This window comes from Citrobacter sp. CFNIH10 (genome assembly GCF_002934585.1).
GTDB classification, from domain to species: domain Bacteria; phylum Pseudomonadota; class Gammaproteobacteria; order Enterobacterales; family Enterobacteriaceae; genus Citrobacter_A; species Citrobacter_A amalonaticus.
The window spans coordinates 2709414-2824756 of sequence record NZ_CP026216.1 but is presented as its reverse complement, the minus strand read 5'-3'; the positions used below and the strand labels follow the sequence as shown (position 1 = coordinate 2824756).

Below are 115343 nucleotides of genomic sequence, written 5' to 3'. Positions count from 1 at the left end.
TGCCGATGTGCATGACATTGCAAAAAGCAGCAAGGAAGATCTCGAAAGTTATGACATTCTGCTGCTTGGCATCCCAACCTGGTACTACGGTGAAGCGCAGTGTGACTGGGACGACTTCTTCCCTACCCTCGAAGACATCGATTTTAACGGCAAACTGGTCGCACTGTTCGGCTGTGGCGATCAGGAAGATTATGCAGAATACTTCTGCGACGCGTTAGGCACAATCCGCGATATCATTGAGCCGCGCGGTGCAACCATCGTGGGTCACTGGCCGACCGCTGGCTATCATTTTGAAGCCTCCAAAGGTCTGGCGGATGATGACCATTTTGTCGGTCTGGCGATTGACGAAGACCGTCAGCCGGAACTGACCGCCGAGCGCGTGGAAAAATGGGTGAAGCAGATCTCTGAAGAATTGCACCTTGATGAGATCATCAACGCCTGATGTACGGCGGCGCAGACAAGGTTTGCGCCGCATCAATAGACAGAACCAATCAAAATAATTGCTACAAATTTGTAACTTTCTTGCCCATCCCTGTACAATGTGCGGGAGTTTTTAGGTGGCGCTCTCATTTCCAGGCAATACCGACTATTTATTAACATTTGCCAGAGGCTTGCAGTTTTCATTTAGACACGGCAGTCCTATAATGAAACGCATTATCCCGAGTGCAATTTCTGTCACTTCTTGTATGAAGTGAATCGTTTAGCAACAGGACAGATTCCGCATGACTGACAACAATACCGCATTAAAGAAGGCTGGCCTGAAAGTAACGCTTCCACGTTTAAAGATTCTGGAAGTTCTTCAGGGACCGGATAACCATCACGTCAGTGCGGAAGATTTATACAAACGACTGATCGACATGGGTGAAGAAATTGGTCTGGCGACCGTGTATCGCGTGCTGAACCAGTTTGATGACGCCGGTATCGTAACCCGCCACAATTTTGAAGGCGGCAAATCCGTTTTCGAGCTGACCCAGCAGCATCATCACGATCACCTGATTTGCCTTGATTGCGGCAAAGTGATCGAATTTAGCGATGAGTCTATTGAAGCGCGCCAGCGTGAGATCGCGTCGAAGCATGGCATTCGTCTGACGAACCATAGCCTCTACCTCTATGGCCACTGCGCTGAAGGCGATTGCCGCGAAAACGAACACGCGCATGACGCGAAATAATCTGCATTATTCTGAAAAGCCAACCTGCCGGTTGGCTTTTTTTATGCCTGCCATTCCCTACTCAGCGCTTTCTTCTGCCTGCATGTTGCTTTAATGTAAAATATATCACCCTGCTTCGTCCGGAGAATCGAAATGGAACTTCGCCAGCTACGTTACTTTGTCCGTATTGTAGAAACCGGCAGTATGGGCAGCGCGGCGCTCGATCTCGACATCGGCGTGTCCGCCCTGAGCCAGCAGATGACGCGGCTGGAAAACGAACTCGCGATCCGCCTGTTGCAGCGAACCTCGCGCGGCGTCACGCCCACTAACGCCGGTCTGGCCTTTTACTCGCAGGCACAACTGGCGCTACGCCACGCCGATGATGCGATCCTGGCCGCTCGCGAGGCGCGTCTTTCGGGACACGTCAGCGTCGGCATGGCCCCCAGCACCGCCTCCATCCTGGGAATACCGTTTATTCATGCCATGCGGGAATATTACGCCGACGTTCGCCTGCATGTGGTGGAAAGCCTGTCGGGTAATCTGGAACGGATGATCAACACGCGCCAGATTGATCTGGCGGTCGTGTTTCAAAAAGAGAAGATCCTGCGCTGGAGCGCCAGACCGGTTCTTGAGGAGCGCCTGTTTCTGATTGGCACACACGAGCTGCTGGCGGATATTCCGGATGACACCATAACGCCTGCTCAACTGGCGAATATTCCCCTGATCATGCCAAGCCAGGGACACGGCCTGCGTGGCAGACTGGAAGCCATCTGTCAGGAACACGGACTGAAGGTCGATATTGCCACGGAAATTGACGGCCTGACGTTACTGATGCGCGCCGTTGGCAGCGGACTCGGCGCCACGCTGCAACCCGGTGCAGCCATTTCGCATCTTGAGAGGGAAGCGCTAAGAGTGATCGGCGTCCATAATCCTGTCCTCAGCCGCCCCAATTTTCTGGTCAGTCTGTCGGACGATGAACTCACCCCTGCCGGTCTTGCAGCCCGCGTAATACTCACAAAAGTCATGCGTGAACTCGTTGAAACCGGTCATTGGCCGGGCGCAACCCTTTACGCTCCCTAAACCCCTCTTTAGCTATTCGTCATAGCGCCCATACAATCAGCACGTATACATTTCAATTACAAATTTAACAAATAGTTAAATGGTAATGGAGTAGACGATGGTTGATGTACTGGTGATTGGCGGTGGTAATGCCGCGTTATGTGCCGCCTTAACCGCCCGTGAGGCAGGAGCTTCCGTGCTGCTGTTAGAGGCTGCGCCCCGGGAATGGCGCGGCGGGAATTCCCAACACACGCGCAATTTACGCTGTATGCACGATGCGCCACAGGATGTGCTGGTCGAGAGTTATCCCGAAGAGGAGTTCTGGCAGGATCTCTGGCGTGTCACCGAAGGCAATACCAATGAAGCGTTGGCGCGACTGGTGATCCGGACCTCTTCCCAGTGTCGCGACTGGATGCGTCAGCACGGCGTTAATTTTCAGCCTCCGCTCTCTGGCGCGCTGCACGTGGCGCGTACCAATGCCTTCTTCATGGGCGGCGGTAAAGCCCTCGTGAACGCCTATTACCGCAGCGCAGAAAAGCTGGGGGTACAGATTCGCTACAACACGCCGGTACAGGCACTTGAATTGCACAACGGCGAATTCATCGCAGCCCTGGCAGGCCACGAGCGCATTGAGGCGAAAGCCTGCGTACTCGCCGCCGGTGGATTTGAATCCAACCGCGAATGGCTGCGCGACGCCTGGGGAGAGAACGCTCGTGGCGAATGGCCAGCCGATAACTTCCTCATTCGCGGCACCCGCTTTAATCAGGGCGTCTTGCTCAAATTTATGATCGATGCCGGTGCTGACATTATCGGCGATCCGTCTCAGTCCCACTGTGTGGCAATTGATGCCCGGGCCCCGTTGTACGACGGCGGCATTTGTACCCGCGTGGATTGCGTCTCACTGGGTGTGGTAGTCAACCGGGACGCGGAGCGCTTTTACGATGAAGGCGAAGATTTCTGGCCGAAACGCTATGCCATCTGGGGGCGTCTGGTTGCCCACCAGCCGGGGCAGATTGGCTACTCCATTATCGACAGCAAAGCGATCGGTCACTTTATGCCGCCGGTTTTCCCCGGCGCACAGGCCAATACGCTGAGTGAACTGGCCCGCCAGTTGGGGCTGGATCCCGAACGCTTTACCCATACCGTGGAGCACTACAATCAGGCCTGTCAGCCGGGTCAGTTTGATCACACGAAGCTGGACAACTGCGCGACGCAGGGCCTGACGCCACCGAAAACGCACTGGGCGCGGCCTATTGATACGCCCCCCTACTACGGTTATGCCCTGCGACCGGGGATCACCTTTACCTACCTGGGACTGAAAGTGAATGAACACGCTGCGGTTCACTTCGCAGGCACCCCCAGCCGTAACCTGTTCGTTGCCGGTGAGATGATGGCTGGCAACGTACTGGGCAAGGGCTATACCGCCGGTGTCGGCATGTCCATCGGCACCACGTTTGGTCGCATCGCAGGTAAAGAAGCCGCGCAGGCAGCACGTAAGGAGGCGCATCATGAAGCAGCTTGAAAAACTGATCATCGAGGCCAAAATTCTCACCGAGCCAGAAGCTGAAGTCGAGCGGGTGATGCAGGTGTGTAATGCCTGTCGCTATTGCGAAGGGTTTTGCGCCGTGTTCCCGGCGATGACGCAACGGCTGGAATTTGGCAAAGCGGACATTAACTATCTGGCAAACCTGTGCCATAACTGCGGCGCCTGTCTGCACGCCTGCCAGTATGCGCCGCCCCATGAGTTTGCGATCAACGTGCCGAAAGCAATGGCGGAAGTGCGTCTGGAAACGTATCAACACTACGCACAACCGGCGGCCTTCGGAGCGCTGTATCGCCAGGCTGGCGTTACCGTGACGCTGGCACTGGTCTTTAGTCTGATCCTCTTTTTACTCCTCGCGATGGGGCTGAAGGGATCGCTACTCCATCCGCCGCTGGCCGGTGATTTCTACCAAATCTTCCCGCACAACCTGCTGGCATGGATGTTTGGATCGGTTTTCATGCTGGCGATCGGTTTACTAATGGCAGGGGTGATCCGCTTCTGGCGCGAGATCTCTCCCGTCGGGCCGCGTCCGGCGGAAATTGCCGAAGCGTCGCACAACGCGCTGACGCTGAAATACCTCGACGGCGGACATGGCAAAGGCTGCAACGAGGCGGACGATGCTTTCACATTGATGCGTCGTCGTTTCCACCATTTCACCTTCTACGGCTTTATGCTCTGTTTCGCCGCGACCGTGGTGGCGACGGGTTACCACTACTTCGCCGGTTGGGAAGCCCCCTACCCGTTCTTCAGCGTGCCGGTCATGCTTGGCACGCTCGGAGGAATCGGTTTAATTGTCGGCCCGGCAGGCCTGCTGTGGTTAAACCTTAAGCGCTCGCCACTGCATGGCGACGCGCGACAGAAACCGATGGATCGCGGTTTTATTTTACTGCTGCTCCTGACCAGCCTGACCGGTATAGGTTTGCTGGCGGGAAGAGACACCTCATGGATGGGGATCCTGCTTGCCATCCATCTTGGCGTGGTCATGGCGCTTTTTTTGACCATTCCATACGGAAAATTTGCCCACGGATTTTACCGCTGCGCGTCTTTACTCAAATGGGCGATTGAGAAGCGACGTGGAAAACAGGCGGGGGTCGCAGGCGACTAACCCGCAAACTCTTACCTCTATACATAATTATGATAAGACAGTGGAGCAACTTCAATGACTCAACAACCATCGCGCGCTGGCACGTTCGGCGCAATACTGCGTGTGACCAGCGGTAATTTTCTCGAACAGTTCGATTTTTTCCTGTTTGGTTTTTACGCCACTTATATCGCAAAGACGTTTTTTCCTGCCGAAAGTGAGTTTGCCGCATTAATGCTTACTTTTGCCGTTTTTGGCTCCGGATTTTTAATGCGCCCTATCGGGGCCGTGGTGTTGGGCGCATATATCGACAGGATCGGCCGACGGAAAGGGCTGATGGTCACCCTGACGATTATGGGCTGCGGCACGCTGCTCATCGCCCTCGTGCCGGGTTATCAGACTATCGGCCTGCTGGCTCCTGTGCTGGTCCTGGTGGGGCGTCTGCTACAGGGATTTTCTGCTGGCGTCGAACTGGGCGGCGTCTCTGTTTATCTTTCTGAGATCGCCACGCCAGGCAATAAAGGCTTTTACACCAGTTGGCAATCGGCCAGCCAGCAGGTGGCGATTGTCGTCGCCGCGCTGATCGGCTACGGTCTGAATGTCACGCTGGGACACGATGAAATCTCCGAATGGGGTTGGCGAATCCCGTTCTTCATTGGCTGCATGATTATTCCGCTGATTTTTGTTCTTCGACGTTCGCTACAGGAAACTGAAGCCTTTTTACAACGTAAACACCGTCCGGACACCCGGGAAATTTTTACCACCATTGCTAAAAACTGGCGCATCATCACCGCGGGTACCCTGCTGGTGGCGATGACGACCACGACCTTTTATTTTATTACTGTCTATACCCCCACTTACGGGAGAACGGTGTTGAACCTGAGCGCGCGTGACAGCCTGGTAGTCACCATGCTGGTAGGGATTTCTAACTTCATCTGGCTGCCGATTGGCGGCGCTATCTCTGATCGGATCGGGCGACGCCCGGTGCTGATGGGCATCACCTTGCTCGCCCTCGTCACCACCTGGCCGGTGATGAACTGGCTTACCGCTGCCCCTGACTTCACCCGCATGACGCTGGTGCTGCTCTGGTTCTCGTTCTTTTTTGGCATGTATAACGGCGCGATGGTGGCGGCCCTGACCGAAGTGATGCCGGTTTATGTCCGAACCGTGGGTTTTTCGCTGGCCTTTAGTCTTGCGACAGCGATTTTCGGCGGCCTGACGCCTGCTATCTCCACCGCATTGGTCCAGTTGACCGGCGATAAGAGTTCTCCGGGGTGGTGGCTCATGTGCGCGGCGCTGTGCGGACTCGCCGCAACGGCAATGCTGTTTGTTCGTCTCAGCCGTGGCTATCAGACAGCAGAGAATAAGCTCTGAAACGCAAGCGGGCGGAGAGATATCTCCGCCCGCTTTATGTTGTCTCTGACGTTTACTTCGCCGTATTGTTACTGCGAATTTCCTGCCAGATCTTATCGCAATCGGCTTTGACAGCCTGATCGTTACCGGTACGTGTCGCCTGAATACACTGCTGGTAATCCAGCACACGAACACTTTCCTGATTTGCAAACTGTTGATGTTGTTTTTCTTTTTTCAGCACATCCAGCACGCTCTGGCAGGCTTCGATTTTCTCGGGCGATCCCTGTGCCGTGTTGATACAGGCGCTATACGCCTCTTTCAACCGACTATCTTCTTTCGGCGCCGTTGACGGTGCGCAGGCCACCAGTCCCGGGGCCATTACGGCGATGAGTATCAGTTTTTTCATAGCATGGTCCTCAACGAGGCGGCAGGCACAAGGCCTGCCGCTGTTGGCATTAGAAGATGGTGAACGGTGCAATCACAATGAACTTCACGTCGCGCTCATCCTGGAAGATGTTGCCGTAACCGCCGCCCCAGCTCGGGATGTTGGAGTGGTTGTCATATTCGGTGAAGTGCAGTTTAAACATGGTGCCTTTCGCACGACCGTCCTGCAGGGTGTAGACCGCATCCAGGCTGTATGACGATTCTTCAATGGTACGGTTTTTGTCGTAGTACGCATCCGGGTTGCTCTGCCAGGTAGACGGTTTCGCGTCCCAGGCATACACATAAGAAGCCCCGACGGCCCAGCCTGGCAGGTTCCAGTTCTTCAGGTCATACATCGCGCCAAAGAAGACCGCTTTTTCGCCGTTGGCGTTGAAGTCTGAACGGTTATCCCACCAGATATCCAGACGACCGTTGGATGACGCATAGGTCGGCGTCATACGTTGCAGGAAGAACCCTTGCTGCCCTTCGGCCTTAACCCAGGTCCCTTCCAGACGCAGGTCAACCACTTCCGCCACTTTATAGCCGAAGGTCAACGCTTGCAGCCAGGCGGTTCCGTCATAGATATCGCTGGCGCTGCGGTCATCAACTTTGTCACGCGCACCGTAGAACTGGTAGCTAGTGGAGAACGGATTGCCACCTAAATCAAACTTGTAGCTGGCTTTGGCGAAGTACTGATCGACATAGCCTTCGGACTGACCAAAGGCGGCTTCCAGCACCAGGTCATTTTTGAAATCATACTTTGCGCCGACCGAATGGAGATAATCGACTTTGGTCTTTTTATCGCCCTGGTAGAATTTATCAACCTCAGTGTGCCATGGCGCTTTATATTCGTTGGCCCACATGTAGGAGAAACTCAGTGCGCCTGCATCGCCGTAGTCAAAGTTTGCGCCCGCTTCAGCACCCTGATAGGTACCTGGCATAAAGCTCCAGTGCGGTGCTAACAGCGTCTGACCAGTAGGCTGAATATAACCGGCACGCGCCCAGGCTGGGCCGTATTTGAATTTCGCGGCGGCCTTGTACAGACTGATTCCGCTCTTATCACCGGAGTAGTCTTCATCGTAGCCTTTGTTCTTTTTCGAGAACGCGATTTCGTTTGGATGGCCGCTGTCGCCGTTTTCTGCCATTTCAATTGCCGTAAACGCCGCCACATCGAGACCGAACATATCTGCTGCATAGCCGGACTGGAAATCCAGGTTGGCGTTCCAGGTCGCGTGAGAAAGGTTGGTTTTGTACTTATCTCCGTCGGTGACATCTTTACGATCGCGTTCACGCTGCCAGTAATAAATGCCGCCCGTCAGGGTTGAATCATCGATAAAGCCTTCGGCCTGTGCCTGCGGAACAACGACCAGACCTGACAGTGCTGTGATACCGGCGATAGCCAACGCCAGCGCACTACGTTTGCCACTAAACGTACGCATATGTTAATCCTCTTTGACGTATAAATTGCTGTTGCCAAAGGCAAAACAGCGAAAAAATAAAAAAGTAAAAGTAGCACTGAAAAAAAACCTCACTGACTACAGTGATAGACTATTTTTCGCGACGCGAATTATCAATATCTTTCTGTAACGAGAATGTAAGAGTATGAGCAACCGCACATAATTCATTGCTTCCTGTTACATTTTATTCATCCATCAAAAAATACCGTAAATGCTGCAAATTCTCTTTGTTTTCCAGAAAGATGAACGAGATTTCATGACACTATCTGTTTTTTTGCGAGCGTTATCGATAACAGACGGTTGTTAATGGCATTATTTTGTGAATGGGAATTAATTCGCTTCGCAAAGCGAGATTTTTCGTTGATCAGAAGATAAAAAAACGCCGCAGAATGCGGCGCTTGAAGGTAGCATTGCGGCAGCTTATTCGCCGACTTTCGCCCAGGTGTCACGCAGGCCAACGGTGCGGTTAAACACCAGCTTCTCTGCGCTGGCGTAACGGCTGTCCAGGCAGAAGTAACCTTCGCGCTCAAACTGGAACGCTTTCCCTGCTACCGCGGCTTTCAGCGACGGTTCAGCAAACCCCTGTTTGATCACCAGCGATTCCGGGTTCATCACAGAGAGGAAATCTTCCGCCGCGCCTGGATTTGGTACGCTGAACAGACGATCGTAGAGACGAATTTCGACTGGCAGCGCGTGTGCGGCGCTAACCCAGTGGATCACACCTTTCACTTTACGGCCATCTGCCGGATCTTTGCTCAGGGTATCTGCATCATAGGTACAGAAGATGGTGGTAATAGTGCCTTCCGCATCTTTTTCCACGCGTTCTGCTTTCACCACGTAGGCGTTGCGCAGACGCACTTCTTTACCCATCACCAGACGCTTGTACTGCTTGTTGGCTTCTTCGCGGAAATCAGCGCGATCGATCCAGATTTCACCGCTGAAAGGAACTTCACGCGTGCCCATTTCCGGTTTGTTCGGATGGTTAGGCATGGTGACCATTTCGCTTTCACCCTGCGGGTAGTTCTCGATAACCAGTTTCACCGGATCAATAACCGCCATCGCACGCGGGGCGTTTTCGTTCAGGTCTTCGCGGATACAAGATTCCAGCGACGCCATTTCGATCGTATTGTCCTGCTTGGTCACGCCAATGCGTTTGCAGAATTCACGGATCGCCGCTGCGGTATAGCCACGACGACGCAGACCAGAGATCGTCGGCATACGCGGATCGTCCCAGCCTTCAACGTGCTTGTCAGCCACCAGCAGGTTCAGCTTACGCTTGGACATCACCGTGTATTCCAGATTCAGGCGCGAGAATTCATACTGGCGCGGATGAACCGGAATCGTGATGTTGTCGAGCACCCAGTCGTACAGACGACGGTTGTCCTGGAATTCCAGGGTACACAGAGAGTGGGTAATACCTTCCAGCGCATCGCTGATGCAGTGGGTGAAGTCGTACATCGGGTAGATGCACCACTTGTTGCCGGTCTGATGGTGCTCGGCAAATTTAATGCGGTACAGAACCGGATCGCGCATCACGATAAACGGCGACGCCATGTCGATCTTCGCACGCAGGCAGGCTTTACCTTCTTCAAAACCGCCGGTACGCATTTTTTCAAACAGCGCGAGGTTCTCTTCGATGCTGCGATCGCGGAACGGACTGTTTTTGCCAGGCTGAGTCAGCGTGCCACGGTATTCGCGGATCTGCTCCGGCGTCAGCTCATCGACATACGCCAGACCTTTGTTGATCAGTTCAACCGCATAAGCGTGCAGTTGATCAAAGTAATCTGAGGAGTAGCGAACGTTGCCAGCCCAGTGAAAACCTAACCACTCAACGTCGTTTTTGATCGAATCAACGTACTCGATATCTTCTTTTACCGGGTTGGTGTCATCGAAACGCAGGTTGCACTGGCCCTGGTAGTCTTGCGCGATACCAAAGTTCAGGCAGATGGATTTCGCGTGGCCAATGTGCAGATAGCCATTTGGCTCCGGCGGAAAACGGGTATGGACTGTGGTGTGCTTACCACTGGCCAGATCTTCATCGATGATCTGACGAATAAAGTTACTCGGGCGGGCTTCAGCCTCACTCATCGTGGATTCCTCAAAGCGTAAACAACGTATAACGGCATATGATCTTATAAGCCGGACTGACTGACAACCTTTAGTTACTGAAAAAGTGGCGTTGAAGAAAAATAGGAGGGAATTTGCTGCAAAAAAAAGCGGCGGAGGTTTCCCCCGCCGCTTCATGTTGCCGGATGGCGTCTTATACCTTATCCGACCTACCCTTTGATCTCATACAGTGGCGTTTGACCGGCAACCACGTGACCGTCGGCTTTAATCACCAGGCCGCTGAAATCGTCGATGTTGCTGCATACCACCGGACTAATCATAGAGCGCGCGTTTGCGTTCAGGTAATCCAGATCCATTTCCAGAATCGGCTGACCCGCGGTCACTTCCGCGCCCTCTTCTACCAGACGCGTGAAGCCCTGGCCGTTCAGCGCGACGGTATCGATACCCATGTGGACAACGATTTCCGCGCCTTTCTCGGTTTCCAGACAGAACGCATGATTGGTATTGAAGATTTTCACAATCGTGCCCGCTGCCGGAGAAACTACGGTTTTATCCGTTGGTTTTACCGCAACACCGTCACCCACCGCTTTGCTGGCGAACGCTTCGTCAGGCACCTGCTCCAGCGCAACCACATCACCGGTTACCGGAGAAAGCAGTTCGGCAATGGTCACCGCATTCGGTACAGCCTGCGGTTTAGTTGCTGCCTGAGACGCGACAGGTGCTGCAGTGGCTTCAGCCGCCGCAACCGGACCGGTTGTTTTCATCGCGTTGGCGATTTTCTCAGCCACGAAGCCGACGATAATCTGCACGCTGGTTTTGTTCAGACGAATCACACCAGAAGCACCCAGGCGTTTCGCCAGACCTTCATTCACCAGCGACGAGTCTTTTACGCTCAGACGCAGACGGGTGATGCAGGCGTCAATACCGGTGAGGTTATCAGAACCACCGATGGCGGCGATGTACTGACGCGCAAGGGCAGAAACGTCCTGCTCTTTATCGCTGCTCACATTGAGGTCCTGACCGTCCGCTTCGCTGCCAGCCACAGCCAGTTCGCGACCCGGCGTCATCAGGTTGAATTTGGTGATAACGAAACGGAACACCACGTAGTAGATGGCAAAGAACACCAGACCCTGCGGGATCAGCATCCACCACTGGGTCGCCAGCGGGTTACGGGAAGAAAGCACCATATCCACCAGACCCGCGCTGAAGCCGAAGCCAGCAATCCAATGCATGCTCGCTGCGATGAATACAGAGATCCCGGTCAGGACGGCGTGGATCACATACAGAACCGGCGCAACGAACATGAAGGAGAATTCCAGCGGTTCAGTGATACCGGTAAAGAATGCCGCAAACGCCCCAGCCATCATAATACCCAGCACTTTCGCCTTGTTCTCAGGACGCGCGCAGTGGTAGATAGCCAGCGCCGCACCCGGCAGACCAAACATCATGATTGGGAAGAAGCCCGCCTGATAACGACCGGTAATCCCGACAACTGCTTTACCCGATTCAATAGACTGGGCGCCGCCGAGGAAGTTAGGAATGTCGTTAATCCCCGCAACGTCGAACCAGAATACGGAGTTCAGGGCGTGATGCAGACCCACCGGAATCAACAGACGGTTAAAGAAGGCGTAGATACCCGCACCGGTTGAGCCCAGTTTTTGAATGTGTTCACCGAAGTTAACCAGACCGTCGAAAATTACCGGCCAGATGTACATCATGATGAACGCCACAACGATCATCACAAAAGAGGTGAGGATCGGTACCAGACGGCGCCCGCTGAAGAAGGAGAGCGCTTTCGGCAACTCAACGCTACTAAAGCGGTTGTACAGTTCAGCAGAGATAATACCGACAAGGATACCCACGAACTGGTTGCTGATCTTACCGAAAGCAGCAGGCACCTGGTCTGCAGGGATCTTCTGAATCATGGAAACCGCCGCCGGAGAACAGAGCGTGGTCAGCACCAGGAAGCCCACAAAACCGGTCAGCGCCGCAGCACCGTCTTTATCTTTAGACATACCGTAAGCCACACCGATAGCAAACAGTACGGACATGTTATCGATAATGGCGGAACCGGACTTAATGAAGAACGCCGCAAGGGCGTTGTCTCCACCCCAACCTACCGGGTCGATCCAATAGCCGACCCCCATCAATATTGCCGCCGCAGGCAGCGTGGCGACCGGCACCATTAGCGCACGGCCTACCTTTTGCAGATAACCTAGAATACTCACTTTCTTCCCCCTTTGAGACCCCGTTAAGGCTCGCTTTAAGCTGTGTTTTTATTTTGTCACTAACTTATTGAAATTCAGTTGTTGCTTTACTGGCATTGTGAGTGTGTAAAAATTTAATTCGTACCGCAAATTAAAAGCGTGTTTTTTGTGAGTTTAGTCACCAAATATCGTTATATTCACTCCCTTTTACTGGCTATGTGGGAAAACTTATTTTATCATTCAAAAAATCAAGACAGATTGACCCAACTGATGCATGCCAGGTTACGCTTTGCCATGCACCTGAACAATCCGTCAACGGCTTACATTTACTTTCTGAGGTGAAGAATGAGACTGATTCCCCTGACTTCCGCTGAACAGGTCGGCAAATGGGCGGCACGCCATATCGTTAATCGCATCAACGCGTTCAAACCGACAGCCGATCGTCCGTTTGTTCTGGGTCTGCCGACAGGCGGCACGCCGTTGACAGCGTATAAAGCCTTAGTCGAAATGCACAAAGCGGGCCAGGTTAGCTTCAAACACGTCGTGACGTTCAATATGGACGAATATGTCGGCTTGCCAAAAGAGCATCCGGAAAGCTACTACAGCTTCATGCATCGCAATTTCTTTGACCATGTTGATATTCCAGCAGAAAATATCAACCTGCTCAACGGCAACGCGCCGGACATCGACGCCGAATGCCGTCAGTATGAAGAAAAGATCCGTTCCTACGGTAAAATCCACCTGTTCATGGGGGGTGTCGGCAATGATGGTCATATCGCCTTTAACGAACCGGCTTCGTCGCTGGCTTCTCGTACCCGTATCAAAACCCTGACGCATGACACCCGTGTGGCAAACTCCCGTTTCTTTGACGGCGACGTGGATCAGGTACCGAAGTACGCGCTGACCGTTGGCGTGGGTACCCTGCTGGACGCTGAAGAAGTGATGATTCTGGTGCTGGGTTCGCAGAAAGCGCAGGCGCTGCAGGCTGCGGTGGAAGGCAATGTGAACCACATGTGGACCATCAGCTGTCTGCAACTGCATCCGAAAGCGGTTGTGGTGTGCGATGAGCCATCCACAATGGAACTGAAAGTTAAGACACTGAAATATTTCAACGAGTTAGAAGCCGAAAATATCAAAGGTCTGTAATGTAGTCTCCGCCCTGTTTTATGTTCAGGGCGGCATTTTTTTGAAATCGGGGGTCGGAATGTATGCTTTAACCCAGGGCCGGATCTTCACCGGTCACGAAATTCTTGATGACCATGCGATTGTTGTCGCCAATGGCCTGATTGACCGCGTTTGTCCTGTGGCAGAACTGCCGCCAGAGATCGAACAACGTTCAGTGAACGGGGCCATTCTTTCCCCCGGCTTTATCGATGTCCAGCTCAACGGCTGCGGCGGCGTGCAGTTTAACGACACGGCAGAAGCCGTCACCATTGAAACGCTGGAGATCATGCAGAAGGCCAACGAGAAATCGGGCTGCACCAACTACCTGCCTACGCTGATTACCACCAGCGACGATCTCATGAAGCAAGGCATTCGCGTGATGCGTGAATACCTGGCCAAACATCCGAATCAGGCGCTGGGTCTGCACCTGGAAGGCCCGTGGCTGAACCTGGTGAAAAAAGGGACGCACAATCCGAGCTTTGTCCGTCAACCTGACGCTGCGCTGGTCGATTTCCTGTGCGATAATGCCGACGTAATCACCAAAGTGACGCTGGCGCCGGAAATGGTTCCTGCGGAAGTGATCAGCAAGTTGGCGAATGCCGGGATTGTAGTCTCCGCCGGGCACTCCAACGCCACGCTGAAAGAAGCGAAAGCCGGGTTCCGTGCAGGTATCACCTTTGCTACACATCTGTTCAATGCGATGCCTTATATCACCGGACGCGAACCGGGCCTGGCAGGTGCGATTCTGGATGAAGCTGATATCTATTGCGGCGTGATTGCCGACGGTCTGCACGTTGACTACGCCAATATCCGCAACGCCAAACGGCTGAAAGGCGACAAACTGTGCCTGGTGACGGATGCGACTGCGCCGGCAGGGGCAAATATTGAACAGTTCATTTTTGCTGGTAAAACAATATACTACCGCAATGGACTCTGTGTAGATGAGAACGGGACGCTGAGCGGTTCATCACTAACCATGATTGAAGGCGTGCGTAATCTGGTTGAACATTGCGGTATCGCACTCGACGAAGTGCTGCGCATGGCGACCCTCTACCCTGCGCGTGCCATCGGTGTTGAGAAACACCTCGGCAGTATCGCGGCGGGTAAAGTGGCGAACCTGACCGCTTTCACACACGACTTTAAAATCATCAAGACCATCGTTAATGGTAACGAGGTCGTTACTGAGTAAGAGAAAGTATGACACCAGGCGGACAAGCTCAAATAGGTAATGTTGATCTCGTAAAACAGCTTAACAGCGCGGCCGTTTACCGCCTGATTGACCAGCATGGGCCAATCTCGCGGATCCAGATTGCCGAACAAAGCCAGCTTGCCCCCGCCAGCGTAACCAAAATTACGCGTCAACTGATTGAACGCGGACTGATCAAAGAAGTCGATCAACAGGCCTCCACCGGAGGCCGCCGCGCCATCTCTATCGTCACCGAAACCCGCAGTTTTCACGCCATTGGCGTGCGTCTTGGCCGCCACGACGCGACCATCACCCTGTTCGACCTGAGCAGCAAAGTGCTGGCGGAAGAGCACTATCCTCTGCCCGAACGGACGCAGGAAACGCTGGAACACGCGTTGCTCAACGCCATTACCGCTTTTATTGACAGCAATCAGCGCAAAATCCGCGAGCTCATCGCCATTTCCGTGATTCTGCCGGGGCTTGTCGATCCGGAAAGCGGCAAGATCCACTATATGCCGCATATTCAGGTGGAGAACTGGGGACTGGTTGAGGCACTGGAAAAGCGGTTCCTCGTCACCTGTTTTGTCGGTCACGATATCCGCAGTCTGGCGCTGGCAGAGCACTACTTTGGTGCAAGTCAGGATTGTGAAGACTCCATTCTGGTGCGCGTCCACCGCGGAACAGGCGCTGGAATCATCTCTAACGGGCGAATTTTTATTGGTCGTAACGGCAACGTTGGCGAGATTGGTCACATCCAGGTTGAACCATTGGGCGAGCGCTGCCACTGCGGCAACTTCGGTTGTCTGGAAACCATTGCTGCAAACGCGGCGATTGAACATCGCGTTCTTAATCTGCTCAAGCAAGGTTACCAGAGCCGTGTTCCGCTGGAAGACTGCACGATCAAAACCATCTGCAAGGCGGCAAATAAGGGCGACAGCCTGGCTTCTGAGGTGATCGAGCACGTCGGGCGTCATCTGGGCAAAACCATTGCGATCGCCATCAACTTGTTTAATCCACAAAAAGTCGTGATTGCCGGTGAGATCACCGAAGCCGATAAAGTGCTGTTACCCGCCATTGAAAGTTGCATTAATACGCAGGCGCTGAAGGCGTTTCGCGCGAATTTGCCCGTGGTGCGTTCTACGTTGGATCACCGCTCAGCCATCGGTGCGTTTGCGCTGGTAAAACGCGCTATGCTCAACGGTATTTTGCTCCAGCATTTGCTGGAAAACTGATGCGCTCTTATAGTATCGGATTAATAACACATCTCCTGGGTAGTTCATGACCATTAAGAATGTCATTTGTGATATCGACGGCGTGCTAATGCACGACAACGTCGCCGTACCGGGTGCGGCGGAATTTTTGACTGGCGTAATGGAAAAAGGCCTGCCGCTGGTGCTGTTGACCAATTACCCGTCGCAGACCGGCCAGGATCTGGCGAACCGTTTCGCGACGGCTGGCGTCAATGTGCCGGACAGCGTGTTTTATACCTCGGCCATGGCGACCGCCGATTTCCTGCGTCGTCAGGAAGGGAAAAAGGCATATGTGGTCGGCGAAGGCGCACTGATCCACGAATTGTATAAAGCCGGTTTCACCATTACCGATGTAAACCCGGATTTCGTTATCGTTGGCGAGACCCGTTCCTACAACTGGGACATGATGCACAAAGCAGCTTACTTTGTGGCCAACGGCGCACGCTTTATCGCTACCAACCCGGACACTCACGGTCGCGGGTTTTATCCGGCCTGTGGCGCGCTCTGTGCAGGTATCGAAAAAATCTCCGGTCGTAAACCGTTCTACGTTGGTAAACCCAGTCCGTGGATCATTCGCGCGGCGTTAAATAAAATGCAGGCGCACTCGGAAGAGACGGTCATTGTCGGCGATAACCTGCGCACCGATATTCTCGCGGGCTTCCAGGCGGGACTCGAAACCATTCTGGTGCTCTCCGGCGTTTCCACGCTGGATGACATCGACAGTATGCCGTTCCGCCCGAGCTGGATTTATCCCTCCGTCGCCGAAATCGACGTTATTTAACCCAGACCACGTCCCAGGACGTGGTTTTTCATTTTCGTCTTCTGAAAAAATCACACCATTCAACAAAAACGGCAAAAAACTGATAATTCATCAATGAATATGCTCAATACGTAATCTTTTTTCACCATTCAGCAATAGCCATTGCGTTTTTTCTTTTTCAGACCGCAAACCCCTTGCGCCTCTTGTTTCTTTGCGGCATTTTCTTTAGCAAGCAAACACAAAAAGCATTACGCAACAGGTTAACGGAGAAGGTTATGTGTTCAATTTTCGGCGTATTCGATATTAAGTCAGATGCAGGTGAACTGCGTAAAAAAGCGCTTGAGCTGTCACGCCTGATGCGCCATCGCGGCCCGGACTGGTCCGGTATTTATGCCTGTGATAAGGCCATTCTGGCCCATGAACGTCTGTCGATTGTCGACGTCAACGCCGGTGCGCAGCCGCTGTATAACGAAAAGAAAACCCACGTGCTGGCCGTCAACGGTGAAATCTATAACCACCAGGCGCTGCGTGCAGAATATGGCGATCGCTACGCGTTCCAGACCGGCTCTGACTGCGAAGTGATCCTCGCGCTGTATCAGGAAAAAGGCGTAGAGTTTCTTGACGACCTGCAAGGGATGTTTGCCTTCGCGCTGTATGACAGCGAGCAGGATGCATATTTGATTGGTCGCGACCATATCGGCATTATCCCGCTGTATATGGGCTACGACGAATTCGGCAACCTGTATGTGGCGTCAGAGATGAAAGCGCTGGTGCCGGTGTGCCGCACCATTAAAGAGTTCCCGGCGGGGAGCTATCTGTGGAGCAAAGACGGTGAAATCCGTCAGTACTATCAGCGTGACTGGTTCGATTTTGACGCGGTAAAAGATAACGTTACCGACAAAAACGAACTGCGTCAGGCGCTGGAAGATTCCGTCAAAAGCCACCTGATGTCAGACGTGCCTTACGGCGTGCTGCTCTCTGGCGGCCTGGACTCTTCCGTTATCTCAGCCATCACCAAAAAATTCGCCGCCCGTCGTGTCGAAGATGACGAACGTTCTGAAGCCTGGTGGCCGCAACTCCACTCCTTCGCCGTCGGTCTGGAAGGCTCTCCGGATCTGAAAGCCGCGCAGGAAGTGGCGAACCATCTGGGGACCGTACACCATGAGATTCACTTTACGGTACAGGAAGGGCTGGACGCGATCCGCGACGTGATTTATCACATCGAAACCTACGATGTCACCACCATTCGCGCCTCCACGCCGATGTACTTAATGTCGCGTAAGATCAAGGCGATGGGCATCAAAATGGTGCTGTCTGGCGAAGGGTCGGATGAAGTGTTCGGCGGCTATCTCTATTTCCATAAGGCGCCAGACGCCAAAGAACTGCACGAAGAGACCGTACGTAAACTCCAGGCGCTGCATATGTTCGACTGCGCCCGCGCCAACAAGGCGATGTCGGCCTGGGGGGTGGAAGCACGCGTCCCGTTCCTGGATAAAAAATTCCTCGACGTGGCGATGCGCATCAACCCGGAAGATAAAATGTGCGGCAACGGCAAGATGGAAAAACATATCCTTCGCGAATGTTTTGAATCCTATCTGCCGGCAAGCGTCGCATGGCGTCAGAAAGAGCAGTTCTCCGACGGTGTGGGTTACAGTTGGATCGACACCCTGAAAGAGGTGGCCGCTAAGCAAGTTTCCGATCAGCAACTGGAAACCGCCCGCTTCCGCTTCCCGTACAACACGCCGTCCTCAAAAGAAGCGTATCTGTACCGCGAGATCTTCGAAGAGTTGTTCCCGGTACCAAGCGCCGCAGAATGTGTACCGGGTGGCCCTTCCGTCGCCTGCTCTTCTGCTAAGGCGATCGAATGGGACGAAGCGTTCAAAACCATGAACGATCCATCCGGTCGCGCAGTGGGTGTTCACCAGTCCGCTTATCAATAAGCCACGCTGATGAAAAAGGGCCTTTCGGGGCCCTTTTTTGATCCTGAAAAACGGTTCAGAAAGCGATTAATAACCAATAATTGCCGAATATTGCGCCACGCTGTTCGCAACCTAACCAAACAGTCACATTCCGGGCGTTTTCGATGAAAAAGGGGTTGACGCTTCAAGGCTCAATACGCATAATGCGCCCCGCAACGCCGATAAGGTAAGCGCGAAAAAAGAGGGCTACGTAGCTCAGTTGGTTAGAGCACATCACTCATAATGATGGGGTCACAGGTTCGAATCCCGTCGTAGCCACCATCTTTTTTGCGGGAGTGGCGAAATTGGTAGACGCACCAGATTTAGGTTCTGGCGCCGCAAGGTGTGCGAGTTCAAGTCTCGCCTCCCGCACCATTCCCATAAAAGCGTTGCACGGATGGGGTATCGCCAAGCGGTAAGGCACCGGTTTTTGATACCGGCATTCCCTGGTTCGAATCCAGGTACCCCAGCCATTTTTCTTCGAGTTTGCGGATTACCGCGACGGTCATTGGGGTATCGCCAAGCGGTAAGGCACCGGTTTTTGATACCGGCATTCCCTGGTTCGAATCCAGGTACCCCAGCCATCGAAGAAACACCCTGGCTACGTAGCTCAGTTGGTTAGAGCACATCACTCATAATGATGGGGTCACAGGTTCGAATCCCGTCGTAGCCACCATATTCAGAACACGTTAGTTTCTTTAAACGGGTTCAAAGACAATTTGTTGGGGTATCGCCAAGCGGTAAGGCACCGGATTCTGATTCCGGCATTCCGAGGTTCGAATCCTCGTACCCCAGCCAAATTTCAAGATGTACTGCAGCATTGAGGTATCTCCAGGCTGTAAAGCACCGGGCTGAGTCCGGCACGAGATAACCGACATACCATTGGGGTATCGCCAAGCGGTAAGGCACCGGATTCTGATTCCGGCATTCCGAGGTTCGAATCCTCGTACCCCAGCCACATCAGAAAAGCTCGCTTCGGCGAGCTTTTTGCTTTTCTACTCACCCCCAACGAACAGGCCTGATAAGCGTACCGCCATCAGGCCTTTATCAACGCTACAGCCCTAACGCGTATTTCAGCGCCTGACGTTTTAACACGCCAGCGCGTTCAGCCGCCATTAGTCCAAGGTTACGAATAATTCGCAGCGGCTGCAGATCATTACTGAATCCGGCGTAGAACAGATCCATCCCGCTTTGCATGATGAAGTTATCCGCCATGCGCCGGGTCTGGTAACGTTTCAGAACCGGCTGACTCGCCCAGGCCTCGCCATAACTGCGGGCATTCACCAGCACATCAATCAGCGCATCCACGTCGCGATAGCCCAGGTTTACCCCCTGCCCGGCCAGCGGATGAATGGTGTGCGCCGCATCACCAACCAGCGCCAGCCCCGGCTGCACATATTGTAGGGCATGACGGCGCGTCAGCGGAAACGCACCTGCCGCGACGGGCATCACCTGTCCCAGACGCGCCGGGAAATGCTTCGCGATCTCCGTCTGAAGCTGCGACATACTTAGCCCCTGCAACTGACGGATCCGCGCCGGTGAGTCATACCACACCAGCGATGCCCAGTTATCGAACAGCGGCAGAAACGCGCGCGGCCCCTCCGGCGTAAACTGCTGCCAGGTGCTGTCACCAGGGTCATTCTCGCACTGAACGGTAATCAGCATACAGGATTGCGCATACTGCCAGGCGTGAATGCCAATGCCGGCCATCTGCCGCACCTGCGAATTTGCGCCATCCGCGCCAATCACCAGTTTTGCGGTGATTCGCTCGCCACCGGCCAGTTCCAGCTCATGACGTTCGTTATGGCGATGCAGCGCAATCAGCGAAGCCGGAACCCGCAGCGTCACTTTCGGATGCGCTTCCAGCGCCTGCCAGAGCGCCTGTTGCAGAACGTTGTTTTCAACCATATACCCAAGTAGCGGCAGCTTCAGTTCGCTGGCGTCAAACACCACATGTGCGTTTTCCCACTCCCAGGTTTCCAGTCGACGATAGGGATGACTGCGCATCCCCTGCACGGCATCCCAGACGCCGAGTCCCTTCAGCAGTGAAACCGAGGCGGCGCTGATCGCCGAAATACGCACGTCCGGCTGGCTGTGTGCAACAAACGGCGCAGGCGCGGCGTGTTCAATCACCGTTACTGTGAAGCCGTGTTGTGCCAGTCCCAGCGCCAGTGCGCCACCGACCATTCCCCCGCCGACAATGGCAATTTCCGTTGGTTGATTTGTCATGGTCAATCATCCTGTTGCATGAATAAGACAAGTTTACAGGATTTTTTACCCCTTGAGGCTGATAACGGTCATACTGGTCACCAGGGCAGCAAAGCATTACACTATGCGCCCTGCAATTCAGCCACTATTTCGCAAGAGCAAGTCGATGACCAAAAAACTCCATATTAAAACCTGGGGCTGTCAGATGAACGAATACGATTCATCGAAGATGGCCGATCTGCTGGATGCCACTCACGGGTATCAACTGACCGATGTGGCGGAAGAAGCGGATGTGCTGCTGCTGAATACCTGCTCAATCCGCGAGAAGGCTCAGGAAAAAGTCTTCCATCAGTTGGGCCGCTGGAAGCTCTTGAAAGAGAAAAATCCCGATCTGATCATCGGCGTCGGCGGGTGTGTGGCGTCTCAGGAAGGCGATCATATCCGCCAACGCGCGCATTATGTCGACATTATCTTCGGGCCGCAAACGCTGCATCGCCTGCCGGAAATGATTAACTCCGTTCGCGGCAACCGTAGTCCGGTTGTTGATATTAGCTTCCCGGAGATCGAGAAGTTTGACCGCCTGCCAGAACCGCGTGCGGAAGGTCCGACCGCGTTTGTCTCTATTATGGAAGGCTGCAACAAATATTGTACTTACTGCGTGGTGCCTTACACCCGCGGTGAGGAAGTCAGCCGTCCGTCTGATGACATTCTGTTTGAAATCGCCCAGCTTGCGGCTCAGGGCGTCCGTGAAGTCAATCTGCTTGGCCAGAACGTCAACGCCTGGCGCGGACAAAACTACGACGGTACCACCGGTTCGTTCGCCGACCTGCTGCGTCTGGTTGCCGCCATTGACGGTATCGATCGCATCCGCTTCACCACCAGCCATCCGATCGAGTTCACTGACGACATTATCGACGTCTATCGCGACACGCCGGAACTGGTGAGCTTCCTGCACCTGCCGGTACAGAGCGGTTCGGATCGCGTACTGAATCTGATGGGACGTACCCACACGGCGCTGGAATATAAAGCGATCATTCGCAAGTTGCGTGCGGCACGTCCGGACATTCAAATAAGCTCCGACTTCATCGTCGGCTTCCCAGGTGAAACCACCCAGGACTTCGAGCAGACCATGAAGCTGATTGCTGACGTTAATTTCGACATGAGCTACAGCTTCATCTTCTCTGCACGTCCGGGAACGCCAGCCGCCGATATGGTCGATGATGTGCCGGAAGAAGAGAAGAAACAGCGTCTGTATATTCTTCAGGATCGCATTAACCAGCAGGCAATGGCCTGGAGCCGTCGTATGCTCGGCACCGTTCAGCGTATTCTGGTAGAAGGAACGTCGCGTAAGAGCATCATGGAATTGTCTGGTCGTACCGAAAATAACCGCGTGGTGAACTTCGAAGGCACGCCGGAGATGATTGGTAAATTTGTCGATGTGGAAATTACCGATGTCTGGACCAACTCACTGCGCGGGAAAGTGGTGCGTACCGAAGACGAAATGGGTCTGCGCATTGCAGAAACCCCGGAATCGGTGATTGCGCGAACCCGTAAAGAGAACGAGATTGGCGTCGGGTTCTGGCAGCCTTAATTCTGCTGAAAACATCAAAATGCCCGATAACGCTGCGCTTATCGGGCCTACAAAGCACGACGCTTCATAGGCCCGATAAGGCTCTTGTATTTCCTCTCTGCGCCCCCATCTTTATTCCAGTGCTTGCGCCTTTCACCCGTGGCGTGAATAATTTCCTGACAGGCCGGTGAATGTTCGCCTTCCGGCTCCCTATGCATAAGAGGAACAGTTTGAACACAGACACTCGCGAAATTACCCTTGAGCCCGCAGACAACGCCCGCCTGCTGAGCCTTTGCGGCCCGTTTGACGACAACATCAAACAGCTGGAACGCCGTCTCGGCATCGAGATTAACCGCCGTGACAACCATTTTAAACTGACCGGTCGCCCGATTTGCGTCACCGCTGCGGCAGATATCCTGCGCAGCCTGTATGTCGATACTGCGCCGATGCGCGGCCAGACGCAGGATATCGAACCGGAACAAATCCACCTTGCGATTAAAGAAGCGCGTGTGCTTGAGCAGAGCGCTGAGAGCGTTCCCGAGTACGGCAAAGCGGTCAATATCAAAACCAAGCGTGGTGTGATTAAACCGCGTACACCTAATCAGGCGCAGTACATCGCCAACATTCTCGACCATGACATCACCTTCGGCGTCGGTCCTGCCGGTACAGGGAAAACCTACCTCGCCGTTGCCGCTGCCGTGGATGCCCTTGAGCGCCAGGAGATCCGCCGTATTCTACTGACCCGTCCGGCGGTTGAAGCCGGGGAAAAACTGGGCTTCCTGCCAGGCGATTTGAGCCAGAAGGTCGACCCGTATCTGCGCCCGCTGTATGACGCCCTGTTCGAAATGCTCGGCTTCGAGAAAGTTGAAAAGCTGATTGAGCGCAACGTGATTGAAGTGGCTCCGCTGGCCTATATGCGCGGACGTACACTGAACGATGCCTTTATCATTCTTGATGAAAGTCAGAACACCACTATCGAACAGATGAAGATGTTCCTGACCCGTATCGGCTTTAACTCGAAGGCGGTGATTACCGGCGACGTCACGCAGATTGACCTGCCGCGCAACATCAAATCGGGTCTGCGCCATGCCGTTGAGGTGCTGGCAGAGGTCGACGAGATCAGCTTTAACTTCTTCCACAGCGAAGACGTCGTGCGCCACCCGGTGGTAGCCCGTATCGTTAACGCCTATGAAGCCTGGGAAGAAGCCGAACAAAAACGTAAAGCCGAGCTGGCTGCCGAGCGCAAGCGTGAAGCTCAGGAACAACAGGAACAGAAATGAGTCAGGTGATCCTTGATTTGCAACTGGCGTGTGAGAACAACAACGGTTTGCCGGAAGAGAGCCAGTTTCAGGCCTGGTTGAATGCGGTTATCCCGCAATTTCAGGAAGAATCAGAAGTGACGATTCGCCTGGTGGACGAGGCCGAAAGCCACGACCTCAATCTGACCTATCGTGGGAAAGATAAGCCGACCAACGTGCTCTCTTTTCCGTTTGAAGCGCCGCCAGGGATTGAAATGCCGCTGCTCGGTGATTTGATCATCTGCCGTCAGGTAGTTGAACAGGAAGCCCGGGATCAAGGTAAGCCGCTGGATGCCCACTGGGCGCACATGGTCGTCCACGGCAGCCTGCATTTGCTGGGTTACGATCATATCGAAGACGACGAGGCAGAAGAGATGGAATCCCTCGAGACAGAGATTATGCTTGCTCTGGGCTATGAGGATCCGTACATTGCCGAGAAGGAATAAGCGACCGGGCGAATGCCCGGTGGTTTCTGGTGATGCCATGCGCTGAGTTTGCGCGCATTGAGCAAGAGATTAACTAACAAGAGAACCCATACGACGCCATGAGCGACGACAATTCACACAGTAGTGACACGTTAAACAGCAAGAAGGGATTTTTCTCCCTGTTACTGAGCCAACTTTTCCACGGTGAACCGAAAAACCGTGATGAATTGCTGGCGCTGATCCGTGATTCCGGGCAGAACGACCTTATCGATGAAGATACGCGCGATATGCTCGAAGGGGTGATGGACATTGCGGACCAGCGCGTTCGCGACATCATGATTCCCCGCTCCCAGATGATTACCCTGAAACGCAACCAGACGCTGGACGAATGCCTCGATGTCATCATCGAGTCCGCCCACTCGCGTTTTCCGGTGATCAGCGAAGACAAAGATCACATTGAAGGGATTCTGATGGCCAAGGACTTGCTGCCGTTTATGCGCAGCGATGCCGAAGCCTTCAGCATGGAGAAAGTGTTACGCCAGGCCGTTGTCGTCCCGGAGAGCAAACGCGTTGACCGTATGCTCAAAGAGTTTCGCTCTCAGCGTTACCATATGGCTATCGTCATCGACGAATTCGGCGGTGTCTCTGGTCTGGTCACCATTGAAGATATCCTCGAACTGATCGTCGGTGAAATCGAAGATGAATACGACGAAGAAGATGATATCGACTTCCGTCAGCTCAGTCGCCATACCTGGACCATTCGCGCGCTCGCGCCGATCGAAGACTTCAATGATGCCTTCGGCACCAGCTTTAGCGACGAAGAAGTCGATACCATTGGGGGTCTGGTGATGCAGGCGTTTGGTCACCTGCCCGCACGGGGTGAAACCATTGATATCGATGGTTACCAGTTCAAAGTGGCCATGGCCGACAGCCGTCGTATTATTCAGGTTCACGTCAGAATTCCGGATGACTCCCCCCAGCCAAAACTGGACGAATAACACCGAACGGGAAGAAGAACTCAATGGCTTTTGCCTCATTACTTGAACGCCAGCGCATTCGCCTGCTGCTGGCGTTATTATTCGGTACCTGCGGTACGCTGGCTTTTTCTCCTTATGACATCTGGCCCGCTGCGATTGTGTCGCTGATGGGCTTGCAGGCACTCACCCTGAATCGTCGCCCGCGTCAGTCAGCTGCTATCGGCTATTTCTGGGGACTGGGACTCTTCGGTACAGGTATCAACTGGGTTTACGTCAGCATCGCGCAGTTTGGCGGGATGCCAGGCCCGGTGAACGTCTTCCTTGTGGTGCTACTCGCGGCATACCTTTCGCTGTATACCGGACTGTTTGCTGGCGTGCTTGCGCGTCTGTGGCCGAAAACCAGCTGGCTGCGGGTTGCTATTGCTGCGCCGGTGGTCTGGCAGCTAACGGAATTTCTGCGTGGCTGGGTGCTGACCGGATTTCCATGGCTGCAGTTCGGCTACAGTCAGATCGACGGCCCGCTGAAAGGGCTGGCACCGGTCATGGGTGTCGAAGCCATAAACTTCCTGTTGATGATGGTCAGCGGATTGCTGGTTCTCTCGCTGGTCAGCCGTAACTGGCGTCCGCTGGTGGTCGCCATCGTTCTTTTCGCGCTCCCTTTCCCACTGCGCTATATCCAGTGGTTCACCCTGGAGCCGGAAAGAACAACCCGCGTGTCGCTGGTTCAGGGCAATATCCCGCAGTCGTTGAAATGGGACGAAGGCCAGTTGATGAATACGCTCAAGATCTATCTGGATGCGACGCAGCCCGAAATGGGGAAATCGCAGCTGATCATCTGGCCGGAATCCGCCATTCCGGATCTGGAAATCAACCAGCAGCGCTTTCTGGGCATGCTGGATGACCTGTTGCGTTCGAAGAACAGCTCGCTGATTACCGGTATTGTCGATGCGCGACTGAACAAGCAAAACCGTTACGACACCTACAACACCATCATCACGTTGGGGAAAGACAATCCTTACCGTTATGACTCCACCAACCGCTACAACAAAAACCATCTGGTGCCGTTTGGTGAGTTTGTGCCGCTGGAATCCATTCTTCGCCCCTTAGCGCCGTTCTTTGACCTGCCGATGTCCTCGTTCAGCCGTGGCCCGTACATTCAGCCGCAGCTGCATGCGCACGGTTTAGCACTGACCGCCGCGATTTGCTACGAGATCATTCTGGGTGAACAGGTACGCGATAACTTCCGCCCGGACACGGACTTTCTGCTAACCATCTCCAACGATGCGTGGTTTGGTAAGTCGATTGGTCCTTGGCAGCATTTCCAGATGGCGCGGATGCGCTCGCTGGAGCTGGCACGCCCCCTGCTGCGCAGTACTAACAACGGTATTACAGCGGTGATTGGTCCGCAGGGCGAGATTCAGGCGATGATCCCGCAATTTACGCGCCAGGTGTTAACCGCCGATGTAACGCCAACAACAGGCTTAACGCCATATGCTCGCACTGGCAACTGGCCGCTGTGGTTCCTGACCGCGCTGTTCGGTTTTGCCGCCGTGTTAATGAGTTTGCGTCAACGTCGTAAATAATCGATTTCTCCCTGCATCAGGCCGGATAACCGCGCTTACGCGTCTTATCCGGCCTACCATTCTCCATTCTCTTCTTCCATTCTGGCACGTCTATTGCTTTGTTAACAAAGGCAAACCTGTTTTTGGCGTTCAGCGCAACGTCGTCGCACTAAAGCAGTTCACCAGTAGCACCGAAACGGTGCAACGAGGGATTTTTGCCTCTAAACGGTGCGGCGCACTTCGCAAAAATAAACAATAACGCAGCAATATCTTTACATTAAGCCAGGCTAAATGTTAACAAACAGGTAAAACACTGCACGCTTAAGTTGCAGGTGATAACAACACAGACACTCACAATAGGTATCACTGCGTCGACGGCGCAGACGATAAGGAGTTGGATATGCAATTACGTAAGCTAGCCGCAGCAATGCTGGTAATGGGAATGTCAGCCGGTCTGGTACATGCGGAAGATGCGGCCCCTGCCGCAGGCAGCACGCTGGACAAGATCGCCAAAAACGGCGTTATCGTCGTCGGTCACCGTGAATCCTCCGTGCCGTTCTCTTATTACGACAATCAGCAGAAAGTGGTGGGTTATTCTCAGGATTACTCCAACGCCATCGTTGAAGCCGTGAAGAAGAAGCTGAACAAGCCCGATCTGCAGGTGAAGCTGATCCCGATTACGTCGCAGAACCGTATTCCGCTGCTGCAAAACGGCACTTTCGACTTTGAGTGCGGGTCCACCACCAACAACCTTGAGCGCCAGAAACAGGCCGCTTTCTCTGACACCATCTTTGTCGTCGGCACCCGTCTGCTGGCGAAAAAAGGCGGCGACATTAAAGACTTCCCGGACCTGAAAGGTAAAGCGGTTGTTGTCACCTCAGGTACCACCTCTGAAATTCTGCTGCACAAGCTGAACGACGAGCAAAAAATGGATATGCGTATCATCAGCGCTAAAGACCACGGTGACTCTTTCCGTACCCTGGAAAGCGGTCGCGCCGTTGCCTTTATGATGGATGATGCCCTGCTGGCCGGTGAACGCGCGAAGGCGAAGAAACCGGACAACTGGGAAATCGTCGGCAAACCACAGTCTCAGGAAGCTTACGGCTGCATGCTGCGTAAGAACGATCCTGAGTTCAAAAAGCTGATGGATGACACCATCGCCCAGGCGCAGACTTCAGGCGAAGCCGCGAAATGGTTTGATAAGTGGTTCAAAAATCCGATCCCACCGAAAAACCTGAACATGAACTTCGAACTGTCGGACGAAATGCAAGCGCTGTTCAAAGAACCGAATGATAAAGCACTTAACTAACTAGAACGAAATGGGGCGGGAACTCCTTGCCCTCTCGATTGCTATGCAGCACGGACAGACTATATGCCTGATGGTCGTTCCCCATCAGGCCTGAAAACCGAAGTACGCTGGATAACAATCTTCGAGGGTAGCGCTGCTACCCTTATTTTTTCGGAGTAGATGTATGTCAATAGACTGGAACTGGGGCATTTTTTTACAACAGGCCCCATTCGGCAACACCACCTATCTCGGCTGGCTCTGGAGCGGTTTCCAGGTTACCGTCGCACTTTCCATCACCGCCTGGATCATTGCCTTCCTGGTCGGTTCTTTATTTGGCATTTTACGCACCGTCCCGAATCGCTTCTTTTCCGGGATCGGCACCCTGTATGTAGAACTGTTCCGTAACGTACCGCTGATCGTCCAGTTCTTCACCTGGTATCTGGTGGTGCCTGAACTGCTGCCAGAAGATCTTGGCATGTGGTTTAAGGCAGAACTGGATCCCAATATTCAGTTCTTCGTATCGTCCATGCTCTGTCTGGGGCTGTTTACCGCCGCGCGCGTTTGCGAACAGGTTCGTGCCGCCATTCAGTCACTGCCACGCGGTCAAAAAAACGCAGCGCTGGCGATGGGACTAACCCTGCCGCAGGCCTACCGCTACGTGTTGTTGCCTAACGCCTATCGGGTGATCGTCCCGCCAATGACCTCTGAGATGATGAACCTGGTGAAAAACTCCGCCATCGCCTCGACCATCGGTCTGGTCGATATGGCCGCGCAGGCCGGGAAGCTGCTCGATTACTCGGCGCATGCCTGGGAGTCATTTACCGCCATTACCCTGGCGTACGTGTTGATTAATGCCTTCATCATGCTGGTGATGAGTCTGGTGGAACGTAAAATCCGCCTGCCTGGCAATCTGGGAGGCAAATAATGTACGAATTCGACTGGAGTTCAATTGTCCCTTCCCTGCCCTATCTGCTGGATGGGCTGCTCATTACGCTGAAAATTACCGTCACCGCGGTGATTATCGGTATTGTCTGGGGCACTATTCTCGCCGTTATGCGCCTTTCCAGTTTTGCGCCTGTCGCCTGGTTTGCTAAAGCGTACGTTAACGTCTTCCGCTCCATCCCGCTGGTGATGGTACTGTTGTGGTTCTATCTGATTGTGCCGGGGCTATTACAGGACGTACTGGGGCTGTCGCCGAAAACCGATATTCGCCTGATTTCGGCAATGGTCGCATTTTCGATGTTTGAAGCCGCCTATTACTCCGAAATTATCCGTGCGGGCATCCAGAGTATTTCCCGCGGACAGTCAAGTGCGGCGCTGGCGTTGGGGATGACCCACTGGCAGTCAATGAAGCTCATCATTTTGCCGCAGGCGTTTCGCGCAATGGTGCCGCTGCTGCTGACGCAGGGTATCGTCCTGTTCCAGGATACGTCTCTGGTGTACGTCTTAAGTCTCGCGGATTTCTTCCGCACTGCGTCTACGATTGGCGAGCGTGATGGTACACAGGTCGAAATGATCCTGTTTGCCGGTGCCGTTTACTTTGTTATCAGCCTGAGCGCGTCGTTGTTGGTCAGCTATTTGAAGAAAAGGACAGTTTAATGATTACCCTGAAAAATGTTTCTAAATGGTATGGTCACTTTCAGGTGCTGACCGACTGCTCCACGGAAGTGAAAAAAGGCGAAGTGGTGGTCGTCTGCGGCCCGTCAGGTTCCGGAAAGTCGACGCTGATCAAAACCGTTAACGGCCTGGAGCCGGTGCAAAAAGGTGAAATCACCGTGAACGGTATTATGGTCAACGACAAAAAAACCGATCTGGCGAAGTTACGCTCACGCGTCGGGATGGTGTTCCAGCACTTTGAGCTGTTCCCGCATCTGTCGATTATTGAAAACCTGACCCTGGCGCAGGTAAAAGTGCTTAAGCGTGATAAAGCCCCGGCGCGTGAAAAAGCGCAGAAGTTGCTGGAACGCGTGGGCCTTGCCGCGCATGCCAATAAATATCCAGCGCAGCTTTCCGGCGGCCAGCAGCAGCGTGTGGCGATTGCCCGCGCGCTGTGTATGGATCCTATCGCCATGCTGTTCGATGAACCCACTTCGGCGCTTGATCCAGAGATGATCAACGAAGTACTGGACGTTATGGTTGAACTGGCCAACGAAGGGATGACCATGATGGTGGTGACCCATGAAATGGGCTTTGCCCGCAAAGTGGCGAATCGGGTGATCTTTATGGACGAAGGGAAAATCGTTGAGGACTCACCGAAAGAAGAGTTCTTCGCTAACCCGAAATCCGAACGCGCAAAAGACTTCCTCGCCAAAATCCTGCATTAATCTTTTCGGCGCGCATGTCAGAGTGCGCGCCATCTCACGCTTTCTTGCCTCGCTCCTCGAATCATTTTCACCCCAGCGTTACCCTTGCGACAATGTAGCATTCATAAGGAGCAACAATGGCACTGCCAATAATCATAGATTGCGACCCGGGTCATGATGACGCGATCGCACTGGTTCTCGCCCTCGCCTCACCGGAACTTGACGTTAAAGCCATCACCTCATCCGCAGGAAACCAGACACCCGATAAAACGCTACGCAACGTATTGCGAATGTTAACGCTGCTGAACCGCACGGACATTCCAGTGGCGGGCGGCGCGCCCAAGCCCCTGATGCGTGAACTGATCATTGCCGATAACGTCCACGGTGAAAGCGGACTGGATGGCCCGGCGCTACCGGAACCCGCCTTTGCGCCGCAGCCATGCACCGCCGTTGAGCTGATGGCAAAGACGTTGCGCGAGAGCACACAACCGGTCACCCTTGTCTCAACCGGGCCGCAAACCAACGTCGCACTGTTGCTGAACAGCCATCCTGAACTGCGTGACAAAATCGCCCGTATCGTGATCATGGGCGGCGCGATGGGGTTGGGCAACTGGACGCCTGCCGCCGAATTCAATATCTATGTCGACCCTGAAGCCGCAGAAATCGTCTTCCAGTCGGGGATTCCGGTGGTGATGGCCGGTCTGGACGTCACGCATAAAGCACAAATTCATGTCGCAGATACCGAACGCTTCCGCGCCATTGGTAACCCGGTTTCCACGATCGTTGCTGAACTACTCGACTTCTTCCTCGAGTATCATAAAGACGAGAAATGGGGATTTATCGGCGCACCGCTGCACGACCCGTGCACCATCGCCTGGCTGTTGAAACCCGAACTGTTTACCACCGTTGAACGCTGGGTTGGGGTGGAAACTCAGGGGAAATACACTCAGGGGATGACCGTGGTGGACTATTACTTCCTGACGGGCAATAAACCGAATGCCACCGTGATGGTGGATGTCGATCGTCAGGGATTTGTAGACCTGCTGGCAGAACGGCTACAGTTTTACGCGTGACCAATGCCGGACGGTGCTGACGCTTATTCGGCCTACGTAATGAGTCACCGTAGGCCTGATAAGATGCGTCAACCTCGGCATCAGACTAGATTACGGTTCAAACGGACGACGCTGGAACTGGTCGTGTCCACATTTTGGGCACAATGGCAACACGTCCGGCGTATACACCGCCAAGTGAAAATGACACTTCTCACAGACCAGATTGCCCAACCCCACCACTTCGCCGCTGTGATATACCCCGTGATGACTTAGATCCTGAAACACTTCACGCCATTCGAGCTGCGTTTTGTCGGTGATATCCGCCAGTTCCTGCCACAGGCTCTCTTTGATTACCCGCATAAAGACGCTGTCGGACTCCTCTTCCAGACTCTCTTCGTAGCTGATGGCAAACTCTTCCAGGTCACGTCTGACAGCGCGCGTCAGTTCGTCCACTTCGGTTCGCGTTAACTCCCCGGCCTGCAAAACCTGCTGCCGCGCCTGTTCCACCAGCGCATCGATATCACGCTCGCCATTGCGCAGACGTTCACTTAATGACGCCACCAGTTCACGGTAATATTGAGCAACCTTGTTCATCGTTTCGCCTCCTGGGTCGTTAACTGTCTATAATAATAGACGTTATTTGGGTTACGCTTTGCAAGACTGCCCACAGAGTGTGTAAATTCGTGCAAGGATTATCGTGGCGTGAATTCGAACCTGAATGCGCGAAAGGCTGTTTTGACGCGGGCGTTTGGGCTATGCTATGCGGATCTGAAACACCACATCGAAGCTACGTTTGTAGCTGTATTGAAAACAGGACCACTGGCTGCCATGCAAGAGCAATACCGCCCGGAAGAGATAGAATCCAAAGTACAGCTTCACTGGGATGAGAAGCGCACATTTGAAGTTACCGAAGACGAGAGCAAAGAGAAGTATTACTGCCTGTCTATGCTTCCCTATCCTTCTGGTCGACTACACATGGGCCACGTACGTAACTACACCATCGGTGACGTGATCGCCCGTTATCAGCGCATGCTGGGCAAAAACGTGCTGCAGCCTATCGGCTGGGACGCATTCGGCCTGCCTGCAGAAGGCGCGGCGGTGAAAAACAACACCGCGCCAGCACCGTGGACCTACGATAATATCGCCTACATGAAGAACCAGCTCAAAATGCTGGGCTTTGGCTATGACTGGAGCCGCGAGCTGGCGACCTGTACCCCGGAATACTATCGCTGGGAGCAGAAATTCTTCACCGAACTGTACAAAAAAGGTCTGGTCTACAAAAAGACCTCTGCGGTCAACTGGTGCCCGAACGATCAGACCGTACTGGCGAACGAACAGGTTATCGACGGCTGCTGCTGGCGCTGCGACACCAAAGTTGAGCGTAAAGAGATCCCACAGTGGTTTATTAAAATCACCGCCTATGCCGATGAACTGCTCAACGATCTGGATAAACTGGATCACTGGCCTGACACCGTGAAAACGATGCAGCGCAACTGGATTGGTCGTTCTGAAGGCGTGGAAATCACCTTCAACGTGAACGATTATGACAACACGCTGACCGTTTACACGACCCGCCCGGACACCTTTATGGGTGCCACCTACCTGGCGGTTGCCGCTGGTCACCCGCTGGCGCAGAAAGCGGCAGAGAACAACCCTGAACTGGCAGCCTTTATCGACGAATGCCGTAACACCAAAGTGGCCGAAGCTGACATGGCGACCATGGAGAAAAAAGGCGTCGATACCGGCTTTAAGGCGGTTCACCCGCTGACTGGCGAAGCAATCCCGGTCTGGGCGGCTAACTTTGTGCTGATGGAATACGGCACTGGCGCGGTCATGGCCGTACCGGGTCACGATCAGCGCGACTACGAATTTGCCACCAAATACGGCTTAACCATTAAACCGGTTATCCTGGCAGCCGATGGTTCTGAGCCGGATCTTTCCGAACAGGCGATGACCGATAAGGGCGTTCTGTTTAACTCTGGCGAATTTGACGGTCTGGCCTTCGACGCGGCCTTCAACGCCATTGCCGATAAGCTGGCCGCCAAAGGCGTGGGCGAGCGTAAGATCAACTACCGTCTGCGCGACTGGGGCGTTTCCCGTCAGCGTTACTGGGGTGCGCCGATCCCGATGGTCACGCTGGAAGACGGCACCGTGCTGCCAACGCCGGAAGATCAATTGCCGGTGATCCTGCCGGAAGATGTCGTGATGGACGGCATCACCAGCCCGATCAAAGCCGATCCTGAATGGGCAAAAACCACCGTTAATGGCCAGCCTGCACTGCGCGAAACTGACACTTTCGACACCTTTATGGAGTCATCCTGGTACTATGCGCGCTACACCTGTCCGCAGTATCAGGAAGGGATGCTGGATTCCAAAGCGGCAAACTACTGGCTGCCGGTAGATATTTACATTGGCGGTATCGAACATGCCATCATGCACCTGCTCTACTTCCGCTTCTTCCACAAACTGATGCGCGATGCCGGCATGGTGAACTCTGACGAACCGGCGAAACAGTTGCTGTGTCAGGGGATGGTACTGGCGGATGCGTTCTACTATGTGGGCGAAAACGGCGAGCGTAACTGGGTTTCTCCGGTGGATGCGATCGTTGAACGCGACGAGAAAGGCCGTATCGTGAAGGCGAAAGACGCGGCGGGCCATGAGCTGGTGTATACCGGCATGAGCAAAATGTCCAAGTCGAAAAACAACGGTATCGACCCGCAGGTAATGGTTGAGCGTTACGGCGCGGATACCGTGCGTCTATTTATGATGTTCGCCTCTCCGGCTGATATGACGCTGGAATGGCAGGAGTCCGGCGTGGAAGGCGCTAACCGCTTCCTGAAACGTGTCTGGAAACTGGTGTATGAACACACTTCCCGTGGCGATGTTGCGTCGCTGAACGTTGACGTGCTGACAGAAGATCAGAAAGCGCTGCGTCGCGATGTACACAAAACGATCGCCAAAGTGACCGATGATATCGGCCGCCGTCAGACCTTCAACACCGCGATTGCCGCCGTGATGGAGCTGATGAACAAGCTGGCGAAAGCCCCGCAGGATGACGAGCAGGATCGCGCGCTGATGCAGGAAGCGCTGCTGGCGGTAGTCCGGATGCTTAACCCGTTCACCCCACACGTCTGCTTTACGCTGTGGCAGGCGCTGAAAGGCGAAGGCGACATCGACAACGCGCCGTGGCCAGTTGCGGACAACGCCGCAATGGTCGAAGACTCCACGCTGGTCGTGGTTCAGGTTAACGGCAAGGTGCGCGGTAAAATCACCGTTCCGGTGAATGCGACAGAAGAGCAGGTTCGTGAACGTGCTGGCCAGGAACATCTGGTCGCTAAATATCTTGATGGCGTTACCGTGCGTAAAGTGATTTACGTACCGGGTAAACTCCTCAATCTGGTCGTTGGCTAAGCGCGGGAGGAAGCGTGCGATATCTGGCAACATTGTTGTTATCTCTGGCGGTGTTAACCACCGCCGGATGTGGCTGGCACCTGCGCAATACCACGCAGGTTCCGGACACCATGAAAACCATGATTCTGGACACGGGGGATCCGAACGGTCCGCTAAGCCGTGCGGTGCGTAACCAACTGCGTCTGAACGACGTTGAGCTGCTGGATAAGAGTACGCTGCGTAAAGACGTACCGTCTCTGCGTCTGGGTCGGGTCAGCATTTCGAAAGATACCGCATCTGTCTTCCAGAATGGGCAGACAGCGGAATATCAGATGATTATGACGGTTAATGCGTCAGTATTGATTCCTGGTCACGATATTTATCCTATCAGCGTCCGGGTATTCCGTTCGTTCTTCGACAACCCACAGATGGCGCTGGCGAAGGATAACGAGCAGGATATGATCATCAAAGAAATGTACGACAGAGCGGCGGAGCAATTAATTCGTAAGCTGCCAAGCGTACATGCTGCGGATCGTCTCTCATCGCAAGAAGAGGTTGCCGTTGACGATAAAGAAGCGGCACCCGCTTCCTCTTCAACGCGTGTCTCCAGCACGCTGGGTAACTGATGATTCGGTTGTACCCTGAACAACTCCGCGCGCAACTCTCTGAAGGGTTGCGCGCGGCGTATCTGCTCCTTGGAAACGACCCATTGTTGTTGCAGGAAGGCCAGGATGCCATCCGTCAGGTTGCGGCAACGCAGGGGTTCGACGAACACCACACGTTTACTCTCGACAACAATACCGACTGGAACGCATTGTTCTCGCAATGCCAGGCGATGAGTCTGTTCGCCAGCCGTCAGACGCTGTTGTTGCTACTGCCCGAAAACGGTCCGAATGCCGCGATTAATGAACAACTGGCAACGTTGGTTAAGTTGCTGCATGACGATCTGCTGCTGATCGTACGCGGTAACAAGCTCAGCAAAGCCCAGGAAAATGCCGCATGGTTTAAAGCGCTGACCGATCGAAGCGTACAGATCAGTTGTCAGACGCCGGAGCAGGCGCAACTTCCCCGCTGGGTGGCGGCGCGCGCAAAACAAAATAATCTGCAGCTGGACGACGCAGCAAATCAACTGTTGTGCTATTGCTATGAAGGTAACCTGCTGGCGCTGGCGCAGGCACTGGAGCGTTTATCGTTACTGTGGCCCGACGGAAAGCTCACCCTGCCTCGCGTCGAGCAGGCCGTTAATGATGCCGCCCACTTCACCCCATTCCATTGGGTGGATGCGCTGATCATGGGCAAAAGTAAGCGCGCACTGCACATTCTTCAGCAGTTACGTCTGGAAGGCAGCGAACCGGTTATTTTGCTGCGAACCCTGCAACGTGAACTGTTGCTGCTGGTTACGCTGAAACGCCAGTCGGCCCATACCCCGCTGCGCACGCTTTTTGATAAGCATCGCGTCTGGCAAAACCGTCGGGGCATGATTGGCGACGCGCTGAACCGACTGAGTCCGGCGCAGTTACGTCAGGCGGTCCAGTTACTGACACGTACGGAAATCACGCTGAAGCAGGACTATGGCCAGTCGGTCTGGGCGGAGCTTGAAGGGCTCTCACTGCTGATTTGCCACAAAGCGCTGGCTGAAGTTTTTATTGATGGCTGATATGAAATCGTTACAGGCACTCTTTGGCGGCACCTTTGATCCGGTGCACTATGGTCACCTCAAACCCGTGGAAACGCTGGCCAATCTGATTGGTTTATCACGGGTCATCGTGATGCCTAATAATGTTCCTCCTCATCGCCCGCAGCCAGAGGCGACGAGTGAACAGCGCAAAACTATGCTTGAACTGGCAATTGCCGACAAGCCGTTGTTTATCCTTGATGAGCGCGAACTAAAGCACGACACCCCTTCCTATACGGCGCAAACGCTAAAGGCCTGGCGTGAAGAGCAAGGTCCAGATGCCCCACTGGCGTTTATCATCGGCCAGGACTCGTTGCTGACCTTCCCGACCTGGCACGACTACGAAACCATTCTCGACAATACCCATCTGATTGTCTGCCGCCGTCCGGGCTATCCGCTTGAAATGGCGCAGGAACAGCATCAGCATTGGCTGGATCAACATCTGACGAATACGCCGGACGATCTGCACCAGCTACCGGCAGGGAAAATTTATCTCGCCGAGACGCCGTGGTTCAATATTTCCGCCACGATCATCCGCGAGCGGCTGGAAAACGGCGAACCGTGTGATGATCTGATGCCGCACGCGGTGCTGGACTATATCAATGAGCATGGACTGTATCGCTAAGTACTTCGGTTAACGCCGCCAGCAGGCGGTTGTTCTCTTCCTGACTGCGTATTGCCACGCGGAAATAGCGTCCATCAAGACCTGGGTAATTGGCGCAACTGCGGATCAGAATATGTCGCGTCAGCAAAGCGCGCTGGAGATCGGTTTCGCAACGCAGCAGAAGATAATTCGCCTGACCGGGATAGACCGTCAGTCCCGACAGCGCACACAGCTGCTGATAAAAACGTCCGCCCTCTTCCCGCAACCACTGCCATGTCGCCTGTTGATACGCGGTATCCTCCAGCACCTGTTCCCCTGCCAGTGCAGCAAAAGCGTTGATCGACCACGGCATCTGGCGCGCCCTCATCGCCGCGACCGCCTGCACATCGCTGTTAAGGAGATATCCCAGCCGCAGTCCCGGGATGGCATAGAATTTTGTCAGTGAACGCAGAACCCAGATATGCGGGTTATCCTTTAACAGCGGAATAAATCCCGCTTCGTCTGCGATAAAATCGATAAATGCTTCATCAAGAATCAGCGCAATATTTAGCGCCTGACAGCGCCCGGCAATCGCCTCGAGTAACGCCCGCTCCGGCAGTAATCCGGTGGGATTGTTAGGCGTGCACAAAAACAGACAGTCCAGTTCTGCCGTTAACGCATCGAGAATCGCCCCGGTCAGTTGCCAGCCATCCTCTTCACGCAGCATGAACGTATCAATGACGCATTCGCTCCACTGCAACGCGCGGCGGTATTCGGCAAATCCCGGCGCGACGATCATCGCTCGCCGCGGTTTCAAACCGTTTACTAGGGTGAAGATCGACTCCGTCTCACCGTTTCCGGCGAGGATCCATTCGACAGGAACCTGATGATGTCGGGCCAGTGCCTGATGCAGGTGGCGGTAATCGACGTCAGGATAGCGCTCGGCTAGGTGTAAATTGTCGACAATGGCGCGTTTTACCGTTTCAGGCATACCCAGTGGATTAATATTCGCGCTAAAATCCAGCAACTTCTCGGGCGAGATCCCGAGGAACTCAGCCGCCTCACGGATATTACCGCCGTGGGCGCTTTGGAATAGAGACATCGTGCCGCTCCTGGCAAAAGAGGCTATTTTAGAGAAATTAGCGCGCGCATTCAGGGCGAATATCATGTTTTGCGCGAATACGTATCACGAGGGATAAATGCGACTCTGGTTAGTTCGTCATGGTGAAACCGAGGCTAATGTGGCGGGTTTGTACAGCGGTCATGCCCCCACACCGTTGACCGGGCGCGGCGTGGCGCAGGCGCAAACGCTGAATACATTGCTTCGCCAGGTTCCCTTTAAGCAGGTGCTGTGTAGCGAGCTGGAGCGCGCGCAGCATACGGCGCGCTTAGTGCTTCAGGGACGTGAACTGCCGCTACAGGTGAAGCCTGAGCTCAATGAGATGTTTTTTGGTGACTGGGAGATGCGTCATCACCAGGATCTGGCCCGCGAAGATGCCGAAAACTACGCGGCCTGGTGCAACGACTGGCAAAATGCCGTTCCCACCAATGGGGAAGGATTTCAGGCTTTCGCCCAGCGCGTTGAGCAGGCAATTTCGATCCTCGCTGACTATCAGCACCATGATCATGTGCTGATAGTCAGCCATCAGGGTGTTCTCAGCCTGTTAATCGCCCGGTTGCTTGCCATGCCCGCCGCGGCGATGTGGCATTTTCGCGTTGAGCAAGGCTGCTGGAGTGCCATTGATTTTACTGGCGATTTTGCCACGCTTCGGGTTCTCAACAGCAGAGCGATATGGACGCCCGGCGAGTAAAATATCTGTTTTTTACTGCCAGCAACGCTCCGCCCATTGACACCCCCGGACAGGCTGCTATTCTCCGCTGCCAGACTTTTCCCGCCCTTCAGCATTTTGCAGAAATTGTTTTACAAAAATGGCGATGCATTCTGTTGCATGGGGTGGGATGATAGCCCACTTTCCAAAGTCGCCCGGTGACATTTGTCCCGAAAAGCCGGTGGGTTCAGGTATACTGACAGGCTTATTAATACTCATTCATGCACCCAGGGGGAAAACTTGCAGGGTAAAGCACTCCAGGATTTTGTTATCGACAAAATTGATGACCTTAAAGGTCAGGACATCATCGCCTTAGACGTTCAGGGCAAATCCAGTATCACCGACTGCATGATCATCTGTACCGGTACTTCCAGCCGTCACGTTATGTCTATTGCTGACCACGTCGTGCAGGAATCTCGCGCTGCGGGAATGCTGCCGCTGGGCGTGGAAGGTGAGAGCGTCGCCGACTGGATCGTCGTTGACCTGGGTGAAGTGATTGTCCACGTTATGCAGGAAGAGAGCCGTCGCCTGTATGAGCTGGAAAAACTCTGGAGTTAATGCGTGAAGCTTCAACTTGTCGCGGTAGGCACGAAAATGCCCGACTGGGTACAAACCGGTTTTACCGAGTACCTGCGGCGTTTTCCCAAAGACATGCCTTTTGAGCTGATCGAAATTCCGGCCGGCAAACGCGGCAAGAACGCGGATATCAAGCGTATTCTCGACAAAGAGGGTGAGCAGATGCTGGCTGCCGCTGGCAAAAATCGCATCGTCACCCTGGATATACCCGGTAAGCCCTGGGACACGCCGCAACTGGCGACCGAACTGGAACGCTGGAAACTGGACGGTCGTGATGTCAGCCTGTTAATTGGCGGGCCGGAGGGATTATCCCCTGCCTGCAAAGCCGCGGCAGAACAAAGTTGGTCGCTCTCTGCACTCACGCTTCCCCATCCGCTTGTCCGGGTGCTGGTGGCAGAGAGCCTGTATCGGGCGTGGAGCATTACCACTAATCACCCTTATCACCGTGAGTGATCATTGAGCTTGAGTAGACTAAGCAGCGGATGAAATTACAGAATTCTTTTCGCGACTATACGGCTGAGTCCGCGCTATTTGTGCGCCGGGCGCTGGTCGCTTTTTTGGGTATCTTACTGCTCACCGGCGTGCTTATCGCCAATCTGTATAACTTGCAGATCGTCCGTTTTACCGATTACCAGACTCGCTCGAATGAGAACCGGATTAAGCTGGTGCCTATCGCCCCCAGCCGCGGCATTATTTATGACCGTAATGGCATTCCTCTCGCCCTGAACCGCACCATTTATCAGGTCGAAATGATGCCCGAGAAGGTTGATAACGTGCAGCAAACGCTGGATGCCCTGCGCAGCGTTGTCGACCTGACCGATGACGATATTGCCGCCTTCAAGAAAGAGCGCGCACGTTCCCACCGCTTTACCTCTATTCCCGTCAAAACCAACCTCACCGAAGTACAGGTTGCGCGTTTTGCCGTGAACCAGTACCGCTTCCCGGGTGTGGAAGTGAAAGGGTATAAGCGCCGGTTCTACCCATACGGTTCCGCACTTACCCACGTCATTGGCTACGTGTCGAAGATTAACGATAAAGACGTTGAGCGACTGGATAAAGACGGCAAACTGGCCAACTACGCCGCGACGCATGACATCGGGAAACTGGGGATTGAGCGCTACTACGAAGATGTGCTGCACGGTCAAACCGGCTACGAGGAAGTCGAGGTCAACAACCGTGGTCGCGTCATCCGTCAGCTCAAAGAAGTCCCCCCACAGGCCGGACACGACATCTACCTGACGCTGGATCTCAAACTGCAGCAGTATATCGAGACGCTGCTTGCCGGTAGCCGCGCGGCCGTGGTGGTCACCGACCCGCGCACCGGCGGCGTACTGGCCCTGGTTTCAATGCCCAGTTACGACCCGAACCTGTTCGTCGATGGTATCTCCAGTAAAGACTATTCCGGTTTGCTTAACGATCCGAACACGCCGCTGGTCAACCGCGCAACGCAGGGGGTTTATCCACCTGCGTCGACGGTAAAACCGTATGTCGCGGTGTCTGCATTAAGCGCGGGCGTTATCACCCGAAATACCAGCCTGTTTGACCCTGGCTGGTGGCAGTTGCCCGGCTCGGAAAAACGCTACCGTGACTGGAAGAAATGGGGTCACGGACACCTGAACATTACTAAATCACTGGAAGAATCGGCGGATACCTTCTTCTATCAGGTCGCCTATGACATGGGGATCGATCGCCTCTCCGAGTGGATGGGCAAATTCGGTTACGGTCACTATACCGGTATCGACCTGGCGGAAGAGCGTTCCGGCAACATGCCTACCCGCGAATGGAAGCTCAAACGCTTTAAAAAACCCTGGTATCAGGGCGATACCATTCCGGTCGGCATCGGTCAGGGCTACTGGACGGCAACGCCGATTCAGATGAGTAAGGCGCTGATGATCCTGATTAATGACGGCGTCGTGAAGGTGCCTCATCTGCTGATGAGTACCGCAGAAAACGGCAAGAAGGTTCCCTGGGTACAACCGCAGGAGCCACCGGTCGGCGATATTCATTCTGGTTATTGGGAACTGGCGAAAGACGGCATGTATGGCGTCGCCAACCGTGGCAACGGGACCGCGCATAAATATTTTGCCAGCGCGCCATATAAAATTGCCGCTAAATCCGGTACCGCACAGGTCTTTGGCCTGAAAGCCAATGAAACCTATAACGCGCATAAAATTGCCGAGCGTCTGCGTGACCATAAACTGATGACCGCATTTGCACCGTATAACAACCCGCAGGTGGCCGTCGCCATCATCCTGGAAAACGGGGGGGCGGGTCCGGCGGTGGGGACCATTATGCGTCAGATTCTTGACCACATCATGTTGGGCGATAACAACACCGATCTGCCAGCGGAAAACCCGGCGGTTGCAGCGGCGGAGGATCAATAACCATGACGGATAATCCGAACAAAAAAACATTCTGGGATAAAATCCATATTGATCCCACCATGTTACTGATTTTGCTGGCGCTGTTGGTTTACAGCTCACTGGTTATCTGGAGCGCCAGCGGCCAGGACATTGGCATGATGGAGCGTAAAGTCGGTCAGATTACGATGGGGCTGGTGATCATGGTGGTCATGGCGCAGATCCCGCCGCGCGTCTATGAAGGTTGGGCGCCGTATCTCTATATTTTCTGTATTATTCTGCTGGTGGCGGTCGATGCATTCGGGGCAATATCCAAAGGCGCGCAGCGTTGGCTGGATCTCGGCATTGTACGTTTTCAGCCTTCTGAAATCGCCAAAATCGCGGTTCCTCTGATGGTCGCACGCTTTATCAACCGCGACGTCTGTCCGCCGTCCCTGAAGAACACGGCCATCGCGCTGGTGCTGATTTTTATGCCGACGCTGTTGGTGGCGGCACAGCCTGACCTCGGGACCTCGATTCTGGTCGCGCTTTCCGGCCTGTTCGTGCTGTTCCTCTCGGGTCTGAGCTGGCGTTTAATTGGCGTCGCTGTACTGCTGCTCGCGGCGTTCATTCCGATCCTGTGGTTCTTCCTGATGCACGATTATCAGCGTCAGCGTGTGATGATGTTACTCGACCCGGAAACCGACCCGTTGGGTGCCGGTTACCACATCATTCAGTCTAAAATTGCGATTGGTTCCGGCGGTCTGAGCGGTAAGGGATGGTTACACGGTACCCAGTCGCAACTGGAATTTTTACCCGAACGCCACACCGACTTTATCTTCGCTGTCCTGGCGGAAGAGCTGGGTCTGATTGGGATACTGATCCTGCTGGCGCTGTATATACTGCTGATTATGCGTGGCCTGTGGATCGCCGCCCACGCACAAACCACCTTTGGTCGCGTGATGGCCGGTGGCTTAATGTTGATTTTATTCGTTTATGTCTTCGTTAATATTGGTATGGTGAGTGGGATTCTGCCTGTTGTAGGCGTTCCGCTTCCGTTGGTCAGTTACGGAGGCTCAGCACTGATCGTGTTGATGGCCGGGTTCGGGATTGTCATGTCGATCCACACCCACAGAAAAATGTTATCGAAAAGCGTGTAAGGGGTGCGCAATGCGTAAGCAGTTGCCTGGAGTCTGCGTCGTAGCAGGAATTATGCTGCTCGCGGCATGTACGAGTGATGATGGTCAGCAACAGAACACCGTCGCGCCGCAGCCGGCGGTATGTAATGGGCCCGTCGTTGAAATCAGCGGAGCCGATCCGCGTTTTGAACCTCTCAACCCGAGCGCTAATCAGGATTATCAGCGAGACGGGAAGAGCTACAAGATAGTGCAGGATGTCTCGCGCTTTAGTCAGGCAGGGTTCGCGGCGATCTACGATGCCGAGCCCGGTAGCAATCTGACCGCCTCAGGCGAAGCGTTCGATCCTATGCAGCTCACCGCTGCGCATCCGACGTTACCGATCCCGAGCTATGCGCGGATCACTAACCTCGCCAATGGACGGATGATCGTGGTGCGCATTAACGATCGAGGTCCCTATGGCAACGATCGCGTGATTTCGCTGTCGCGTGCCGCTGCCGACCGTCTGAACACCTCCAATAACACCAAAGTGCGTATCGACCCAATTATTGTCGCACAGGATGGTTCATTGTCTGGTCCGGGTATGGCCTGTACCACCGTGGCCAAACAGACTTATGCCCTGCCCTCACGTCCGGATCTGAGCGGCGGCATGGGCAGCGCCTCCTCCGCACCGGAAGCGATGCAGCCTCAGGGTGACGTTCGCGCCATCAGCAATTCCACCTTGCAAAGTGAAGATAATGCCGGCGCACCGGTTCAGAGTAGTGGGTTCCTGGGTGCCCCGACGACCCTGGCAGCAGGTGTACTGGAAGGCAGTGAACCGACGCCAGCGCCACAGCCCGCGGCTGCAGCTCCCGTTAGCGCACCAGTCAGTGCACCGGCAGCAACACCCGCTGCGACGGCTGCGCCTGCCGCCGCTTCCGCCAGCGGCAGTTACGTAGTCCAGGTCGGCGCGGTGAGCGATCAGGGGCGTGCCCAACAATATCAACAGCGCTTAGGCCAGCAGTTTGGCGTACCTGGACGCGTCACGCAGAACGGCGCCGTGTGGCGTATTCAGCTCGGGCCGTTTGCCAGTAAAGCACAAGCCAGTGCGCTGCAGCAGCGCTTACAATCTGAAGCCCAATTACAGTCCTTCATTACCGGCGCACAGTAACGTAACAAGGGCATCTGAAGTGTCAGTTTCTGTAAATGACGTTAACTACGTTAACAAAGTCATGCGGAAAGTCAGATGCCTGCCGGTATTGCATTTGCTATAGTAGGGCACTTTTTTTAATTCCATCACGGACGTCGTAGTTCAGACCATGAAGACCACTTTTTCCGCTCGTTTCCTGCAGCGCATGGCGCTCACCACGGCTCTTTGTACAGCCGCTATTTCAGGCGCGCATGCCGATGACCTGAATATCAAAACCATGATCCCGGGTGTTCCGCAGATCGACGCGGAGTCTTACATCCTCATTGACTATAACTCCGGTAAAGTGCTGGCGGAACAAAACGCCGATACGCGTCGCGACCCGGCCAGTCTGACCAAAATGATGACCAGTTACGTTATCGGTCAGGCAATGAAAGCGGGCAAATTTAAAGAAACGGATCTGGTCACTATCGGTAATGATGCCTGGGCCACGGGTAATCCGGTCTTTAAAGGCTCATCGCTGATGTTCCTGAAGCCAGGCATGCAGGTTCCGGTATCGCAACTGATTCGCGGGATTAACCTGCAGTCTGGTAACGACGCCTGCGTCGCGATGGCTGACTTTGCGGCGGGCAGTCAGGATGCGTTTGTCGGTCTGATGAACAGCTATGTGAATGCGCTGGGTCTGAAAAATACCCATTTCCAGACGGTTCACGGTCTGGATGCCGACGGTCAGTACAGTTCCGCTCGTGATATGGCGCTGATTGGACAAGCACTAATCCGCGACGTTCCTAACGAATATTCCGTCTATAAAGAGAAAGAGTTCACCTTTAACGGCATCCGTCAGTTGAACCGTAACGGTTTGCTGTGGGACAACAGCCTGAAAGTAGATGGCATCAAGACTGGTCATACCGATAAAGCAGGCTACAACCTGGTGGCCTCGGCGACGGAAGGTCAGATGCGTTTGATCTCCGCGGTCATGGGCGGGCGTACCTATAAAGGACGTGAAACGGAAAGCAAAAAACTGCTGACCTGGGGTTTCCGTTTCTTCGAAACGGTTAACCCGCTGAAAGCAGGCAAAGAATTCGCCTCTGAACCGTCCTGGTTTGGTGATACCGATCGCGCCTCCTTAGGGGTTGATAAAGATGTGTATCTGACCATTCCGCGTGGCCGTATGAAAGACCTGAAAGCCAGCTATGTACTGAACAGCACGGAGCTGCATGCGCCGCTGCAGAAAAATCAGGTGGTCGGTACCATCAACTTCCAGCTTGACGGTAAAACCATTGAGCAGCGCCCTCTGGTCGTGCTGCAGGAAATCCCGGAAGGTAACTTCTTCAGCAAAATCATTGATTACATTAAGTTAATGTTCCATCACTGGTTTGGTTAAAAATTGAACACTTGAAAGTGTGATTTCCATCCCCATATACTAAGCATCAGTAAAACTCCCGCCCTCTGGCGGGAGTTGTTATTTATTTACGTTACGCCGGAGCTGACATGAAAACCAAACTTAACGAACTGCTTGAATTCCCTACTCCTTTTACTTACAAAGTTATGGGGCAGGCGTTACCTGAGCTGGTTGAACAGGTGGTTGAAGTGGTACAGCGCCATGCGCCAGGTGATTACTCTCCGACGGTAAAACCCAGCAGCAAAGGCAATTACCACTCGGTCTCGATTACCATCAACGCGACCCATATTGAGCAGGTTGAAACGCTGTACGAAGAACTCGGTAACATCGAAATCGTCCGTATGGTTCTGTAATACAGGTTCGGGCCCCGACCATGTTCGGGCGCCCACCTCGCCTCCTCTTCACTGTGATATACTTCCCTCCCCCATTGATTACTTCTCTACGGAGATGCTGTTTTGTCTCAGGATAAAATACTGGTCCGCCAGCTCGGTCTTCAACCCTACGAACCCGTCTCCCAGGCCATGCACGACTTTACCAACACCCGCGATGAACAGACTCCCGATGAAATCTGGCTGGTTGAACACTATCCGGTTTTCACCCAGGGTCAGGCAGGGAAAGCGGAACATGTTTTAATGCCCGGCGATATTCCGGTCATTCAAAGCGATCGCGGTGGGCAGGTCACTTACCATGGGCCAGGTCAACAGGTTATGTACGTTTTGTTGAACCTGAAGCGACGTAAACTGGGCGTGCGGGAATTGGTCACGTTGCTGGAACAGACTGTCGTGAATACTCTGGCTGAACTGGATATTGACGCTCACCCGCGTGCAGATGCCCCTGGCGTTTATGTCGGTGAAAAGAAAATATGTTCCCTCGGTTTGCGTATTCGTCGCGGTTGCTCATTCCATGGACTGGCATTAAACGTTAATATGGATCTCTCGCCTTTCTTACGAATTAATCCCTGCGGTTATGCCGGCATGGAAATGGCAAAAATATCTCAATGGGATAGCCAGGTCACGACAGATAATATCCAACCACGATTATTAGCCAATATTTTAGCACTGCTAAATAATCCCCCTTACGAATATATTTCCGCTTAACTTATTGAATGCAATGGCCCAAAAAATCGGGGGCCATTGTCACCCTTCCGGCTCAAATGCTTTACAATGTCTCCTGGTTTCTATATTTTCTGTTTGTCTTAGTTTGAATTTTTAACGAGTTTTCTCCGTCATAAAAAACGACGTAGGATTTTTCTTTATACGAACGTTAAACCTTCAATCCATTGCTATAAAAAAGGTTATCGATACCGCGAGATGAACAATAGTGGTGCAAAACGCATGCTTACAACAAATACAAGCATCACTATTATTTATAAAGTGAATTAAATTGGAGTTAGAACGTGAGTGAAAATAGTAAGCCGAAAGGACATTTCTACGAACACCGACCCGAAGATAAGCCGCAAATTTTCAGAACGCTGAGAAATATAGACCTGAACCTGCTGACTATTTTTGAAGCCGTTTATGTTCATAAAGGAATCGTCAACGCCGCGAAAGTTCTCAATCTGACTCCTTCAGCGATCAGCCAGTCCATTCAGAAACTGCGCACAATATTTCCTGATCCCCTGTTTATTCGAAAAGGCCAGGGCGTGACGCCCACGACTTATGCCACCCATCTGCATGAGTATATCAGCCAGGGGCTGGAATCCATTCTCGGCGCGCTGGATCTCACCGGCAGCTACGATAAACAACGGACGATAACTATCGGGACTACTCCGTCTATCGGCGCGCTGGTCATGCCGACAATTTATCACGCCATCAAAACGAGCCATCCGCAACTGCATCTGCGTAACATTCCCGTCCATGATGCCGAAACGCAACTCAGTCAGTTTCAGAGTGATTTGATTATTGATAACCACATCTACAGCAACCGCGCAGTAGAGAACCATGTTCTGTTTTCTGACAAAATCGAACTGGTCTGCCGCCAGAATCACCCTTCCCTGACGCGTACCCTGACCCCTGAAGCCCTCGATGACGCTGAACATAGTCTGCTGATGATCGAAGGACAAAGCTTCACGCTCCTGCGCCAACGTATCCAGGAATTGTTCCCCGATCGGCAAATCAGCTTTAGCAGCTACAATATTTTCACGCTGGCATCACTCATTGCTCACAGCGATCTGGTGGGTATTATGCCCGCGCGTTTCTTCACGCTGTTCAGCCACTGCTGGCCGCTTCAGCGGATCCCCCATCCATCCCTGAACCATGAGAAAATCGACTTCTCACTGCATTACAACAAGCTGAGCTTACGCGATCCGGTACTGGAGAACGTCATCGCAGTGATCCGCGACGCCTTCTGAAAATGAAATGTTGCGACCCGGTCAAAACTGCTGCCAGGTAAATGGCACAAAACAACAACTATTTTACATTTTGCCGGTCACTCAGGCTGCTTTCAGGCCCGTTTAAATGATATACTGCGTGTAGTGAATTCAAAAATAGTTGATAAATACAACATTCCCTTGAATCAAAACGCTTTCCCTCGTTATTCGCAACTGGAACACGCACGCTATGAGTAAACCCATTGTGATGGAACGCGGTGTTAAATACCGCGATGCCGATAAGATGGCCCTTATCCCGGTCAAAAATGTGGCAACAGAGCGCGAAGCCCTGCTGCGCAAGCCGGAATGGATGAAAATTAAGCTTCCAGCGGACTCCACTCGTATCCAGGGCATCAAAGCAGCAATGCGTAAGAATGGCCTGCATTCTGTTTGTGAAGAAGCCTCTTGCCCAAACCTGGCGGAGTGTTTCAATCACGGTACCGCCACGTTTATGATCCTCGGCGCTATTTGTACCCGTCGCTGCCCGTTCTGTGATGTGGCCCACGGCCGCCCTGTGGCGCCGGACGCCAACGAACCGGTTAAGCTGGCACAAACGATTGCCGACATGGCCCTGCGCTATGTCGTTATCACCTCAGTTGACCGTGATGACCTGCGTGACGGTGGCGCTCAGCACTTTGCCGATTGCATTACCGCTATTCGTGAGAAAAGTCCTACGATTAAGATTGAAACGCTGGTCCCCGACTTCCGCGGTCGTATGGATCGTGCTCTGGAAATTCTGACCGCCACTCCGCCGGACGTTTTCAACCATAACCTTGAGAACGTGCCGCGTATTTATCGTCAGGTTCGCCCGGGCGCTGACTACAACTGGTCGCTCAAATTACTGGAACGCTTTAAAGAAGCGCATCCGGAGATCCCGACCAAATCCGGTCTGATGGTGGGTCTCGGTGAGACGAATGCGGAAATCATTGAAGTGATGCGCGATCTGCGTCGTCACGGCGTGACTATGCTGACGCTGGGACAGTATTTGCAGCCGAGCCGTCACCACCTGCCCGTTCAGCGCTATGTCAGCCCGGACGAATTTGAAGAGATGAAAGCAGAAGCCATGGCGATGGGCTTTACCCATGCGGCTTGCGGACCGTTCGTCCGTTCGTCTTACCATGCTGACCTGCAGGCGAAAGGGATGGAAGTGAAGTAATTTCGAAATAAATACTTACATTTCGCCTATAAAAAACCCGCTTAATCGCGGGTTTTTTCTCATCAGGGTAAAACGGACAGGCGTTTAGCTCCGGGTATTACTCTTTATGAGAGAGTTTCTCAGCCTGAATGCTGCCGTCTGCGTCTTTTTTCGCGCCCGCATCTTCATCATTCATCGCTTTCTTGAAACCCTTAATCGCCGTGCCCAGGTCTCCACCCAGTGTACGTAACTTCTTGGTACCAAACAGCAGAACGACCAGTGCGGCCACCACCAGCAATTTGGTAATACTAATCTCACCCATAGATACCTTCTTAACTTAAAACAGGCAGCGTAGCGCGCCCTTAGTAACCTGAGAATATTAACGGTCATTTGACGCGCGCACACAATAGCAATCTGTAACAAGGTGAATCAAGCAGTGTTTAAAAAAACGTCATAATAATTGCGGTGGCACAAATCTGCGGTTGCATAATACCGGTAATTGCGCCCGCACCTGGCGAATTCGCTCAGCGGTGATCTCCGCCATGATAAGCGTCGGGACGTCTGCCGCAGCCGAAATCGTCACCCCAAGGGGATCGATAATACGACTCTGCCCGATATTTTTGTTACCACACTCCCCTGCGGCAATCATATAGCAGGTGGTATCGAGCGCGCGGGCAGCCAGTAGTGTCGACCAGTGATGTTCCTTCAGCGCCCCTCTGACCCATGCCGCCGGTAGCACCAGCACTTCAGCGCCCTGCAACGCAAGCGCCATCGACAGTTCAGGAAAACGCAGATCGTAGCAGGTCATCAGCCCCACTCTGAGTCCATCCACGTCAAGCAGCGGTGCGATTACGTTACCCGCATCAACATTGCGGGACTCCTGAATGGAGAAAGCATCATAGAGGTGTAGCTTGGCGTAGCTTGCCACAATTTTCCCCCCACGCAGCGCCACCAGCGTGTTTACCGCACGACCGGGACGCGAAGGAACGTGAACAGTGAGAATAGTGGTCATCGTATTCGACGCGCTTTCCCGCAACAGTTGTATCAGGAAATCCCCCTCGAGAGACTGGGCGGATTTCACCGACAGGTCGGGATCCGTATCGTCTCGCGCCAGTAATGCCTCAGGCAGAACCAGCAATGACGCGCCGTTTCCCGCCGCCTGCGACATGAGCATGACGCAGGTTTCTGCGTTTTTTTCCCACACAGGACTGACGGCAAATTGCCCTGCAGCAACTAGCATAATTCCTCCGGTCAGGTTTATCAGGCTCGCCAACGATGATTATTCAGCGTTACACTTATCTTATATACCAACCAAAGGCAGGATTATGCAGTGTTACAACTTCTTTTAGCGGTTTTTATTGGCGGTGGCACAGGAAGTGTAGCGAGATGGATGCTCAGTATGCGGTTTAACCCCATGCATCAGGCGATTCCGATAGGAACCCTGACCGCAAATTTACTGGGTGCATTCATCATTGGTGTGGGACTGGCATGGTTTAGTCGAATGACTAATATCGATCCAGTATGGAAAGTCTTGATCACAACCGGCTTTTGTGGCGGCCTGACAACCTTCTCTACCTTTTCGGCGGAAGTGGTCTTTTTGCTGCAGGAAGGTCGGGTGGGCTGGGCAATGCTGAATGTGTTGGTCAACCTGTTGGGATCATTTGCGATGACGGCGTTAGCATTCTGGCTATTTTCCGCCTCCAGCGCGCACTAAAGACCAAAAAAAACCCGCTAATAAGCGGGTTTTGAAATCTTGCTGACGTAAGCTTACAGAGCAGTTACGTTTGCAGCAGAAGGGCCTTTGGCACCGTTAGTGATTTCGAACTCTACACGCTGACCTTCAGCCAGAGTTTTAAAACCATTGGTCTGGATTGCAGAGAAGTGTACGAACACGTCTTTGCTGCCATCTTCCGGAGTAATGAAACCGAATCCTTTGGACTCATTAAACCACTTAACGTTACCTTTAATCTTAGACATCAAAATTACCTTTACATGAAAAATAGACACAAATGCTGTGTCGGGTACCAGTACACCAATTGTGGTTCACTTTGTCCAGTCGAACTTTGGCAAAAAGTGATAAATGTCGCGTTATTTTTTGATATAAGCTTATATCACTTTGTTTTATATGAAATTTATTGCCATTAATTGGTTCAGAACTGAAAACGCATCCACGCAAAGTATACGTTACCGTTGTTATAAGTACCGGGGATATAGGTCATCTGAAACGTTGCCGGACCGTAACCGATGGAAGCCAGCGGCAGCAGGACAGGAAGAGGAATGTAGTTCCAGTTATCACGCGCCGTCACACCGGCGGTAAAACCTAACCCCAGGTGGAAATTGTCATCCGGCAGAGGTCGCCAGGTGCTCTCCCAGCCATAACCACCGATCGGCTCCCATTTATTCCATGAATCTTTGAAAGCCATGATATAAAGGCCGTGCCAGTTTCCCTTTTCATCCCAGCGCGACTGGCCAAAACCACCGCCCCACGGACGCTCGTTATAACGATCGGTTTTTTCTTTGTCATAGGCAAAACGCGCATGCCAGGTTATCGCGGGAATATATAAATCATAATGCTCAGGTTGCTGCCAGGTTTCGGCAACATTGTCTGTAAAGGTATTAAACCACCCTTTTTCTTCTGCCACTGCACGCGGCAGCATCGCTAACTGAATAAAAAGAAATGAAAAAAGGAGAAAATATTTTTTAGCTGTACTCACAACGTTTATTACCATTCTTAAGTTCAGTCTTGATTATACCAAAAATAACTTGAATGAAACCTTAACAGCGGCAATGCTGACCTGAATCAGATTGTTCTAAGATTTTGAATGCTGCAATTAAACCCTATCTTTTGTAGTATTATTTATCGCTGAATTATCAGTCAGATATTGTATGCTTTTCACTCTCTTACGTTGAAAGCACTCTTTCGCCGCCACTCATTAACAGCAACGCTGCATAAACAAAACAAAAATGAAACAATAAGGAATTTTCCTGGAGACTGGAAAATAAAAGATTTCACCTTCATCACGGCAACGAAAAAAATAGCCGCCGACCGACGGTTAATCGTTCTGTTTATTGATTTTAATCAGCAAGTAGCAAACACTTATTCGGCACATTTTTACACCAACTTATTGGTATTATCTTAATTTCACTTCTGGGTGTCTACGCGACAGGGGAAACAATGTTGACATTTATCGAACTCCTTATTGGAGTTGTGGTTATTGTGGGTGTAGCGCGCTACATCATTAAAGGGTATTCGGCAACCGGCGTGCTCTTTGTTGGCGGTCTGGTGCTGCTGATTATCAGCGCCCTGATGGGCCATAAAGTGCTGCCTTCCAGCGAGACCACGACGGGTTATTCCGCGACGGATATCGTTGAATACATCAAGATCCTGCTGATGAGCCGTGGTGGCGACCTTGGCATGATGATCATGATGCTCTGCGGATTTGCCGCTTATATGACCCACATCGGCGCGAACGATATGGTCGTGAAACTGGCGTCGAAGCCTTTGCAGTACATCAATTCACCTTATTTGTTGATGATTGCCGCCTATTTTGTTGCCTGTCTGATGTCCCTGGCAGTGTCATCCGCTACCGGACTCGGCGTATTGTTGATGGCGACGCTTTTCCCGATCATGGTCAACGTAGGAATCAGCCGCGGTGCCGCGGCGGCCATTTGCGCCTCGCCTGCCGCAATTATCCTTTCCCCTACCTCCGGTGACGTCGTGCTGGCTGCCAAAGCAGCCGAAATGCCACTGATCGATTTTGCCTTTAAAACCACACTGCCGATCTCCATTGCGGCAATCATCGGAATGGCGATAGCCCACTATTTCTGGCAACGTTATCTGGATAAAAAAGAGAACGCGGCCCACGAAATGCTTGACGTGAATGAAATCACCACTACGGCGCCGGCGTTCTACGCCATTCTGCCATTTACGCCGATTATCGGAGTGCTGATTTTTGATGGTAAGTGGGGACCGCAATTGCACATCATTACGATTCTGGTGCTCTGTATGCTTATTGCGGCAGTGCTGGAGTTCGTCCGGGGTTTCAACACCCAGAAAGTGTATTCAGGTCTGGAAGTGGCGTATCGCGGTATGGCCGATGCGTTTGCGAACGTGGTGATGCTGTTAGTTGCGGCGGGTGTTTTCGCACAGGGTCTGAGCACGATTGGCTTCATCCAGAGCCTGATCTCCATCGCCACTTCGTTTGGCTCAGCGAGCATCATTTTGATGCTGGTACTGGTGATTCTGACCATGCTGGCAGCGATGACCACCGGTTCCGGTAACGCGCCGTTCTACGCTTTCGTGGAAATGATTCCTAAGCTGGCACAATCATCGGGTATCAACCCGGCGTATCTGTCGATTCCGATGCTACAGGCATCCAACCTGGGCCGTACGATCTCCCCGGTCTCCGGCGTGGTCGTGGCGGTAGCCGGGATGGCAAAAATCTCGCCTTTTGAAGTGGTAAAACGCACCTCCGTACCGGTCATGGTCGGGCTGTTGATCGTTATCATTGCGACCGAAGTGATGGTGCCGGGTACCTCTTCCGCAGTAACGGGAGGCTGATTCAGAACCCTTGCCGGATGAGGGCGCGCTATGTCTCATCCGGCCATACGCCGCCATTAACCGTGGTAAATTCGCTGCGGTCTCCCCACCTTGCCGTGCACAATTTCCGCAATAACCAAATGCCGACTGGCACAATATTCGAGGTACCGTCTGGCGGTCGTACGGCTGATGGTCAGCGCCTGCGCGACGGTTTCGGCGGTGTGCTGTACCTGAGGATCAGCAAACAGCTTTTTAACCGCATTCAACGTTAACGCATCAATCCCGGTGGGCAGCTCATCTTTCGGCTCGCCTCGCGCATAGGCATTAAACATCTCATCAATTTGTCGCTGACTGGCGCTGTCGTTTTCTGCCAGCATCCGTCTGCGCTGTTGGTAACGGGTGAGCGTCTGCCCCAGACGCTCATAGGCGATAGGTTTGATCAAATAATCAAACGCCCCGCTGCGTACCGCGTCGGCCACCGTTTCCATATCGCTGGCCGCAGTGGTAAAAACCACCCCGCCGGGATAATGCGACGCCGTCAGCTCATGCAGCAGCGTGATCCCCTTCCCGTCCGGAAGGTAGTTATCCAGTAAAATGAGGCCCGGTTTAAACCGTTCAATCATCATTCTCGCCTGCGCCAGATTACCGGCTAACCAGATCTGATTAAAACCGGGAATATGGCGGATGTACTCTGCATGCATCTCGGCAAGCAGCATTTCATCTTCAACGATTAATAGGGTTAATGGTTCCGTCATTGTTCTTTTTCACTTTCGGAATAAAAAGAGAGAATAAGGTGCCGCAGGGATCGTTATCTTCCAGAGTAATCGTTCCGCCACAGCGCCCCACATAACTTGCAATCAGGTACAGTCCGATGCCGTGCTCACCCGGCTCATCGGAACGGGTGCTTACACCCTGTTCGAATATTTTTTCACGCAGTGCCTCAGGGACGCCGCATCCCTGGTCGGCCACTTCTATCACCACATCGTCGCCTTCATCGCTCAGATACAGTTCCACGACCTTATTCCCCTGCTCGGTACGCAAACTGGCGTCAAACGCGTTGTCGAGAAGATTTCCGACAATCGCCGCAAATTCGGTACTGTCCAGCCCTTCCGGCAACTGCTGAAGCTGACTGCCAGGAACGATCGTCATTTTAAGCCCCAGTTCGCGCGCGCGCTGAACCTTACCAAACAGCAGGCCCGCCACCTGGCGATCGGCAAACGCCTCGCGCAGGCTATCAATCAACTGTTGCTGCGCCTGCGATTCCCCCTGCACCATCTCCCTGACCCGATCGTACTCTTTCATTTGCAGCAGGCCATTGAGCGTTGACATCCAGTTTAGATGCTCATGGCGCAACGTTCGCAGACTCTCCACATATTGCTTAATCTGTGTCAGTTGCGCGTTCAGGGTGGCAATCTCATCTTTGCTGCGAAAGCTGATAATCGCGCCCAGTAACTCATCCCCTGAACGGATCGCCTCACGGTTGGCAATAACGCTCAGACCATTGAAGTTGACCATCGCGTCCACACGCCTTTCGGCAATCTGTTCGGTAAAGAAATCGGATGGGTTAACCACCTCATGAATCGGTTTGCCCAACCATTGTCGACCAGGTGAACGCAGGCCGAGCATCTTTCTCGCACTACGGTTAATGGCCGTAATATAGCCGTCGGGATCCACGGCAATCAGCCCTTCATAAACAGAACTGAACAGCGCTTCCTGCTGACGAACTACCCGGGCAATTTGCTTCGGTTCCATCCCCATCATCTGACGGCGAATATGAGCGGCAAAAAACCAGGAAAGCAACATCAGTACCACCAGCAGCAAAACAAACACGCCGGCCATCGGTAGAATGAAGTCCAGCCGCCAGCTGTCAATTTTGCTGACCAGATAACCGATGGAGACCACGCCAATAACGTTGCCGTCATCATCAAAGATTGGCGTTTTCGCCCGCATTGCCAGGCCGATGGAGCCCGTCCCGGTAATGAAATAGCTTTCTCCCCTCTCCAGCGCGCCAGGCTTGGTAAACTGCATCGGGTAGCCAATTTTCTCCGGGTTAGGATGATAAAGCCGGATAGAGTGACTATCGCCGATCACCACATAGTCAAAATCAGTATCGCTCTGCAGTTTTCCGGCAATGGTTGCCAGCCGTTTGTAATCGCGATCCTTCACCGCCGCAATGATGCTGTCGTTGGCGGCAATAATCTTCGCCTGGTTCATCGCCATATCGCGAACGTGCGTACTCAAGTAATCTTCAAAGCTCGCGGAAAAATACTGTGCCAGCGCGGCAATAATGAACACCGAAAAAACGAGAATAAGCAGAAAAATGCGCAACGGAAATGCCAGTCGGCGAAAAAAAGAAAACGGCTTTTTATTTTTTTGAACCAACATGACGGTTCCTTAATGGGCATAATTCGGTAAAAGCCGCCAGCATATGTAATGAAATTGTTTTATACAGACAGGCAGCAAATAAAGACAATCGTTACAGATTCACCACATTAAATCAATTAAGTCATTTAACACCACGTCACAATCTGTAATAAGAATAATTAAAAAACTTAAAACCATTAAACTCATAAAAACCATCTAAGTGTTTGTGAAATAAATCAAAATTTACCTCGAAAATACTCCTTACGATGTATGCATTCCGGAAAAAAAGAAATAGGCCGTTGCAAAATCGTCTTTTCCCCGGAATGAAAACAAAACGTTATAAAATCGTATTTCCGTACAACATACATACAAAACCGGCAACAACAATATATCTTCAGGACTTATCCACTATGTTTGGTAATAATGTGTTCACGCGCGTCAAACGCTCAGAAAATATAAAGATGGCGGCGATCACGCAATTCCTGAAAGAAAATGATCTGAGCGTCGATACCACCGTTGAAGTTTTTATTACCGTGACTCGTGATGAAAAACTCATCGCCTGCGGCGGTATCGCCGGAAATATCATCAAGTGTGTGGCCATTAGTGAATCGGTACGCGGCGAGGGGTTAGCGCTCACGCTGGCGACAGAACTTATCAATCTCGCCTACGAAAGGCACTGCACGCATCTCTTCATTTATACCAAAACTGAGTATGAATCGTTGTTCCGCCAGTGCGGATTTTCAACGCTGACCCGCGTTCCCGGCATCATGGTGCTAATGGAAAACAGCACCACACGTCTGAAACGCTATGCAGAGTCATTAAGCAAACTGCGTCATGACGGCAAGAAAATCGGCTGCATCGTGATGAATGCCAATCCGTTCACCAATGGACACCGCTATTTAATCCAACAGGCGGCAGCGCAGTGCGACTGGCTTCATCTGTTCCTGGTGAAAGAAGATACCTCCCGTTTCCCGTATGAGGACCGACTCGACCTGGTGCTCAAAGGCACCGCAGACATACCGCACCTCACCGTTCATCGCGGGTCGGAATACATCATTTCGCGCGCCACGTTCCCGTGTTACTTCATTAAAGAACAAAGCGTCATCAACCATTGCTACACCGAAATCGATTTAAAAATTTTTCGTCAGTATCTGGCACCTGCGCTGGGGATCACCCATCGCTTTGTCGGTACGGAACCGTTTTGCAGCGTAACCGCCCAGTATAACCACGACATGCGTTTCTGGCTGGAAACGCCGACTCTTCCCGCCCCGCCCATTGAACTGGTGGAAATCGAGCGACTGTGTTTCCAGGGGACGCCGATCTCTGCGTCTCTGGTGCGCAAACTGCTCGTGAAAAAAGATCTCACGGCTATCGCGTCGCTGGTGCCTTCAGCCACTTTGCACTACCTGCAAAGCATGCCTGAGCGCACACCCGCTCACGCGACAGTCCGCCAAAAGACCCCCGCATTAGTAACAGGTGAAAAATGAAAATAAACCAGGCTGCCGTCGCAGGCACACTTGAGTCCGGTGATGTGATGATACGCATCGCCCCTCTCGATACGCAGGAGATTGACCTGCAGATCAACAGCAGCGTTGAGAAACAGTTTGGCGAGGCCATTCGCGCCACCATTCTGGATGTTCTGACGCAGTATGACGTGCGCGGCGTGCAATTGAATGTCGATGATAAAGGCGCACTGGACTGCATTTTACGTGCACGACTGGAAGCATTACTGGCGCGCGCCAGCGGTATCCCGGCCCTGCCCTGGGAGGATCGCCAATGATTTCCGCTTCTCTGCAACAGCGCAAAACGCGTACTCGCCGCAGCATGCTGTTTGTTCCCGGCGCCAATGCCGCGATGGTCAGCAACTCGTTTATCTATCCGGCAGATGCCCTGATGTTTGACCTGGAAGACTCCGTCGCGCTGCGTGAAAAAGACACCGCTCGTCGTCTGGTCTACCACGCACTGCAGCATCCGTTGTATCGCGACGTCGAAACCATCGTGCGCGTTAACGCACTGGATTCCGAATGGGGGATCAACGATCTGGAAGCCGTCGTTCGCGGCGGCGCTGACGTGGTCCGTCTGCCGAAAACCGATACCGCTCAGGATGTTATCGATATCGAAAGCGAAATTCTGCGCATTGAAAAATCCTGCGGTCGCGAGCCGGGCAGCACGGGTCTGCTGGCCGCCATCGAGTCACCGTTAGGCATCACTCGCGCCGTGGAAATCGCCCACGCCTCTGAACGTCTGATCGGGATCGCGCTGGGCGCGGAAGACTATGTACGCAACCTGCGCACGGAGCGTTCGCCGGAGGGGACTGAATTACTGTTTGCCCGTTGTTCTATTTTGCAGGCCGCGCGCTCTGCCGGGATTCAGGCCTTCGATACCGTCTATTCCGATGCCAACAACGAAGCGGGCTTCCTGCACGAAGCCGCCCACATCAAACAGCTGGGTTTTGACGGCAAATCGCTGATCAACCCGCGCCAGATTGACCTGTTGCACAACCTGTATGCCCCGACGCAAAAAGAAGTGACGCACGCGCGTCTGGTCGTGGAAGCCGCAGAAGCCGCCGCCCGTGAAGGCCTCGGGGTGGTCTCCCTGAACGGCAAGATGGTCGACAGCCCGGTGATCGAGCGCGCACGTCTGGTGCTCTCCCGTGCAGAACTTTCCGGCATCCGCGAAGAATAAGGCAAAAACAATGACCCAGAAAAACGAACAGTCTCAACGACAGGAACGGGTAGCAGCCTGGAGCCGCCAGGCTGAAAGCGACCTTTCCACCTATACCAGCGCCGCAAAGCAGGCCCTGCAGGAACAGAAACCGCGCGACCAGAAACTGTGCGCCAGCCTGGAAGAGGCAATCCGCCGTTCCGGTTTGCAGGATGGCATGACCATCTCCTTCCACCATGCGTTTCGCGGCGGCGACCTGACCATTAACCTGGTGATGGCAACCCTCGCCAGCATGGGATTTAAAAACCTGACGCTGGCTTCCAGCTCCCTGAGCGATTGTCACGCGCCGCTGGTCGACCATATCCGTAACGGCGTCGTTAACCGTATTTACACTTCCGGTCTGCGCGGACCACTGGCAGAAGAGATCTCTCGCGGCCTGCTCGCCGAACCCGTTCAGGTTCACTCCCACGGCGGCCGCGTGCATCTGGTTCAGAGCGGCGAACTTAACATTGATGTGGCCTTCCTCGGCGTCCCGTCCTGCGATCCGTTCGGTAACGCTAACGGCTACACCGGTAAAGCCTGCTGCGGTTCACTCGGCTATGCCCGCGTTGACGCTGAAAGCGCTAAACAGGTGGTGCTACTGACGGAACAACTGCTGCCTTATCCGCACAACCCGGCCAGCATTACCCAGGATCAGGTTGATCTGATCGTTCAGATAGACCAGGTCGGCGATGCCGATAAAATCGGAGCTGACGCCACCCGAATGACCACCAACCCGCGCGAACTGCTGATTGCCCGCAGCGCGGCAGAGGTCATCGCCCACTCCGGCTATTTCAAAGAAGGTTTTTCACTGCAAACCGGTACTGGCGGCGCCTCACTGGCGGTCACACGCTTTTTGGAAGACAAAATGCGTCGCCGCGATATCCGCGCAGACTTCGCGCTGGGCGGTATCACGGCCACCATCGTCGATCTGCATGAAAAAGGGTTGATTCGCAAACTGCTGGACGTACAGAGCTTCGACCGCAATGCCGCAGAGTCACTGGCGCGCAACCCGAATCACATTGAAATCAGCGCGAACCAGTATGCCAACTGGGGTTCAAAAGGCGCCTCCGTTGACCGTCTGGATGTGGTCGTGCTGAGTGCGCTGGAAGTCGACACCCAGTTTAATGTCAACGTGCTGACCGGTTCTGACGGCGTCATTCGCGGCGCGTCCGGCGGACACTGCGATACCGCCGTCGCCGCTGCGTTGTCAATCATCGTCGCACCGCTGGTTCGGGGTCGCATTCCGACGCTGGTGGATAACGTGCTGACCTGCGTCACGCCGGGTTCCAGCGTCGATATTCTGGTTACCGATCATGGTATTGCGGTTAACCCGGCACGTCCGGAACTGGCGGAACGCCTGAAAGAAGCCGGGATGAAGGTGGTCTCCATCGAGTGGCTGCGTGAACGTGCGCAACAGCTCACTGGTGAACCCCGTCCCATCGAATTCACCGACCGTGTGATTGCCGTGGTGCGCTATCGCGACGGTTCAGTGATCGATGTTGTTCATCAGGTGAAGGAATAAGCCATGCACCTGCTCCCTGAACTTGCCACCCGCCACGCCGTTTCAATTCCCGAGCTGCTCGTCAGCCGTGATGCGCGACAAGCACGGCAACACGTCTGGCTGGCGCGCCATCTCATTCCACTGGTCTCCTTTACCGTGGTAGCGCCTGGCCCGATTAAAGACAGCGAGCTCACCCGTCGCCTCTTTAATCATGGCGTGACTGCGCTGCGTACGCTGGCGGCACAGGCGGGCTGGCATATCAGGGAGCAGGCTGCACTGGCCTCAGCCAGCGGGCCGGAAGGCATGCTCTCGATTGAGGCACCGGCCCGTGACATCAAGCTCGCGACCATTGAGCTCGAACATACCCATCCTCTGGGACGTTTGTGGGACATCGATGTGCTCACACCCGGAGGCGACATTCTCTCCCGCCGTCATTTCGCCCTTCCCGCCCGCCGCTGCCTGCTGTGCGAGCAGAGCGCTGCCGAATGCGCGCGTGGGAAAACTCACACGCTCTCCGATCTGATCGCCCACATGGAGGCGCTGCTGCATGCTGCCGATTCCCAATATGCCCGTTGAAACGACCGCTCTTCCTCGTACGCTGTTTGACGCATACGGCCATCTGGCGTGGCGTGCAATGCTGACGGAAGTCAATCTGTCGCCAAAACCCGGGCTGGTCGATCGTCTGAACTGCGGCGCGCATAAAGACATGTCGCTGACGGATTTTCATCGCAGCGCGCTGGCGATTCAGGCCTGGCTTCCGCGTTTTATTGAATACGGTGCATGCAGTGCGCAAATGCCGGCCGATGCCGTATTAACCGGCTTACGCCCGTTAGGTATGGCCTGTGAAGCGGACATGTTTCGCGCCACCGCGGGTGTGAACACCCATAAAGGCAGCATTTTTTCTCTCGGTCTGCTGTGTGCCGCCATTGGCCGACTGCATCAGCAGCAGCACCCCATCACCCCGGAAACGATCTGTACCACCGCCGCCCACTTTTGCCGCGGCCTGACCGAGCGCGAACTACGCAACAACAACCAACAACTCACGGCAGGCCAGCGACTTTATCAGCAACTTGGGTTAACCGGCGCACGTGGCGAAGCCGAAGCGGGATATCCGTTAGTCATCCGCCATGCGCTTCCGCACTATCGCGCCCTGTTAGCCGAGGGACGCGATCCCGAGCTGGCGCTGCTGGACACCTTACTCCTGCTGATTGCGCGCAACGGCGATACCAACGTGGCCTCGCGCGGCGGTGCGGCAGGACTGCGCTGGATACAGCAGCAGGCAAACGCATTGTTACAACAAGGGGGCATCCGAACCCCCGCCGATCTCGATCATCTGCATCAGTTCGACAGCCACTGCATTGAACGCAATCTCAGCCCTGGCGGCAGTGCCGACCTGCTGATCGTCACGTGGTTTTTAGCCCAGATTTCTCAAGTTAAACATTTACACAATTATTGAAAAGATCCTTTCCGGAGAATCACTTATGTCTTTATCGAAAGATAGTATATGGAAGTTGTTGGCTCCCCTGGTCGTCATGGGTGTCATGTTTCTTATCCCTGTCCCGGACGGCATGCCCCCGCAGGCATGGCATTACTTCGCCGTTTTCGTGGCGATGATCGTCGGTATGATCCTGGAGCCGATTCCGGCTACCGCGATCAGCTTTATCGCCGTGACCATCTGCGTCATTGGTAGCAACTACCTGCTCTTTGATGCCAAAGAGCTGGCGGACCCGGCATTCGATGCCGGTAAACAGGCGCTGAAATGGGGTCTGGCGGGGTTCTCCAGTACCACCGTCTGGCTGGTGTTCGGTGCGTTTATCTTCGCGTTGGGCTACGAAGTTACGGGGCTTGGCCGTCGTATCGCGCTGTTCCTGGTGAAATTCATGGGCAAACGCACCCTGACGCTGGGCTATGCGATTGTCATCATCGATATTCTGCTGGCGCCGTTTACGCCATCTAACACCGCCCGTACCGGGGGCACCGTGTTCCCGGTAATCAAAAACCTGCCGCCGCTGTTTAAATCGTTCCCGAACGATCCGTCCGCACGTCGTATCGGCGGTTACCTGATGTGGATGATGGTCATCAGTACCAGTCTGAGTTCTTCGATGTTCGTTACGGGTGCTGCGCCAAACGTGCTGGGTCTGGAATTTGTCAGCAAAATCGCCGGTGTGCAGATTAGCTGGCTGCAGTGGTTCCTGGGCTTCCTGCCGGTCGGTATCATTTTGCTGATCGTTGCGCCGTGGCTCTCTTATGTTCTCTACAAGCCTGAAATCACACACAGTGCGGAAGTCGCCGCGTGGGCGGGTGACGAACTCAAAACTATGGGTACCTTGACGCGTAAAGAGTGGACGCTGATCGGTCTGGTTCTGTTGAGCTTAGGGTTATGGGTCTTTGGCGGTGAAATGATCGACGCCACCGCCGTCGGTTTGTTAGCCGTTTCACTGATGCTGGCGCTGCATGTGGTGCCGTGGAAAGACATTACCAAATACAACAGCGCCTGGAACACGCTGGTGAACCTTGCCACCCTCGTGGTCATGGCAAACGGTTTAACCCGCTCCGGTTTTATTGACTGGTTCGCCAGTACTATGAGCACCCATCTGGAAGGGTTCTCGCCTAACGCGACGGTAATTGTGCTGGTGCTGGTGTTCTACTTTGCCCACTACCTGTTTGCCAGCCTGTCGGCGCACACGGCAACCATGCTGCCGGTGATTCTGGCGGTCGGTAAAGGAATCCCAGGCGTGCCGATGGAACATCTGTGTATCCTGCTGGTGCTGTCCATCGGGATCATGGGCTGTCTGACGCCGTACGCAACAGGCCCAGGGGTCATTATCTACGGCTGCGGCTATGTTAAATCCAAAGACTACTGGCGTCTTGGCGCCATCTTCGGGGTGATTTACATTGCGATGCTGTTGCTGGTTGGCTGGCCGATTCTGGCGATGTGGAACTAGTTCTGACGTAAAACACTGAATGGATCAAGGCCCGCAGGGTAAAGACACCTCGCGGGCTTTTTTTATGGTTAAATAGATACTATTCAGATTTTATATAAGTTCAGAATCATCATGAAACCGACCTGGCAAAAATGGGTGTTGCTCGCCGCCCCACTCCTCCCCCTTTCTACCGCAACCGCCAACGAATTACAGGCAACACAGTACGGCGACTTTGACCGTTATGTGCTGGCCCTCTCCTGGCAGACAGGCTTCTGTCAGAGCCAGCACGATCGGGACCACCGTGAGCCTGACGAGTGTCGCCTGCAAAAAGAGACCGCCAACAAAGTCGATTTTCTGACCGTTCACGGATTGTGGCCAGGGTTACCGAAATCGGTCGCTTCACGCGGAGTCGATGAACGCCGCTGGATGCGCTTTGGCTGCGCCACGCGTCCGATCCCTAATCTGCCGGAAGCTCGCGCCAGTCGCAAATGTTCTGCGCCTGAAACAGGACTTTCGCTGGAAACCGCCGCGAAACTCAGTGACGTTATGCCAGGAGCAGGCGGACGTTCTTGCCTCGAACGCTATGAATACGCGAAACACGGCGCCTGTTTTGGCTTCGACCCGGATGCGTACTTCGGCACCATGGTGCGGTTGAACAAAGAGATCAAGGCCAGCGAATTAGGGGCATTTCTGGGCGAGAATTACGGTAAGAGCGTCAGTCGCCGCGCCTTTGATGCAGCGGTGGCCCAACGCTGGGGAAAAGAGGCCGTCAAAGCAGTAAAACTGAGTTGTCACGGCAATCCGGCTTATCTGACGGAGATCCAGTTCTCGCTGAAGGCCAGTGCCATCAACGCGCCGCTCTCCGCCGACTCGTTTGCCCCGCAACCCCATCCGGGAAACTGTGGTAAGCAGTTCGTCATCGACAAAGTAGGTTACTGATCTTTTGACCCGACGTGAAATCCGCGCCGGGTCAAAAATCAACGTTTCGCACGCGCATCCGGGCGCACCAGATCAAAACGGTGCGACTCGCTGATCGCATAGTAGGCCGTAGGGCCGCCAGCACGCAGCACGGGCTGTGCTTTTGCGGTCTGGTAAATCCCCTCTTCCAGCAGCGTTTCGGCAATATGAATCCCGACAACTTCACCGAGGATCAGCCAGGTTTCGATGGCTTCACCCTGCGCGGTCGTCAGTTGAATACTCTGCGACAGGCGACATTCAAAATTCACCGGGCTTTGCGCAACGCGTGGCACTTTTACCAGCCGACTTTCCGCCTTCGTCAGACCGGCAGCGAAAAATTCATCTTCGCCATGCGGCAGACTGGCAGAGGTTTCATTCATCGCGCTGGCTAATTCTCGGGTGGTCAGGTTCCAGACAAACTCTCCGGTTTCCATGATGTTACGCACGCTGTCTTTCCAGCCAGTGCTGGCAAAACCGATAATGGGCGGATGATAATTGAAACAGTTAAAGAAGCTATAAGGCGCCAGATTATCCCGGCCAGCGGTGTCCTGAGAAGCGATCCAGCCAATTGGCCTGGGGCCAACAATGGCATTCAGCGGGTCGTGCGGCAGGCCGTGTCCCTGCGAGGGTTGATAGAAATACATAGTATTCTCTGATGAATTTAACGTCGGCGAAGCACGAAATGCGCTCCGCTCATCCCCCTGATGGAAGAGGATCAGCGTAGAGCAATCCGTTAAAGATTACGACTGAATAAAGTTGAGCAGATCCTGATTTATCTGCTGCTTATGGGTGGTGCAGATGCCGTGGGAACCGCCCGCGTAGACCTTCAGTTGCGCGTCGGGCAAGATTTCTGCCGCCACTTTGCCGCAGGTTTCAAGCGGGACAATCTGATCGTCATCGCCATGAATGACCAGCGTCGGAATGGTCATTTTGCGCAAGTCTTCGCGCAGATCTGTTTCCGAGAACGCCTTGATGCAGTCGTACAGCGCTTTTATTGAGCCCTGTAATCCCTGCTCAACAAAACTCTCGCGCACGGCTTTCGACTCTTTCGCTCCCGGACGGTTATAGCCGTAGAAGGCGGCAGTGAGTTCATAGAAAAAGGCGGCACGGTCATTGACAACGCCTTCACGGATACCGTCGAACACCTCTTTTGGCACGCCGTTTGGGTTGAAATCCGTTTTCACCATGATAGGCGTCACCGCCCCAATCAATACCGCTTTCGCCACGCGCTGCGTCCCGTGTCGCCCAATATAACGCGCCACTTCGCCACCGCCCGTCGAGTGACCGACGTGCACCGCATTTTGCAGGTTCAGGTGTGCGGTCAGTTCAGCCAGATCGTCGGCATACTGATCCATCGTGTGCCCCTCCCACGGTTGCGCGGAACGTCCATGCCCGCGCCTGTCGTGGGCGATCACCCGATATCCTTTCGACCCCAGAAAAAACATTTGATCTTCAAAGGCATCTGCCGTTAACGGCCAGCCGTGGCTGAAGACAATGGGCTGTCCACTGCGATCACCCCAGTCCTTAAAATACAGATAGCTGCCATCTTTGAGAGTAATTTTGTCGTACTGGCTCATGAGATCTCCTGTAACGGAACGCTGAGAAAGTGACGCGCTCGCGGCGCGCGCTTAAAAAGCATAATGCAAATTTGAGAACGATCACGTTTATCCAATAAAATTCATACCAGCGATGCTTTTTTAGCTATTTACCCGAATGTGAACTAAATCACTTCAAACCCAGGGTAAGTCTCAGTATCATCGGGAGAGTTAAACCCTTGCCGCCAGACGGTGAGGGTTTTCTTTTGGGAATATTACCTGCGGCAAAACGCAGTACTGACGACATGGAGTAAAAATGTCCAGACCAACTATCATCATTAACGACCTTGATGCAGAACGCATCGATCGCTTACTGGAGCAACCCGCGTATGCAGATTTACCCATTGCCGACGCGTTAAATGCCGAGCTGGATCGTGCCCAAATGTGTTCGCCAGAGACCATGCCGCATGACGTCGTGACCATGAACAGTCGTGTTAAATTCCGCAATCTGAGCGATGGCGAAATTCGCGTGCGCACGTTGGTTTATCCTGCGGCGATGACCGACAGCAGTACGCAACTTTCAGTGATGGCGCCAGTGGGGGCAGCGCTGTTGGGCGTGCGTGTGGGCGACACTATTCACTGGGAACTTCCGGGCGGCGTATCCACCCACCTCGAAGTGCTGGAGCTGGAATACCAGCCAGAAGCTGCTGGCGACTTCCTGCGTTAATCCCATCTGCATAAGCGACTTTCCGCTTTACCCAGAGGATGCGCTCGCATCCTCTTTCCGGCATCTTCCGTAAAATCACCCTTTCTTCCTGGTTCGCCTTTCTCCTGACTCGTCCACACTGAATCGGTTTCATTGGCAGGTGCGGTCATGAACGATACATTCAGCATATTACTGGGATTCTTCATTATGGCGGCGATCATCGTCGGCGCCGTGCTTTACCTGGAGAATCACTGGTAGTGAATGAACAAGGAATCGCCGCACATGCGAAAAATACCCTGCAGAAAGCAGACAGAATTATTATTATATGCTTGAATGATTTAAGTATTAATTAACAGGGAGAAACGGGTATGTATAAGACAATCATTATGCCGGTTGATGTTTTTGAAATGGAACTCAGCGATAAGGCGATTCGCCACGCTGAATTTCTGGCGCAGCAGGATGGCGTCATTCATCTTTTGCATGTGCTGCCTGGTTCTGCCAGCCTGAGCCTGCATCGCTTCGCCGCCGACGTTCGTCGTTTTGAAGAACACTTACAGCATGAAGCCGAAACCCGACTGCAAACGATGGTCGGTCACTTCAGTATCGATCCTTCCCGTATTAAGCAGCATGTCCGCTTTGGCAGCGTCCGTGACGTGGTCAATGAGCTGGGTGAAGAACTGAATGCTGACGTAGTGGTCATTGGTTCACGTAATCCGTCAATTACCACACACCTGCTGGGTTCTAACGCCTCAAGCGTGGTACGTCATGCCACGCTGCCGGTACTGGTTGTGCGTTAATCATCTGATGACTGACAAAAAAAGAGGTGCCAGTCGGCACCTCTTTCATTTTGCAGGTGTAGTCTTACTTTCTTTTTTTATGCCGTCTTCGTACGAATCAGGTAATCAAAGGCGCTCAGGGAGGCTTTCGCCCCTTCGCCGGTCGCGATGATAATCTGCTTGTACGGTACGGTGGTGCAGTCGCCCGCCGCAAATACGCCCTTCACACTGGTTTCGCATTTCGCGTCGATGATGATTTCACCCATCCGGTTGCGTTCAATCGCCCCTTCCAGCCAGGTGGTGTTTGGCAACAGGCCAATCTGGACGAAGATCCCCGCCAGTTCAACGTTGTGAACGTCGCCGCTCACACGGTCGCGGTATTCCAGACCAACCACTTTCGTGCCATCGCCTTTCACTTCTGTCGTCTGCGCGTTCAGAATAATATCGACGTTTTTCAGGCTGCGAACTTTGTCCTGCAGTACCTGGTCCGCCTTCATTTCCGGGGCAAATTCCAGCAGGGTCACGTGTTCCACAATCCCTGCGAGATCAATCGCCGCTTCTACGCCGGAGTTACCGCCGCCGATCACCGCCACACGCTTGCCTTTAAACAGCGGACCATCGCAGTGCGGGCAATAGGTGACGCCTTTGGTACGATACTGATCTTCGCCCGGAACGTTCATGTTGCGCCATTTCGCACCGGTAGCAATGATAATGCTGCGCGCTTTCAGTACCGCACCGGAAGCGGTTTCAATCTGATGCAGACCGCCTTCGCTGGCCGCTGGCACCAGTTTGCTGGCGCTCTGGCTGTCGATGACATCCACGTCATAATCATCGACGTGCGCCTTCAGTGCACCAGCCAACTTTTGCCCTTCCGTTTTCGGGACAGAGATGTAGTTTTCGATATCCACAGTATCGAGTACCTGGCCGCCAAAACGCTCACCCATCAGGCCGGTACGAATCCCTTTACGTGCGGAGTAAACCGCTGCTGCTGCCCCCGCAGGGCCGGAACCGACAATCAGAACATCATAAGCATCACGCTGGCTCAGCTCTTCTGCGGCGCGTTTTTCAGCGCCAGTATCCACTTTCGCCACGATTTCCGTCAGCGTCATCCGACCCTGACCAAACTCTTTCCCGTTAACGTAGACAGCCGGTACGCCCATCACGTTACGCTCAGTGATCTCGTTCTGGAACGTGCCGCCATCAATCGCCGTATGCTTGATACGCGGATTCAGCACCGCCATCAGGTTCAGTGCCTGCACCACGTCAGGGCAGTTATGGCAGGAGAGTGAGTAATACGTTTCAAATTCAAAATCGCCGTCAATCTCGCGGATCTGCTCGAGCAGAGACTGCGCTTCTTTTGACGGGTGTCCACCGGTCCACAACAGCGCCAGAACCAGCGACGTAAATTCGTGTCCCAGCGGAGAACCTGCAAAACGCGGCCCCTGCGTTGAACCCGGATTGGTGATCAGGAAAGAGGGTTTGCGCACCGACAGGCTGTTGTCTTCTTTAAAGGTGACTTTCTCTGACAGTCCAGCGATTTCAGCCAGCAGTTCCTTGATTTCCGCCGATTTAGCGCTGTCATCCAGCGTCGCAATCAGCTCAACAGGTTTCGTCAGTTTCTCAAGATAAGCCTTGAGCTGGGTTTTCATATTTGTGTCGAGCATTGTTCTTCCCTCTCTGAAAACATCATCATGCAAGCTGATTTGGCTGAGTCTGCATTAATACAACTTGCGTCATGGTGCTGAATAAAACGGGCACCCATAAGCACCCGTATGTGAGGTAAATTCCCAGTATTTCTTGTCACAGGAAGGCGGCAAGCTTATGAATCCCCGGGAGCTTACATAAGTAAGTGACCGGGTTGAGTAAGCGCAGCCAACACAACTGTGGCATGAAAGACGCCGGAATTTTTAGATTTTACCGACCAGATCAAGGGATGGAGCCAGCGTCGCTTCGCCTTCTTTCCACTTAGCCGGGCACACTTCGCCTGGGTGAGAAGCAACATACTGAGCGGCTTTGATTTTACGCAGCAGGTCAGAAGCATCACGGCCGATACCTTCAGCGGTAACTTCGATCGCCTGGATGATACCCTGCGGGTCAACAACGAACGTTGCGCGGTCTGCCAGACCTTCGTCTTCACGCATGTTGTCGAAGTTACGGGTCAGGGCGCCAGTCGGGTCGCCGATCATCGCATATTTGATTTTGGCGATGGTGTCGGAGCTGCTGTGCCATGCTTTGTGGGTAAAGTGGGTGTCGGTAGAGACGGAGTAAACGTCTACGCCCAGCTTCTGCAGTTCTTCATAATGGTCTGCAACGTCACCCAGTTCGGTCGGGCATACGAAGGTAAAGTCAGCCGGATAGAAGAAGAAGACGCTCCAGCGGCCTTCGGTATCTTTCTCGGTCACTTCGATGAATTCACCGTTTTTGAACGCCTGGTTTTTAAAAGGTTTAATTTTGGTATTAATCAAAGACATCTGTACTTCCTCCATGTTTTCGTTGAGAGATAAGTTACCGAAGATTGACTGACAGGGCTAATGCGTTTCCTTTATCAAATCAATAAGCGTTAGCTAACAAACCTCTCAATTCAACGTTGTGAACGTGCTACGACGCAAAGTAAAAAGGGCCACCTTTGCAGGCAGCCCCGTTACCTGAACTACCCGTGGGTAACTTCAGCGCCAGTGAAACTGGCTATGTGTTGCGCTCTACATTACCTTAACAAAGGCTGTAACAGCGAGAATGATTACACCACCCCACTCCTCAAAGGGCAACGTTCCAGCCTGAGGTCTTATCTATGGCTGTGATAGGTTTCCCCACCGTTCTCGCAATCGCTCTGATTTATAAGGATAAATGATGTTAAAACGTACGCTTTTGCTCTCCCTGCTCCCTCTTTTTGCCTGGGCCGAAGACCTGCCTGCGCCCGTTAAAGCGATAGAAAAACAAGGGATTACCATTATAAAGTCGTTCGATGCGCCCGGCGGGATGAAAGGCTATCTTGGGAAATATCAGGATATGGGGGTCACTATCTACCTGACGCCTGATGGCAAGCAGGCCATTTCAGGCTACATGTACAATGAAAAAGGCGAAAACCTGAGCAATCAGTTGATAGAGAAAGAAATCTATGCGCCTGCCGGACGGGAAATGTGGCAGCGCATGGAAAAAGCCGACTGGCTTCTCGATGGCAAAAAAGAGGCTCCGGTGGTGCTGTATGTTTTTGCTGATCCTTTCTGTCCGTACTGCAAACAGTTCTGGCAACAGGCTCGACCATGGGTGGAGTCCGGCAAAGTCCAATTGCGAACGCTACTCGTCGGCGTCATCAAACCAGAGAGCCCAGCTACCGCTGCTGCCATTCTGGCATCGAACGATCCGGCAAAAACCTGGCATGATTATGAAGCCTCTGGCGGAAAAATGGCACTCACGGTACCCAAAGCGATTTCTCCGGCACACATGAAAATCCTCAATATGAACCAGAAAATCATGGATGATTTAGGCGCAAACGTCACGCCCGCAATTTATTATATGAATAAAGATAACGTTCTTCAGCAGGTCGTTGGCTTGCCTGAAAAAGCGCAACTGGATGCCATGATGACACATCCATAAGTACTACGGGTAATTATATGCCATTAGATATAATTACCCTGAATATTTCTCATAACACGTTGTAAAAATCACTTCGTCATTTAAGCTTTACTTAAGTAACACTCAAACCAGAAAGAAACATTTCTTTGCAAAAACCCTTTGTTTTTAACCACACCAGCTTGTATAGCAAGCATGTAATATCAATTAAAATATATTCAAAACGGATATATGTAAGATAATTTAATTAATTCATTGAATTTATTTAAGTATTGCACGATCCCAAAAAAGTCTTATATTATAGAGGGATATCTATTTCAGGCGAATGACTTTAACGTTTAAGGATAAGCGATACATGTCCGTTTATAAAATATCATTAAACCAAAATGTTCTTGAAGCCGCTGAAGAACGCATCACCTGGACTCTCGAAAATCTTCCCCGCGTATGCGTCTCCTTTTCCGGTGGTAAAGATTCTGGCTTGATGTTACATCTGACGGCCAATATTGCCCGTAAGCTACACAAAAAAATCAATGTGTTGTTCATTGACTGGGAAGCGCAATTTTCCTGTACCATTAGCTATATTACCGCGCTGCGCGAAATGTATGCCGATGTCATCGACCATTTCTATTGGGTTGCCCTTCCGCTCACCACCCAAAACTCACTGTCACAGTTTCAGCCTGAATGGCAGTGTTGGGAACCCAATGCCCAGTGGGTTCGTCAACCGCCGCCAGACGCCATCACCGATCCGGGTTATTTTCCCTTCTATCAATCCGGCATGACCTTCGAACAGTTTGTACGTGAATTTGCCGACTGGTTTTCGAATAAACGCCCGGCAGCGATGATGATCGGGATTCGGGCCGATGAATCCTATAACCGTTTTGTGGCAATCGCCAGTTTACGTAAACAGCGTTTTGCCGATGACAAACCCTGGACGACCGCCGCACCAGGCGGACATACCTGGTATATCTATCCATTGTATGACTGGAAAACAGCCGATATCTGGACCTGGTTTGGTCGCACCAATTTGCCCTGTAATCCGCTCTACAACCTGATGTATCAGGCCGGTGTTCCGGCCCGTTACATGCGTATTTGTGAACCATTTGGCCCTGAACAGCGCCAGGGATTATGGCTCTATCATGTTGTTGAACCGGAAAGATGGGCCGCGATGTGCGAGCGCGTGAGTGGCGTCAGGAGCGGCGGGATCTACGCCGGGCAGGATAATCACTTCTATGGCCATCGAAAAATTCTCAAGCCCGATCACTTGAGCTGGCAGGACTACGCCATGCTGTTACTGCTCAGCATGCCCATCTCCACGGCAGAGCATTACCGCAACAAAATCGCCGTCTATTTACAGTGGTACAAAAAAAACGGCCTCGGTGAGATCCCGCAAACGCAGACGGGTGATATCGGTTCGAAAGATATCCCCTCCTGGCGACGCATCTGCAAAGTGTTATTGAACAATGATTACTGGTGTCGGGCGCTCTCTTTCAGCCCAACTAAACCGAAAAGTTACCAGCGTTATAGCGAACGCATGAAAGCGAAACGCAAGGAATGGGGAATTTTATGCAACAACGATTAACTCAGGACCTTCTTAGCTATCTTTCTGGCTTATCTGATGACGAAAGAATTAAAGCCATCAATGAGTTCAGAAAGGCGATTCACAGCGTCAGTCCATTTCGCAACGAGCCGGTTGACTGTGTGCTATGGATAAAAAACGATCGCATTTCGCCTAACGATTACAATCCTAATAACGTCGCACCACCGGAGAAAAAGCTGCTGCTGAAATCCATTGAGGCGGATGGCTTTACCCAACCCATTGTTGCCACCCAATCCAGTCCGGAAGAGTATGAGATCGTCGACGGTTTTCACCGCCATGAACTGGGGAAAAGCAAAGCCTCGCTTAAATCCCGTCTCAAAGGCTATTTACCCATTACTTGTCTGGAAGGGGAGCGGCATGACCGCATGGCAGCAACTATTCGCCATAACCGTGCTCGTGGCCGTCATCAGATCCACGCGATGTCGGAGATCGTACGTGAACTGGCATTACTGGGATGGGAAGACGAAAAAATCGGTAAGGAACTGGGGATGGACGAGGACGAAGTCCTGCGCCTGAAACAGATCAACGGTCTTCAGGAGCTGTTTGCCAGTCGTCGGTTTTCAAAAGCGTGGACGGTGAAATAACCTGATTATGCCGGATGACGTGCTTATCCGGCCCGAAGATCCTTGAGTTCAACAGCAGCGCGCCCCGCCCTTTCCGCCATAGCGCGCATCCTGACGCTCACGGAAAAACTCCTCATAGGTCATAGGCGTCTGATCCGGATGGGTGATCCGCATATGCTCGACATAGTTATCATAGTCCGGCACGCCAATCATGAGTTTCGCGGCCTGGCCCAGATATTTCCCGGCTTTCGAAAGCGTATCAAACATCATTACCACCTGTCAGAAAATCCCCTCTCCCGATCGGGAGAGGGGCATAATTACACGTTAGTGTGCGCCTTTGGCCTGCGCAACGATCTCTTCCACATTTTCCGGCATCGGCTCATACGGCGTCTCTTTTGCCGTTGGCTTATCCTCTTTCAGCGCCGCCAGGGCGGTCTTGATGGAGAACAGCGCCAGCACCACCACGACCACCATGAAGAAGATAGTCAGGCCCGCATCCAGACGGTTGTTAAACACCAGTTGCGCCAGTTGCGATTCCGTGTACTGCGGCGGGATATTGCCGCTGTCGATCATCGCCTGGAACTTATTGGCAATCGCCAGGAAGCCCACTTTTGTATCCGGGCTGAAGGATTTCTGCCAGCCCGCCGTCAGGGTACAAATCAGCAACCATGCAGTCGGCACCAACGCCACCCACGCATAACGCTGACGTTTCATCTTGAACAGGACAACCGCGCAGAGCATCAGTGCCATACCTGCCAGCATCTGGTTAGCAATACCAAACAGCGGCCACAGGGTGTTAATGCCGCCTAACGGATCCACCACGCCCTGATGCAGGAAGTAGCCCCACGCCAGCACGCACAGTGCGGTCGCCAGCAGGTTGGCAGGCAATGAGTCCGTACGTTTAAGGCCTGGAGAAACGACACCCAGCAGATCCTGCAACATGAAGCGCGCGGCACGCGTCCCCGCATCGACCGCCGTCAGAATAAACAGCGCTTCGAACAGAATGGCGAAGTGATACCAGAAGGCCACATCCATCATCCCACCCAGCGCGCCGTGCAGGATATAGGCCATCCCCACCGCCAGCGTAGGCGCACCACCCGCACGGGAGATAATCGACTGCTCACCCACCTCGTTAGCAATCTGATGCAGCGTGTCCGGCGTAATCGCAAAGCCCCAACTGCTGACCACCTGAGCGGCAGACGCCACCACATCCGCTGTGCCGGCAGGCGCCAGCACGGCCATTGGGCTGTTCATGGCGAAGTAGACGCCCGGATCGATGATGCAGGCAGAAACCAGCGCCATGATGGCGACAAACGATTCCATCAGCATACCGCCGTAGCCAATGAAGCAAGCCTGACCTTCGTTTGCCAGCATCTTCGGCGTCGTGCCGGAGGAGATCAGCGCGTGGAAACCCGAAACGGCGCCACAGGCGATAGTGATAAACAGGAACGGGAACAGGTTACCTGTCCACACCGGCCCGGTACCATCGACGAATTTAGTCAGCGCAGGCATCGTCAGCGTTGGACGCATGATCAAAATGCCAACCGCCAGACCAACAATGGTCCCGATTTTCAGGAAGGTCGAGAGGTAGTCACGCGGCGCCAGCAGCAGCCACACCGGCAGTACCGCCGCCACGAAGCCGTAACCCACCAGCATCCAGGTTAACTGAACCCCAGTGAAGTCAAAGTACGGCGCCCAGGTAGGACTTTCCGCGACCCAGCCGCCGGAAATAATCGCAAACACGAGGAACACCAGACCGATAACCGACACTTCGCCGATACGACCCGGACGCAGATAGCGCAGATAGATCCCCATAAAGATCGCCAGCGGAATCGTAAACGCGACGGTGTAGGTTCCCCACGGACTGTGGGTCAGCGCTTTCACCACGATCATCGCCAGCACCGCAAGGATAATCACCATGATCATGAAACAGGCCACCAGCGCAATCACCCCTGCGGTTGGGCCCATCTCTTCTTTGACCAGTTCACCCAGCGAGCGGCCATCGCGACGCGTCGACACGAAGAGCACCATGAAATCCTGTACCGCCCCGGCTAAAACCACGCCAGCCAGCAGCCAAATCATGCCCGGCAAATAGCCCATTTGCGCCGCCAGAACCGGCCCGACCAACGGACCCGCGCCGGCAATCGCCGCAAAATGGTGACCAAACAAGACTTTTTTATCGGTGGGGACGTAGTCGAGCCCGTCGTTATGGCGTACTGCAGGCGTCATCCGCGTCGGGTCAACCGCCAGCACATTTTTGGCGATGTACAGACCGTAAAAACGATAGGCAATAAGATAGACACAGACCGACGCCACGACTATCCACAGTGCGTTGATCTGTTCCCCACGGTTTAGCGCAATATAACCCAGAGCAAAGGCACCCATTACCGAGAGCACTGTCCAGATGAGGTATTTCCCTGATTTATTCATGGTTGTTATCCGTTTGCGTGTTCCAGAGAAGAGAGATGTTACATTTTGTTTCTATAACATCTTTTCTGGTTTTAACAACCTGACAACCCAATAAACCTGAAGTATCACCGACTATTTACATTGCATTGTTAACTGGATCACTCCATTCACCCGTTAACGCTGCAATCACATAACATTAAGCGTGCTCAGCCCAACACTGCGGTTCCCAGTCGGCAAGTACAGCAACGCCGCCCTTGCTCATCAAACACCACGATTTCCCAGCTCTGGCTTTGACGCCCCAGATGCAGCGGCTGGCAGACACCGCGCACCTTACCCTGCGAAACCGCCCGGTGATGAGTGGCATTCAGTTCTGTCCCAACCACGCATTGCCCGTCGCGGGTCATCAGATAACCCGCCATTGAGCCTAACGTTTCGGCCAGCGCCGCTGAGGCTCCGCCGTGCAGTAAACCAAAGGGCTGGTGTGTGCGGGTATCCACCGGCATTTCGGCTTCCAGCACGTCGTCACCAAGTCGGGTATAGATAATACCCAGATGCGCCACCATCGTGTTCTGACTGGTGGCGTTCAGTTCATCAAGCGTGAAATGACGTTTCCAGATCATCGTTACGCTCCCAGCGTGGAGCCGCCGTCCACCACGATGTCCTGCAACGTAATGTGGCTGGCCAGATCGGAGGCAAGGAACAGAATGGTGTTAGCGATCTCCTGCGGTCGGGCAATTTTGCCTAAGGGAATACCGAGCTTAAACTGCTCACCAAAGCCGCGAATGCGCTGCTGTTCCGCATCATCACTGCCCCACAGCGTGCGCTGCATGTCAGTATCCGTTGATCCTGGCGACACCAGATTACAGCGCACTCCGCTGCCCGCTAGTTCCAGCCCGACGGTCAGCGCCAGACTTTTCAGCGCCGCCTTCGACGCCCCATAGGCGCTCATGCCTATACGTGGCGTATGCGCGGCGTCTGAAGCCACGGTCACTATCGCCCCACCCCGCTGATGGCGAAACTGCGCCATCGTCTGCTGGAACAGGTTAAAAGCACCACCAACGTTAACTGCAAACGTCTGCTGCCAGTCGTGCGGACTCAGCGCGTCGGTCGCGCCCATGCGTAAAATCCCGGCAGCATTCACCAGCACGTCCAGCCGGTCGGTTTGCACCAGCAGGCGCTGACAAACCTCAGCTACCTGCCCGACATCCGCCACATCCATCACTTCGGTAACAAACGGGTAATTCTGCAAAGTGAACTCACGATCGAAGCCCGTGACCTGTGCTCCGGCCTCAACAAACGCCAGCGCCGTGGCATAACCAATGCCTTTACCTGCGCCGGTGACCCACACCGTTTTGCCGTGATAATCGAATCCAGCCATCAGCGCACCTCGCGAGAGAGTAGCGCCCACCAGGCATCAATGGTCGGGTTTTTCGCCAGCATCACGAAGTCGATATCACCATGCACTTTCCGCCAGCGTGCTGCCAGCGCCATCATCCGTACCGAGTCGAGACCGTAATCGATCAGGTTCTCGTCATCCATCGGTTCATCGGACTCATCGAGCAGCGGTAAAATCAGCGCGCGCAGTTCATCTTTGCTGGTTGGTACCGGCGCGGGCAACAACTCCTGAGTCATTACGACGCGACCTGAACGTCCCGCAACATACTTCAGCGACATCAGGTGTTCTTCACGGCTAAAGTCGGCCAGCGCGTCCGCTACCATGAACGGCTTGATATCGCGCATAAAAGCGTCCGTCGCGGTGGTCATGCAACCAATGTGTGCATATACCCCGGTGATAATAAGCTGATCGCGACCGGTTTCTTTCAGCATCAGTTCCAGCGGGGAACGGTGAAACGCGCTGTAACGCCATTTCACCAGTACATTATCGGCTTCATCCGGTGCCAGCGCGGCAACCACTTTTTGCTGCTCTGGTGAGCGTGTCAGTCCGGGCCCCCACATGTCGTTAAGCAGGGCACGATCTTCATCGCTCTGATCTTTCGGCTGTGCGGTGTAATAAACCGGAATATTATGGGCTTTACAGTAATTGCGCAGCGCGGCGATATTGGCGATCACCTGTTCCATCATCGGACAGTTTTCACCCCAGAAGCTGACGAAGTAGTCCTGCATATCGTGGATCAGCAGCGCTGCACGGTCCGGCTCGAACGTCCAGTTGACCTTATTGACCGGAATATCGAGCGCGGTTGGCAGCGCGTAAGCCTGCAGTTTAGGAATTGCCATTGCGTGTTCTCCTTCAGGCCGAACGTGTTGCCAGCCACTGACGTAATTGTTTTTTATCGACTTTACCCACCGGGGTCAAAGGCAGCGCCTCAACGGTTTCCACCCGGTCCGGTAACTTGAATTCAGCGACGCCCTGCTCACGCAGAAAGCGGCGCACCTGTACCGCGCGCAGCGGTTCTTTCACCACCAGATACGCGCAGCTTTTCTCCCCCAGCAGCTCGTCTTCCATACTGACCAGCGCCGCATGGATCACCGCCTGATGACGCAGTAACAGGTTTTCGATCTCTTCCGCGGCAATCTTCTCGCCGCCACGGTTGATCTGATCTTTCTCTCGTCCCTGAACGGTGATGTAGCCATCCTCGTCGATGGCGATCAGATCGCCTGAGCAGTAAAAACCGTTGGCGTCAAATGCGCTGGCGTTATGCTGCGGGCTTTTGTAATAACCGCGGAAGGTATAGGGACCACGCGTCATTAGCCGTCCCGTTTCCCCTTGTGGCTGCGGGTTGCCGTCGGCATCTGCCACCCACACTTCATCATCCGGACACATCGGACGCCCCTGGGTATTGATTACCCGCTCCGGGCTGTCGTCGAGACGGGTATAGTTCACTAAACCTTCCGCCATGCCGAAAACCTGCTGCAACTGGCAGCCGATTTCGGCTGGGATCCGCGCCGCCAGGGATGCAGAGAGGCGCGCACCACCAACCTGCAACAGCTTCAGCGAAGCCAGCTGCGCATTGCTGCCCCATTCATTAATCGCCTGTAACCACAGGCTGACCGCTGGCGGCACCAGCGCCGTCGCGTTGATCTGATGTTTTTCAATCAGCGGGAAGCACAGCGTGGCGCTCGGGTCCGCGGCCAGTACGACCGTTCCCCCCGCCAGAAATACGCCCAGCGATCCGGGTGAACTCATGGCGTAGTTATGCGCAGCAGGGATGGCGCATAAAAAACGCGTATCGGCGGTGAAGTGACAGATTTCATTACTACGACGCACGCTGTAGTAATAGTCGTTGTGGGTTCGCGGGATCAGCTTCGGCGTCCCGGTCGTGCCGCCAGAGAGCTGGAAGTACGCCACCTCATCCGCAGGCGATGGCGTAGCAGTAAACGCGTCTGCCGGCTGGTTTATCGCCGCTTGCAGGCAGTGCTCGCCACTGTCATTGAGCAGATGCACCACGCGAATAGAATTATGCTGAGCAATAAACGTATTCAGAAAATCATTGTCGGCAAACAGCGCGTGCTGACGATCGGCAATCAGCAGCGCGGGCTCGATCTGCGTCGTATACGCGGTAAGTTCAGTGCGTTGATGACTGAACAGCGCAAGCACGGGCGCGACGCCAAGCTTCAGCAGCGCAAAGAACGTGATATACAACTCCGCCACGTTGCCCAGTTGTACCAGCGCGGTTTCGCCGGATTTGATCCCCTGACGGCGCAGCGTACAGGCGAGGTTATCCACCGCCTGGTTCAGTTCACGATAGCTCAACTGGCGCTCACCCTCGATGACCGCCGTATGGTCGCTTTCTGCATGGCGGGTCAAAATATCCGTCAGCGGCAGATCCTGCCAGTAGCCCTTTTCGCGGTACCGACGGGCAAATTCGTCAGGCCACCGGGTGAAAGGAATGCTCATCATCGCTCCTTAATGCAATCCAAAAACGTTCAACATGGTGGAAAGTTTGACGCCGGTTTCACGCCATTCCCCCACCGGTGAAGAGGCCGGGACGATCCCTGCGCCTGCAAACAGACGCACCTGGTTTTTCCGTAATGTCGCGCAGCGGATGGTCACTACCCACTCTCCGTTGCCTTCGGCGTCACACCAGCCGACGATGCCACCAAACAGTTCGCGATCAAACGGCTCCAGTTCGGCAATCAGTTGTTTTGCCACCTGATGCGGGAAACCGCTCAACGCAGGCGTCGGGTGCAGCAGACAAGCCAGCGTCAGGGCGTTTTCTCCGGCATTGGCTGTGCCTTCAAACGGCGTGCCGAGGTGCCAGAGCGTGGGCGTGGTGATGAGCTGCGGTGAAGACGGTAGTTGTAGATCCTGACAGCGATCGCGCAGTACGGTTTTCATCGCCTGCGTAACCAGCTCATGTTCATGGCGATCTTTTTCAGAGGCCAGCAGGCGGTTTCCGGCTTCCCGATCCAGCACGTCATCAGGCTGACGGCGCGCGGAGCCCGCCAGCGGCAGCGAGCTGAAGCGCTCGCCTTCTTTACGCAGCAACAATTCCGGGCTCGCGCCGAGCAAAATGCCGCCATCGCGCAGTGGGACATGGAAGTTGTAACTAACCGGGTTTTGCGCCACCAGACGTTCCAGCAGCGCACCGCTGTTAATCTCAGCGTCGGTGGTGATGTCAATCAGTCGTGACAGCACCACTTTGTCGACTTCAGGCGTCGCTGTCAGCGCAGCGGCGCGCGCGACCATCGCTTCGAACGTCTCCTGCTCGGGAATCGCGTTACGCGCCGTGACGTTGAGTGTTTGATGATCGGTAAAGTAACGTGATGATCGCTGCTTTTCCTGACGAGAAAAGGTCTGCCAGCTCTGAGGAATAAACAGCGACGATGGCTGGCGAGTATCGAACGGAATCGCCCCCACCATAACCGGGTTTGCGATACCCTGCGCTTTGGCATCGGTGAACAGTGCGTGTAATTTTTGTTGGAAGGGGCTGTCTGGCGAATCACCGTTAATGGCGGGTTCATCGAAGCGGGCGAAGCATCCTGACGTCGTGAAACTCCGATACGGCGACATAAAGAAAAAACGCTGGGGTGCAAGTGTTGCCATGGTCTGCTGAACTTCCTCGGCCAAAGACGTATCCATATTATCCTCCAAAAATGATAAAGGTTTTAATAATGATTATCATTTATATTTTCGGGCGCTAACCTAAAAGCAAACAGGCGACATGTCAACTCTTGAGGTAGCACAAAGTGCGACTAACGCTTGCATCCCTTACGCTTAATAATGAAAATGAGAAGCATTAATAACTCAGCACAGGAACTGATTTGTGAGACTGCCTTCCCTGCTCGTTACGCTCTTCGTTTTCGGATTCTCCTCAGCTCATGCGGCGGACTGGCCGCGTCAGGTGACCGACATTCGCGGCAACCATACGCTGGAACGCAAACCTGAACGCATCGTCTCTACCAGCGTCACGCTGACCGGTTCATTACTGGCGATTGATGCACCGGTGGTTGCCAGCGGGGCGACAACCCCCAATAACCGCGTGGCTGACGATCAGGGTTTCTTACGTCAGTGGGGCGACGTGGCAAAAGCACGCAAGTTGACGCGCCTGTATATTGGTGAACCGAACGCCGAAGCGGTGGCAGCACAAATGCCCGATCTCATTCTGATTAGCGCGACCGGCGGCGACTCCGCCCTGGCGCTGTACGATCAGCTCTCGCCTATTGCCCCGACGTTTATCATCAATTACGACGATAAAAGCTGGCAGTCGCTGCTGACGCAGTTGGGCGAGATTACCGGCCAGGAGAAACAGGCCTCCGCACGTATTGCCGAATTTGATAAGCAGCTAACCATCGTTAAGCAGCAGTTGACGTTGCCGCCACAACCGGTGAGCGCGCTGGTCTACACTGCCGCCGCCCACAGAGCCAATCTGTGGACGCCAGAGTCTGCGCAGGGAAAAATGCTGGAGCAACTCGGCTTTACGCTGGCAACGTTGCCTGGCGGGCTGCAGCCCAGCCAAAGCCAGGGGAAACGTCACGATATCATTCAGCTTGGCGGTGAAAATCTGGCGGCCGGACTGAACGGCGAGGCGCTGTTCCTGTTTGCCGGTGACGAGAAAGATGAGCAGGCGATCTACGCCAACCCACTGCTGGCGCACCTGCCTGCAGTACAGAACAAGCGCGTCTACGCCCTGGGCACCGAGTCTTTCCGTCTGGATTATTACAGCGCGATGCAGGTGTTAAACCGTCTCGCCACACTGTTTTAATTGTCATTGCCGGATGGCGGCGATAACGCGTTATCCGGCCAGTCTCACACTAAGCGGGTTCCGGCGGCGTCTGCCGGAATCGACGTAATTCACTGAGTAACAGCAGCAGTAGTAGTCCCACAACCACCAGACCAAAGCCGCTAACGCTCGCCGAAGCCACCGGTGTCATGATCGCTCCCAGACCGCCTAATAACGCCGCACCAATGGCGTCCCCGGTGACGTTTTGCGCCGTCCACAACCCGTTGATGCGCCCTAACATATTTTCCGGCGTCTGCGTTTGCAGCATCGTGTACTGTAACAGCGAACTGATGGCGCTCAGCCAACCAAACAGTGCGAGACACACCACGCCTAACGCCCAGACAGGCATCAGGGCAAACAGGCCAATGGCTAGAAACGACCCGATGGTCGAGGCCAGCATAATTAACCCCGGACGCAGGCTGTGCGCCAGTTTCCCGCTGGTGAGCGCGCCAACCGCCGCCCCAAGCGGGATGGCGGCGTACAACATGCCAATCTGCGCCGCTGACATCTGCCAGCTAATCGCCAGTGCCGGATAGAGTACGCGCACAGCGCTTGCCATCGTCATCAAGCCGCCGAGCAGCGCAATACCGCCGACAAGCGGACTGGCAAGCAGGAAGCGAAACGCCGCGAGTAGCGATTTCAGCGGATGTTCACGCGGTTGTGGCGGTGGCGGCAGTGCCGGAAGACTCAATAGCGGCAGTAAGGTGATAAAGGTACCTGCCGCCGCCAGACCGAAGTTCCAGGCCACACCGCCGGTGGCGAGCAACAGCCCACCCAGCATGGGCGAAATCACCGAGCCCAGACGCACGGTCAGCATGGTAATCGCCCCTGCCTGCATCAGGTTTTCACGCCCCACCAGCGCAGGCGTCGCCGCCAGCAATGCCGTCACGCCCAGCGAGGCAAAAAAGCCGTCCCACAGACCCAGCAGATAAATGGCAATCAACGAAGGCTCCGGCAGCATGGCGTTCAGGCATAAACCGATGAAGCCAATACCGCAGGTACCGCGCGCAAGCAGGATCACTTTTTTACGTTCATAGCGATCGGCGAGGACGCCACCGACCATCAGCCCGACAAACATCGCGCTGCCGGTCAGCGTTACCGAAAGCCCCACCTGCCAGGTGGAATACGTCATCATCTGGATCTGTACGGGTACCGCGACGCCGAGCAGTCCGAGCGAAACAATAGAGATAAAACGGGCCAGGAAGACCGCGCGAAATGCCGGGTGTGTCTTCAGCAAACTGAGGTTCAGCAGCCAGGATTGTCGATTCATTACAACGCCTTAATGCGATCTTTTTTTCATTATCCATTCAATGGCTGCACATGCTAACATAATCAAATAAGATCGATAACGATAATTACTATCATTATCAGGGAAGTTGATATGTCATGTTCTGTTTCCGTGACGCGTGCCCTTGCCGTGCCCGGATTGTTGTTATTACTGGTTATTGCCACGGCATTAAGTCTGACCATCGGTGCAAAATCCTTACCCGTCTCCGTGGTGATGGAAGCGCTCACCGGCACCTGTCAAAGTGCCGATTGCACTATCGTGCTGGACGCCCGCCTGCCGCGAACGCTCGCAGGATTGCTGGCCGGAGGCGCGCTGGGACTCGCCGGGGCGTTAATGCAAACGCTCACCCGCAATCCGCTGGCCGATCCTGGGCTGCTTGGCGTCAATGCCGGAGCCAGTTTTGCCATCGTGCTGGGGGCAGCGCTGTTCGGCTTTTCCACACCGCAGGAACAACTGGTGATGGCCTTTATCGGCGCGCTGGTGGCGTCACTGATTGTGGCGTTTACGGGCAGTCAGGGTGGCGGTCAGTTGAGCCCGGTGCGTCTGACGCTGGCGGGCGTCGCGCTCGCCGCGGTTCTGGAAGGTCTCACCAGCGGTATTTCCCTGCTGAATCCTGACGTCTACGATCAGCTTCGTTACTGGCAGGCCGGTTCACTGGATATCCGCAATCTGCAAACCCTCAAGGTGGTTATTCTGCCGGTGCTGATAGCCGGTACCACTGCGCTGATGCTCAGTCGGGCATTGAACAGCCTGAGTCTGGGAAGTGATACCGCCACCGCGCTTGGTAGCAAAGTCGCGCGTACGCAACTGATTGGTCTGTTAGCCATCACCGTCCTGTGCGGGAGCGCCACGGCGATTGTTGGGCCGATTGCGTTTATCGGCCTGATGATGCCGCATATGTCGCGCTGGCTGGTTGGTGCCGACCACCGTTGGTCGCTCCCGGTGACGCTTATCGCCACGCCTGTTCTGTTGCTTTTTGCCGATATCATTGGCCGCCTGATTGTTCCTGGCGAGCTGCGCGTGTCCGTCGTGAGCGCCTTTATTGGCGCTCCGGTGCTGATCTTTCTGGTTCGTCGTCGTCCGCGAGGTGCCGCATGATGTACGTATCGCGTCGTCTGCTGATCGCGTGCCTGCTGCTGACGGTTGGCTGCCTGAGCTTCGCACTCTGGGGTCTACGCAGTGGCGCAGTGACACTGGAAACCTCGCAAATTATTGCTGCTTTTACCGGCGATGCGCCGCGCAGCCTGACGATGATAGTGACCGAGTGGCGCTTGCCACGCGTGTTGATGGCGCTACTGATTGGCGCGGCACTCGGCGTCAGTGGAGCAATTTTTCAGTCCCTGATGCGTAACCCGCTCGGCAGCCCTGACGTGATGGGCTTTAACACCGGCGCCTGGAGCGGCGTACTGATCGCGATGGTGCTGTTTGGCCAGCATCTGACGGCTATCGCACTGGCGGCAATGGCTGGCGGGATCCTGACGTCACTGGTGGTCTGGCTGCTGGCCTGGCGCAACGGTATTGAAACCTTCCGCCTGATCATTATCGGCATCGGCATTCGTGCCATGCTGTTTGCGTTTAACACCTGGCTGTTGTTGAAGGCTTCGCTGGACACGGCACTGGCTGCCGGATTGTGGAATGCCGGATCGCTTAACGGTTTGACCTGGGCGAAAACCTGGCCTTCTGCGCCAATCATTATTCTCATGCTGGCAGGCGCTGCACTGCTGGTACGGCGCATGCGTCTGCTGGAAATGGGGGATGACAGCGCATGCGCGTTGGGAGTCAGCGTAGAGCGCTCGCGGCTCGCCATGATGCTGGTCGCCGTGGTGTTAACCGCAGCCGCCACTGCGCTGGCCGGACCGATTTCCTTTATTGCGCTGGTTGCCCCACATATTGCCCGTCGCCTGAGCGGCACCGCGCGTTGGGGATTAACCCAGGCCGCGCTCTGCGGCGCACTGTTACTGCTGGCAGCCGATTTGTGCGCACAGCAACTGTTTATGCCTTATCAGCTTCCGGTGGGTGTCGTCACCGTGAGTATCGGCGGTATTTACCTTATCGCCTTGTTAATTCAGGAGTCCCGCAAAAAATGACCGAATCAGTAGCCCGTTTGCGTGGCGACCAGTTAACGCTGGGTTATGGAAAGTTCACCGTTGCCGAAGACCTCAACGTCACTATTCCCGATGGTCATTTCACGGCCATAATCGGACCCAATGGCTGCGGGAAATCGACGCTGTTGCGGACTCTCAGTCGGCTGATGACCCCGGCAAACGGTCACGTCTGGCTGGACGGCGAGCCGATTCAGCGCTATCCCAGCAAAGAGGTCGCTCGCCGCATCGGATTGCTGGCGCAAAATGCCACGACGCCGGGCGATATCACCGTGCAGGAACTGGTGGCGCGTGGGCGCTATCCGCATCAGCCGCTGTTTACCCGTTGGCGCAAAGAAGATGAAGATGCCGTGACGCAGGCCATGCGCGCCACTGGTATTACGCATCTGGCCGGGCAAAGTGTGGATACGCTATCCGGTGGTCAGCGTCAGCGCGCGTGGATAGCGATGGTTCTGGCGCAGGAAACGTCAATCATGCTGCTCGATGAACCGACTACCTGGCTGGATATCAGTCATCAGATTGATTTGCTGGAATTACTGAGCGAACTGAATCGCGAGAAAGGCTACACCCTCGCCGCCGTGCTGCATGACCTCAACCAGGCCTGTCGCTATGCCACTCATTTGATCGCGCTGCGTGAAGGAAAAATTGTCGCAGAGGGCGCGCCGAAGGAAATTGTCACCGCAGAATTAATTGAGAAAATCTATGGGCTGCGTTGCATGATTATCGACGACCCGGTTGCGGGCACACCGTTGGTGGTGCCACTGGGCCGCCGTTAACCGCTGGCCGGAAGGCGCAGAACCTTCCGGTCGGCAATCAGACCAGACGTTCGTTGATCGTGGCGTCATCCCGTTTACGCGATACCATTGCATGCTGGAGAAGTACGCCACCGCAGGCCACAGGTGATGCTGCCAACTTACTGATTTAGTGTATGATGGTGTTTTTGAGGTGCTCCAGTGGCTTCTGTTTCTATCAGCTGTCCCTCCTGTTCAGCTACTGACGGGGTGGTGCGTAACGGCAAAAGCACTGCCGGACATCAGCGCTATCTCTGCTCTCACTGCCGTAAAACATGGCAACTGCAGTTCACTTACACCGCTTCTCAACCCGGTACGCACCAGAAAATCATTGATATGGCCATGAATGGCGTTGGATGCCGGGCAACCGCCCGCATTATGGGCGTTGGCCTCAACACGATTTTACGTCACTTAAAAAACTCAGGCCGCAGTCGGTAACCTCGCGCATACAGCCGGGCAGTGATGTGATTGTCTGCGCTGAAATGGACGAACAGTGGGGCTACGTCGGTGCTAAATCACGTCAGCGCTGGCTGTTTTACGCGTATGACAGGATACGGAGGACGGTTGTGGCGCACGTATTCGGTGAACGCACTATGGCGACGCTGGGGCGTCTTATGAGCCTGCTGTCACCCTTTGACGTGGTGATATGGATGACGGATGGCTGGCCGCTGTATGAATCCCGCCTGAAGGGAAAGCTGCACGTAATCAGCAAGCGATATACGCAGCGAATTGAGCGGCATAACCTGAATCTGAGGCAGCACCTGGCACGGCTGGGACGGAAGTCGCTGTCGTTCTCAAAATCGGTGGAGCTGCATGACAAGGTCATCGGGCATTATCTGAACATAAAACACTATCAGTAAGTTGGAGTCATTACCCAGGCCACAATCCCTCCCAACAGTGCCGCCAGCACGACCACGATCATTCTACCCGGCCCCTGTTTTTTCACCGGTAATGAAGGCTTAAGCTGATATTTGAACGGCGAAAATTTCACGTCCTGAACATTGACGGACTCCAGTTGTTCAACATAATACTGCCGGTTTTTTAGCTCCGCATTCAGTTCAGCCACATCCGTGACTGATTTTTCAATCTCCAGCTTTCGCTGGATCCCATCAGCGCCCAGAGAAATAGAAAAATCAGGATCGTCTTTCACCGCCTGGCCATTACTGTAAACCGGCTTTTTAATTCCGGCGGCATTTGCAATCTCCAGAGAATAATTGAGTCGTTGAATATTGGTATCCAGTTGATTTTTAAGTTTGACGCGCTCCAGAGCCAGACGCTCTTTCTCAAAGCGGGTTTTAACCTCCAGCTGATTGCGAATATTTTCCAGCGAGTCCTTCACGACTATCTCAGAAATAAACTGGATATAGCCCGCCAGTACCTGTTGCGCCTCTTCTTTGGCTGGAGCCGTAAAACTCAGCACCCATGACGTGTACAGTGCTGTTTCATTTTTCTTTCCGACATTGCTGTCTACCGCGCTCATCTTTTCGCTCAGCGCGACAATGGCCCGATGCAGATCCAGTTCATCGATTTTCGCCCCTTTTAACTGCTCCATCACATACGGTGACGAGCGTAAATATTGCTCCAGCAGTGAAGTAGACTGAAATTTCTTGATGAAGAGATTGAAGGTACTGTTACGATCCGCACTGACATCGACATCCAGAACCCGTAATCCCGTCAGCGTTCTTTGCAGATCCTGCCACTGAATTGACTCAGCTGGCGTCACCACCGCTTCGCTGGTCCAGCGTTGTGGCAAAAAGAAAGTGACAAACAACCCCACGCACGCAAAGGCGAGCGTGCACACGATAATGCGTTTTTTAGCCTGCCATAAAATATCAATCAGATTTACTAAATCGATTTCATTATGCTGAGTGTGAGGCAACGGAAAATCAGTAAGTTCCGTATTTTTACCCTGCTGAATATTAAGTGACGGCATACTAAATGTCCCGCTACATGTTCCATGACTATATTCCCTATTAACAGCGTAACAAACACTCTGACCATTCCGAAATGTTAATTCAATAATGAGGCTAATTTCGGAATTTAACCTCTGGAGATAATATTCCGAATGCAATAAACTAATATTATAAATAACCCCCGTGTCCATGAACCGTCGTCACGGGGGAAATAGTTAATCAAAACATTAATCAGCGATGTGCATATTTATTACAGCATGCGGCAATGATCGGACCAATATTTTCAAAGGCTGACGGAGAGATAATCTCCACATGCGCGCAGTCCTGGCGATACACATCCAGTTCCGCGATCCACGGCGCCCAACTACGCTCCGGACTTACGCCTTCCGGCAGGGTGCGCTCAGCAACAAACAACGTCGCGCGCCCATCAAAGGGAACGCTGTGCGCGCTAGTCAGTAAGCGAACCGCATCAGCGTAGTTCCCTTCAATAGTGCTAAACAATTCGCCAGAGGCGTTCCCCTGCTGCGCGGCCAGAAAGGCTTCCCGCTCGCGATCAATCTCCGCCAGCACTTCCGGATCGAGTCCATTGGCCTCTTTCTCTGACCAGTTTTGCGTTTCCGGCGGCCAGGTATCCAGCAGGCCGAGGAAGGCGACGGTTTCCCCCCGCATCCGCAGACGTGCGGCAATGCCGTGTGCCAGCGTGCCACCGAGAGAATAGCCCAACAGGTAATACGGGCCATGCGGTTGTTGTTCAAGGAGCGTCGCCAGATGGTGTTCGCAGACCGCGTCCAGATCGGCTGCCGTCTGCATCGGCCCTTGCGGACGCGGCGACTGAATACCGGTAATGGCCCATTGCGGACTGAGATAGCGCGACAGTACGCTAAACTGCCAGGCAAACCCTGATGCCGGATGGAAACAAAATAGCGTTGGGCCGTCGCTTTTGCGTAACGGTAGCAGCGTTTCAAACCCCAGACGCTGTGCCTCTGCGTCATCGTCTGTATCCAGCAGCGCCGCCAGTTGCGCGACCGTCGAGGCCACCATGACCTGCCCCGGCGTCACCTGACGGGAGAAAGTCCGACTCAATTGCGCCGCCAGCTTCATGGCCAGTAGCGAATGGCCGCCCAGCGCAAAGAAATCGGCCTCAACGTCATTGACGTCACAACCCAGCAGCTCGCTGAATGCCTTCGCCACCGTTGTTTCACTGCCTGGCTGCGGGGCTCTTCCTTTGGTTCGTGACGTTAATTCCGGCATCGGTAGCGCTTTACGATCCAGCTTACCGTTGGCGCTGAGCGGCAGTTGCGCCAGCTGCAACAGCACCACTGGCACCATATGCGGCGGGAGTTTTTCCCGCAGCTGTGCCTGGAGCGAGGGGATATCAAGCGGAAGCCCTGACTGCGAGACCAGATACCCCACCAACTGGCGGGCATCGCCCCCTGTTGCCGCCGCCTGATTAAAGACGCAGGCGTGAACCACCGCCTGTTCAACATCAGGCAATGCCTGCATCACACGATCGATCTCGCCCAGTTCGATACGCTGACCGCGGATCTTGAGCTGATCGTCACTGCGTCCCAGATACTCAACAGCACCATTATCCAGCCAGCGTGCAACGTCTCCGGTACGGTACATCCGCTCTCCCGGCGCAAATGGATCGGCGATAAAGCGACTTGCCGTGAGGTCCGGTCGGCCAAGATAGCCCTGCGCGAGCTGGATGCCGGTCAGATAGAGATCGCCCGCCACGCCAACAGGAACCGGATGCATCATCGCGTCGAGGATACGCAACCCGGTATTCCATACCGGGAAACCAATCGGTACGCTGCTACCAGTAACATTTGCCAGTTCATCCCCCCAGGCCGGATACCAGCTCACATCAACTGCCGCCTCCGTTGGACCATACAAATTATGTAACGGTACATGCGTCAGCCGTGCCCATTCGCGGCATAAATCAGCAGGTAAGGCTTCTCCGCTGCAAAAGACATGCTGTAACGTTGCGCAGCTTTCACCGGCGCTCTCAGGCGTCAGCGACGCGACGAATGCCGCCAGCATCGACGGCACAAAGTGGGTCGTCGTCACCCCGTAATGGGCAAAGAAGCGCTGCATGGCCAACGGATCGCGATGCGCTTCCGGTTCCGCCATCACCAGCTTCGCCCCGGCGATAAACGGCCAGAAGAATTCCCACACCGAGACGTCAAAGCTGCACGGCGTTTTTTGCGCCACCACATCCTTCGCCGTCAGCCCATACTGGTTTTGCATCCACAGCAGACGGTTAACAATGGCGGTTTGCCCGACCATCACTCCTTTCGGTCTGCCCGTTGAACCAGAAGTAAAGATGATGTACGCCGTATGCTGCGGTTGCGATAACCCCAGCGGCGCGCTATCGCCTGCCGACAGCGGTTCGCTATAGCAGAGGCTTTCCAGCCCCGGAATATCGCTAAAGCGTGGTAACTGTTCCACTGTGGTGATCAGCAGTTTCGGCTGCGCGTCTTCCAGCATCATTCGCAGACGATCGTCCGGATAACCGGTGTCTAATGGCAGCCATGCCGCACCAGCTTCAACAATTCCGTGCAGCGCCAGCGTCAGAAATACAGAGCGCGGTAAGGCCACCGCGACGCTGTCGCCCGGCTGCACGCCGTGTTCACGCAGCACACCGGCGAGCGCCACCACCTGCTCGCGCATTTCGCGGTAGCTGAAATCATAGCGGGCATCCGCCAGCGCGGGCGCGTCCGGCGTTCTGCTCGCCTGTTCCGCCACCAGCGCACTGAGCGTCGTGGACGGGACCTCAACCGCCGTGGCGTTGATCTGCGCCATCTGCTGATATTCAGCTGGAAGCAGCAGATCGGCATCACCACAGCACAGGGCTGGGTTGGCGGCAAATTGTTCGATCAACGCCATCAGACGCAGCGCATGCTGTTTGAGCGTTGCTTCATCATAACGTTGTTGGTTGGCGAGAAGCTCAATGCTCAGCCCGCCGCCTTCATCCGGGAACAGTGCCAGTTCAAGATCGTTAACCGGTCCCGTCGCCAGCGTATGAGTTTGCGCCGTGACGCCCGGGATCTCCAGTTGATAATCGAAAACTTTGACGTTAAGCACCGGGCCAAACAGCGGCTCTTCTCCGGCCGCCCGGCCACTGTCACGGACGATTTGCTCCGCATCATAGCGCTGATGACGGCGCATTTTCTTAAGCTGAGCGGACAGTCGTTTTGCCAGTTCTGGCAGTTTTTCTGCTGCATCAATACGCACGCCCAGCGGTAACACGTTGAGCACGGGGCCGGTGGCGGTCAGCGCCGCCGATCCCATGCGACGCATAAAGATAAAGCCTGCCGCGTATTCCATCCGGCTGCACAGCCGTCCCAGCCAGAGGGCCACCAGCGCCAGCGCCAGATCGGTTCGCTGCACGTCTGGCAGTTGCGCCGCCAGGTGGCGAAACGCGCCTTCCGGGGCGTTAAGCTTCATGCGGTAAATGTCAGACGTCGCCGCCCGCCCCGGCAGCGGTGCAGGTGAAAGCGACGCTGGCGGCGGAAGCTGTGTGCGCTGCTCGGCCCAGAACGCGCCATCGCGCTGCCAGGCCTCACTCTGACGATACTGCTGATACTCTTCCACCACCTCAGCAAACGGCGTGAAGGGTGAGTCAGGCGTCGCGTCCCCCCGGAGCCATGCGCTGTAAATTGCCGCTATCTGGCGGGTAATCGCCGGGAAACTGAAACCATCGACCAGTAAATGATGATAGCGCTGATACCAGTACCACTGGTCGTCACCAACCTGGAACAACTGATGATGTACCAGCGGCTTGCCGCCATCGACGCGCAGATTTTGCTGCAGATCGGCCTGCATCAGCGCCAGCGCGGCGTCATGCGGGTTCGCCGCGGTGCGGAGATCGCAAATCTGCGGTTCAGCAAACGTAAAGGCGTCATCAACCCATTGCCAGACGTCGCCGTTATCCTCAGTAAAACGCATCCGTAAGGTATCGGCCTGCTGTAGACCGGTGACGACTGCGCGCGCCAGTCGTTGCGCATCCAGTTCACCGGTTAACGCCACATAATGTGCGACGCTCCAGGCGGAAGGTAATGTGGAGAGTTTTTCGGCCATCCAGATGCCGGGCTGTGCGGCGACAAGCGGTAAACGACGGCTCATTGCGCCTCCTGCGAAACGACATAATAACCGGGAATTAACGTGGTCCAGTGACGCGCCAGCCACTGCTGGCAGGCTTCCTGAGACTGCGGTTCGCATACCACCTGCCAGCCAGCAGGTAATGCGCAATGCTGCGGCCAGAGGCTAAACTGCTGCTGCGAATTTTGCAGAATGTAGAACTGTCCCTGCGGATTATCGAAGGGATTACTGAATTCCATACTCAACTCCTGTCGTGGAAAATCGCTCGCTCAGAGCAGCGGCGTCCAGAGGTCGATCAACCCCTGCGTCAGTCCGCCACGCCAGCAAAGCGCATCATGTCCGCCGTCAACCTGACGCCAGAAAACCGACTGCTGTGTCGTCTGTAGTTGTGTGTAGAGCGCCTGATTCGCGCGCAAGATAACCGGCTCGCGGACTCCCGCCTCGAGAACAATCCGTAGTCCCTTCGCGGACAGCGTGCCGGCGCGGAGTTGCTCAATAATCAGCCCGTTCTGTTGACCGCCACGATGGGGCCACCAGTAAGAACCGGACTGGCTGAGCACGCAGCCAAAGCGTTCCGGCCAGTGCAACCCGGCAAACAGCGATGACAACCCGCCAAAACTTTGCCCTGCAACGATCGTGCGCTCAGGACGATCGCTGAAGGGTGCGGCGCGCCGGACCTGCGGTAATAATTCGTGTTGAACCGCCAGCCAGAAATCCGCGTTGCAGGGAAGTTCACGGCTGCGATGTGTGGTATCGATGGCATCAATAAGCAGATAAACCGCCGGTGGAAGTTGCCCCCGCTGAGTGAGTGAAGTGAGCGCAGGCCAGACGGGCATGCTCTGCGCCCAGAATTGCCCGTCGAGGAGAACCGCCAGGGGACGTTCATCCGGCTGCGCATCACCGGTCGTAAAGACCCATACCCGACGCGTATTACCCAGACGCGCGCTATTCCATTGCAGCACCACCGGCGACGACACTGGCGTTTGTGGGGAGTCCCAGCCCGGTTGCGCAGGGGCGTGCGGCATCTCAAGCGCAGACACGGCGTGCCCTCGTCCCCCTTTCCAGCTCAACGGATTAAGTGGATCGGCAATCGCCTGTGGCAACAGTTGCCGCCAGCCTTCGCGCAACGCCGCGCGATCCAACACGCCATCAGTCTTCAACGAGGCAAATGACTCCTCCTGCGTTGAGGGAATAAAGCAGTAGCTGCCGCGCCAGTTAGCGCTTAAAACGGTCTGCCACTGCCAGACATCCGTTCCGGCAATACGCTGCATCGTCTGAGGAAAGACATTCTGGTGATGATCGATAACGCCCGTGATGTATACCCAGACTCGCTGAATGGCTGAGTGAAATTCACTCCCCTGCGGATCGCGCCACCAGAAGGTCACCCGGTAATTTCCGTCTGCTTCACGCGTCCATTGCGGACCGTTTTTTGACTGCCACCAGGCCTCGCTGCCTACCGTTAACGCCGTCACCGTCATAACCTCATGTTTATTGTGATTTTTTTCATTGTTTTATGAAATATATTGATAATATTATTGATAACTATTTGCATTTGCAATAGCGTATTGACGCGCCGTGGGAAGCGCGAACAGTTTTTAACCAACCGCGCTGCGGGCTTTTCTGGAACGGAGGGTTTTCGCAGAGGCGGGCGACATCGGGCCGGATACCGATCTCAGGTGTCTGGTACACGTGGCTAAAGAAAAGCAGGAAAGACAATGAACAAGAAGATTCATTCCCTGGCCTTATTGGTCAACTTAGGGATTTACGGGGTAGCGCTGCCCGCAATGGCAGAAGAAACCGCTGATAGCACCGCCGTCTCTCATGAAGATACTATTGTGGTTACCGCCGCCCAGCAGAACTTGCAGGCGCCTGGCGTGTCGACTATCACCGCAGATGAAATTCGCAAAAACCCTCCCGCTCGCGACGTCTCTGAAATCATTCGTACCATGCCAGGCGTTAACCTGACCGGTAACTCGACCAGCGGCCAGCGCGGCAATAACCGTCAGATTGATATTCGTGGGATGGGTCCAGAAAACACCCTAATCCTGATTGACGGTAAACCGGTGACCAGCCGTAACTCCGTACGCCTTGGCTGGCGCGGTGAACGCGATACCCGTGGCGATACGTCCTGGGTGCCGCCGGAGATGATCGAACGCATTGAAGTCCTGCGCGGGCCTGCGGCTGCACGTTACGGTAATGGTGCCGCCGGCGGCGTAGTAAATATCATCACCAAAAAAGGCAGCAACGAGTGGCACGGCTCCTGGAATACCTATTTCAACGCACCGGAACACAAAGAGGAAGGCGCAACCAAACGCACTAACTTTACCCTCAACGGTCCGCTGGGCGGGGATTTCAGCTTCCGCCTGTTCGGTAACCTGGATAAAACGCAGGCCGATGCGCGCAACATCAACCAGGGCCATCAGTCTGAACGTACCGGTACTTACGCCGACACGCTGCCAGCCGGTCGTGAAGGCGTTATCAACAAGGACGTTAACGGTGTGGTGCGTTGGGACTTCGCGCCGATGCAGTCTATTGAACTGGAAGCCGGCTATAGCCGTCAGGGTAACCTGTATGCCGGGGACACGCAGAACACCAATACCAACCAGTTGGTGAAAGATAACTACGGCAAAGAGACTAACCGTCTCTACCGTCAGAACTACTCGCTGACCTGGAACGGCGGTTGGGATAACGGTGTCACCACCACCAACTGGGTGCAGTACGAACATACCCGCAACTCCCGTACGCCGGAAGGTCTGGCGGGTGGTACGGAAGGGATCTTCGATCCGAAAGCGTCACAGAAATATGTTGATGCCGACCTGAACGACGTCACGTTGCACAGTGAAATCAGCATGCCGTTCGATTTGCTGGTTAACCAGAACCTGACGCTGGGCACTGAATGGACCCAGCAGCGCATGAAGGATATGCTCTCCAACTCGCAAACCTTTATGGGCGGGGATATTCCAGGCTCCAGCAGCACCGACCGCAGCCCTTATTCAAAAGCGGAAATTTTCTCGCTGTTCGCTGAGAACAACATGGAGCTGACTGACAGCACCATGCTAACGCCGGGCCTGCGTTTCGATCACCACAGCATCGTGGGCGACAACTGGAGCCCATCGCTGAACCTGTCACAGGGTCTGGGCGATGACTTCACCCTGAAGATGGGCATTGCGCGGGCGTATAAAGCGCCAAGCCTGTATCAGACCAACCCGAACTACATTTTGTACAGTAAAGGCCAGGGCTGCTATGCCACGGGTGCCGCGACCGGTATCGGCTGTTACATGATGGGTAACGACGATCTGAAAGCAGAAACCAGCATCAACAAAGAGATTGGCCTTGAGTTCAAACATGATGGCTGGCTGGCAGGGGTGACCTGGTTCCGCAACGATTATCGCAACAAGATCGAAGCCGGTACGGTACCGATGAGCCGTACGTCTATCACCAACAAAGGCAAAACCACCTACACCGATATCTATCAGTGGGAGAACGTACCTAAAGCGGTCGTGGAAGGGCTGGAAGGGACGCTGAACGTACCGGTTAGCAACACCGTTAACTGGACCAACAACATCACTTACATGCTGCAGAGTAAAAACAAAGAGACCGGTGAACGCCTGTCGATAATTCCGGAGTACACGCTGAACTCAACGCTGAGCTGGCAGGTACATCAGGATGTTTCTCTGCAATCCACCTTTACCTGGTACGGCAAACAGGAGCCGAAGAAATACGATTATCAGGGCAAACCGGTGACCGGTTCAGATAAACAGTCTGTCAGCCCCTACAGCATTGTGGGTCTGAGCGCGACCTGGGACGTGACCAAAAATGTCAGCCTGACCGGCGGCGTGGATAACGTCTTCGACAAACGTTTGTGGCGTGAAGGTAATGCGCAAACGACCGGTAGCACGACCGATGTCTCTTATATGCGTGGCGCAGGTGCGTACACTTATAACGAACCGGGTCGTACGTGGTACATGAGCGTTAACACCCACTTCTGATGCCCACTCCCCTCCTCCGTGCGGAGGAGGGGTTTCGGTTTTAATGACACGATGCAGACAACGCACTCCTCTCTCATTCTGGCTCACCACACCTTGCATGGTGTGGCGTTTGAACCAGACACCTTCCACGAACACGATCTGCTGTGGCTGCCTCATCATGCGCAACTGGCACGTGCCGGACGTAAACGTAAAGCCGAACACCTGGCCGGTCGTATTGCCGCCGTTCAGGCGCTACGTGAGTGGGGTCATAAAAACGTGCCGGGAATGGGTGAACAACGACAACCGTTATGGCCGGAAGGTCTGTCTGGCAGCATCAGCCACTGCGCCACCACCGCGCTGGCGGTAGTTTCCTACCAGCCAGTGGGAGTTGATATAGAAGCGATATTCACAGCGCAAACGGCGGCTGAGCTGGCAGGCAGTATCGTCACAGAAGCAGAAAAAGTTCGGCTGGCAGGGAGCGGATTACCCTTTGAACAGGCGCTCACGCTGGCATTTTCCGCCAAAGAGAGCGCCTTTAAGGCAACCCCAAAACGCTCGCAGGCAGGCTGCGGATTCATGCATTATCACATTCTCGACGTTCAGCATGACCAGATGAGGTTACAGGCCATCGACCAGATCTGGCATGTGCAGTGGCTCGTAAAAAATAGCCATGTCATTACCGTGGCAACGGGTTAACCCTCACAGCATTTCCCGTGCCTGGGCCGCAATCGACTGGGCATCGAAACCGTGGTGCTGGCGCATCCAGTTGCGATCTGCTGCCGCAGCGTATTCACCATCCGGGATCCCTAAGCGCTTCAGAACCGCCCCTGTGCCGCCTTCCGCCAGGACTTCCGCCACCAGGCTTCCCAGTCCACCGTTGATATTATGTTCTTCAACGGTAATCACCGCTTTACAGTCTTTCACTGCTGCTAACAAAGCTTTGGTATCGCACGGGCGAATGGACGGTACACTCACCACCGTCGCCTGAATACCGGAGTCGGCTAACAGCGCGGCGGCATCGACAATTTCGTGGACCGTAGAGCCCGTCGCCACCAACGCCAACACATCGCCTTCACGTAACGTCACCACGGCACCCGGCACAAACTGATAGCTCTCGTCATGCAGTTCCGGGAGCGCCTTTCCGTCCATGCGAATATACACCGGCCCCTGATAGCCAATGGCATAGTCGATAATCTGCCGACATTCTCGTGGTGAAGAGGGGGCGAAAATCTGAATATTGCCAAATCCGCGCATAATAGCGATGTCGTCGATCGCGTGGTGTGTACTTGCCAGCGGACCATAGCTGGCCCCCGCGTTCAGACCAAACAGCTTCACGTTGGTATTGTTGTAGCAAACGTCAACTTTGATTTGCTCATTAGCGCGAGAAATCAGGAAAGGCGCCGCGTTACAGGTGACCGCAACCTTGCCGCCGAGCGCAAGCCCTGCCGCTGTCCCGACCATACTTTGTTCGGCAATCCCCACGTTGACCAGTCTGTCAGGGAACTGCTTAATGAAGGGGCCAATTTTCGCGGTGGAGGTTGAGTCAGCCACAACCGGCACCAGATCAACACCCTTTTCCACCGCATCGATAAACGCCTGAACCATGACGTTCGCGAGATGTTCTGCATTACTCATCTTTCAACTCCTCCAGCGCCAGTTCAATCTCTTCGCCTTTCGGCACCCGGTGGTGCCACTCTGGACGCCCCTGGATAAACGAAATACCCGCGCCTTTTATGGTATTGGCAATCACCACATTAGGTTTCCCTTCCTGTTTCAGTCCTTCCAGCGTACTGACGACCGACGCCATATCATTTCCCTGACATTCGGTTACCTGCATGCCGAAGGCACGCCATTTATCCGCGAGCGGATCGGTATTCATGATTTCACGCGTGGGTCCGGCCAACTGGAGATTATTCTTGTCATTAATGATCACCAGGTTATCGAGTCCATAATGCGCAGCCGCGAGCGCAGCCTCCCAGTTGCTGCCTTCCGCCAGTTCACCATCGCCGGTAATTAAAAAGATACGGCGTGCACTGTTGCTTTTCTTCGCGGCCAGCGCCAGTCCCACCGCAACAGGCAAACCGTGGCCCAGCGCGCCGGTGTTCAGTTCAATACCCGGCGTTTTCTGCCGTACCGGGTGGCCCGGAAGATGAGAGTTGGCGTGCTGGTAGGTGCTCAGCCAGTCAACAGGGAAAAAACCGGCCTCAGCCAGAACACAGTAGTAGCAACCTACCGCGTGACCTTTGGACTGGATGTAAATGTCCCGTTCCGCATCGTCGATACGATCCGGCGCGACATTCAAAATTCGGAAATAGAGCGCGGTGAGCAATTCAACCTGGGAGAGGTCCGCACCGGTATGCCCTCCTGCAGGGCTGTAGGCGTTTAATTTGACGATGTGACGGCGCACCGCTCGCGCAGTGCGCTCAAGAGTCTGGATATCATAGTGCCAGGGATTCATTTAACACCTCTGAATTTATTTTCAATATGGAATATTTATTCCACCAGGGACTAAAAAAACCAGAAATCCCTTTGCTTCGCATCACACGGCTTACGCCACGGCATCTTACTCAGGAACATTCTGCCTCCTCACCGCGACCACATTGACGTCGGGAACAATCAGTTGACCTGAAATCACCATGAATATATATTCACAAATGATTCTTTATTCAATTATGCAACCACATTCTCGTATTTGTCCATCCCTGTTTTTGAGGATTGACTAAAGTTAGAGCTTTATCACACTTACCTGCCTTTTGTTTTCGCGTATGATAAAAGTCTCTAAGATAATGGCTGTACGTAAATGATTTTCGGGGAAATATATGGCTAAGCAGGACGAACAACGGCTATTGGTTAAAATCGCCACCCTTTACTATCTTGAAGGACGCAAACAGTCCGATATTGCTCAACTTCTCTCGCTTTCTCAGTCGTTTATCTCCCGAGCCATCACCCGCTGTCAGAAAGAAGGGGTGGTAAAAATCAGCGTCGTACAGCCCTCAAATATCTTTCTGAACCTTGAGAAAGGGATCGAAGATCGTTACGGACTCAAACAGGCAATCGTGGTGGATACCGAAGACGATGCTACGGACCATAGCATCAAACGCGCCATTGGTTCCGCCGCCGCCCACTATCTTGAAACCCGCCTGCGGCCCAAAGATCTGGTGGGCGTCTCCTCATGGAGTTCAACCATCCGGGCGATGGTTGACGAAGTGCATACCCAGAATCTGAAAGCGGGTGGCGTGATCCAACTCCTCGGTGGCGTCGGGCCAAACGGCAATGTGCAGGCGACTATTTTAACCCAGACGCTGGCACAACATCTTAACTGCGAGGCCTGGCTGCTCCCTTCACAAAGTATTGAGGGATCGGTTGAGGAGAAAAATAGGCTGATCGCCAGCAAGGATGTCGCCGAGGTGATCTCGCGTTTCGATAATGTCGATATCGCCATTGTGGGGGTGGGAATTCTGGAACCATCCCAGTTGCTTAAGACGTCGGGTAACTACTACCACGAAGATATGCTCCAGGTATTGGCCGATCGCGGTGCCGTGGGAGATATCTGCCTGCACTACTACGACAAAAACGGTGAGCCGGTCTTACAGGATGATGAAGATCCGGTCATTGGCATGGCGCTCGAGAAAGTCAAAAAATGCCCCAACGTCGTGGCGCTGGCGGGGGGAACGGACAAAGTTGCCGCCATCAAAGGGGCGCTTAACGGCGGTTATATCGACGTGTTGATCACGGATTATCCTACCGCGCGCATGCTAGTCACAGCCTGAACTCTCTTCCTCTTCGGTCTTTGCGTAAAACGGACTCAACGCAAAGACCGTGTAAAAATCCCTATATTTCAATAAACTGAAAGGATTCACCTCTGCGTTAATTTCGTACAAACCTGATATTCTTCCCGTTGTGTAAGTGTGATTCCCAGCACAATTGATGATTTTTTCTATAGCCCAACTGAAAGATTCTGGCTAAGGTATTAAATAAATAGTCATGATCGAATATATATTCAAGACATTAAAAATACACGATGTCACAAACAAGCCTGATTAAGTAAAGACGCGACAGCAAGGGAGTCCCTCTTCCCTTCAACGCCGGGACGCAATGTGACTCAGGAGATAATCAATCTATGTGTGCAGCAACGAAAGAGTTCATCATTGCGCTGGATGAAGGGACTACCAACGCGAAAGCCATAGCACTGGACGCACAGGGTCAGGTGGTCGCCAAATTTTCTCAACCGCTGGCCATTCAGACGCCGCGTGAAGGTTGGGTTGAGCAATCCGGCGAGGTATTGATTGATGCCTCACTCGATGTGATTGCGAAAGCGATCAACCATGTTGGCGCCGATAACGTCGCGGCTCTGGCAATCAGTAATCAGCGTGAAACCGCCATTGGCTGGTATCGCCAGACGGGAAAACCACTGAATTCCGCCATCACCTGGCAGTGCACGCGCAGTGCGGCGTACTGTGAAGAACTACGCCACGCCAACAAAGAACACCTGATCAAAACAACGACTGGCCTGCCGATTGCACCGCTTTTTTCCGCCTCTAAAATGCGCTGGCTGCTGGAGTCGGTAGCCGATGGCCCGCGGCTCGCGGCCCAGGGAAAAATCTGTCTGGGGACCATCGACAGTTGGCTGCTGTGGAATTTAACCGGCGGCGAGGCTTTCTGCTGCGACTACTCTAACGCGGCCCGCACCCAGTTGCTCAATCTGCACACCGGGCAGTGGGATGACACCATGCTGGAACTGTTCCACATCCCCCGCGCCGCCTTACCGGAAATTAAACCCTCCAGCGGATTATTTGGCTATACCCGCGGCTTGAACGGTATTGCGGATGGTATCCCGGTGATGTCGATGGTTGGTGACTCGCACGCCGCGCTGTTTGGTCACGCCCTCGGCGAGATGGGGTGTGTCAAAGCCACTTACGGCACCGGATCCTCCGTGATGGCGCCGGTGACCTCAGCCCAGTGCGATAGTGGCGCGCTGGCGACGACCATTGCCTGGCACGATGGTGAGAAGATTATTTACGGCCTGGAAGGCAACATTCCACACACGGGCGATGCGGTGGCGTGGATGGCTGATAGTACCGGGCTGAGCGAACTGTCTGACGCCGAACTGGCTCATGAACTGAATACGCTTCCCGCTTCCGTTGAGTCCACCCTGGGCGTGTACTTCGTCCCGGCATTAACCGGGCTCGGCGCCCCCTGGTGGGATGACAGCGCGCGCGGCGTGATCTGCGGGCTGAGTCGCGGCGTTAAGCGTGCCCATCTGATCCGCGCCGCCCTGGAGTCGATTACCTATCAAATCGCCGATGTCGTGGTCGCCATGCAACAGCATGAGGACTTTAGCGTGTCGGCACTGATGGTCGACGGCGGCCCGACAAAGAATGACTGGTTAATGCAATACCAGGCAGACCTGCTGGGCTGTCCGGTGATGCGCAGCGATGTGCCTGAGTTGTCGGCTATTGGCGCCGCGTTACTGGCACGCAAAGCGCTCCATCCCGGCTCGCTCACTGATTTAAAAGCCTTTTTAACCGTACACAGCGCATTTCAGCCCGACATGGCTCGCCATCATCGCCTGCAAAAAAGATGGCAGGAGTGGCGCAATGCGGTGAACAGAACACGATGGAAACCGGCCCCGTCCGCCTGACGCCTCACCAGGGAAGATGCGTGACACCCCTATTCATTAACAGAAGGAGAACCCCGGACCATTAGCCCTGTTTTACAAGAATTCATGCTTTACGTTGTTTCACCGTACCCGACAATAACAACACAGAGAGAACATTGTCATGAAATTACGTTTAACGCTGTTAACCGCTGCAACCCTGACTGCTTTGTCTTTTTCTGCCCATGCGGCAGAAAAAGGGACAATTATGATTATGGTGAATTCACTGGATAATCCGTATTACGCGTCAGAAGCCAAAGGCGCCAGTGAAAAAGCCCAGGAGTTAGGCTACAAAACCACCATTTTGTCGCACAGTGAAGATGTCAAAAAACAGAATGAATTGATTGATACCGCTATCGGCAAAAAAGTTCAGGGCATCATTCTGGATAATGCGGATTCAACGGCCAGCGTCGCCGCCATTGAAAAAGCGAAGAAAGCCGGTATTCCCGTCATATTAATCAACCGCGAAATTCCCGTAGATGATGTGGCGCTGGTGCAAATTACCCATAATAACTTCCAGGCAGGTTCTGAAGTTGCCAACGTTTTTGTTGAGAAAATGGGGGAAAAAGGGAAATACGCCGAGCTGACTTGTAACCTCGCCGATAATAACTGCGTTACCCGTTCTAAATCTTTCCACCAGGTGATTGACCAGTTCCCGGATATGGTCAGCGTCGCCAGACAAGATGCTAAAGGGACGCTTATCGACGGTAAGCGAATTATGGACAGTATTCTGCAAGCCCACCCGGATGTGAAAGGCGTCATCTGCGGTAACGGTCCTGTTGCGCTGGGTGCTATCGCCGCGTTGAAAGCCGCAAACCGCAATGACGTTGTGGTCGTCGGTATCGATGGTAGCAACGATGAACGCGATGCGGTGAAAGCCGGTACCTTACAGGCGACTGTCATGCTGCAGGCACAGGCGATCGCCGCACAGGGCGTGACCGATCTGGATAACTACCTGCAAAAAGGCGTGAAACCAGAGAAACAACGCGTCATGTTCCGCGGCATTCTCATCACCAAAGATAACGCAGATAAAGTACAGGATTTCAATATCAAGTCCTGATCTCGGGTAGTTGCGCCTCTGCGGAGGCGCAGAGGAGAACATTATGTCTAAAAAAGCCTGGCTGGCGCTGGTGGTATTGACCGTGGGCGGATGCCGCATTGTCTCGCAGCAGGAGCTTGCGGATCTGAAATCTCCGCCAAATCCCCATATGGCCAATATAGACCAGACGTGGCAAAACAAAATTGTGCCGCAAATTGTTGGGCAGGCTCGTCCGGTGGCAGATTTAATGACTGCGTTACAGGCCGAGAAAGACTTCGATAGCGCCTGTAAAAAACTGGGCTATCGTTCTCAGGAAGAGAACCCCTGCATCTTTTACGTAAAGGTTGAAGGCAATATTGGCACGATCGATACCGCTTCCCGGAGTGGAAAAATGACCATCGCGGACAAAAGCGGCAGCAATATTATTGTTCAGATTGGTCCAACATTACGCGGTACGCAATTACGTGATGCTTATAAGGGCGCGACTTACGGCGATTTTAACGACCAGGTGTTATTTGGCGAGTATGGTCGCGCCATTAACGACCAGGCGATAAAAATGATTCAGACGGCCCAACTTAAAACCGGCGAATCGGCGCAAGTGTACGGTGTATTTTCCGCCTGGGATCTTCCTCAGACGATCCCTGATATTACGCCCGCAAAAATTGAACCTGCAGGAGGACAATAACATGCAACAGCAAGATATCGTCACTCCCCAACCCGTCGAATCGGAAGTCATTATTGAAACCCGCAGCCTGTCTCGTGTCTATCCTGGCGTGGTGGCATTAGATAACGTCAATTATCGGGTATATCGGAATAAAGTGAATGTTCTGATCGGAGAAAATGGTGCAGGTAAATCCACCATGATGAAAATGCTTGCTGGTGTCGAAACGCCATCCTCCGGTGAAATTTTTCTGGATGGTACGCCTGTTTCTATGAATTCGACGCATCAGGCTGAAAAATTGGGTATCAGTATTATTTTTCAGGAGTTGAATTTATTCCCGAATATGAATGTCATGGATAATATTTTCATGGCTAACGAGTTTTTTCAGAAAGGGAAAATTAACGAAAAATACCAGTACGCGTTGGCACAAAGCCTTCTAAAGCGACTGGAACTGGATGTTGATCCATACACGCCCTTAGAAGAACTGGGGATCGGCCACCAGCAACTGGTCGAGATTGCCCGCGCGCTCTCAAAAGATACGCGCGTCTTAATCATGGATGAACCCACCTCTGCGCTGAGTCAGTCTGAAGTCAAAATCCTGTTCAACGTGATTGAGCAACTCAAACGACGCGGCGTCACCATTATCTATATTTCCCATCGGCTGGAAGAACTCATGGAAATTGGCGACTACATCACCATTTTCCGCGACGGTCGCTTTATCAGCGAGCGTCCGGTCAGTGATGCCAGCATTCCGTGGCTCATCGAACAGATGGTGGGCGATAAGAAAAAACACTTCGATTATCAACCGGCTCCGCAAGGCAATACGGTTCTCGACGTGCGAGGGCTGACCGCGCTTCACTCCAGCGGCGGCTATAAGCTCAATGACGTGTCGTTCAGCCTGAATAAAGGCGAGGTGATTGGGATCTACGGTCTGCTGGGTGCCGGACGCACCGAGTTGTTCAAAGGACTGGTAGGTCTGATGCCCTGCCAGAGCGGTAGCATTCAACTCAACGGTGAGTGTATCGATAAAGCCCACTTTCAGTCTCGACTTAAGAAAGGGCTTGCGCTGGTGCCGGAAGATAGACAGGGCGAAGGCGTCGTTCAGATGATGTCGATTCAATCCAATATGACGCTCTCTGACCTCAGTCTGCAGGGTTTTCGTCGGGCCTGGAAATGGCTGAATCCGCATAAAGAGCAGACCAGCGTGAAGGAGATGATTCAGCAACTTGCCATCAAAGTCAGCGATCCTGCATTGCCCATCACCTCACTCAGCGGTGGAAACCAGCAAAAAGTGGTGTTGGGTAAAGCATTGATGACACAGCCGCAGGTGGTGTTCCTCGATGAACCGACCCGCGGCATCGACGTAGGGGCGAAAACCGACGTGTATCACCTTATCGGCAAAATGGCGCAACAGGGGCTGGCAGTGATGTTTTCTTCATCAGAGCTGGACGAAGTGATGGCGCTGGCGGACCGTATTCTGGTGATGGCTGATGGCCGGATCACCGCTGATGTCCCCCGTCATGCAGTCACCCGCGAGAAGTTGATCGCGGCTTCTACACCGCAAGATTAATCAGGCTGGAATCCATCATGAACCAGAAATATATGATTTACATGTACCTGCTGAAGGCCAGAACGTTTATCGCGCTGCTGCTGGTCATCGCATTCTTCAGCGTGATGGTACCGAATTTCCTGACCACATCTAACTTGCTGATTATGACCCAGCACGTTGCGATTACCGGCTTACTGGCAATTGGAATGACGCTGGTGATCCTCACCGGGGGCATTGATCTGTCGGTCGGCGCCGTTGCAGGCATCTGCGGCATGGTGGCGGGAGCATTACTCACCAATGGCTTGCCCATCTGGGGCGGTAACATCATCTTCTTCAACGTAGCGGAAGTGATCCTCTGTGTCGCCATCTTCGGCGTTCTCGTCGGGTTCGTAAATGGCGCCGTCATCACCCGCTTTGGTGTGGCTCCTTTCATTTGTACTCTCGGCATGATGTACGTTGCCAGGGGATCTGCCCTGCTGTTTAACGACGGTAGCACCTACCCCAACCTTAACGGTATGGAAGCGCTAGGAAATACCGGTTTTGCTACGCTGGGTTCCGGCACGCTGCTCGGGATTTACCTGCCAATCTGGCTAATGATTGCCTTCCTGGTGTTGGGCTACTGGATCACCACCAAAACCCCGCTTGGCCGCTATATCTACGCGATCGGCGGTAACGAATCCGCAGCGCGTCTGGCCGGTGTGCCGATCGTCAAAGCGAAAATTTTCGTGTACGCCTTCTCCGGGTTGTGCGCTGCCTTTGTTGGGTTGATTGTCGCGTCTCAGCTACAAACAGCGCACCCGATGACCGGCAACATGTTTGAGATGGACGCCATCGGCGCCACCGTCCTGGGCGGAACCGCGCTCGCTGGCGGTCGCGGACGGGTATCCGGTTCTATCATCGGGGCCTTCGTCATCGTCTTTCTGGCCGATGGCATGGTGATGATGGGCGTCAGCGATTTCTGGCAAATGGTCATTAAAGGTGTCGTTATCGTCACCGCCGTGGTTGTCGACCAGTTCCAGCAAAAGCTACAGAACAAAGTCATTCTGATGCGTCGCCATGAAGAAAAACAGACGACAGCATCCTCAGCGAATACCGTATCCAGTTAAGTAGCATCACTCCGCCGGACATCACCTGTCCGGCTTATACAGGGGAAAGAAATATGCAACGTGATTTTCATGGTAAGACGGTCGTCATCACCGGGGCATGCCGGGGAATTGGCGCAGGTATCGCCGAACGTTTCGCCCGGGACGGCGCAAACCTGGTGATGGTCTCCAACGCGGAGCGCGTTCACGAAACGGCAGAGCAACTGCGCCAGCGCTACCAGGCTGATATTTTATCTTTGCAGGTTGATGTCACTAACGAAGAGCAGGTACAGGCGCTGTATGAGCAAGCCGCTGCGCGCTTTGGCACGATTGACGTCTCCATCCAGAACGCTGGTGTGATCACCATCGATTACTTTGACCGGATGCCAAAAGCTGATTTTGAAAAAACCCTTGCCGTCAATACCACAGGGGTGTGGCTCTGTTGCCGGGAAGCGGCGAAATATATGGTGAAACAGAACCATGGCTGTCTGATTAACACCTCTTCCGGTCAGGGACGTCAGGGCTTCATTTACACCCCGCACTATGCCGCCAGCAAAATGGGGGTGATTGGTATCACGCAGAGCCTGGCGCATGAACTGGCCCCGTGGAACATCACCGTTAACGCCTTCTGTCCAGGGATCATCGAAAGCGAAATGTGGGATTACAACGACCGCGTATGGGGCGAGATCCTCAGTACCGATGAAAAACGCTATGGCAAAGGTGAACTGATGGCGGAGTGGGTTAAGGGCATCCCCATGAAACGCGCCGGTAAACCCGAGGACGTCGCCGGACTGGTCGCTTTCCTGGCCTCTGACGATGCGCGCTATCTTACCGGACAAACCATCAATATTGATGGTGGCCTGATTATGTCGTAATACCCGCCAGGGTATTGATGAAGAGAGTTATCACTATGATCGCAAAAGATTTTGCTCAACAACTGTTTAACCTGCAAGGACGCGTCGCTTTCGTCACGGGCGCAGGTAGCGGCATCGGTCAGACCATTGCCTGGGCGCTGGCCAGCGCGGGTGCACGGGTCGTCTGTTTTGATCTGCGTGAAGACGGCGGATTGAAAGAGACCGCTAATCATATCGACGCGATGGGGGGGCAGTCGGCACTCTATACGGGAGATGTTCGTCAGCTTAGCGACCTTCGCGCCGCCGTTGCCCTGACCAAAGAACGGTTTGGTCGTCTGGATATCGCGGTGAACGCCGCCGGTATTGCCAACGCTAACCCGGCCCTGGAAATGGAAAGCGAACAGTGGCAGCGCGTTATCGACATCAACCTCACGGGCGTCTGGAACTCCTGCAAAGCGGAAGCGGAACTGATGCTCGAATCCGGCGGCGGATCTATCATCAACATCGCCTCCATGTCCGGGATCATCGTCAACCGAGGCCTTGAACAGGCGCATTACAATAGTTCTAAAGCGGGGGTTATTCACCTTTCGAAGAGCCTGGCAATGGAATGGATTGAGAAAGGCATTCGTGTGAACTCCATCAGCCCGGGATACACCGCCACGCCGATGAACACCCGTCCAGAGATGGTTCATCAGACACGTGAATTTGAAAGTCAGACACCAATACAGCGCATGGCAAAAGTGGAGGAGATGGCAGGTCCGGCGCTGTTCCTCGCCAGCGATGCGGCTTCGTTCTGTACTGGCGTCGATCTCGTTGTGGATGGCGGATTTATCTGCTGGTAGACAGATAATCGCCCGCAGCCAGGACGGACTGCGGGCGAGGTGCTTAAGCGGGTGCCGTCTCATCCAGACCTGACTCGCGGATATGCGGGGATAACTCCCCGCATAACGGCTACTTCTTCGTTTAGCTCGTCCTACATGCCCGGGAACAACACGCCATTTCCTGGCGCTTCGCGATCCAGATGAATGAAGTTCAGATGACGTTCGTACTGGTCGAGGATATCGGTAATCACCTGCTCTTTGCTGTAGTCCATCAGGTCATTGCCCTGGCTGCCTTCCAGCAGGAAGGTCTCCAGCCGGTAATAGGTCGATTTCCCGCTGCGCGCACGGTAGGTGAAACCAGGCACGGCATACTGCTGAGGCCAGATCTGGTAGATAAAGTTACGTTCATCGCCCATATGCACCAGCAGGTCGAGGTGACCAAGATTGTCCCCTTCTTCTGGCGGCATACTTTGCAGTTCCACCCTCGCGCCACGCAACCGCAGCTCCTGCGCGACCTCTTCCATCGCCGGATAACAGACTGTTTTCATCATCTCGCGGGTGTAGCGTGTGCCGGGATAGTTCATCAGGCGTGACAGACGTTTTTTCCAGCTCAACCGATCCTGCACGCCCATGGGGCGCGGCGCGGTATGGCGGCTGGCGCTCTCGCGGCGATAATCTTCTACCTTGAGCGATTTATACAACCCGGCCATCACAAAGAAAATCACAAAGCTGAACGGCAGGCCCATGATCACCGTGGTGTTCTGCAGGGCTGAAATTCCGTTCGTCATCAGCATTCCCAGGGTCAGCAGCCCGATGGCCACCGACCAGAAGATACGGATCCAGTTTGGCGCATCGCTGTTGATATCCTTCAGCTTCGAGGTGAAGTTTCCCAGCACCAGCGCGCCGGAATCGGCTGACGTCACATAAAACAGCAGACCGGTGATGGTAGCGACGGAAGCGCTAAACGTGAATGCCGGATATTGTGCCAGCAGGCTATAGAATCCGCGCTCCGGATGCACCATCGCTTCCTGGGCAAAGCCCGCATCGCCGTGGATAATTTCATACAACGCGCTGTTGCCGAACACCGACAGCCACAGCAGAGTAAAGGTGAACGGAATAATCAACGTACCGAAGACAAACTGACGGATGGTACGCCCACGTGAGATTCGCGCGAGGAACAGACCGACAAACGGCGACCATGCCACCCACCACGCCCAGAAAAATAGCGTCCAGTTATTCATCCACTCAACCGGACGATCAAAGGCAAAGCTGTTGAGCGTCATCCCCATAAAGCGATTCACATAGTCGCCCACATTGAGCACCAGCGCGTTGAGCAGGAACGAGGTGTCGCCCATAAACAGCACAAACAGGATCAGCCCCAACGCCAACAGAACATTAAGCTCTGAAAGTACGCGGATGCCCTTATCTACCCCGGAAGTGACCGAAATCGTGGCGATCACCACCGACAAGACAATCAGCGCTGCTTTCGCCGCCATCGAATCCGGGATATCAAACAACACGCTCAGACCGTAGTTGAGCTGAACCACACCAATACCCAGCGTCGTGGCGATACCAAAAATAGTTCCGATGACAGCGGCGATATCGACACTGTGTCCAATCGGTCCGTTGATGCGTTTACCGAAGATCGGATACAGCGCAGAACGGATGGTCAGCGGCAGGTTATAGCGGTAGCTGAAGTAACCCAGCGCCATGCCCATCAGGGCATACATCGACCAGCCGGTCAGGCCGTAGTGGAACAACGTCCAGACCATCGACTGGCGCGCCGCTTCAATGGTCTGCCCTGCCCCTTCTGGTGGCTGCATATATTGCGTCACCGGCTCCGCCACAGAGAAGAACATCAGGTCGATACCAATCCCGGCGGCGAAGAGCATCGCCGCCCAACTGAGCAGACTGAACTCCGGTTTCGACTGCTCCGGGCCGAGCTTTACCGAGCCAAAACGCGAACAGGCAATGAAAACAACAAAGACGATGTACAGCGTGGCCGCCAGCAAATAGTACCAGCCAAAGGTTTGCGAGACCCAGTTCAGGGTCCGGCCAATCCAGACGGCGGAGAAATCACTAAAAAAGAGGGTGGTCAGGGAAAACAACAAAATCAGCCCGGCGGAGGTGTAAAACACCACCGGATTGATTTTGTCCTTTTCTCTGCTCTGCGGAAGGTCTGACATCAATTATCCTCACTTTTCTTGTAACTATTTGAAATCAAATTCGCAACAATTAAGACACATTTATATTGAACGTTCAATCAATAAAAGGTTAAATACATAAACATTACTGATGAATGGAGCCGCAACATGCCCAAACTGGGGATGCAAACCCTTCGGCGCAGACAGCTGATCGACGCTACGCTGGAAGCGATTAATGAAGTCGGGATGCACGATGCAACGATTGCGCAAATCGCCCGTCGTGCCGGTGTTTCAACCGGGATCATTAGCCATTACTTTAAGGATAAGAATGGATTGCTGGAGGCAACGATGCGCGACATCACCAGCCAGCTGCGTCATGCCGTTTTGCATCGACTCCATGCATTACAGGGAGCACGCGCCGAGTTGCGATTGCGCGCCATCGTGGCGGGAAACTTTGACGAGACCCAGATAAGCCACGCCGCAATGAAGGCCTGGCTGGCATTCTGGGCCAGCAGCATGCACCAGCCGATGCTGTATCGCCTGCAACAGGTCGCCAGTAAACGTCTGTTGTCGAACATTGTGTACGAATTTATGCGCGAACTGCCGCGTGAACAGGCGCAGCAGGCAGGCTATGGCCTCGCGGCGCTGATCGACGGGCTGTGGCTACGCGCCGCGCTAAGCGGTAAGCCGTTTAATCTCAATCTTGCGCAGGCGCTGACCACCCATTTCATCAGTCAGCACTTACCCAAAAGCCACTGACTCACCGAGGAGAATGCATGTCCCGAATGGCAGAACAACAGCTTTACATTGATGGTGGCTATACCGCCGCCACCAGCGGTCGGACTTTCGAGACGATCAACCCTGCCAGTGGCGAGATTCTGGCCACCGTACAGGCCGCAGGCCGTGAGGATGTCGACCGCGCGGTAAAAAGCGCTCAGCGCGGACAAAAAATCTGGGCGGCGATGACCGCCATGGAACGCTCGCGCATTCTGCGCCGGGCAGTGGAGATTCTGCGCGAACGCAATGATGAACTGGCGAGACTGGAAACGCTGGATACCGGCAAACCGTTCAGCGAAACCGCCAGCGTCGATATCGTCACCGGCGCAGACGTACTGGAATACTACGCCGGGTTGATTCCCGCGCTGGAAGGGAGCCAACTCCCGCTGCGCGAGACCGCGTTCGTCTACACCCGCCGCGAGCCGCTGGGCGTTGTCGCCGGGATTGGCGCATGGAACTACCCGATTCAAATCGCGCTGTGGAAATCCGCACCGGCGCTGGCGGCGGGTAATGCGATGATCTTCAAACCCAGCGAAGTCACCCCGCTGACTGCCCTGAAGCTGGCAGAAATCTACAGCGAAGCCGGCCTGCCGGACGGCGTCTTTAATGTCCTGCCGGGCGAAGGCGCAGAAACGGGCCACTATCTGACTGACCATCCGGGCATCGCCAAAGTGTCCTTCACCGGCGGCGTCGCCAGCGGTAAAAAAGTGATGGCAAACGCGGCCGCCTCGTCGCTGAAAGCGGTGACGATGGAGCTGGGCGGCAAATCGCCGCTGATCGTTTTCGAGGATGCTAACGTTAATCTCGCCGCAGACATCGCGATGATGGCAAATTTCTATAGCTCCGGTCAGGTCTGCACCAACGGAACCCGCGTGTTCATTCCGGCGCGGATGAAAAGTGCGTTTGAGCAGACCATTTTGTCCCGCGTGGCGCGGATCCGCGCAGGCGATCTGTTTGATCCCGCCACCAATTTTGGCCCGCTGGTCAGCTTTGCGCATCGCGAAAACGTCCTGCGCTATATCGAAAGCGGTAAAAAAGAAGGTGCAACGCTGCTGTGCGGCGGAGAGGTACTGACGGGAAACGCGTTCGATGAGGGAGCCTGGGTCGCGCCAACGGTGTTTACCGACTGCCGCGACGACATGACCATCGTGCGCGAGGAAATCTTCGGACCGGTGATGTCCATTCTGACTTACGAGAGTGAAGACGAGGTTATTCGTCGCGCCAACGACACTGATTACGGTCTGGCGGCGGGTGTGGTCACTCAGGATCTCAACCGCGCCCATCGCGTCATCCACCAGCTTGAAGCAGGGATCTGCTGGATCAACACATGGGGGGAATCCCCTGCCGAAATGCCGGTTGGCGGCTACAAACATTCCGGTATTGGCCGCGAAAATGGCCTGATGACGCTTCAAAGCTACACCCAGGTGAAGTCCATCCAGCTCGAGATGGCCCCCTTCCAGTCCGTATTTTAACCAGGAGGTTTCATTGCATTTTGACTACATCATTATTGGTGCCGGCTCTGCCGGTAACGTACTGGCTACACGACTGACAGAAGACAGCAATACCACCGTCCTGCTGCTGGAAGCGGGTGGCCCGGATTACCGTGCGGATTTCCGTACCCAGATGCCGGCGGCACTCGCCTTTCCGCTACAGGGAAAACGCTACAACTGGGCCTACGAAACCGAACCCGAACCGCATATGAACTACCGCCGGATGGAATGCGGACGCGGAAAAGGGCTCGGTGGCTCGTCTTTGATTAACGGCATGTGCTACGTGCGTGGCAATGCGATGGATCTCGACAACTGGGCGCAAGCACCCGGGCTCGAACGCTGGAGTTACCTCAACTGCCTGCCCTATTACCGTAAAGCAGAAGCGCGCGATATTGGTGCCAATGACTATCACGGCGGCGACGGCCCGGTCAGCGTGACCACCTCAAAACCGGGCGTGAATCCGCTCTTTGAAGCGATGATCGAGGCGGGCGTTCAGGCAGGCTATCCGCGGACAGACGACCTGAACGGCTATCAGCAGGAAGGTTTTGGCCCAATGGATCGTACCGTCACGCCTCAGGGACGGCGCGCCAGCACCGCGCGAGGCTACCTGGATCAGGCGAGAAAACGCCCTAACCTCACCATTGTGACCCATGCGCTGACTGACCACATCGTCTTTGACGGCAAAAAAGCCGTCGGCGTGGAGTGGCTGGAAGGCGACAGCACGATCCCGACCCGCGCCAGGGCAAACAAAGAAGTGCTGCTGTGCGCAGGGGCGATTGCTTCGCCGCAGATCCTGCAACGCTCCGGCGTGGGTGATGCTGCGTTACTAAAGGCTTTTGCGATCCCGCTGGTTCACCACCTGCCCGGCGTCGGGGAAAATCTGCAGGATCATCTTGAAATGTACCTGCAATATGAGTGTAAAGAGCCCGTGTCGCTTTACCCCGCTCTGCAATGGTGGAATCAGCCGAAGATTGGCGCTGAATGGCTGTTTGGCGGAACCGGTATCGGCGCGAGTAATCACTTCGAAGCGGGAGGATTCATCCGCAGCCGTGAAGCCTTTGCCTGGCCGAACATTCAGTACCATTTCCTGCCGGTGGCGATCAATTACAACGGTTCTAATGCAGTGAAAGAACATGGTTTCCAGTGCCACGTCGGGTCAATGCGCTCGCCGAGCCGCGGTCACGTCCATCTGAAATCCCGCGACCCACGCGAACATCCGGCAATTCTGTTTAACTACATGTCAACAGAACAAGACTGGCAGGAGTTCCGCGATGCGATTCGTATCACGCGGGAAATCATCAACCAGCCGGCGCTGGATAAATTCCGTGGACGAGAGATCAGTCCCGGCATCGCGTGTCAGACTGACGAACAGCTGGACGCATTTGTGCGCGAACATGCGGAGACGGCGTTTCACCCCTGCGGCACCTGTAAAATGGGCTTTGACGAGATGGCAGTGGTCGACGGTGAAGGGAAAGTGCATGGCGTTGAGAATCTGCGCGTCGTGGATGCGTCGATCATGCCGCAAATTATCACCGGCAATCTGAATGCAACGACCATTATGATTGGCGAGAAAATTGCCGATGCCATTCGCGGACGCGCTCCGCTGGCGAAAAGTACAGCGCGTTATTACATGGCAGGCGACGCGCCGGTACGCAAACCGGCGCGACGGTAAGCGTATTACTGTCGACACTGGGCCAGCGTTTTAATCTGCTGGCCCTGCGCGTCAAAATTCTCCGCCGCTAACCAGCGCTGCAATGCGCGGTCACACTCAGGCCACTCGCCATCAATCATCGATAGCCAGTCACTGTCCCGGTTGCGGCCTTTGCGGACAATTTTCTGGCGAAAGCGGCCTTCAAAGACAAATCCCAGGCGCTCTGCCGCGCGACGCGACGCCAGGTTGAGAGAATCACATTTCCACTCCACGCGGCGATATCCCTGTGCGAAGGCGTAGCGCAACAGCAGCCAGACGGCTTCTGTGCCCAGTACGCTATTTTTCATCCGCGGCGACCAGGTGACATGGCCGATTTCAACGCTGCCGTGCTCGCGTTCGATCGCCATAAAGCAGACTAACCCCACCGCACGTTCTGCGCGGATATCCACCACGGTGAAAGGTACCAGCGCGTCATCATTCGCTTTTCCACTGAGCCAGTGGAACGTCGCCGCAACGCTATCGGGTCGACGGCTTGCCAGCCACGTCCAGTCTCGCTCGTCGTCTGCCTGCGCATAAGCGTCGAACAAATCGGCGGCATGACGTTCAGGATCGAGCGGCTCAAGGCGACACCAGCGACCTTCCAGCACCGTCCGTTGCAGAACGGATGCGCCATGCCAGTCCGGTAGCGCATCGCCCACCGTCTGGCCGTATTCATTGATTTCCGGCACCGATTACTCCTTACACAAGGATAAAATTTGGTTATAGCAGTTCCCGATGCGCCTTCAAAGCACCGGATTCAGATTTCTTCCACCACGCTGAAACCCGCACTCACTTCTATACTCATCTGACAAATCAAAGGAGAAGCGAACACTATGCCACTACCCGATTTTCACGTCTCTGAACCGTACACCCTCGGCATTGAACTGGAAATGCAGGTGGTTAATCCGCCGGGATATGATCTGAGCCAGGACTCTTCGACGCTGATTGCCGCAGTGAAAGACCGGGTACACGCCGGCGAAGTGAAGCACGATATCACCGAAAGCATGCTGGAGATGGCGACTGACGTTTGCCACAGTATCGATCAGGCGGCGGCGCAGTTTTCCGCGATGCAACAGGTGATCCTGCAAGCGGCGGCTAACCATCACCTCGAAATTTGCGGCGGCGGTACGCATCCGTTTCAGAAATGGCAGCGCCAGGAAGTATGCGATAACGAACGCTATCAACGCACGCTGGAAAACTTTGGCTATCTCATTCAGCAGGCCACCGTATTTGGCCAGCATGTTCACGTCGGCTGCGCCAGCGGAGATGATGCAATTTACCTGCTGCACGGGCTGTCGCACTTTGTCCCGCATTTTATTGCGCTCTCGGCGGCTTCACCTTATATGCAGGGCTCCGACACCCGCTTTGCCTCGTCGCGGCTGAATATCTTCTCTGGTTTCCCGGATAACGGCCCCATGCCGTGGGTGAGCAACTGGCAGGAGTTTGAAGGGTTATTCCGTCGTCTCAGCTATACAAGCATGATCGACAGCATTAAAGATTTACACTGGGATATTCGCCCCAGCCCGCATTTTGGCACGGTCGAAGTGCGGGTGATGGATACGCCGCTCACCCTCAGCCATGCGATCAATATGGCTGGTTTAATTCAGGCTACCGCGCACTGGCTACTGACGGAACGACCGTTTAAACATCAGGAGCGTGACTATCTGCTGTATAAATTCAACCGTTTTCAGGCCTGTCGCTACGGGCTGGAGGGGATTCTGACCGACGTGCATACCGGCGACCATCATTCGCTTTCAGAGGACACACTGCGCCTGCTGGAAAAAGTTGCGCCGTCCGCTGATAAAGTCGGTGCCGCAAGTGCGATTGAAGCCCTGACCCGGCAGGTTAAACAGGGGGCCAGCGAAGCGCAAAAAATGCGTGAGTTTGTCAGCGATGGCGGATCGCTCATCGGGCTGGTGAAAAAACATTGTGAGATTTGGGCCGGGTAAGCGGCGCCGGTTTGCGTTAACGGTGAAGATCCCGGACAATGGCTTTTTTAACTCACGTTTAACATTGCCATGAAACACCCGCTTGAATCACTGATGACCGCCGCCGGTATTCTGCTGATGGCCTTTCTCTCCTGCCTGCTGCTTCCCGCGCCTTCGCTGGGGCTGGTGCTGGCACAAAAGCTGGTTGCGACCTTCCATCTGATGGATCTCAACCAGTTCTACACGCTGCTGTTCTGC

105 protein-coding genes, 7 tRNA genes and 1 pseudogene (2 of these 113 cut by a window edge) are annotated in these 115343 nt (G+C 54.1%); 79 read left to right on the top strand and 34 right to left on the bottom strand.

Annotated features, from left to right (window positions below; genetic code table 11):
* The 6 genes from fldA to tcuC all read left to right on the top strand — a co-directional run.
* A protein-coding gene (fldA, locus tag C2U53_RS16965) for a flavodoxin FldA (RefSeq protein WP_043001393.1) crosses the window boundary here: on the top strand, positions 1–442 show its 3' portion. 89 nt of this gene lie to the left of the window's left edge; the window shows 442 of its 531 coding nt (coding positions 90–531); the start codon falls outside the window, past its left edge; it ends in the stop codon at positions 440–442.
* A gap of 280 nt (positions 443–722) precedes the next feature.
* On the top strand, positions 723–1169 hold the full coding sequence (gene fur, locus C2U53_RS16960) for a ferric iron uptake transcriptional regulator (RefSeq protein WP_043001394.1): 447 nt from the start codon (positions 723–725) through the stop codon (positions 1167–1169).
* A gap of 132 nt (positions 1170–1301) precedes the next feature.
* On the top strand, positions 1302–2228 hold the full coding sequence (gene tcuR / locus C2U53_RS16955) for a tricarballylate utilization LysR family transcriptional regulator TcuR (protein WP_054176140.1): 927 nt from the start codon (positions 1302–1304) through the stop codon (positions 2226–2228).
* Between the two features lie 97 nt (positions 2229–2325).
* Entirely contained in the window at positions 2326–3729 is a 1404-nt protein-coding gene (tcuA, locus tag C2U53_RS16950) for an FAD-dependent tricarballylate dehydrogenase TcuA (protein WP_104010328.1), read from the top strand.
* Positions 3716–4855 (top strand): tricarballylate utilization 4Fe-4S protein TcuB, encoded by a 1140-nt coding sequence (gene tcuB / locus C2U53_RS16945; protein ID WP_044256576.1) that lies wholly within the window; start codon positions 3716–3718, stop codon positions 4853–4855. Before tcuA ends, tcuB begins: the two co-directional genes overlap by 14 nt.
* A gap of 54 nt (positions 4856–4909) precedes the next feature.
* A complete protein-coding gene (tcuC, locus tag C2U53_RS16940; protein WP_104446147.1) occupies positions 4910–6205 on the top strand; it encodes a tricarballylate/proton symporter TcuC in 1296 nt (431 codons plus the stop codon).
* A 52-nt stretch (positions 6206–6257) separates the two neighbouring features.
* Here the strand turns inward: tcuC and chiQ are convergent, their stop codons facing one another.
* The 4 genes from chiQ to nagE form a co-directional block, all read right to left on the bottom strand.
* Positions 6258–6590: a ChiQ/YbfN family lipoprotein gene (gene chiQ / locus C2U53_RS16935; protein WP_104446146.1), complete on the bottom strand. Its 333-nt coding sequence runs from the start codon at positions 6588–6590 to the stop codon at positions 6258–6260.
* 49 nt (positions 6591–6639) lie between these two features.
* Positions 6640–8046 (bottom strand): chitoporin, encoded by a 1407-nt coding sequence (gene chiP, locus C2U53_RS16930; RefSeq protein WP_043001399.1) that lies wholly within the window; start codon positions 8044–8046, stop codon positions 6640–6642.
* 438 nt (positions 8047–8484) lie between these two features.
* On the bottom strand, positions 8485–10152 hold the full coding sequence (glnS, locus tag C2U53_RS16925) for a glutamine--tRNA ligase (protein WP_043001400.1): 1668 nt from the start codon (positions 10150–10152) through the stop codon (positions 8485–8487).
* A 188-nt stretch (positions 10153–10340) separates the two neighbouring features.
* Complete coding sequence (gene nagE, locus C2U53_RS16920) at positions 10341–12359, bottom strand: N-acetylglucosamine-specific PTS transporter subunit IIBC (protein WP_072200608.1); 2019 nt, start codon at positions 12357–12359, stop codon at positions 10341–10343.
* 324 nt (positions 12360–12683) lie between these two features.
* On the opposite strand from nagE, the gene nagB reads away from it, so the two are divergent.
* From nagB to C2U53_RS16850, 12 genes are all read left to right on the top strand, one after another.
* Positions 12684–13484 carry a glucosamine-6-phosphate deaminase gene (gene nagB / locus C2U53_RS16910; protein ID WP_043001402.1) on the top strand — a complete coding sequence of 267 codons (801 nt, stop codon included), beginning with the start codon at positions 12684–12686 and terminating at the stop codon, positions 13482–13484.
* Between the two features lie 58 nt (positions 13485–13542).
* Complete coding sequence (gene nagA, locus C2U53_RS16905; protein WP_104446145.1) at positions 13543–14691, top strand: N-acetylglucosamine-6-phosphate deacetylase; 1149 nt, start codon at positions 13543–13545, stop codon at positions 14689–14691.
* An 8-nt stretch (positions 14692–14699) separates the two neighbouring features.
* The gene (nagC, locus tag C2U53_RS16900) at positions 14700–15920 is read left to right on the top strand and encodes a DNA-binding transcriptional regulator NagC (RefSeq protein WP_104446144.1); all 1221 of its coding nucleotides are present in this window, start codon (positions 14700–14702) and stop codon (positions 15918–15920) included.
* Positions 15921–15966: 46 nt separating this feature from the next.
* Positions 15967–16719: a ribonucleotide monophosphatase NagD gene (gene nagD / locus C2U53_RS16895; RefSeq protein ID WP_042320681.1), complete on the top strand. Its 753-nt coding sequence runs from the start codon at positions 15967–15969 to the stop codon at positions 16717–16719.
* A 254-nt stretch (positions 16720–16973) separates the two neighbouring features.
* Positions 16974–18638, top strand: coding sequence for an asparagine synthase B (asnB, locus tag C2U53_RS16885; protein ID WP_043001405.1), 1665 nt, complete (start codon positions 16974–16976; stop codon positions 18636–18638).
* Positions 18639–18861: 223 nt separating this feature from the next.
* Positions 18862–18938 (top strand) — tRNA-Met (locus tag C2U53_RS16880).
* 8 nt (positions 18939–18946) lie between these two features.
* Positions 18947–19031, top strand: a tRNA-Leu gene (locus C2U53_RS16875).
* Positions 19032–19054: 23 nt separating this feature from the next.
* Positions 19055–19129 (top strand) — tRNA-Gln (locus C2U53_RS16870).
* Positions 19130–19165: 36 nt separating this feature from the next.
* Positions 19166–19240, top strand: a tRNA-Gln gene (locus tag C2U53_RS16865).
* 15 nt (positions 19241–19255) lie between these two features.
* Positions 19256–19332, top strand: a tRNA-Met gene (locus tag C2U53_RS16860).
* 47 nt (positions 19333–19379) lie between these two features.
* Positions 19380–19454: transfer RNA gene (locus C2U53_RS16855), tRNA-Gln, on the top strand.
* An 85-nt stretch (positions 19455–19539) separates the two neighbouring features.
* Positions 19540–19614: transfer RNA gene (locus tag C2U53_RS16850), tRNA-Gln, on the top strand.
* 95 nt (positions 19615–19709) lie between these two features.
* Here C2U53_RS16850 and ubiF read toward each other — a convergent pair.
* Positions 19710–20885, bottom strand: coding sequence for a 3-demethoxyubiquinol 3-hydroxylase (gene ubiF, locus C2U53_RS16845; protein WP_054176136.1), 1176 nt, complete (start codon positions 20883–20885; stop codon positions 19710–19712).
* A gap of 145 nt (positions 20886–21030) precedes the next feature.
* On the opposite strand from ubiF, the gene miaB reads away from it, so the two are divergent.
* From miaB to rihA, 10 genes are all read left to right on the top strand, one after another.
* Positions 21031–22455 carry a tRNA (N6-isopentenyl adenosine(37)-C2)-methylthiotransferase MiaB gene (miaB, locus tag C2U53_RS16840; RefSeq protein WP_043001407.1) on the top strand — a complete coding sequence of 475 codons (1425 nt, stop codon included), beginning with the start codon at positions 21031–21033 and terminating at the stop codon, positions 22453–22455.
* A 209-nt stretch (positions 22456–22664) separates the two neighbouring features.
* A complete protein-coding gene (locus C2U53_RS16835) occupies positions 22665–23714 on the top strand; it encodes a PhoH family protein (protein ID WP_043001408.1) in 1050 nt (349 codons plus the stop codon).
* Positions 23711–24178: an rRNA maturation RNase YbeY gene (gene ybeY / locus C2U53_RS16830; protein ID WP_099433800.1), complete on the top strand. Its 468-nt coding sequence runs from the start codon at positions 23711–23713 to the stop codon at positions 24176–24178. The genes C2U53_RS16835 and ybeY overlap by 4 nt, the downstream gene beginning before the upstream one ends.
* A 98-nt stretch (positions 24179–24276) precedes the next feature.
* Positions 24277–25155 carry a CNNM family magnesium/cobalt transport protein CorC gene (gene corC, locus C2U53_RS16825; protein ID WP_043001410.1) on the top strand — a complete coding sequence of 293 codons (879 nt, stop codon included), beginning with the start codon at positions 24277–24279 and terminating at the stop codon, positions 25153–25155.
* Positions 25156–25178: 23 nt separating this feature from the next.
* Positions 25179–26717, top strand: a complete 1539-nt coding sequence (gene lnt / locus C2U53_RS16820) for an apolipoprotein N-acyltransferase (RefSeq protein ID WP_043001411.1) — start codon at positions 25179–25181, stop codon at positions 26715–26717.
* A 379-nt stretch (positions 26718–27096) separates the two neighbouring features.
* Complete coding sequence (locus tag C2U53_RS16815) at positions 27097–28005, top strand: amino acid ABC transporter substrate-binding protein (protein WP_043001412.1); 909 nt, start codon at positions 27097–27099, stop codon at positions 28003–28005.
* Positions 28006–28168: 163 nt separating this feature from the next.
* A complete protein-coding gene (gene gltJ, locus C2U53_RS16810) occupies positions 28169–28909 on the top strand; it encodes a glutamate/aspartate ABC transporter permease GltJ (protein ID WP_044256590.1) in 741 nt (246 codons plus the stop codon).
* Entirely contained in the window at positions 28909–29583 is a 675-nt protein-coding gene (gene gltK / locus C2U53_RS16805; RefSeq protein ID WP_043001414.1) for a glutamate/aspartate ABC transporter permease GltK, read from the top strand. Before gltJ ends, gltK begins: the two co-directional genes overlap by 1 nt.
* Complete coding sequence (gene gltL, locus C2U53_RS16800) at positions 29583–30308, top strand: glutamate/aspartate ABC transporter ATP-binding protein GltL (protein WP_043001415.1); 726 nt, start codon at positions 29583–29585, stop codon at positions 30306–30308. Before gltK ends, gltL begins: the two co-directional genes overlap by 1 nt.
* A gap of 116 nt (positions 30309–30424) precedes the next feature.
* Positions 30425–31360 carry a pyrimidine-specific ribonucleoside hydrolase RihA gene (gene rihA / locus C2U53_RS16795; RefSeq protein ID WP_044256591.1) on the top strand — a complete coding sequence of 312 codons (936 nt, stop codon included), beginning with the start codon at positions 30425–30427 and terminating at the stop codon, positions 31358–31360.
* A 90-nt stretch (positions 31361–31450) separates the two neighbouring features.
* Here rihA and C2U53_RS16790 read toward each other — a convergent pair whose 3' ends face one another.
* Entirely contained in the window at positions 31451–31933 is a 483-nt protein-coding gene (locus tag C2U53_RS16790) for a zinc ribbon-containing protein (RefSeq protein ID WP_043001417.1), read from the bottom strand.
* Positions 31934–32167: 234 nt separating this feature from the next.
* On the opposite strand from C2U53_RS16790, the gene leuS reads away from it, so the two are divergent.
* The 4 genes from leuS to nadD are packed head-to-tail and all read left to right on the top strand — an operon-like array spanning position 32168 to position 37029.
* A complete protein-coding gene (leuS, locus tag C2U53_RS16785; protein ID WP_082366166.1) occupies positions 32168–34750 on the top strand; it encodes a leucine--tRNA ligase in 2583 nt (860 codons plus the stop codon).
* A gap of 14 nt (positions 34751–34764) precedes the next feature.
* A complete protein-coding gene (gene lptE / locus C2U53_RS16780; protein ID WP_043001418.1) occupies positions 34765–35355 on the top strand; it encodes an LPS assembly lipoprotein LptE in 591 nt (196 codons plus the stop codon).
* Complete coding sequence (holA, locus tag C2U53_RS16775) at positions 35355–36386, top strand: DNA polymerase III subunit delta (RefSeq protein WP_043001419.1); 1032 nt, start codon at positions 35355–35357, stop codon at positions 36384–36386. The genes lptE and holA overlap by 1 nt, the downstream gene beginning before the upstream one ends.
* A 1-nt stretch (position 36387) precedes the next feature.
* Positions 36388–37029, top strand: a complete 642-nt coding sequence (gene nadD, locus C2U53_RS16770) for a nicotinate-nucleotide adenylyltransferase (RefSeq protein WP_080343225.1) — start codon at positions 36388–36390, stop codon at positions 37027–37029.
* Here the strand turns inward: nadD and cobD are convergent.
* The gene (gene cobD / locus C2U53_RS16765; protein WP_099433804.1) at positions 37004–38089 is read right to left on the bottom strand and encodes a threonine-phosphate decarboxylase CobD; all 1086 of its coding nucleotides are present in this window, start codon (positions 38087–38089) and stop codon (positions 37004–37006) included. The genes nadD and cobD overlap by 26 nt on opposite strands.
* Before the next feature lie 97 nt (positions 38090–38186).
* On the opposite strand from cobD, the gene C2U53_RS16760 reads away from it, so the two are divergent.
* The gene (locus C2U53_RS16760; protein ID WP_044266384.1) at positions 38187–38798 is read left to right on the top strand and encodes an adenosylcobalamin/alpha-ribazole phosphatase; all 612 of its coding nucleotides are present in this window, start codon (positions 38187–38189) and stop codon (positions 38796–38798) included.
* 57 nt (positions 38799–38855) lie between these two features.
* Here the strand turns inward: C2U53_RS16760 and C2U53_RS29935 are convergent, their stop codons facing one another.
* Positions 38856–39035 (bottom strand): hypothetical protein, encoded by a 180-nt coding sequence (locus tag C2U53_RS29935; RefSeq protein ID WP_172740577.1) that lies wholly within the window; start codon positions 39033–39035, stop codon positions 38856–38858.
* A 21-nt stretch (positions 39036–39056) separates the two neighbouring features.
* Here C2U53_RS29935 and rsfS point away from each other — a divergent pair, with 21 nt between their 5' ends.
* The 10 genes from rsfS (at position 39057) to lipA (ending at position 48919) form a co-directional block, all read left to right on the top strand.
* Entirely contained in the window at positions 39057–39374 is a 318-nt protein-coding gene (gene rsfS / locus C2U53_RS16755) for a ribosome silencing factor (protein WP_012904988.1), read from the top strand.
* A 3-nt stretch (positions 39375–39377) separates the two neighbouring features.
* Positions 39378–39845: a 23S rRNA (pseudouridine(1915)-N(3))-methyltransferase RlmH gene (gene rlmH, locus C2U53_RS16750; protein WP_003022725.1), complete on the top strand. Its 468-nt coding sequence runs from the start codon at positions 39378–39380 to the stop codon at positions 39843–39845.
* 29 nt (positions 39846–39874) lie between these two features.
* Positions 39875–41776, top strand: a complete 1902-nt coding sequence (gene mrdA, locus C2U53_RS16745; RefSeq protein ID WP_043001424.1) for a peptidoglycan DD-transpeptidase MrdA — start codon at positions 39875–39877, stop codon at positions 41774–41776.
* A 2-nt stretch (positions 41777–41778) separates the two neighbouring features.
* Complete coding sequence (mrdB, locus tag C2U53_RS16740; RefSeq protein WP_043001425.1) at positions 41779–42891, top strand: peptidoglycan glycosyltransferase MrdB; 1113 nt, start codon at positions 41779–41781, stop codon at positions 42889–42891.
* 10 nt (positions 42892–42901) lie between these two features.
* Entirely contained in the window at positions 42902–44017 is a 1116-nt protein-coding gene (gene rlpA / locus C2U53_RS16735) for an endolytic peptidoglycan transglycosylase RlpA (protein ID WP_043001426.1), read from the top strand.
* Between the two features lie 148 nt (positions 44018–44165).
* Positions 44166–45377 carry a D-alanyl-D-alanine carboxypeptidase DacA gene (gene dacA / locus C2U53_RS16730; protein ID WP_043001427.1) on the top strand — a complete coding sequence of 404 codons (1212 nt, stop codon included), beginning with the start codon at positions 44166–44168 and terminating at the stop codon, positions 45375–45377.
* A 107-nt stretch (positions 45378–45484) separates the two neighbouring features.
* Complete coding sequence (ybeD, locus tag C2U53_RS16725) at positions 45485–45748, top strand: DUF493 family protein YbeD (RefSeq protein ID WP_042320704.1); 264 nt, start codon at positions 45485–45487, stop codon at positions 45746–45748.
* A gap of 102 nt (positions 45749–45850) precedes the next feature.
* A complete protein-coding gene (gene lipB, locus C2U53_RS16720; protein ID WP_090048726.1) occupies positions 45851–46492 on the top strand; it encodes a lipoyl(octanoyl) transferase LipB in 642 nt (213 codons plus the stop codon).
* Between the two features lie 299 nt (positions 46493–46791).
* Positions 46792–47745 carry a YbeF family transcriptional regulator gene (locus C2U53_RS16715; protein ID WP_044256603.1) on the top strand — a complete coding sequence of 318 codons (954 nt, stop codon included), beginning with the start codon at positions 46792–46794 and terminating at the stop codon, positions 47743–47745.
* A 208-nt stretch (positions 47746–47953) separates the two neighbouring features.
* Positions 47954–48919: a lipoyl synthase gene (lipA, locus tag C2U53_RS16705; protein ID WP_042320707.1), complete on the top strand. Its 966-nt coding sequence runs from the start codon at positions 47954–47956 to the stop codon at positions 48917–48919.
* Positions 48920–49016: 97 nt separating this feature from the next.
* On the opposite strand, the gene tatE is transcribed toward lipA, so the two are convergent.
* On the bottom strand, positions 49017–49220 hold the full coding sequence (gene tatE / locus C2U53_RS16700) for a twin-arginine translocase subunit TatE (protein ID WP_043001430.1): 204 nt from the start codon (positions 49218–49220) through the stop codon (positions 49017–49019).
* Between the two features lie 129 nt (positions 49221–49349).
* On the bottom strand, positions 49350–50138 hold the full coding sequence (locus C2U53_RS16695; RefSeq protein WP_104446143.1) for a deaminated glutathione amidase: 789 nt from the start codon (positions 50136–50138) through the stop codon (positions 49350–49352).
* A gap of 90 nt (positions 50139–50228) precedes the next feature.
* On the opposite strand from C2U53_RS16695, the gene crcB reads away from it, so the two are divergent.
* Positions 50229–50612 (top strand): fluoride efflux transporter CrcB, encoded by a 384-nt coding sequence (gene crcB / locus C2U53_RS16690; protein ID WP_043001432.1) that lies wholly within the window; start codon positions 50229–50231, stop codon positions 50610–50612.
* 53 nt (positions 50613–50665) lie between these two features.
* Here the strand turns inward: crcB and cspE are convergent, their stop codons facing one another.
* Together cspE and pagP are read right to left on the bottom strand one after the other, a co-directional pair.
* Entirely contained in the window at positions 50666–50875 is a 210-nt protein-coding gene (gene cspE / locus C2U53_RS16685; protein ID WP_000034826.1) for a transcription antiterminator/RNA stability regulator CspE, read from the bottom strand.
* Positions 50876–51048: 173 nt separating this feature from the next.
* Complete coding sequence (gene pagP, locus C2U53_RS16680; RefSeq protein WP_043001433.1) at positions 51049–51627, bottom strand: lipid IV(A) palmitoyltransferase PagP; 579 nt, start codon at positions 51625–51627, stop codon at positions 51049–51051.
* A gap of 446 nt (positions 51628–52073) precedes the next feature.
* Here pagP and dcuC point away from each other — a divergent pair, with 446 nt between their 5' ends.
* The gene (dcuC, locus tag C2U53_RS16675; RefSeq protein ID WP_043001434.1) at positions 52074–53459 is read left to right on the top strand and encodes an anaerobic C4-dicarboxylate transporter DcuC; all 1386 of its coding nucleotides are present in this window, start codon (positions 52074–52076) and stop codon (positions 53457–53459) included.
* A gap of 56 nt (positions 53460–53515) precedes the next feature.
* On the opposite strand, the gene dpiA is transcribed toward dcuC, so the two are convergent.
* Both dpiA and dpiB read right to left on the bottom strand, forming a co-directional pair.
* The gene (gene dpiA, locus C2U53_RS16670) at positions 53516–54193 is read right to left on the bottom strand and encodes a two-component response regulator DpiA (RefSeq protein WP_043001435.1); all 678 of its coding nucleotides are present in this window, start codon (positions 54191–54193) and stop codon (positions 53516–53518) included.
* Positions 54162–55823 (bottom strand): sensor histidine kinase DpiB, encoded by a 1662-nt coding sequence (gene dpiB / locus C2U53_RS16665; RefSeq protein ID WP_043001436.1) that lies wholly within the window; start codon positions 55821–55823, stop codon positions 54162–54164. Before dpiB ends, dpiA begins: the two co-directional genes overlap by 32 nt.
* Positions 55824–56212: 389 nt before the next feature.
* On the opposite strand from dpiB, the gene citC reads away from it, so the two are divergent.
* The 8 genes from citC to rna all read left to right on the top strand — a co-directional run bounded on the left by citC (position 56213) and on the right by rna (position 63872).
* Positions 56213–57289: a [citrate (pro-3S)-lyase] ligase gene (citC, locus tag C2U53_RS16660; protein WP_058587783.1), complete on the top strand. Its 1077-nt coding sequence runs from the start codon at positions 56213–56215 to the stop codon at positions 57287–57289.
* Positions 57286–57582 (top strand): citrate lyase acyl carrier protein, encoded by a 297-nt coding sequence (gene citD / locus C2U53_RS16655; protein ID WP_043001438.1) that lies wholly within the window; start codon positions 57286–57288, stop codon positions 57580–57582. The genes citC and citD overlap by 4 nt, the downstream gene beginning before the upstream one ends.
* Positions 57579–58487, top strand: a complete 909-nt coding sequence (gene citE / locus C2U53_RS16650) for a citrate (pro-3S)-lyase subunit beta (protein WP_104446142.1) — start codon at positions 57579–57581, stop codon at positions 58485–58487. Before citD ends, citE begins: the two co-directional genes overlap by 4 nt.
* A 10-nt stretch (positions 58488–58497) precedes the next feature.
* Complete coding sequence (gene citF / locus C2U53_RS16645) at positions 58498–60030, top strand: citrate lyase subunit alpha (protein ID WP_090048751.1); 1533 nt, start codon at positions 58498–58500, stop codon at positions 60028–60030.
* 3 nt (positions 60031–60033) lie between these two features.
* Positions 60034–60585, top strand: a complete 552-nt coding sequence (gene citX / locus C2U53_RS16640) for a citrate lyase holo-[acyl-carrier protein] synthase (protein WP_104446141.1) — start codon at positions 60034–60036, stop codon at positions 60583–60585.
* On the top strand, positions 60557–61465 hold the full coding sequence (gene citG / locus C2U53_RS16635) for a triphosphoribosyl-dephospho-CoA synthase CitG (protein WP_058587780.1): 909 nt from the start codon (positions 60557–60559) through the stop codon (positions 61463–61465). Before citX ends, citG begins: the two co-directional genes overlap by 29 nt.
* 25 nt (positions 61466–61490) lie before the next feature.
* The gene (citT, locus tag C2U53_RS16630) at positions 61491–62954 is read left to right on the top strand and encodes a citrate/succinate antiporter CitT (RefSeq protein WP_043001443.1); all 1464 of its coding nucleotides are present in this window, start codon (positions 61491–61493) and stop codon (positions 62952–62954) included.
* Positions 62955–63065: 111 nt separating this feature from the next.
* On the top strand, positions 63066–63872 hold the full coding sequence (gene rna, locus C2U53_RS16625; protein WP_104446140.1) for a ribonuclease I: 807 nt from the start codon (positions 63066–63068) through the stop codon (positions 63870–63872).
* A 38-nt stretch (positions 63873–63910) separates the two neighbouring features.
* Here the strand turns inward: rna and C2U53_RS16620 are convergent, their stop codons facing one another.
* Both C2U53_RS16620 and C2U53_RS16615 read right to left on the bottom strand, forming a co-directional pair.
* Positions 63911–64534, bottom strand: a complete 624-nt coding sequence (locus C2U53_RS16620; RefSeq protein WP_054176122.1) for a flavin reductase family protein — start codon at positions 64532–64534, stop codon at positions 63911–63913.
* A gap of 96 nt (positions 64535–64630) precedes the next feature.
* Entirely contained in the window at positions 64631–65467 is an 837-nt protein-coding gene (locus tag C2U53_RS16615; RefSeq protein ID WP_043001446.1) for an alpha/beta fold hydrolase, read from the bottom strand.
* A 274-nt stretch (positions 65468–65741) separates the two neighbouring features.
* On the opposite strand from C2U53_RS16615, the gene rnk reads away from it, so the two are divergent.
* The 3 genes from rnk (at position 65742) to uspG (ending at position 66928) form a co-directional block, all read left to right on the top strand.
* Complete coding sequence (gene rnk, locus C2U53_RS16610; RefSeq protein WP_043001447.1) at positions 65742–66152, top strand: nucleoside diphosphate kinase regulator; 411 nt, start codon at positions 65742–65744, stop codon at positions 66150–66152.
* Positions 66153–66299: 147 nt separating this feature from the next.
* Positions 66300–66389 carry a small membrane protein YldA gene (gene yldA / locus C2U53_RS30610; protein ID WP_272482625.1) on the top strand — a complete coding sequence of 30 codons (90 nt, stop codon included), beginning with the start codon at positions 66300–66302 and terminating at the stop codon, positions 66387–66389.
* Positions 66390–66499: 110 nt separating this feature from the next.
* Positions 66500–66928, top strand: a complete 429-nt coding sequence (uspG, locus tag C2U53_RS16605) for a universal stress protein UspG (protein ID WP_043001448.1) — start codon at positions 66500–66502, stop codon at positions 66926–66928.
* 77 nt (positions 66929–67005) lie between these two features.
* Here uspG and ahpF read toward each other — a convergent pair whose 3' ends face one another.
* Together ahpF and ahpC are read right to left on the bottom strand one after the other, a co-directional pair.
* Positions 67006–68571, bottom strand: a complete 1566-nt coding sequence (ahpF, locus tag C2U53_RS16600) for an alkyl hydroperoxide reductase subunit F (RefSeq protein ID WP_044266406.1) — start codon at positions 68569–68571, stop codon at positions 67006–67008.
* A 243-nt stretch (positions 68572–68814) separates the two neighbouring features.
* A complete protein-coding gene (gene ahpC, locus C2U53_RS16595) occupies positions 68815–69378 on the bottom strand; it encodes an alkyl hydroperoxide reductase subunit C (protein ID WP_004859485.1) in 564 nt (187 codons plus the stop codon).
* A gap of 376 nt (positions 69379–69754) precedes the next feature.
* Between ahpC and dsbG the strand changes: the two genes are divergently transcribed.
* The 3 genes from dsbG to C2U53_RS16580 all read left to right on the top strand — a co-directional run bounded on the left by dsbG (position 69755) and on the right by C2U53_RS16580 (position 72658).
* Entirely contained in the window at positions 69755–70501 is a 747-nt protein-coding gene (gene dsbG / locus C2U53_RS16590; RefSeq protein ID WP_043001450.1) for a thiol:disulfide interchange protein DsbG, read from the top strand.
* A gap of 331 nt (positions 70502–70832) precedes the next feature.
* Positions 70833–72056, top strand: a complete 1224-nt coding sequence (locus tag C2U53_RS16585) for a phosphoadenosine phosphosulfate reductase (RefSeq protein WP_043001451.1) — start codon at positions 70833–70835, stop codon at positions 72054–72056.
* Positions 72041–72658, top strand: a complete 618-nt coding sequence (locus C2U53_RS16580) for a ParB/RepB/Spo0J family partition protein (protein ID WP_043001452.1) — start codon at positions 72041–72043, stop codon at positions 72656–72658. The genes C2U53_RS16585 and C2U53_RS16580 overlap by 16 nt, the downstream gene beginning before the upstream one ends.
* Before the next feature lie 48 nt (positions 72659–72706).
* Here C2U53_RS16580 and C2U53_RS16575 read toward each other — a convergent pair whose 3' ends face one another.
* The 7 genes from C2U53_RS16575 to entC all read right to left on the bottom strand — a co-directional run bounded on the left by C2U53_RS16575 (position 72707) and on the right by entC (position 80087).
* Positions 72707–72904, bottom strand: a complete 198-nt coding sequence (locus tag C2U53_RS16575) for a YbdD/YjiX family protein (protein WP_043001453.1) — start codon at positions 72902–72904, stop codon at positions 72707–72709.
* A gap of 57 nt (positions 72905–72961) precedes the next feature.
* Positions 72962–75067 (bottom strand): pyruvate/proton symporter CstA, encoded by a 2106-nt coding sequence (gene cstA / locus C2U53_RS16570; RefSeq protein ID WP_043001454.1) that lies wholly within the window; start codon positions 75065–75067, stop codon positions 72962–72964.
* 185 nt (positions 75068–75252) lie between these two features.
* On the bottom strand, positions 75253–75666 hold the full coding sequence (entH, locus tag C2U53_RS16565) for a proofreading thioesterase EntH (protein ID WP_043001455.1): 414 nt from the start codon (positions 75664–75666) through the stop codon (positions 75253–75255).
* A 2-nt stretch (positions 75667–75668) separates the two neighbouring features.
* Complete coding sequence (gene entA, locus C2U53_RS16560) at positions 75669–76424, bottom strand: 2,3-dihydro-2,3-dihydroxybenzoate dehydrogenase EntA (protein WP_104446139.1); 756 nt, start codon at positions 76422–76424, stop codon at positions 75669–75671.
* Positions 76424–77281 (bottom strand): isochorismatase, encoded by an 858-nt coding sequence (locus tag C2U53_RS16555; protein WP_044266415.1) that lies wholly within the window; start codon positions 77279–77281, stop codon positions 76424–76426. Before C2U53_RS16555 ends, entA begins: the two co-directional genes overlap by 1 nt.
* A 13-nt stretch (positions 77282–77294) precedes the next feature.
* Positions 77295–78902 carry a (2,3-dihydroxybenzoyl)adenylate synthase EntE gene (gene entE, locus C2U53_RS16550; RefSeq protein WP_104446138.1) on the bottom strand — a complete coding sequence of 536 codons (1608 nt, stop codon included), beginning with the start codon at positions 78900–78902 and terminating at the stop codon, positions 77295–77297.
* Positions 78903–78911: 9 nt separating this feature from the next.
* Positions 78912–80087 carry an isochorismate synthase EntC gene (gene entC / locus C2U53_RS16545; protein WP_044266421.1) on the bottom strand — a complete coding sequence of 392 codons (1176 nt, stop codon included), beginning with the start codon at positions 80085–80087 and terminating at the stop codon, positions 78912–78914.
* Positions 80088–80271: 184 nt separating this feature from the next.
* Between entC and fepB the strand changes: the two genes are divergently transcribed.
* Positions 80272–81210, top strand: a complete 939-nt coding sequence (gene fepB, locus C2U53_RS16540) for a Fe2+-enterobactin ABC transporter substrate-binding protein (RefSeq protein ID WP_104446137.1) — start codon at positions 80272–80274, stop codon at positions 81208–81210.
* 49 nt (positions 81211–81259) lie between these two features.
* Here the strand turns inward: fepB and entS are convergent, their stop codons facing one another.
* The gene (gene entS, locus C2U53_RS16535) at positions 81260–82498 is read right to left on the bottom strand and encodes an enterobactin transporter EntS (protein WP_104446136.1); all 1239 of its coding nucleotides are present in this window, start codon (positions 82496–82498) and stop codon (positions 81260–81262) included.
* Between the two features lie 111 nt (positions 82499–82609).
* Here entS and fepD point away from each other — a divergent pair, with 111 nt between their 5' ends.
* The 4 genes from fepD to C2U53_RS16505 all read left to right on the top strand — a co-directional run bounded on the left by fepD (position 82610) and on the right by C2U53_RS16505 (position 86269).
* Positions 82610–83614, top strand: a complete 1005-nt coding sequence (gene fepD / locus C2U53_RS16530) for a Fe(3+)-siderophore ABC transporter permease (protein WP_044256630.1) — start codon at positions 82610–82612, stop codon at positions 83612–83614.
* Positions 83611–84603, top strand: a complete 993-nt coding sequence (gene fepG, locus C2U53_RS16525; RefSeq protein WP_043001463.1) for an iron-enterobactin ABC transporter permease — start codon at positions 83611–83613, stop codon at positions 84601–84603. Before fepD ends, fepG begins: the two co-directional genes overlap by 4 nt.
* Complete coding sequence (gene fepC, locus C2U53_RS16520) at positions 84600–85394, top strand: iron-enterobactin ABC transporter ATP-binding protein (RefSeq protein WP_043001464.1); 795 nt, start codon at positions 84600–84602, stop codon at positions 85392–85394. The genes fepG and fepC overlap by 4 nt, the downstream gene beginning before the upstream one ends.
* Before the next feature lie 177 nt (positions 85395–85571).
* Positions 85572–86269, top strand: a protein-coding gene (locus C2U53_RS16505) for an IS1-like element IS1A family transposase (RefSeq protein ID WP_223195251.1) whose coding sequence is annotated in 2 segments (ribosomal slippage) — positions 85572–85821 and positions 85821–86269 — 699 coding nt in all. Because the reading frame shifts where the segments join, the coding sequence is not laid out codon by codon here.
* Here C2U53_RS16505 and wzz(fepE) read toward each other — a convergent pair.
* The 4 genes and pseudogenes from wzz(fepE) to fes all read right to left on the bottom strand — a co-directional run.
* Entirely contained in the window at positions 86263–87342 is a 1080-nt protein-coding gene (gene wzz(fepE), locus C2U53_RS16500) for an LPS O-antigen length regulator Wzz(fepE) (protein WP_104446135.1), read from the bottom strand. The two genes, C2U53_RS16505 and wzz(fepE), sit on opposite strands and share 7 nt — an antisense overlap.
* Positions 87343–87553: 211 nt before the next feature.
* Entirely contained in the window at positions 87554–91450 is a 3897-nt protein-coding gene (entF, locus tag C2U53_RS16495) for an enterobactin non-ribosomal peptide synthetase EntF (protein ID WP_104446134.1), read from the bottom strand.
* Positions 91447–91665, bottom strand: a complete 219-nt coding sequence (locus C2U53_RS16490) for an MbtH family NRPS accessory protein (protein ID WP_054176114.1) — start codon at positions 91663–91665, stop codon at positions 91447–91449. Before C2U53_RS16490 ends, entF begins: the two co-directional genes overlap by 4 nt.
* A gap of 30 nt (positions 91666–91695) precedes the next feature.
* Positions 91696–92907: pseudogene (fes, locus tag C2U53_RS16485) on the bottom strand (enterochelin esterase); the annotation flags it as partial.
* 234 nt (positions 92908–93141) lie between these two features.
* Here fes and C2U53_RS16480 point away from each other — a divergent pair.
* Entirely contained in the window at positions 93142–95415 is a 2274-nt protein-coding gene (locus C2U53_RS16480; protein WP_043001468.1) for a TonB-dependent siderophore receptor, read from the top strand.
* Between the two features lie 51 nt (positions 95416–95466).
* A complete protein-coding gene (gene entD, locus C2U53_RS16475; RefSeq protein WP_104446132.1) occupies positions 95467–96090 on the top strand; it encodes an enterobactin synthase subunit EntD in 624 nt (207 codons plus the stop codon).
* Positions 96091–96093: 3 nt separating this feature from the next.
* On the opposite strand, the gene C2U53_RS16470 is transcribed toward entD, so the two are convergent.
* Positions 96094–97029 (bottom strand): transketolase family protein, encoded by a 936-nt coding sequence (locus C2U53_RS16470; protein ID WP_044256645.1) that lies wholly within the window; start codon positions 97027–97029, stop codon positions 96094–96096.
* Positions 97022–97852 carry a transketolase gene (locus C2U53_RS16465; RefSeq protein ID WP_043001471.1) on the bottom strand — a complete coding sequence of 277 codons (831 nt, stop codon included), beginning with the start codon at positions 97850–97852 and terminating at the stop codon, positions 97022–97024. The genes C2U53_RS16470 and C2U53_RS16465 overlap by 8 nt, the downstream gene beginning before the upstream one ends.
* Before the next feature lie 361 nt (positions 97853–98213).
* Between C2U53_RS16465 and C2U53_RS16460 the strand changes: the two genes are divergently transcribed.
* The 8 genes from C2U53_RS16460 to C2U53_RS16425 all read left to right on the top strand — a co-directional run bounded on the left by C2U53_RS16460 (position 98214) and on the right by C2U53_RS16425 (position 107077).
* On the top strand, positions 98214–99164 hold the full coding sequence (locus C2U53_RS16460) for a sugar-binding transcriptional regulator (RefSeq protein ID WP_043001472.1): 951 nt from the start codon (positions 98214–98216) through the stop codon (positions 99162–99164).
* 350 nt (positions 99165–99514) lie between these two features.
* Positions 99515–101035, top strand: coding sequence for a glycerol kinase GlpK (locus C2U53_RS16455; protein ID WP_046401479.1), 1521 nt, complete (start codon positions 99515–99517; stop codon positions 101033–101035).
* A 139-nt stretch (positions 101036–101174) separates the two neighbouring features.
* Positions 101175–102110 (top strand): D-ribose ABC transporter substrate-binding protein, encoded by a 936-nt coding sequence (locus C2U53_RS16450; protein WP_043001474.1) that lies wholly within the window; start codon positions 101175–101177, stop codon positions 102108–102110.
* Between the two features lie 43 nt (positions 102111–102153).
* Entirely contained in the window at positions 102154–102774 is a 621-nt protein-coding gene (locus C2U53_RS16445; protein WP_104446131.1) for a DUF2291 family protein, read from the top strand.
* Position 102775: 1 nt separating this feature from the next.
* On the top strand, positions 102776–104320 hold the full coding sequence (locus C2U53_RS16440) for a sugar ABC transporter ATP-binding protein (RefSeq protein WP_104446130.1): 1545 nt from the start codon (positions 102776–102778) through the stop codon (positions 104318–104320).
* Between the two features lie 17 nt (positions 104321–104337).
* Positions 104338–105405, top strand: a complete 1068-nt coding sequence (locus tag C2U53_RS16435) for an ABC transporter permease (protein ID WP_104446129.1) — start codon at positions 104338–104340, stop codon at positions 105403–105405.
* A gap of 53 nt (positions 105406–105458) precedes the next feature.
* Positions 105459–106256, top strand: a complete 798-nt coding sequence (locus tag C2U53_RS16430) for an SDR family oxidoreductase (RefSeq protein ID WP_043001478.1) — start codon at positions 105459–105461, stop codon at positions 106254–106256.
* 35 nt (positions 106257–106291) lie between these two features.
* Positions 106292–107077: an SDR family oxidoreductase gene (locus tag C2U53_RS16425; protein ID WP_044266441.1), complete on the top strand. Its 786-nt coding sequence runs from the start codon at positions 106292–106294 to the stop codon at positions 107075–107077.
* 131 nt (positions 107078–107208) lie between these two features.
* On the opposite strand, the gene C2U53_RS16420 is transcribed toward C2U53_RS16425, so the two are convergent.
* Positions 107209–109242, bottom strand: coding sequence for a choline transporter (locus C2U53_RS16420; protein WP_043001480.1), 2034 nt, complete (start codon positions 109240–109242; stop codon positions 107209–107211).
* Positions 109243–109368: 126 nt separating this feature from the next.
* Between C2U53_RS16420 and betI the strand changes: the two genes are divergently transcribed.
* From betI to betA, 3 genes are read left to right on the top strand one after another with little or no spacing between them, the layout of a single operon-like run.
* Positions 109369–109959 carry a transcriptional regulator BetI gene (gene betI / locus C2U53_RS16415; RefSeq protein ID WP_043001481.1) on the top strand — a complete coding sequence of 197 codons (591 nt, stop codon included), beginning with the start codon at positions 109369–109371 and terminating at the stop codon, positions 109957–109959.
* Between the two features lie 17 nt (positions 109960–109976).
* Entirely contained in the window at positions 109977–111449 is a 1473-nt protein-coding gene (gene betB, locus C2U53_RS16410; protein ID WP_043001482.1) for a betaine-aldehyde dehydrogenase, read from the top strand.
* A gap of 13 nt (positions 111450–111462) precedes the next feature.
* Positions 111463–113139, top strand: a complete 1677-nt coding sequence (gene betA, locus C2U53_RS16405; protein WP_104446128.1) for a choline dehydrogenase — start codon at positions 111463–111465, stop codon at positions 113137–113139.
* A gap of 5 nt (positions 113140–113144) precedes the next feature.
* Here betA and C2U53_RS16400 read toward each other — a convergent pair whose 3' ends face one another.
* Complete coding sequence (locus C2U53_RS16400; protein WP_044256664.1) at positions 113145–113846, bottom strand: GNAT family N-acetyltransferase; 702 nt, start codon at positions 113844–113846, stop codon at positions 113145–113147.
* Positions 113847–113990: 144 nt separating this feature from the next.
* Here C2U53_RS16400 and C2U53_RS16395 point away from each other — a divergent pair, with 144 nt between their 5' ends.
* Positions 113991–115106, top strand: coding sequence for a YbdK family carboxylate-amine ligase (locus tag C2U53_RS16395; protein WP_061070397.1), 1116 nt, complete (start codon positions 113991–113993; stop codon positions 115104–115106).
* A 69-nt stretch (positions 115107–115175) separates the two neighbouring features.
* Positions 115176–115343, top strand: the 5' portion of a protein-coding gene (locus C2U53_RS16390; RefSeq protein WP_043001486.1) for a DUF1158 domain-containing protein. 81 nt of this gene lie beyond the right edge of the window; 168 of the gene's 249 nt are visible here — the first part of the coding sequence; the start codon lies at positions 115176–115178; its stop codon lies beyond the right edge, outside the window.

What these genes read in the sequence shown, in the direction of transcription:
- C2U53_RS16790 (WP_043001417.1), bottom strand. Translation starts at nt 31,933, where the DNA reads ATGAACAAGGTTGCTCAATATTACCGTGAACTGGTGGCGTCATTAAGT.
- tcuC (WP_104446147.1), top strand. Translation starts at nt 4,910, where the DNA reads ATGACTCAACAACCATCGCGCGCTGGCACGTTCGGCGCAATACTGCGT.
- entD (WP_104446132.1), top strand. Translation starts at nt 95,467, where the DNA reads ATGCAGACAACGCACTCCTCTCTCATTCTGGCTCACCACACCTTGCAT.
- entS (WP_104446136.1), bottom strand. Translation starts at nt 82,498, where the DNA reads ATGAATCGACAATCCTGGCTGCTGAACCTCAGTTTGCTGAAGACACAC.
- mrdB (WP_043001425.1), top strand. Translation starts at nt 41,779, where the DNA reads ATGACGGATAATCCGAACAAAAAAACATTCTGGGATAAAATCCATATT.
- gltK (WP_043001414.1), top strand. Translation starts at nt 28,909, where the DNA reads ATGTACGAATTCGACTGGAGTTCAATTGTCCCTTCCCTGCCCTATCTG.
- ahpF (WP_044266406.1), bottom strand. Translation starts at nt 68,571, where the DNA reads ATGCTCGACACAAATATGAAAACCCAGCTCAAGGCTTATCTTGAGAAA.
- fur (WP_043001394.1), top strand. Translation starts at nt 723, where the DNA reads ATGACTGACAACAATACCGCATTAAAGAAGGCTGGCCTGAAAGTAACG.
- nagA (WP_104446145.1), top strand. Translation starts at nt 13,543, where the DNA reads ATGTATGCTTTAACCCAGGGCCGGATCTTCACCGGTCACGAAATTCTT.
- chiP (WP_043001399.1), bottom strand. Translation starts at nt 8,046, where the DNA reads ATGCGTACGTTTAGTGGCAAACGTAGTGCGCTGGCGTTGGCTATCGCC.
- citD (WP_043001438.1), top strand. Translation starts at nt 57,286, where the DNA reads ATGAAAATAAACCAGGCTGCCGTCGCAGGCACACTTGAGTCCGGTGAT.
- C2U53_RS16470 (WP_044256645.1), bottom strand. Translation starts at nt 97,029, where the DNA reads ATGAGTAATGCAGAACATCTCGCGAACGTCATGGTTCAGGCGTTTATC.
- C2U53_RS16490 (WP_054176114.1), bottom strand. Translation starts at nt 91,665, where the DNA reads ATGGAATTCAGTAATCCCTTCGATAATCCGCAGGGACAGTTCTACATT.
- nagB (WP_043001402.1), top strand. Translation starts at nt 12,684, where the DNA reads ATGAGACTGATTCCCCTGACTTCCGCTGAACAGGTCGGCAAATGGGCG.
- pagP (WP_043001433.1), bottom strand. Translation starts at nt 51,627, where the DNA reads ATGGTAATAAACGTTGTGAGTACAGCTAAAAAATATTTTCTCCTTTTT.
- gltJ (WP_044256590.1), top strand. Translation starts at nt 28,169, where the DNA reads ATGTCAATAGACTGGAACTGGGGCATTTTTTTACAACAGGCCCCATTC.
- ahpC (WP_004859485.1), bottom strand. Translation starts at nt 69,378, where the DNA reads ATGTCTTTGATTAATACCAAAATTAAACCTTTTAAAAACCAGGCGTTC.
- citF (WP_090048751.1), top strand. Translation starts at nt 58,498, where the DNA reads ATGACCCAGAAAAACGAACAGTCTCAACGACAGGAACGGGTAGCAGCC.
- citG (WP_058587780.1), top strand. Translation starts at nt 60,557, where the DNA reads ATGCTGCCGATTCCCAATATGCCCGTTGAAACGACCGCTCTTCCTCGT.
- tcuA (WP_104010328.1), top strand. Translation starts at nt 2,326, where the DNA reads ATGGTTGATGTACTGGTGATTGGCGGTGGTAATGCCGCGTTATGTGCC.
- C2U53_RS16585 (WP_043001451.1), top strand. Translation starts at nt 70,833, where the DNA reads ATGTCCGTTTATAAAATATCATTAAACCAAAATGTTCTTGAAGCCGCT.
- nagD (WP_042320681.1), top strand. Translation starts at nt 15,967, where the DNA reads ATGACCATTAAGAATGTCATTTGTGATATCGACGGCGTGCTAATGCAC.
- C2U53_RS16460 (WP_043001472.1), top strand. Translation starts at nt 98,214, where the DNA reads ATGGCTAAGCAGGACGAACAACGGCTATTGGTTAAAATCGCCACCCTT.
- cobD (WP_099433804.1), bottom strand. Translation starts at nt 38,089, where the DNA reads ATGTCTCTATTCCAAAGCGCCCACGGCGGTAATATCCGTGAGGCGGCT.
- asnB (WP_043001405.1), top strand. Translation starts at nt 16,974, where the DNA reads ATGTGTTCAATTTTCGGCGTATTCGATATTAAGTCAGATGCAGGTGAA.
- tcuB (WP_044256576.1), top strand. Translation starts at nt 3,716, where the DNA reads ATGAAGCAGCTTGAAAAACTGATCATCGAGGCCAAAATTCTCACCGAG.
- C2U53_RS16760 (WP_044266384.1), top strand. Translation starts at nt 38,187, where the DNA reads ATGCGACTCTGGTTAGTTCGTCATGGTGAAACCGAGGCTAATGTGGCG.
- C2U53_RS16555 (WP_044266415.1), bottom strand. Translation starts at nt 77,281, where the DNA reads ATGGCAATTCCTAAACTGCAGGCTTACGCGCTGCCAACCGCGCTCGAT.
- glnS (WP_043001400.1), bottom strand. Translation starts at nt 10,152, where the DNA reads ATGAGTGAGGCTGAAGCCCGCCCGAGTAACTTTATTCGTCAGATCATC.
- lnt (WP_043001411.1), top strand. Translation starts at nt 25,179, where the DNA reads ATGGCTTTTGCCTCATTACTTGAACGCCAGCGCATTCGCCTGCTGCTG.
- rna (WP_104446140.1), top strand. Translation starts at nt 63,066, where the DNA reads ATGAAACCGACCTGGCAAAAATGGGTGTTGCTCGCCGCCCCACTCCTC.
- dpiB (WP_043001436.1), bottom strand. Translation starts at nt 55,823, where the DNA reads ATGTTGGTTCAAAAAAATAAAAAGCCGTTTTCTTTTTTTCGCCGACTG.
- lipA (WP_042320707.1), top strand. Translation starts at nt 47,954, where the DNA reads ATGAGTAAACCCATTGTGATGGAACGCGGTGTTAAATACCGCGATGCC.
- chiQ (WP_104446146.1), bottom strand. Translation starts at nt 6,590, where the DNA reads ATGAAAAAACTGATACTCATCGCCGTAATGGCCCCGGGACTGGTGGCC.
- C2U53_RS16695 (WP_104446143.1), bottom strand. Translation starts at nt 50,138, where the DNA reads ATGCTAGTTGCTGCAGGGCAATTTGCCGTCAGTCCTGTGTGGGAAAAA.
- C2U53_RS16455 (WP_046401479.1), top strand. Translation starts at nt 99,515, where the DNA reads ATGTGTGCAGCAACGAAAGAGTTCATCATTGCGCTGGATGAAGGGACT.
- betI (WP_043001481.1), top strand. Translation starts at nt 109,369, where the DNA reads ATGCCCAAACTGGGGATGCAAACCCTTCGGCGCAGACAGCTGATCGAC.
- rnk (WP_043001447.1), top strand. Translation starts at nt 65,742, where the DNA reads ATGTCCAGACCAACTATCATCATTAACGACCTTGATGCAGAACGCATC.
- tatE (WP_043001430.1), bottom strand. Translation starts at nt 49,220, where the DNA reads ATGGGTGAGATTAGTATTACCAAATTGCTGGTGGTGGCCGCACTGGTC.
- C2U53_RS16575 (WP_043001453.1), bottom strand. Translation starts at nt 72,904, where the DNA reads ATGTTTGATACGCTTTCGAAAGCCGGGAAATATCTGGGCCAGGCCGCG.
- uspG (WP_043001448.1), top strand. Translation starts at nt 66,500, where the DNA reads ATGTATAAGACAATCATTATGCCGGTTGATGTTTTTGAAATGGAACTC.
- entE (WP_104446138.1), bottom strand. Translation starts at nt 78,902, where the DNA reads ATGAGCATTCCTTTCACCCGGTGGCCTGACGAATTTGCCCGTCGGTAC.
- fepD (WP_044256630.1), top strand. Translation starts at nt 82,610, where the DNA reads ATGTCATGTTCTGTTTCCGTGACGCGTGCCCTTGCCGTGCCCGGATTG.
- mrdA (WP_043001424.1), top strand. Translation starts at nt 39,875, where the DNA reads ATGAAATTACAGAATTCTTTTCGCGACTATACGGCTGAGTCCGCGCTA.
- C2U53_RS16435 (WP_104446129.1), top strand. Translation starts at nt 104,338, where the DNA reads ATGAACCAGAAATATATGATTTACATGTACCTGCTGAAGGCCAGAACG.
- C2U53_RS16450 (WP_043001474.1), top strand. Translation starts at nt 101,175, where the DNA reads ATGAAATTACGTTTAACGCTGTTAACCGCTGCAACCCTGACTGCTTTG.
- C2U53_RS16430 (WP_043001478.1), top strand. Translation starts at nt 105,459, where the DNA reads ATGCAACGTGATTTTCATGGTAAGACGGTCGTCATCACCGGGGCATGC.
- dpiA (WP_043001435.1), bottom strand. Translation starts at nt 54,193, where the DNA reads ATGACGGAACCATTAACCCTATTAATCGTTGAAGATGAAATGCTGCTT.
- cspE (WP_000034826.1), bottom strand. Translation starts at nt 50,875, where the DNA reads ATGTCTAAGATTAAAGGTAACGTTAAGTGGTTTAATGAGTCCAAAGGA.
- C2U53_RS16580 (WP_043001452.1), top strand. Translation starts at nt 72,041, where the DNA reads ATGCAACAACGATTAACTCAGGACCTTCTTAGCTATCTTTCTGGCTTA.
- citC (WP_058587783.1), top strand. Translation starts at nt 56,213, where the DNA reads ATGTTTGGTAATAATGTGTTCACGCGCGTCAAACGCTCAGAAAATATA.
- miaB (WP_043001407.1), top strand. Translation starts at nt 21,031, where the DNA reads ATGACCAAAAAACTCCATATTAAAACCTGGGGCTGTCAGATGAACGAA.
- C2U53_RS16615 (WP_043001446.1), bottom strand. Translation starts at nt 65,467, where the DNA reads ATGAGCCAGTACGACAAAATTACTCTCAAAGATGGCAGCTATCTGTAT.
- entC (WP_044266421.1), bottom strand. Translation starts at nt 80,087, where the DNA reads ATGGATACGTCTTTGGCCGAGGAAGTTCAGCAGACCATGGCAACACTT.
- C2U53_RS29935 (WP_172740577.1), bottom strand. Translation starts at nt 39,035, where the DNA reads ATGAGTATTAATAAGCCTGTCAGTATACCTGAACCCACCGGCTTTTCG.
- ybeY (WP_099433800.1), top strand. Translation starts at nt 23,711, where the DNA reads ATGAGTCAGGTGATCCTTGATTTGCAACTGGCGTGTGAGAACAACAAC.
- rlpA (WP_043001426.1), top strand. Translation starts at nt 42,902, where the DNA reads ATGCGTAAGCAGTTGCCTGGAGTCTGCGTCGTAGCAGGAATTATGCTG.
- entF (WP_104446134.1), bottom strand. Translation starts at nt 91,450, where the DNA reads ATGAGCCGTCGTTTACCGCTTGTCGCCGCACAGCCCGGCATCTGGATG.
- citE (WP_104446142.1), top strand. Translation starts at nt 57,579, where the DNA reads ATGATTTCCGCTTCTCTGCAACAGCGCAAAACGCGTACTCGCCGCAGC.
- C2U53_RS16440 (WP_104446130.1), top strand. Translation starts at nt 102,776, where the DNA reads ATGCAACAGCAAGATATCGTCACTCCCCAACCCGTCGAATCGGAAGTC.
- C2U53_RS16445 (WP_104446131.1), top strand. Translation starts at nt 102,154, where the DNA reads ATGTCTAAAAAAGCCTGGCTGGCGCTGGTGGTATTGACCGTGGGCGGA.
- holA (WP_043001419.1), top strand. Translation starts at nt 35,355, where the DNA reads ATGATTCGGTTGTACCCTGAACAACTCCGCGCGCAACTCTCTGAAGGG.
- citX (WP_104446141.1), top strand. Translation starts at nt 60,034, where the DNA reads ATGCACCTGCTCCCTGAACTTGCCACCCGCCACGCCGTTTCAATTCCC.
- entA (WP_104446139.1), bottom strand. Translation starts at nt 76,424, where the DNA reads ATGGCTGGATTCGATTATCACGGCAAAACGGTGTGGGTCACCGGCGCA.
- C2U53_RS16815 (WP_043001412.1), top strand. Translation starts at nt 27,097, where the DNA reads ATGCAATTACGTAAGCTAGCCGCAGCAATGCTGGTAATGGGAATGTCA.
- leuS (WP_082366166.1), top strand. Translation starts at nt 32,168, where the DNA reads ATGCAAGAGCAATACCGCCCGGAAGAGATAGAATCCAAAGTACAGCTT.
- fepC (WP_043001464.1), top strand. Translation starts at nt 84,600, where the DNA reads ATGACCGAATCAGTAGCCCGTTTGCGTGGCGACCAGTTAACGCTGGGT.
- rihA (WP_044256591.1), top strand. Translation starts at nt 30,425, where the DNA reads ATGGCACTGCCAATAATCATAGATTGCGACCCGGGTCATGATGACGCG.
- nagC (WP_104446144.1), top strand. Translation starts at nt 14,700, where the DNA reads ATGACACCAGGCGGACAAGCTCAAATAGGTAATGTTGATCTCGTAAAA.
- ubiF (WP_054176136.1), bottom strand. Translation starts at nt 20,885, where the DNA reads ATGACAAATCAACCAACGGAAATTGCCATTGTCGGCGGGGGAATGGTC.
- tcuR (WP_054176140.1), top strand. Translation starts at nt 1,302, where the DNA reads ATGGAACTTCGCCAGCTACGTTACTTTGTCCGTATTGTAGAAACCGGC.
- nadD (WP_080343225.1), top strand. Translation starts at nt 36,388, where the DNA reads ATGAAATCGTTACAGGCACTCTTTGGCGGCACCTTTGATCCGGTGCAC.
- gltL (WP_043001415.1), top strand. Translation starts at nt 29,583, where the DNA reads ATGATTACCCTGAAAAATGTTTCTAAATGGTATGGTCACTTTCAGGTG.
- dacA (WP_043001427.1), top strand. Translation starts at nt 44,166, where the DNA reads ATGAAGACCACTTTTTCCGCTCGTTTCCTGCAGCGCATGGCGCTCACC.
- cstA (WP_043001454.1), bottom strand. Translation starts at nt 75,067, where the DNA reads ATGAATAAATCAGGGAAATACCTCATCTGGACAGTGCTCTCGGTAATG.
- citT (WP_043001443.1), top strand. Translation starts at nt 61,491, where the DNA reads ATGTCTTTATCGAAAGATAGTATATGGAAGTTGTTGGCTCCCCTGGTC.
- dcuC (WP_043001434.1), top strand. Translation starts at nt 52,074, where the DNA reads ATGTTGACATTTATCGAACTCCTTATTGGAGTTGTGGTTATTGTGGGT.
- corC (WP_043001410.1), top strand. Translation starts at nt 24,277, where the DNA reads ATGAGCGACGACAATTCACACAGTAGTGACACGTTAAACAGCAAGAAG.
- dsbG (WP_043001450.1), top strand. Translation starts at nt 69,755, where the DNA reads ATGTTAAAACGTACGCTTTTGCTCTCCCTGCTCCCTCTTTTTGCCTGG.
- C2U53_RS16395 (WP_061070397.1), top strand. Translation starts at nt 113,991, where the DNA reads ATGCCACTACCCGATTTTCACGTCTCTGAACCGTACACCCTCGGCATT.
- betB (WP_043001482.1), top strand. Translation starts at nt 109,977, where the DNA reads ATGTCCCGAATGGCAGAACAACAGCTTTACATTGATGGTGGCTATACC.
- C2U53_RS16620 (WP_054176122.1), bottom strand. Translation starts at nt 64,534, where the DNA reads ATGTATTTCTATCAACCCTCGCAGGGACACGGCCTGCCGCACGACCCG.
- C2U53_RS16420 (WP_043001480.1), bottom strand. Translation starts at nt 109,242, where the DNA reads ATGTCAGACCTTCCGCAGAGCAGAGAAAAGGACAAAATCAATCCGGTG.
- ybeD (WP_042320704.1), top strand. Translation starts at nt 45,485, where the DNA reads ATGAAAACCAAACTTAACGAACTGCTTGAATTCCCTACTCCTTTTACT.
- entH (WP_043001455.1), bottom strand. Translation starts at nt 75,666, where the DNA reads ATGATCTGGAAACGTCATTTCACGCTTGATGAACTGAACGCCACCAGT.
- C2U53_RS16425 (WP_044266441.1), top strand. Translation starts at nt 106,292, where the DNA reads ATGATCGCAAAAGATTTTGCTCAACAACTGTTTAACCTGCAAGGACGC.
- C2U53_RS16465 (WP_043001471.1), bottom strand. Translation starts at nt 97,852, where the DNA reads ATGAATCCCTGGCACTATGATATCCAGACTCTTGAGCGCACTGCGCGA.
- fepG (WP_043001463.1), top strand. Translation starts at nt 83,611, where the DNA reads ATGATGTACGTATCGCGTCGTCTGCTGATCGCGTGCCTGCTGCTGACG.
- C2U53_RS16480 (WP_043001468.1), top strand. Translation starts at nt 93,142, where the DNA reads ATGAACAAGAAGATTCATTCCCTGGCCTTATTGGTCAACTTAGGGATT.
- yldA (WP_272482625.1), top strand. Translation starts at nt 66,300, where the DNA reads ATGAACGATACATTCAGCATATTACTGGGATTCTTCATTATGGCGGCG.